Origin of the sequence: Paracoccus sp. 228, assembly GCF_000967825.1 — a bacterium.
Lineage (GTDB): Bacteria > Pseudomonadota > Alphaproteobacteria > Rhodobacterales > Rhodobacteraceae > Paracoccus > Paracoccus marcusii.
Map to the genome: position 1 here is coordinate 131,191 of NZ_JYGY01000002.1, position 112,740 is coordinate 243,930.

A 112,740-nucleotide genomic window follows, 5' to 3' on the forward strand; every position below is an offset into this window, starting at 1 on the left:
GGCACCGCGTGGCAGAAGCTGTGCAGCGCCGTGTCAGGCGCGGGGGCATAGCCGTCGCGCGCCGCCAGCAGCACCCCCGATGTGCCAAGCGACACGAAGCCCGCCCCTTCGGCCATGGCGCCGATCCCGCAGGCGGCGGCGGCATTGTCCCCCGCACCCCCGGCGACCGTCACTGGCCCGGACAGGCCCCATTCGGAGGCCAGATCGGCACGCAGCCGACCGGCGGGGGCGGACCCCTCGACCAGGCGGGGCATCTGCGCGCGGGTCATTCCGGTCGCGGCCAGCAGGTCGTCCGACCAGTCGCGCGCCCCGGTGTCCAGCCACGACGTCCCCGATGCGTCGGACAGATCGCCAACCGCCTCTCCGGTCAGCCACAGGTTCAGATAGGCAGCCGGCAGCAGCACCCGCGCGGCTTGGGCGAACAGGTCCGGCTCATGCGCGGCCATCCAGGCCAGCTTGGGCGCGGTAAAGCCGGGGAAGACGATGTTGCCGGTCAGCGCGCGAAACCGCGGATCGGCGTCCAGCGCGTCGGCCTCGACATGGCTGCGCGTATCGTTCCACAAGATCGCGGGGCGCAGCACGCGGTCCTGCGCATCCAGCACGCAGGCGCCGTGCATGTGCCCCGCGACGCCGATGCCGCGAAGGGACGCGAATTGGGGATGCGCCGCGCGCAGATCGGCCACCGCACCCTGCAGCGCCGTGATCCAGTCGGCAGGGTCCTGTTCGGACCAGCCGGGATGGGGATGGGCCACGTCGTAATGGCGCTCGGTCGAGCCGATCGGCTGTCCCGCATCATTCACCAGCAGCGCGCGCAGTCCTGACGTGCCCAGATCGATCCCCAGAAAGCTCATCCCGCATCCTCCGTGTTGTCCCGCCAGACCTTCAACACGAAAACCGAAATGTCCAGCCGCCGCCTTGCACCCGCGCCCGCTTCGGACAAGGGTCGGGGGGAAACGAACGGAGCGTGCCATGACCCCCCGCATCATCGACCGCGACAGCGCCCGCGGGCTGGACTGGCCCGGCGCCATCGACGCGCTGCGCCAGGGGCATCTGGCAGCCGCCGCCGAGGTCCGCGACCTGTTCCTGGGGCCCGGGTCGGGCAGCCTGCTGACGCGGGCGGCCTGGCTGCCCGGCCGGGGCTTCGGCGTCAAGGCAGTGATGGTGTTTGGCGAGAACCCGGCCCGCGGCCTGCCGTCGGTGCAGGGGGCGATGCTGGTCTTTGACCCCGAAACCGGCGTGCTGACCGCTGTGATCGATGCGCCGCTGGTCACCCAATACAAGACCTGCGCCGATTCCGTGCTGGGCGCGCAGATTTTGGCCCGGCCGGACAGCCACCGGTTGCTGGTCGTCGGGGCGGGGGTGCTGGCCGGGGGGCTGGTCGCGGCCTATCGCGCAGGCATGCCGCATCTGGATCAGGTGCAGGTCTGGGCGCGCCGTCCCGAACAGGCGCGGGCGCTGGCCGAACGCCTGGCGGCAGAGGGTCACGCGGTCACGCCGGTCACCGATCTGGCCGCGGCGGTGGCCCAAGCCGACATCGTGTCCACCGCGACCATGGCGCGCGAACCGGTCCTGCGCGGGGAATGGGTGCGCCCGGGCACCCATGTCGACCTGATCGGCGCCTTTCGCGCCGAGATGCGCGAGGCCGACGACGCGCTGATGACCCGCGCCCGCATCTTTGTCGACAGCCGTGCCACCACCATCGCCCATATCGGCGAACTGGCGATCCCGATCGCCGCGGGCGTTCTGACGCCCGACGACGTCCTGGGCGATCTGTACGACCTGGTGCCCGGCCGGTGCGGGCGCACGGGCGCGGACCAGATCACGGTCTTCAAGAACGGCGGCGGCGCGCATCTGGACACGATGATCGCCGCGTGGATCGCCGCCGCGGCCTAGGGCAGGGCGGGCATCACGCGCCCGGTGCAGGGCCCGAACCCCACGCGATAGCCCGCCCCCTGCGCGTGGGCGAACAGACCCACCTCGTCCCTGTCCTGCAGGAAGGTCCGTGGCTGGCCGTTCACGATTACGGGCTGCTGCCCGTTCCGCGTCATCTCCAGCAGGGCGCCGGTCTGATCAGGGGTGGGACCAGAGATCGTGCCCGATCCCAGCAGGTCGCCCACGTGCATCGGGCAACCCGAACTGGCGTGATGGGCCAGCGCCTGCGCCTGCGACCAGTGCATCACGGCATAGTTCACGCGTGCCATGACCTGCCCGTTCAGCGTCCAGCCCATCGCCAGGTCATGAAAGCCCGGGCGGCTGTCGCGCAGATGGGGCATGGGGTCCACCGTCCGGGCGGCACCGGCGCGGCGGAACGGCTCCAACGCGGCGCGGGTCACGATCCACGGGCTGATCGTGGTGGCGAAGGCCTTGCCCTGAAACGGCCCGAGGGGCTGATATTCCCACGCCTGGATATCGCGCGCCGACCAGTCGTTCAGCAGGACATGGCCAAAGATCATGTCCTCGGCCTGATCGACGGTGATGCGGGTGCCAAGGCCAGTGGCCGCCCCCACGATGGCGCCCAGTTCCAGTTCCAGGTCCAGTCGGCGGCTGGCGGTCCATTCCGGACCGGCGGGGCCGGCGACCTGACCCATCGGACGATGCACCGGCGTTCCCGACACCACAACCGACGAGGCCCGGCCGTTATAGCCGATGGGCATGTGGTCCCATTGCGGCGGCAGGGCGTTGTCCGGCCCCCGGAACAGGCACCCCACGTTGAACGCGTGGTGGCGCGAGGCATAGAAATCGGTGAACCCCTCGACCCGGATCGGCAGGTGCAACCGCGCGCCTGCCATCGCCACCAGCGGCAGGTCACGGGGACCCTCGGGGGACAGCAGCGCCGTCAGCCGTGCCCGAGCCGCCGCCCACGCGTCCGGACCGCGGGCGATGAAGTCGTTCATCCGCGGCGCGGCAAAGGTGCCGCCCGCATCCAGCAGTCCATGCGCCTCGCACGCGGCCAGATCCAGGATGCGGTCGCCGATGGCCACCCCGCAGCGCGGGCCGCGGTCGTCCGAAAACACGCCATAGGGCAGGTTGTTCAGCGGGAAATCGCAATCAGGCCGGTTGGCGGACAACACCTGCGACGGCATCAGGCCGGGTTCGGCACCGATCATTTCACCCCCGGCGTGCCGTCGAACTTCTTCTCCAGCCGGTTCCAGACATCGATGTATTCCGGCTGCATCGGCGCCTTGTGCGCGGCGTATTCGGTCAGATGCTGGGGAAAGCGCGTCTCGAACATGAAGGACATCGTCTCGGCCAGCTTGTGCGGCACCAGATCGCCCGTCGTCGCCTTGTCAAAGGCCTCGCGGTCGGGGCCGTGGGGCAGCATGCAGTTGTGCAGGCTGATCCCGCCAGGGGCGAACCCCTGAGGCTTGGCGTCATAGATGCCGTGGATGTTGCCCATCAGCTCGGACATGATGTTCTTGTGGTACCAGGGCGGGCGGAACGAATGCTCGGCCACCATCCAGCGGTCGCGGAACAGCACGAAGTCGATGTTCGCCGTCCCGTCCTGTCCGGACGGCGCGGTCAGCACGGTGAAGATCGACGGGTCGGGATGATCGAACAGGATCGCGCCGACCGGCGAATAGGTCCGCAGATCATACTTGTAGGCGCAATAGTTGCCGTGCCACGCGACCACGTCCAGCGGGCTGTGGTCGATCCATGTCTCATGGAACTGGCCGCACCACTTGATGACCACGCGGGACCGGGCGTCCCGATCCTCGAAGGCCGCGACGGGGGTCTTGAAGTCGCGCGGATTGGCCAGACAGTTCGCGCCGATGGGGCCGCGGTCGGGCAGGTCGAACTTCTGACCATAATTCTCGCAGACGAAGCCCCGGGCGGGGCCTTCCAGCACTTCGACCCGATAGACCAGGCCGCGGGGAAGGATCGCGATCTCCTGCGGCTGGACGTCGATGATGCCCAGTTCGGTACAGAACCGCAGCCGGCCCTGCTGCGGCACCACCAGCAGTTCGCTGTCGGCGGAGAAGAAGTATTCGTCCCGCATCGACGCGGTGACCAGATAGACATGGGTCGCCATGCCGACCTGGATGTTCACATCGCCCGCGGTCGTCATGGTGCGCATGCCAGTCAGCCAGGTCAGGTCGCCCTGGGGGACCGGGATCGGGTCCCACCGGTACTGGCCCAGGCTGGTCACCCCCGGCAGGACATGCGGCGCGGTCTTCCAATAGGGAAGATCAATCTCCGCGAACCGCCCTGTGTGATGCACCGACGGGCGGATGCGATAGCACCAGGTCCGCTCGTTCTGGCCGCGCGGCGCGGTAAAGGCGGTTCCCGACAGCTGTTCTGCATAGAGGCCATAATTGCAGCGCTGTGGACTGTTCTGGCCTTGGGGCAAGGCATCGGGCAGGGCCTCGGTCTCGAAGTCGTTGCCAAAGCCGGGCAGGTATCCCGGATGGGCACCCGGACCCGCCGGGGCACGGGTCATTCCCGAGGTCTGAACGCTGTCGGTCATCGCGGCACCCAATTTCATTGCATCTGCAACGAATATATCCGGCGGTGCCGCGATCCGTCAAGCGACGCGGCCTTGCACCCGCAGCGAGGTCCGTGAATGCTGATGCATAGGGAACCGGAAGCCGACATGCCCGACATGCGCATCGCCAAGCTGGGTCCGGGCGACCTGTCCGCCTTCAAGGCGATCCGGCTGGAGTCGTTGCGCCTGGCGCCCACCGCCTTTGCCAATACCGAGGCCGACTGGTCCGGGCTGACCGATGACGAATGGATCAGCCGGATGACGCATCCCGTCTTTGCCGCCTTCCTGGGGCAGGACCCTGTCGGGATCATGGGCCTGCTGCCGCAGCGGGGCGAACGGCGATCGCATCGGGCGACGCTGATCATGGCCTATCTGCGCCAGGACCTGCGGGGAACGGGGGCAGCGGATGCGCTGCTGCGCGCCGTCATGGATTTCGCGACCGCCACGGGGCTGCGACAGATCGAGCTGGCGGTGAACCACCACAACACGGCCGCCATCCAGTTCTATCTGCGCCATGGCTTTGTCCAGACCGGCCGGATCCCTGCCGCGCTGATCGATGCGGGACAGGAGGTGGACGAGCTGCTGATGGTCAAGCGTCTGTCCTGACCGGACGGGCCGCATCCAAGAAGGAAATAACCATGATTATGTAGCAAATAAACTGGTCATTGCTCATGGTTCGTTGAACATCCGAAAGTCTTCAGACCCATTCTACGGGCCGCGATTATCCTTATGCGTGGGTCCAAGCAGAATACGAGCAGCCTGTTCCACCTTCGCATCGATCATCCGCTCTATGTGCTCCTGTCGAGTTGCCTCCGAATGACGTCGCCACTCGCCGTGCATCGATAGTCCCCCTGCTCGATCCGTCGGTTGCCGTGCGGAAGTGGACTGGATGACATCTTTTCATTTGTTGCTACGTAGGAAGATGTCCGTGCCACGCCAATTGAGGACATCACAAACCTCAAAGTCGTTTGCATTGACGCATGCCGTAGTGGCTTAAAGAACATAAATAGAACATTCTTGTCGTCGTCACTCAATGCGACGAAGCCTCCACCACCGATCATTGTCACGATGCAAAGCGAGCGCGAGGAGTACATCCGTCGATCTTTCGCACGGAAAAATAAGATAATTCTTTGACAGATAAGAATTAAAAGCCACCCAAACCATTTACGCGGTCTTCTCGCACGCCCTGCCAGAACAAGTGATTGTTTGGTGACCGCCCGTTTCTTTTACTTGCAGATGTCGCAGAACCGTCAGTTCAGGTTTAGGGAACCCGTTACGATTTAATGATGCTTTTGAAAGGAGACTGGCCATGTGTGCGACTGCCCAAGTCCCCATTCCATTCCCGCTCGACTTCGACATCGAAGATGACCCTTGTCTGGTCTGCCAAGGGACGCTGAGCGCAGACTGGATCTGCACGAGATGCCACGCCGACCATTTCGAGGGTGTAATGCCGCTGATCGGCTACGGATCGCCCCGGAAGGCCATGATCGGCTCGGCGAACCATGCAAATGCCGCTGGCATTTCCGCGGTGGGCTGAGCGAAGCGACGGACCGGAGTTCGCCGCCTCCTTCCATATCCATCCTGACCCACAGTGCTTTTGGTCCATCATCGAGATGCTGACCCAATTGCTTGGCAGGTGCCCTGCATGCGGGAAAAACACTGCACGCAAAATGCCGTCCAAGGACAGGAACGAAATTCTTACGGATGCCTTGATGTCGAGCATCACGAGGTCATTCAGAATGAACGATACTCCTCCCTATACCCTTGGTCGCTGACGACGATCCTCTAATCCGCATGGCCCCCTGCAACATTCTCTCGGATGCCGGCACCGATGCCATGAGGCAGCCACGGGCGGAATGACCCCCGGGCCCGGCGATCTGCCGCCCGGCGCAGAGTTCATCAGCAAGCGTTCAGCGCCGACGTCGTGCATGATTATCTCAGGAATATCCTGCCGAACGGCAAGCAGTCCGAGCAGCTTCCGACGGCTGTCCATTCCAGATAAGCCGTATTGAAATCTTTGCTCAGAACATCGTGTCTGAGAGCGATCAGGCGGGCAGCGGTGCATCCAGTGCGTATCTGACCCCGGTCGGCTTAAAGCTGAGGGTCGCCGTGCCGCCGAGATCGGCGGGTGTCAGGCTCTCGACGATCGAGCTGCCGAAGCCCCGCCGCTTGGGCTCGCTGACGGGCGGACCGCCCTGCTTGATCCATTCGAACAGGAACCGGTCGGCGTCGTCACTCGAGATCTGCCATCGGATCGTCACCGACCCGGCATCGGCACTGAGCGCCCCGATGCGGCCCATGGCCTTGTCGCGGGCATCATCCAGATCCGTCACGCCGCGCAGCGAGTGCTTGAAGACCGCCTGCGCCGTGGCGAGGGAGTTCTTCACGCGATGCGCCATCTCGCGCGACACCATCCGCCGATGCTCCTCGGCCTCCTTGCGTTCGGTGATGTTCTGCGAGATGCCGACCATGGTGATCTGCGGATCATCCGGCGCGGTGGTGATATGCCCCTTGATCTCAACCCACCGGATGCTTCCGTCCGGCGCCGTGACGCGATATTCTACCTAGAGTCCGGACCTGTCGCGGATTGCCGTCCCACTTTGGAAGGCCGTCAGGGACAATCACAGATCCAAGCTCATCCATCCCGAACTATTCCAGAGAATTGCGGCTGTAGTTTAGCAGACACTGCCGGGACAGGGTGGCCCGGTTGTTCGTCACGTCGAACGTCGCCATACCAGCCGCCCCGAGCACGAAACGCAGGCGCGCCTCGGTCATGACCATGTCCTGCATCCGCTTGACGATCTCTACCTCCAGTTCGCCATGCTCGAAAGCCAGTTCCGCCAAGCGGTTCGGCTCCGGCGAGATGTCGAACTGAGACGCGAAGAAGTGCGTCAGCTGTCCCGGCGCATCGAACACCGGGGAGACGAGCGACCGGTTCCAGAACGAGGTGCCGTCCTTGCAGTAGTTCAGCAGGTCGATCTCGATGCTCTGCCTGTCCTCGATCGCCTTTCGAACCTTCGCCACGTCGTCCAGATTGGTGCCGGGCCCTTGCAGGAACCGGCAGTTCGTCCCGAGGATCTCCTCGCGGGCATATCCGGTCAGCTGCGTGAACGCCTGATTGCCATAGATGATCGGATTGTCCGCCCGTCCGGGGTCCGTCACCAGCATCGGCATGCGGGTCGCGGCAAAGGCCGCGGCGAACGGATTGTCCGTCGGGGGCAGTGGGAACCGCGAAGACCCGTCGCGGCGGAGTGCATCAGTCAAGTCAATCAGCTTCAAAGAAAATGTCTTCTGCCTCTTTAGCGATCATGTGGAGAAGTTTGCACCTGTCCTTGCGTTTGTTAAGCTATATTAGCAGCATAAAGAGTCACACGGGCCTGCCCTGCTCAGCAAGCGTCCTGACCCGGCGGCGACAGGCCGCGTGATATTGATCAAAACCTTCCAAAGCCGGAAACATCCTCCCCAATGCGGGTTGGGCGATGGAGGAGTGGCAAGGACGGTGACTATGGGATCCAAGAAACCACGCGCCCTTGCGCATGTCCTACCATTCACGGAAGCCTATCATGCGCCGCTGGAGACAGAGCCCCTGCGGAAGGACCAGGAGGATGCCCTCCATCAGGAACTCGTGGCCGCGGTGCGACGCGCGCTGGACGAAGGGTGGTGTCCCTGCCCATCGGACCCTCCCCAGTCCAAGCCCGGTGAAGCCGACGCACCGCAGTCCGTTGATCATGTCGGGGACCACGCTGCCCTGACCGAGATCCCTCCGCACTTGATCGTTTTGGCTCTTCGTGTGGACAGGGCGCTCAAGGCTGCCGCAGAAAGACGAACCTCTGCAGGATCGAGATAATCACTGCCCTCAATAGCTCCATCTGTCCTGATTGCACCAGGAGGCACCTTGCTTGTGCGAGATCACAGAGGTGCCTTTGGGACCGTATGCTTGCCGTCCCACTCCGCCAGGCGCGTACCAAGGTGGATGACGTATCTGGCGACAGCACTGTGGACATCATCAGAGGAAAGGTGAGCGTCAGATGCTGCATAGATGGCCATGCCGTTCCGGTACTCGGCCGCTGACGTAATCTCGGCGGCTCCACCATATAGGTCGAAATATCCCAGTATCGCATCGAGCTGCGTCTCGGGCACCTCGCTGCCAGGAACTGGTCGCGCAGTTCGCGATCGATTATTGCCGGTACGGGAGGGAGCGCGCTGCACCTCCCTGCTCCAAAACATGTTGCTTTCTCATCTGCGGTATCCCCTGTGACTGCGATGGCAGATAGTCATGCGCGCCGCCGTAGGACCAATATATCTACGGCTATGTGATCGGGCTTGATGCCTGGTAGCAGCGGACGTGGTCCCGGCCAAGTCAGACCCGTCGCACGCTTTGTCAGAAGAAAAATTCATGTCAGCAGAAAAACGGGCGCCGGTGAGGCGCCCGCTGACTGTTCATATTGGCTCGTGATGCCGCAGTATGGGTCTGCGATATGCCGAGACCTTACAGAATGCCTCGGTCTCGCGTCGGATCGGCGATCAGGGACGACGCTGCTGCCGCTCCGGTCTGCCCGGACGACGCGACGCGCAGGTTGTTCTGCACGTGCTTCACCCCTGAGGCACGCTCCGCGACATCCTCGGCATGACGCTTGGCGAGCCGCTCCGGAACGGTACCGGTCAGCGTGACCTCGCCGTCCTGAACCATCACCTCGATGTCCGAGGCGTCCAGTTGGCCGTCATCCATCAGACGCTCGCTGACGTCCTCCTTGATGCGCTCGTCCGACCGGATGTAACCCTTCGGGCCGGTGCCGCGATGCTTGTCCATATCGCGACGGCGGCTGGCCTCCTGGCCGCCAAACCACGAGGCCACCTCGTCGCCTGCGCGATCCAGGAACCCGCGTTCGTCGTTGCGGTCGGCATAGCCGCGCCCGTAGGAGCGGTTGTCACGCCCGTAGCCGCTGTTCGAGCCGTAGGGATCAAAGGCACGATCGGCACGAAGATCGGGGCCCATGCTGCCGCGACGACCCGGCCATCATTCGAGCGGCCATAGCCGCCGCCCTGGCCATAGCCACGGTCGTAGGATGCGGAGCGATCATAGACATCGTAGCGATCACGGTATTGGTCGCGATTGTCGCGCATCTCATCCATGTCGCGGCGACGTTCGGCCTGATCATCGCCGACCCAGGACTTGACCTCGTCCGCGGCCTTGTCGGTCCAGTCGCGATCGTTCCTGTTCATGTCGCGGTTGCCGTAGCCCTGGCCGGCACGTCCCATGCGATCACGGTCGTTATATTCGTTTGCCATAGCGTGTTCCTCCTCAAAACACGGGTGCCACGCGGCATCTCAAATGCGGGAGAAACGGCCGCTTCCGAAGGGGCGTTCCGGCAAATAAATGTTATCGGCAAGGCTTGGATCACCCGCTGTCTGTGACACCTCCTTCCTGAGACTTCGCCTTAGTTGACCGCCGTAGAAATCATGGATTAACGTTTACACGTCTAAAACAGGTTAGGCTCAAGACGGTTGGCCCGACCCCCGCCCTGCGGGCCCTTCCGTTGCATGCAACGGCCCATGACTGTGAAGGCGTCTGCAGGGTGCAGAAGCCAATGCAAGGGGCATGACATGGAACCGCGAATTTCCGTCATCACACTGGGCGTGAGCAATCTTGAACATTCACTATCGTTTTATCGCGATGGGCTTGGGCTGCCGACCAAAGGCATCATCGGCCAGGCCGCATCCTCGCTTGTCGTCCGGCCCTCATATGAGATTGCAGAAGTAGAGCAGCGCTACCCGGGGGTCACACCATCAGAGCCTCCAGCGCATCCGGCCTTCCCAGTGCCATCGGCGCGCGCCATCGGGCAAGGTCACCATCCGGTCCCTCGAATCTGGTGAACGGAACCCATCCCTCCGCCGTATGAATGCGGACGTCGCCTCCGGCTGCCAGTACGAGGGCAGCACCTCCAGCCACATCCCAGAGGTTTTGAGCGCCAAGCTGCGTGCCGGCGAGGAGGCCAGCGGCGACAAACGCGCATTCGATCGCAGCCGACCCTGTCAGCCGTGTATCGAAGGGTTCCGCCGTCCCGCCTTGCGGCGTGCCAACAAGGCTTCGACGGACCTGCGCTTGATCTGGCCGCACGAATTCAGCACCATCGAAATTTAGGGAGCCGCCGACATGAGCGGAGTAGACACCGGGGCGCAGCACATGGGTGGCTGAACACCACAGCGCGCCGGCAACCGGACGGCTACGGTAGAGCACGCCAATGGAGGCTGCGAACATCGGCAGTCCGGATCGCGCATCCACCCGGGCTCCCCCTTGTAGCTGACCTGCATCGCCTTCCCCAAGGCGAACTGGATATCGGCCCCGGCGAGGGCGGCCAATTTCGCAGCAAGGCTTTCGATGCGTTGCAGTTCGTCGATCGGTGGGTTCTCCATGGTCATTGTTGAGCGCTCCGTTTGGCTTCAAGATCAAGATCTGCGGGATCCACCTTACGGACCTCTACATGGTCCCGAAACACGTCGACATCCATGGCAGCACCGGTGCCGCGCCCGCGACGGGTCACGTTGAGGGCACCTGCTGCGGTGGCCAGCCGCAGCGCGTCGCTGACGCTGAGACCCTGCGTGCGTGCGACGGCCAGTCCACCCGTCATGGAATCCCCGGCGCCTGTGTGATCCCGTGGCGTCACGTTCGGTGGCGTCGCCAGCCAGAACTTTCCATCAAATCTGGCAAGAGTTCCGCGAGCGGCACAGGAGACGACGATATCGCGCGCCCGATCGACAAGCCGGTCCATCCTGGCGGCGATGGCCGACCAAGAACCATCGGTCGCATAGCCGTCCGCCACCATCTCCTCATGACTGATCTTCAAGACCCCTATTCCCTGGTCGATCGCCTTGAGAGGCGCACCTGCCACATCAGCGATGATCTCCACACCGTTCGCTGCGAGATCGCGCACTACAGTTCCATAGAGTGCAGGGTCAAAGACTTCGCCGTCCCGCAGGCCGGTCAGGGCGACAGTACCGCGGCGCATCCCCTCCGTCAGGAGCGCGTCCAGCAGATCATCCACCTCATGCCTGTCTAGCCTTGCCGGCCGCATCTCAGCGATTTGCGCCCGTTCGCCGCCACGTCGATCATGGACGTAGGCACCGTTCGACCCGGCAACGTCCACCGATCGCACGGCGATGCCCTCGTCACGCAACATGACCGCCGCTGCTCGCCCGATCTTTCCGCCGAATGGTCCGACGAGGGTGACGCGGGCACCAAGGGACGCCGCCATTCGCGCGACCCAAACGCCCTGTCCTCCTGCCCGGRCAACGATATCGTCGGAGCCGTCTTCCGGGGAGGCTTCGATCGCAACCGTGATCTACGACCACGGCGCAAACACGCACAGACTGCTGCTGGAAGCGTGTTCCAATGTCCTATCATCATCTGACAATCTCGTGTTTTTCATTAGCCTGCCCAATAGTTGACTTTATCGCTTCCGAGAAACGAAAGGACAGCCCGTTAGGATCCTCATGTTAGTTATTTTCAAAAATTGTTACATGAAAGATTAACTTTTTTCGAGGGAAACGGTGATTGCAGATGAAGTTCGTTAACGTGCATCCATAGGCGACAATAATTTGCGGCAATACTTATTCAGAATTTAATCAGTTTATAGATTGGCATATTAGTCGCACGGGACTAATATGCCTCCACCCGAACTGAGTAAGTCTTTCCCATTCGGTCAGGCGGTTCCAGTCTTGCCCGAGATGGGACCGCTGTCAGGAAACCTCATCTTGTTAACGGTACAAATGCAAGTGCGAGCATTATCTGAAGGATAATCGCTTGTCGGCCAAGTTCGCTGCGAACGATCGGCAACCATAATTTCTGAAGAAGTGTATACCATATCTAATCTGCCATACGAACCAGTACCTCTCTGTTACATGCGCATACAGACTGCGCGTTCGTTGATGACATAACCGCACCAGCCCAGCACACCCACTCGTCTTCGGCGTCATCCAAAAGTCGGAGCGCCTCCTTTTCAAGCTCGCACAAATGCGATGATCCGCGCAGTCTTAATGGCGCGGCGCAAAAATTTGCCAGTGGGTCATGCCCGGTGAAATTTCTGGTAATAAACCGTTAACCTACACCACATAACGTTCCCGAACAAAGAGCAACGGTAATGGGACGGGATCTGGAATGGCGACAATCAGAGGGTCGAGTGCTGACGATACGATGCGGGGCACGACACAATCAGACACAGTCTGGGGTCTTGAAGGGTTGGACACCTTCCACTGGCAGGCCGGAATGGGCAACGACACGTATCACGGCGGTACCGGAGTGGAGCGGTACGATGCCAATCCCTATACGCCCGGCAACCCCGGTGGTGACAAGCTGATCCTGGAGGGCTCCGTCGGCGCACGCATCGATATGCGTTCGACAGATAGTGGCAGCGTTCAGATCGGCAGCGAGCGCCTGGACTTCACTGGCATCGAGCGCATCTACGGCACCTCGGGTAACGATGTTGTCTATGCAACAAACGCCCCTGTGAACACCTCCGGTAGCGGAATATCCGCCCACGGTCTGTCGATCTTCACCGGTGCTGGAAATGACCGTATCTCAGGATCGCAGTTTGACGACGTTATTGATGGGGGTTCAGGCAATGATACCATCAGCGGCGATGGCGGAAACGATTTTATCCACTCTAATACCGGCAATGATCTGATTTACGGCGGCGCCGGTGACGAAAACATCCGATGGGGAAACGGTGATGCCAACCACAACCCCGGTAATGATACGATCGACGGCGGCTCGGGAAACGACCTGATCAACATCTGGATCAAACGCGGCGACATCTATTCCAACAATGACACTGTAGGTATCGAGGGTGTCAGCGTAACGATTGATCGTGTCCTGTCTGACGGAGCGTTTTCAGGCAATGCGAGCACCGGTATCGGCGGCACCGCGGCACTTCGCTTCGACAACTTCGAACTTGGCTGGACGCATGCAGGCAACGACGTCATCGACGCGTCACGCGCTGTGATCTCGAGTTCGGGAAACGGCATCAACTTCAATACAAGGTGGGGTCACGACCGTCTGATGGGCAGCAGCGGTCGTGATACGCTGGACGGATCCATGGGGCGTGACACGGTTCAGGGCGGCAATGGCAATGACCGTATCTGGATCGGTGACGGAAACAGGGGTGACGGCGCTCGAGACGTCCTGATGTTTCGGTCAGGCGACGATGCGGATGTCGTCTATGGATTCGAGAGCAGCCGGGATGCCCTGGACCTCGGCGGGAGAAGTTACAGCGCCACAGAGGTCCGTGAAGGAACGCTCCTGAACTTAGGTGGTGGTGATTCAGTTCTTTTGAACGGGGTCTTCGACTTTATCTGAGGTAGTTTGGAACCTGTTCCGCACATTCGTTTACCACGACGGCGCATCCATATGCCTGTGGTACGGCATCTGGACCAGCAGGAAATCTCGCGGTGATTGCCCGGACGCTTTGACTCCTGTTATCTTTCGGCCATGGTTCCTCCGCGCCTTACGCGCGAAGGAGGATTACGTTTGAGTGAAGAAACTTGCTGCGGTTACGATGGCGCCCCGGAACATCTTGAACAATCAAACTGCACTTTAATTTTTCATCTGAACTGGCCGGGTCAAACCACCCGACCAGTTCTTACTCATGCTTCATCTTCCTGAAACGCCTCTTCGCGCTTCTTGCGAACGCTCGGAACGATCATCAACGCCAGCAGCAAGACGGTGGCTGCCAACATGGTCAAGCTGATCGGCCGCTCGATGAAGATACTTGCGTCGCCTTGGGTGATCAGCATCGTCCGGCGCAGGTTCGCCTCCAGCAGCGGTCCCAGCACGAAGCCTAACAGCAAGGGCCCTGGCTCGCAGCGCGCCTTTCGAAACGCATAGCCGAACAGACCGAAGCCAGCAGCCAAGAGCACGTCGAAGATGCGGTTGTTCATCGAATAGACGCCGACGCAGCAGAACAGAAGGATCGCGGGATAAAGCAAGCGGTAGGGCACCGTCAGGAGCCTGACCCAAAGCCCGATCAGCGGCAGGTTGATGACCACAAGCAAGGCATTGCCGATCCACATCGACGCCACCAGACCCCAGAAGATCTCTGGCTGGGTGGTTAGCACGGTCGGGCCGGGCGTGATCCCGTGGATCATGAAGGCCGACAGCATCATCGCCATCATGTTGTTGGACGGGATGCCCAGGGTCAGCAGCGGAATGAATGATGACTGTGCTGCGGCATTGTTTGCCGCCTCAGGCGAGGCCACGCCTTCGACCATGCCGGTGCCGAATTTCTCCGGCGTTTTGGAGACCTTCTTCTCCAGCGAATAGGCGCTGAACGAGGCAAGAGTTGCCCCGCCCCCCGGCAGAATGCCAAGAAAGGTGCCGATGCCGGTGCCGCGAAGCACCGCAGGCCAGGCCCGGCGGAAATCTTCGCGCGTGGGCCACAGTCGGGTTAGGGGTGCAACCGTAACTCCGGCTGATCCGGTGCGTTCCAGATTGGCGATGATTTCGGAGAAACCGAACAGGCCGATGGCGATCACCGTGAACTCTACCCCGTCGAACAATTGCAGGGATCCGAAGGTCAGACGTTCGGCGCCGGTGGCCTGATCGGTCCCGACCATGCCCAGCAGCAGGCCGACAAGGATCATTCCGATGGCCTTCAGGACCGGGCCGCTGGCCAGGATCGTCGCCGCCAGAAGGCCGAAGACCATTAGCGCCACATACTCCGCCGGCCCAAAGTTGAGAGCGAACCCGGCCAGCATGGGGCCAGCGATGGCGATCGCGAAAGTGGCGACGGTTCCAGCGAAGAATGACCCGAGTGCGGCAACGGCCAAGGCGGACCCCGCCCTGCCCTGTCGCGCCATCTGGTAGCCGTCCAAGGTAGTGACGACGGCGGATGCCTCGCCTGGCAGGTTCACAAGAATGGCCGTGGTCGATCCGCCATACTGCGCACCGTAATAGATGCCGGCCAGCATGATGATCCCCGCCAATGGCGGCAGGAAGAACGTGATCGGCAGCAGCACCGCGATGGTAGCCGTGGGCCCGATGCCGGGCAGAACCCCGATCAGCGTGCCCAGCAGCGCCCCGATCAGGCAAAAGCCCAGATTGGCAGGCGTCATCGCCTCGCCAAAGCCGAGCATCAGAAGGTCCAAGATTTCCATAATCTCTCTCCCCGGCCTAGACCGGCCACAAGCGCATCTGGACACCCAGGCCATAGATGAAGACGAGCGCACCAAAGAGCGTGAGACCCGCCGCCAGCAGCAGGGTCGTGCGCCACCGACCACCCGGATCGGCCAAAGATCCCACGATGATCAGCCATCCGGATGCCAGAACAAACCCCAACCATTCGGCAAGATAAGCAAAGCCTACGATCGCCAGCGTGATGACCAGCAACGGGCGCAGGCGAATGGCCTCGATGGGCTCCGCCCCGCGTCGCAAGGCGGCGAAACCGGTGATGCCACCCAGAACCAGCAGCCCGATGCAGACGGCACGGGGCAGAAACCCCGGTCCCATCTGCGCCAGCGTGCCTTGGTCCAGATCACGCGCCAACCACAAGCCGAGCGCGCCGAAGCCGATGAACAGACCTGCCGTAAGAACATCTGGCAGATCGGCGCCCTTTCCGGCGCCGCCCGGCGCGGCCATCACTGTTCCTCGTCGATCAGTGCGAAAATCTCGCGGAAGCGTTCAAGCCGTGCGGGCATTGCTGCCTGCCATTCCGTTCCCGACTGAAACGACAGTGGAAGGGACTGCGTTTCTGCCTGGGCCTTGAACTCAGGGTTGGCCAGTGCCGCATCAACAGCCGCGGCCAGCCGGTCGCGGATCTCTTGGGGCACGTCGCAATGCGCCGCCAAGCCGCGCTCGGACGACATGATCACGTCGTATCCCTGCTCGGACGCAGTGGGCAGATCAGGCGCCAGGACCGAGCGCTCCTCGGCGAACTGCGCAAGCGCGCGCATGGCATCCTTGTCGGCGGTCGCATACTCGCCGACATTCAGCCCGATGGCGGCGATGTGGCCACCCAGCAATGCGGTCTTGGCTTCATTCGCGCCGCCGAACGGCACTGCAGTCAGATCGATGTCAGCAGCCTGCTCCAACTGCAGCAGAGCCATATGCTCGTCCGTTCCGACGCCCGTGGTTCCAATCGAGACCGCACCGGGATTGGCCTTTGCATAGGCGACCAGATCGTCAAGCGTCTGATAGTCGGAACCCGCTGGAACGATGAAGGTGCCCGGGTCTTCGACAATGCGCGCGATGGGGCACAGGTCTGCGGGATCGAAACGGGGTTCGCGATTGATCTGCATGGTCAGAAAGCCGGGCGTGTTCAACGACGACACGGTGTAACCGTCCGGCCGGGCCTGCGACAGCGCCGTGTAGGTGATCTCACCTGCCGCACCAGGCCGGTTCAGGACAGGAAACTGGGTTTCCAGCTCGGTCTCCAGATAGGGCGCGAGCGTGCGCAACATGATATCAGTGCCGCCACCCGGAGCAAAGGCCACGATCATCTCGATGGGGCGGTCGGTAGGCCATTCGGCATGGGCCATGCCGGCCGCCGACGCAAACAGGGCTGCCGCAAGGGGCAGGGTCTTGGTGATGGACATTGGTTTCCTCCCTAAGTCCTCGTTCTGGTCGTCAAACGCCTTCTGCGATCTGACAACCCAATCTCTTCAACGCCGCATCAACCCAGGACCGGTCGTTGGTGCCCGCCTCGATGGCCGCCATCTGGCGTGTCTCGGCATCCTGCTTGGCGTTCGTTGCGGCATAGACCGTCTCGACCTCGTCATAGGGCACGACCAACACACCATCACCGTCGCCGAGAACCAGATCGCCGGCATGGATCACCATCCCCTCGATCGCGATCGGCACGTTTATCTCTCCCGGACCGTCCTTGTAGGGACCACGATGGGTCACACCGGCGGCAAAGACCGGCAGGTTCACCTGCCGGATGGCGTCCGCGTCCCGGATCGCGCCGTTCAGAACAAAGCCTGCGACGCCGCGTTTTATGGCGTAGGCCAGCATCAGCTCGCCCATCAACGAATTGGTCAGATCGCCACCAGCATCCACCACGATCACATCGCCCGGTTGCGCCATGTCGATGGCCTTGTGCAGCATCAGGTTATCGCCAGGCCGCGCTTTAACCGTCACCGCGGGGCCCGCCATCTGTCCGTCACGGTGCATCCGTGTCAGGCGCGATCCTGCTGCGGTCATGCGGCTCATGCTGTCGCTGACATTGGCCACTGGCAACTTGAGGAACCGCGCAACGACGTCGGCGGACACGGCACGCTCACGCGGCAGGATGCGAAATCCAAGGGTCATTAAATGCCTCCTCAGGCGCTGATCGATAGTTTGGCTCGGTTCACGATCCGGGTCTCGGATACCGTCCGACCTGCAAGGACGTCGACGATACCTTGGGCGGCCTCAAGACCGACCCGAAGGTTCGCGGCCGTTGTCACGCCGCCGATATGCGGACTGAGCACCAGGCGCGGCTCGGACCAGAAGGGATGATCGGCAGGCGGCGGCTCTTGCGCGAATGTATCCAGCCCTGCGCCGAAGATGCGCCCATCGCGTAAAGCATTCGCCAAAGCCGTCTCATCGATCAGGCCGCCACGGGCAGTGTTGATGATGATCGCATCAGGTTTCATCCGGGAAAGACGTTCTGCATTGACCAGGTCTTTCGTGGACGCGGTCAGGGGGCAGTGAAGGCTCAGGATGTCGCAATTGGCGAACAGGACGTCGAGGTCCTGTACCTGTTCCACCCCTTCCGCTGCAAAAATTTCGGCGGGTGTATAGGGATCATATGCGCTGACCGACAGACCGAGCCCCTTGGCAAAGCGGGCGGTCTGACGCGCGATGGCACCAAAAGCCACGAGGCCGAGAGCCGACCCAGCTAACTCACGTCCCTGAAAGCCAGGTTTGTCCCACCGGCCGTCTCTAAGGCCGCGATCCAGCGGGATGACCTTCTTGGCCACTGCGAACATAAGGGCAATCGTCTGCTCAGCGACCGAGACAGCATTGGCGCCTGCCGCATTCAGGACTGGAATACCGCGCCGGGCGGCTGCATCAGTATCGATGTTGTCGACGCCAGCACCATGCTTGGACACGACCTGCAATCGGGGCGCAGCTGCAAAAACTGGCTCATCCACGCGCCCCATTCGGGCGAGAATACCCACTGGATTGGCCGCGTGCACGATATCGATCAGCCCGTGACCGGTCGTATAGGCAGGCACATAGACAGGTTGGTATCCTGCAGCCGTCAGGACGTCGGCCGCGGCCGGGGCCAGGCTGGGCCCCGTAATCAAAATGGTCTGTGTCATGATCCTCCGTCCGCCCCATCGGGCGGCATCTCCTCAATCGGATCTTTAGCAACTGACAATCTGAATAAAAGCTGATAAAACTGTTCTTTATGTTAAGAAAGTCTTCATACCATGGATACGCGCCAGCTTCGAACCCTTGTTGCCATTGTGGAGCACGGCAGCTTTGCTCGAGCCGCTGAGCGCGTCTCACTGACACCGTCGGCCGTCAGTCAGCAGATCCAAGCCCTTGAATCCGAAGTCGGCGTCTCTCTGTTCAATCGGGAAAATCGACCTCCCACACTGACGGCGGCTGGCCAGCAGCTTCTGGAAGCAGCAGGCGAGATATTGCGGACCGCCGAAAACGCCATCGACGCCATTTCTGGGCGGCGGATCATCGGCACTTTTGCCGTCGGATCGGTGCGCACCAGCGCTATCGGCCTGCTCCCCCGCGCGGCAGCCCGTCTGGTTTCGAATCATCCAGGTCTCAAGATCAAGATCCGGGTCGGCTCTTCAGAGGAGCTGCTGCAGGATGTTGTGGCCGGTCGTCTTGATGTCGCCATCATTGCTGAAAACAGCGCATCTTCACGCGAGTTGGAATGGTCGCCGTTTCTGCGCGAACCGCTGTTCGTCATCGCGCCGCCTGGCACAGTGCCCTCCACTATTGCCGAGATCCTGACAGCGCATCCCTATATCCGCTTCCGCTCGAACGTGCCGCTGGCACGGCTGATCGAGGCAGAACTAGGACGCATGAACGTGTCACTCTATGATATTGCCGAAATGGACACGATTTCCGCTGTGACCGCCTGCGTCGAGAACGGGCTGGGGGTATCTGTCGTGCCCCGAATTGCTGTGCGGGATCGCAAGGTCGAGGTGGTCATGCTGCCGTTCGGCGACCCGCCTATCCTTCGCCAGATCGGGCTGTTGCAACGTCCCCGTGGCCCCCGCGCGACCTTGATCGCGGAACTGCACGCCCATCTTGCCGAAGCGGGCGGCGACGATGGCGTGCATCGTACTTCTCCCGCGTAAAGGCATAAAGTTTTGCTTCGTTAAAGCCAGATTCTATCTCGATCGCCTCTCTCCGGCAGCCGCGGTTAGTAGGGCAACAGGGCAAGCGAGACTTCCTTAGCTACTTCACGACTTAACGAAAATTGGTGAATCGATGGAGGGCTTTACATGACCAGATTCGCAACACGCCTGAACTCCTTTGCCGCGCAGGCTGACCGGGCCTGGCCCAACCATTCAGGCAAGCCGAGGCTGGAAATGATGGCACAACGTGCCGCCAGCGTGCCGGGCCTTACACATGTGGACCTGAACTTTCCCGACCATGTAGCCGATGTCCCCCGCGATGTGCTGGGGCGGATCAACGACTTGGGGTTGCAGGTCAACGGCCTAGCCATGCGCTACTATACCAATCCTGCATTCAAGCTCGGCGCGTTCACCAATCCGGACCGCGCCGTGCGGCAAGAAGCGCTGGACCTCACCAAACGTGGCATTGATGCCGCTTTGGCGATGGGTGCGCCGCTGATGACCCTGCGGCTTGGTCAGGACGGCTTTGATTACAGCTTCCAGGGCGATTATGGTCGCATGTGGGACGATGAGGTGTCGGGGATCCGTGAGGTTGCCGAGCATGCACCCGAATGCATGATCTCGATCGAGTACAAGGCGAATGAGCCAAGATCCTATGCCCTGCTGCCGGATGCAGCCACGACTTTGCTGGCCATTGCCGAAACGGGCTGCGCCAATACCGGCGTGACACTGGATTTCGCGCACGTGCTCTATGCCGATGAGATGCCAGCTTTTGCTGCGACCCTGATCGCGCGGAAATCGCGGCTTCTGGGCGTGCACCTGAACGACGGCTACGCCAAGCGCGACGACGGACTGATGGTCGGCAGTGTGCATCCGCAAGCCACGCTGGAGCTGCTGTGGCAGATCAGCCGTGACGGCTATGACGGGGTAATCTACTTCGACACCTTCCCGGATGCGTCCGGCATCGATCCGGTCGAGGAGTGCCGCACCAATATCGCTGCCGTCCAGCGCTTTATGACGATGGCTGAACGCGTGTCTGCGGATAATGCACTGTACGATGCCATCGCCACCCAGAATTCCCCGATCAGCCAGCGTGCCATCGCGCGTATCATGGCCGGGGGCTGACTTTACTGTTCTTTCGATTATCGTAAAGGGAGGAGACCTAAGATGATCTCGATCAAATCGTTTCTGATGGCCAGTGCCGTGACGGCCTTTGCCGGTGCTGCGTTCGCACAAGATCTGGCGCCGCTGAACTCCGACACCGAAGCGGATCGCATGGATTGATCGGCGCTGTCCGAACAGTTCGGTGACATGCCGAAGCCTGCCGAGGGAACCCAAGTTGGTGGCGTCTCCAAGACGCTGACCAACGAATACTGGCGTTCGCTTGGCGAGGGCTATCAGAACGTCGCCGACGCGCAGGGCGTGACGCTGGCCTATCAGGCCGCTCCCTCCGAAGGCGACCAGTTGGGACAGTTGCAGATTGCCGAAAGCATGATCCTGCAAGGCAACAAGGGCCTGCTGGTGTCCCCGCAGACCGACAACAACCTGCAGCCCGCGATGGAGGCCGCGTCTGCGCAAGGCATCATGGTCGTCAACGTCAATGACGCGGTGATACCCTCGGCCGAACACTATGTCGGCAACGTGCAGCGCGACAACGGCGTGCGTGTAGCCCAATGGTTCATCGACAATGCCCCCGAAGGCGGCAAGGTCGCCGTGATCGAAGGCCAGCCCGGGGTGTTCGCCGCAGGCCAGCGCACCGACGGCTTTACCGCGACCATCACCGAAGCGGGCAATTTCGAAGTGGCAGCCAGTGTTCCTGCGAACTGGAGCCGTGAGACCGCCTACGACGCGGCATCCACGATCCTGCAGCAGCATCCCGACCTGATCGGGTTCTATGCCAACAACGACGGCATGGCCTTGGGCGTGGTCGAGGCGGTCAAGGCCGCAGGCTTTCAGGACCAGGTAGCGGTGTTCGGCACGGACGGTATCTCTGACGCCTACGCGTCGATCCGGGCGGGCGATCTGACGGGTACCGTGGACAGCTTTCCGGTGCTGACCGGAGAAGTCGCGATGGAGGTCGTGCTGCGCCTGATTGGTGGACAGGATCTGCCCCGCGTGGTTGCCACCCCGCAGGCGCTGATCACCGCAGACAATGTCGAGGAATTCTCGGTCGAGGATACCGCAGCGCTGCGCGAGATGCTGCTGGCCGAGTGACGCCGGTCTGCTGATCCCGGCCCGCACGGGTCCCTTCCCCTCATGCAGACCGGACTTCGGATGGCGCCACCTCGGCGCCACCCGCCCCCATTCCCGGATAGGTGTCGCCATGACAAATCCCGCCAGTCGGCTGTCGCTCATCGGTGTCAGCAAGGTGTTTCCCGGCATCCGCGCCCTGGACAAGGTCAGCTTTGACGTGCGCCCCGGCGAGGTTCATGGCCTGCTGGGCGAGAACGGAGCCGGCAAATCGACGATGCTGAACATCCTGTCCTCGGTGTTGCAGGCGACCGAAGGACAGATCGTCATCGATGGCCAACCCATCACTCTGACCCGGCCTGCTGACGCCCGCGCCGCCGGGATCGCGATGATCCATCAGGAACTGCAGCATATCCCGCAGTTGAGCGTCGCGCAGAACCTGTTCCTGGGCCGCCCGCTGACGCGCACCGGCGGCCTTCTGGTCGATCGCGCCACGCAGGAAGCGCATGCCCGTGCCATCCTGGCCGATCTGGATCCACGCATCGATCCACGGGCGCCGATCCACACCCTGAAGGTCGCCCAGCAGCAGATCGTCGAGATCGCCCGAGCTTTGCTGGATGACGCCAAGATCATCGCGATGGACGAGCCGACATCGTCGCTGACGCCATCGGAATTCGACGCGCTGGCAGCGCTGATCGCGCAACTGGCCGTGCAGGGCAAGTCGATCATCTATGTCAGCCACAAGATGAACGAGGTCTTTCAAGTCTGCGACCGCGCCACGATCCTGCGCGACGGGCGGTTCATCGACACCGTGGAACTTTCGCAGATCACCGAGGATCAAGTCATCGCCAAGATGGTCGGCCGCGACATCCTGCATGCCCGCCATGTCAGCCATGCCCGCTCCGAAGTCGTCATGGAGGTCCAAAACCTGTCCGACGGCGGACTGGTCCATGATGCGGGATTTTCCCTGCACAAGGGAGAGGTTCTGGGTCTTGCCGGTCTGGCCGGGTCAGGGCGCACGGAACTGCTGCGCCTGATCGCGGGGATCGACCGCGCCAAGACCGGCAGCGTCACCCTCAACGGCAAGCCGGTCAATCTGCGCAGTCCGCGCATGGCAATCCGCGCAGGCATCGGTCTGGTCCCGGAGGAGCGCAAGAAGGATGGCATCGTCCGGGCGCGCCCCGTGTCTTCCAACATCGCGCTGCCGTGCATGGGTCGGTTCACGCGGTTCGGGCTTGTCCAACGGGGCAAGCTGCATAAAGAATCGACAGGGCTGATGAAACGCATGGGGATGCGCCCGCCCGACGTCACCCGCGCCATAGGCACCTTCTCCGGAGGCAATCAGCAAAAGGCCATCATCGGACGCTGGCTCGCCGCCGACGTGGATATCCTGCTGTTTGACGAACCTACACGCGGCATCGACATCGGTGCGAAATCGGAAATCTACGATCTGATCGCGCAGCTGGCACAGTCCGGCAAATCGATCATCGTCGTCAGTTCGGAACTGCCTGAGATCATCCGGCTGTCCGACCGCGTCGTGGTCATGCGGGAAGGCACGATCGCCGCCATCCTCAATGCCGACCAGATATCCGAAGACGCCATCGTGGCAAATGCCATTCCCAAATCAAAAGGCCCGGTACCCGTGGCCCAAGCCCTTGAGGCCATGTGATGACCGATACCGCAATCCCCACCCGCAAGGCTCCCCGCTTAAATCTGCGCGATGCCGGGACGTTCCTCGGCCTCGTGCTGATCTTTGCCGTCTTTGCGGTGCTGAACCCGGTGTTTCTGACGGCGACGAACCTGATTAACATTCTGCAGCAATCCTCGATCAACGCCTGCATCGCGTGGGAATGACATTTGTCATCATCTCAGGCGGGATCGATCTGTCGGTCGGCCCCACCGCCGCCGTGTCGGCCATCGTCGGCGCCACGCTCATGATCGCCGGCGTGCCGATCCCGCTGGCCGTGGCAGGCGCCATCGCAACAGGGATGGCCTGTGGTCTGTTCAACGGTGCGCTGGTGGCAATCGCCGGATTGCAGCCCTTCATCGTGACGCTTGGTGCGCTTTCACTGTACCGGGCGCTGGCGCTGATCTTCACCGGGGGCAACCCGATTTTCGGCATTCCGACAGAATTCCGGTCCGCAATCAATGGGCTTGTCATGGGGGTACCCGTTCCGGTGATCATCGTGGCGATCATTGCGGCCATCCTGTGGGCGGTGCTGAACCGCAGCCCGCTTGGCGAGTACATCCTGGCCGTTGGCGGCAATCCCGAGGCTGCACGCATCGCCGGTGTCCCCGTCGCGCGCACCAAGATCATCGTCTATGTCCTGTCGGGCGGTCTGGCGGCGGTTGCCGCGCTGATCCTGACGGGCAGGCTTGGCGCCGCTGACCCGACCATGGGCAACCTGTGGGAGCTGGACGCCATCGCGGCGGCAGCCATCGGCGGCGCGTCCCTCATGGGCGGCACGGGGTCAGTCGTGGGAACGCTGATAGGGGCGGTCATCCTGGGCGGCCTCAGGAACGGGCTGACGCTGATGAACGTGCAGGCCTTCTATCAGCTGCTGGCGACAGGTATCATCATCCTCGTCGCAATGCTGATCGACCGGGCTACCCGCGGCCGCGCATGACAGGAGCTTTGATGGACCACACCGACCCGCGCAGCATCGGGGCCCAGATCCAGATGCGGATGCCCTATCTCACCCCGCTGGAGACCCGCGTGGTCGAGGGGATGACAGGCCGCACCGATCTGGACCGCACCACAGCGCTGCGGCAGGTGTCGGGCGATGCGGGCGTGTCGGACGCCATGGTCGTCAAGATCGCCAAGAAACTGGGATTTGCCGGTTTTCGTGATTTCCGCGAGGCGTTGGTGATCTATCGCCAAACGGATGTCGCCTCGCTGCATTCCGAGATCTCTCCGGACGACAGTTCGGCCGACATCATCCGCAAAGTGTTCCAGACCTCCATGCAGGCGCTGGAGGAGACGATGTCCATCATCGACGTGGCGGCCTTCAACCGCGCGGCCGACCTGCTGCACGGTGCGGGACAGCGCGATTTCTATGGCGTCGGCGGCTCCGCCCAGATCGCCCGCGACGTGGCACATAAATTTCTCCGCATCGGGCTGCGCGCAAGCGTGCAGGACGATCCGCACATGATGCTGATGTCGGCGTCGCTTTTAGGGCCTGCCGACGTAGCCGTGGCCTTTAGCCACTCCGGCACCACGTCGAACGTGATCGAGGCCGCGCGGCTCGCCCGACAGCAGGGCGCGCGTGTGATCGCTGTCACCAACTACTCCACCTCTCCGCTATCCGAACTGGCCGACATCGCGCTGTGCTCGACCGCGCAGGGATCGCCCCTGCTGGGCGAGAACGCCGCCGCGCGGATAGCACAGCTGAACATCATGGACGCCATTTTCGTGGCCGTCGCGCAGCGGGACCTGAACCGGTCCGAGGCGCAACTGGCCCGCACCCGCAACGCGGTCGAGACCAAACGCCGCCGCTGAACAGGACACCTCTCATGTCATCCCACCCCTGCGCCGTCGTGGTCGGCAGCCTGCATTACGACATCGTGGTCGATGCCCACCACCGCCCTGCGGCAGGCGAAACAGTGACGGGAACCGCATGGCGTCCGGTTTTTGGCGGGAAGGGCGGAAATCAGGCCGCCGCCGTCGTGGCCGCCGGCATTCCGTGCCGGATGGTATCGGCAGTCGGTGATGACGGGTTCGGGATTTTTCTGCGCGATCGGCTGCGCGCGGCGGGTGTGGACGACAGCCATGTGGCAACCCTGCCCGGCCAAGGGTCCGGAATGAGTGTCGCGATCATGGACGCGGGGGGCGACTATGGAGCGGTCATCGTCTCCGGGACGAATATGGAAATCGATCCTGCGAGACTGGAGCAAGAAGGCCTGTGGGAGGGCGCGACACATCTGGTTCTGCAAAACGAGATCCCCGAGGCCCTCAACATCGCTGCCGCGCAGGCTGCGCATGCGCGCGGCTTGTCAGTTGTCCTGAATGCCGCACCTGCGTGCACTCTGTCAGACACGCTCGTGCAGACCATCGACATCCTTGTAGTCAACGCCGGAGAAGCGGAGGCGCTGTGTGGCATTGCCGTGGCCAGCCTTGATACCGCGCAGGACGCTGCAAAGGCTCTGTCCGAACGCTTTCGGGTTGTGGTCGTCACTGCGGGCGGAGACGGCGTCGCCGTGGCAGGGATGGATGGCACTTATTTGGAACCCGGGCATAGCGTGACGTTGATCAGCACTCATGGGGCTGGGGACTGCTTCATCGGCACGATGATTGCCCGATTGGTGGGACGACACGCGTTGCCCGATGCCGTCAAGAGCGCGAACCTGGCTGCGGCGAAGCACGTCTCCAGGGAAGTGTGATACGGGAAGAGTTAATCGGATCGCTCGCCGAAAGAAGGTTCAGCAGATAGAACGATTGCGGCCTTACCGTTTCAAGGTCATGCGATATGCGCCCTTATTCGGGTGGTAAATATTCCACACCGGTGGAGAGACAGTACGCGGCATGGTCTGAAGGACAGTTTGAAATGCCGCCCTTCGGCCTCATGACAACCTAGCTAATGGGTCATTCTGCACTTGCGCAGCCGCTACATTGGCGGCTGATAGAGCACCGTCTTGAAAGGCTGCCTTGGCCACATCACCGCTTTTCGCATTTAATGCGTGTCTCCGGCGGCAAGGGGCGTGACCCTCTTGCCGCGCATTCTGCCGCATCGCTTCCTGGTCGCGGAGGGCGGACCTGCGTCACCAGCGATGGCGCAACGTGGCGGACACCGACCGACCGGGATTGTAGTAATCGGCGGACCCCCGGCCCACGACATGCTGTTCGTCGGCCAGGTTGTGGATGTTCAGCGACAATTCCGTCCTGTCGGTCACGTCATAGCTATAGGCGGCGTCCAGCAGCACGACAGCCTCGCTTCGGCCGGTGTCGTTCTGGGTCGCAAAAAAATACGTTCCCGTATATCGCGCGCCCAGACCAAAGGTCATGTCGCCGCGATTGCCCGCTCCGGGGACGGTGTAATCAACCCACAGCGATGCCGCATGCCGGGGAACAATGCCCACTGCATTGCCGGTCACGGGCGTTCCAAAGATCGGGTCAGAGCGCAGAACCTCAGAGTCAGCATAGGAGTAGGATGCCGTGACGGCCACGTCGGGGGTTAGTTCGGCCTTGGCCTCGAGGTCCAAACCCTTGACCCGGATCTCTCCGACGAGGTCGCGATCGCCGGTATCGATATTCGTGACGCTGATGTTGGTCTTGGTCAGTTCATAGATTGCGGCGCTGAACAGGCCGTCAAAGCCGGTCGGCTCGTATTTCACCCCAAGCTCGTACTGGTCACCGCGTTCGGGGTCCGTGCCCAGGTCCGGCGGCGCTACGGATTCGGCATAGCTGGCATATGCCGAAATCTGCGGCGTCACTTTCCAGGTCAGTGCGCCCCGGGCAGAGGTTTCAGCATAGTCGTCGCTCTCGGATGTGCCCGCAAGGCGGTCATCCACCGACAGGTCAAGCCGGTCATGACGCACACCCACCGTCGCGATGAAACGGTCGTCCAGCGACAGGTTCTGCTGCGCGAACACGGCGCGCGTGCGGCTGTCGCGTTCTTCGTCCAGATACGGGCTCAAGTCATCGGGTGCACCCGAATAGACAGGATCGCGTGGGTCGATCGGGTCTGCGGCGGCAAAGGACGACCCCTGCGACGACTTCACCGAGCGATACTCGACGCCCACCAGCGTGCTGCTGTCGATACGGCCCAGACCTCGGTCATATTGCAGGATCACATCGCCTGCCAGCTCTTCAGCGGTGCCGTCTGTGGCGATGAAGCCGCGACCGACCGGAAACACTCCGTCATTGCCTGAGACATAAACATAGCCGTAGTCGTCGGTCGTGTCGCTATAGCGCAGGTTCGACCGAAGGGTCAGCCCCTCCCCGAAATCATGTTCCGCGATCACGTTCACGGTCGTCCGCTCGACATTGAGATAGTTGAAGTCCGGCTCTCCTAGGAACAGGCTGCGGTCATAGCTGCCGCCGCGGGGATAGCCGCCGCTGTTGGGCGTCGCGTCGCGGTCCAGGTAATCAACGATCAGGCTGACCGAGGTCACGTCACTGGGCTGCCAGGTCAGACCGCCCATCAGAAACGTCTCGTCATCGCGCGAAAAATCGTATTCGCGGTCGCTGTCCTGCAGCTTGCCGGTCAGGCGCCATGACAGGGTCGCGTTCGGGGTCAGCACGTCGCCGAAGTCGAACCCGTATTCCTTGCGACTATCCGATCCGACCGTGCCAAACACCTCTGAGAACCGTTCCGCGCGCGGTCGCTTGGTCACGAAGTTGATCGAGCCGCCCGGATCGGCTGGCCCGAACAGGGTCGAGTTGGCACCACGGATGACCTCCACCCGCTCGTAAGCCAAGGGCTCTTCGCGGATGCCCCGCAGGCCACCAAGCGTGATTCCGTCGCGATAGGTCGAGGCGTCGAAACCCCTGATCTGGAAATAGTCGTTGCGGTCGTCGGTGCCATAGTAATCGGCGATCGTGCCCGCGGAGTATTGCAGCACGTCCTCCAGCGTGCGGGCGTCGCGACGCTCGATCTCGGCTTGGGTAATGACAGAGACGGAGGCGGGCGTATCCAATATGCTGGTCGCTACCTTGCCGCCCACAGCCAACTCCCGTGCCACGATGGAGTTTGCATCGTCATCGCCGCCGTAGGCGTAGAGCGTGATCTCGGGCAGGCGGATGATAGGTGACAGGCGCGTCGCTGCGCTGTCTTGCGCACTGGCCGCGCCAGGCATCAGGGCGATTACTGCACAGCAGGACAGCAGAGCCGAGCGGGCATGGCAGGCGTTCCTCAGGGTCATGGCGAAAGCCTTATGTAATTTGTCGGATTACTGCCGGCTTAGGCCTGACGGTTTCGTGAGACAAGCCTGCAACGGGTGCATCGCATGCGCCCGTTGCAGAAAGGTGACACTTTCAGTCAATTATTTGCAGTAGCGCGGTGGCGGCCCACTGGCAGCATCATCGGACGTCCCGAAACAGGGTCAGTGATGATCCGGCTGGTCAAGCCGAAGACCTGTTGGATCGTATCCTGGGTCAGCACGTCCTCGGGCGCCCCCTGCCCATGCACGCGCCCCGCTGCCATGGCCACCAGCCGGTCGGCATAGCGCGCTGCCAGGTTCAAATCGTGTAGCACCATTACTATGGTGATGCCGCGACGGGCGTTCAGGTCGCACAACAGGTCCAGCAGCTCTATCTGGTGGGCGATGTCCAGGAATGTCGTCGGCTCGTCCAGCAGCAGCAGGTCGGTCTGCTGCGCCAGCGCCATGGCGATCCAGACGCGTTGGCGCTGACCGCCCGACAGCTCGTCCACGGCGCGGTCGGCCAGATCGGTCGTGCGCGTGGCCTGCAGCGCGTCGGCGACCGCCTGATCATCGTGCGGCCCCCACCGTGATATCAGGCCGTGATGTGGGTGGCGTCCCCGGCTGACCAGGTCGGCCACGGTGATCCCCTCTGGCGCGATCGGCGATTGCGGCAGCAGGCCCAAGGTCCGAGCCAGGGCGCGCGTGGGCATGCGGTGAATGGCGGTGCCATCGAGCGTGACCTGCCCCCGCCCCGGCCGCAGCAGGCGCGACATCACCCTTAGCAGGGTCGACTTGCCGCAGGCATTCGCCCCCACGATGGCCGTGATGCGTCCCGGCATCAGATCCAGGTCTAGCCCCTGCAGGATAGCGCGGTCGCCATACCCTGCCGACAGGTCGCAGACCCTTAAATTATGGTCGACGGTCACAGCGTGCCTCCGGTACGGTTCGCGCGGATGATGAGATAGATCAGGAAGGGAGCGCCCAAGGCACCTGTCACGACGCCGACGGGATAGCGGCCCGGCAACAAGAACTGTCCCGCGAAATCGCCTGCCAGAACCAGCACCGCGCCCAACAGGGCCGCGGGGATCAGCAACGATCCGTTCTGCCCTACGATCCGCGCGGCGATGGGTCCGGACAGGAACGCAACGAAGGCTATGGGCCCGGTCGTGGCTGTGGCGACCGCGATCATGCCGACCGCGCCCAGGATCACCGCCAGCCGGGTGGCCCCCACACGCACACCGAGGGCGGCGGCCATGTCGTCGCCCATGCGCAGTGCCTCAAGGTCGCGGCTGCGGCTGATCACCAGACCGCCGAACAGCGCCAGCGCGCCCAGCAGCGGCCAGGCCTGATCCAGCTGCGCGCCGTTCACGCTGCCCGACAGCCAGCGCATCGCCTCCTGCAGGTCCCAGGCCGGGGCGCGGGCCAGCGCATAGGCGATGAAGCTGTTGATCATCGCCGATACGCCGATGCCGACCAGGATCAGCCGCGATCCCGCGACTCCACCCCGAAAGGACAGGCCATAGATCAGCAGCGCGACCCCCAGCCCGGCACCTATCGCCACTGCAGATAGTGCCGGACCGTCCAGCGACAGGAACACGATGCCGAACACCGCCGCCGCGCTGGCCCCGGCGCTGACGCCGATGATGTCCGGGCTGGCCAGCGGGTTGCGTAGCATCACCTGGAACGCAACGCCGCCCAGACCGAAACACGCCCCTGCCAGAACCGACATCACCGCGCGTGGCAGGCGCAGATGGCCCACCGCAAAGGCGTCAGGCCCGCCCTGCCCCGCCAGGATGCGCAGCACCTGGCCCGGCGGGGTCAGGCTTTGCCCCGACATCAGCGTCAGTGCAAAGCCCGCGAGGACCAAGGCCAGCAGCGTCAGGGCGACCACGCGCCAGCGGCCCGTGCGCCGCCGGCGGCCGGCGGTCAGGAGGGTCAGGGCGCCGTTCACAGGTCTCGGACCCGTTGTCGGCGCACGATCCAGATGAACACGGGCGCGCCTACAAGGGCGGTGACGATGCCCACGTCCAACTCGCTTGGCCGGGCGACCAGGCGGCCCGCGATGTCCGACAGGATCAGCAGCCCCGCGCCCCCAAGCGCCGATGCCGGCAACAACCAGCGGTGATCGACGCCCAGCAGCAGCCGGCAGACATGCGGCACAACCAAGCCTACGAAACCGATGGGCCCGCAGACCGCGGTGGCTGCCCCGCACAACAGGATCGCCCCAAGCGCCGCGGTGACCCGCGCCAGCGCGACCTTTTCGCCAAGCCCTGCGGCGACGTCGTCGCCAAGGGCCAACAGGTTCAATTTGCGGGCCGACAGCATGGCCAGCGCGAACCCGGCGGCCATGACTGGCGCCACCAGCCCGATCCGGTCGAAGGTCGCGCCGCCGACGCCGCCCACCTGCCAGGACCGCACGCCCCCCGCAATGTCCGCGCGCGGCAGCACCACCGCCAGCGTCAGCGACGAAAACGCGACCGAGGTGGCCGCCCCCGCCAGCGCCAGCTTCAGCGGTGTCGCGCCCCCCCGCCCGATCGAGCCTACGCCATAGACGAAGACCGCCGTCAGCCCCGCCCCAAGAATCGCAACCCAGATAAAGGTTGAGGCGGCCGCGATGCCGAACCAGGCGATGCCGATGACCACCGCCAATGCCGCGCCGTTGTTGATGCCCAGAATGCCGGGATCGGCGAGCGGGTTGCGCGTGACGCCCTGCATGATTGCACCCGACAGGCCCAGGGCCGCGCCGGCAGCGGCAGCCATCAGCGTGCGCGGAATGCGCACCGCGACCGCCGCCTGTCCGATGCTGTCAGTTGCACCGCGCAATCCCGCGACCATATCGACCCAACTTACGCTGCGCGTGCCGATGGCCAATGACAGCGCACATAGCGCTACGACCGCGCAGGCCAGCAGAAGCAGCATGCCGGCACGCCCGGTCGCGCGGGTCAGGGGGGCAGCAGGGACGGTCATTCAGCGGCTTGTGCGGCCTTGGACAAGCGGTCTGCGTAGTCGTCCAGCACCCAAGGGATCGACAGCGGCGTGGGGTTCGCCCCGGTGCCCACCGCGTCATTGTCCAGCATCACCAGCGCACCGTTCGCTACCGCAGGCATCCGCGCGACCAGCGGGTCGGCTATCAGCCGATCACGCAGTTCGGGGGAGCCGTAGGATACGAAGATGTCCACATCGTCGAACTGGTCGATCAGCTCGGCGCTGACCTCTCCGGAAAACTGGCCAGGCAGCGTGGCATCGGTCACGCTTTGCGGCATGCCCAGGCCCAGGTCGCGAAAGAACTGCACCCGCGTGTCATTGGCGGAATAGAACCGGATGACAGAAAGGTCGGTGCTGTCCAGATGGGTGATAAACATGGCGGTCTTGCCGGACAATTCGGGATGCGCGGCGGCGGTCGCGGCAATCCGCGCCTCCAGATCGGCGATCAGCGTCTCTGCCTGCGCGGCCATACCCATGCCTTGGGCGTTCAGGCGGATCATCTGGCGCCAGTCGGTCGACCATGGCGACGCCGGATAGGCCACCACCGGCGCGATCATGCTGAGCGTGTCGTAATCGGACCGGCTGAGCCCCGAATAGGCCGCCAGGATCACGTCGGGCTGCGTGGCCGCGACCGCCTCGAAGTCGATACCGTCACCTTCGTCGAACAGGGGGGGCGTGTCTGCGCCCAAGTCGTCAAGCCGGGCGGCAACCCATGGCAGCAGGCCGTCGCCATCCTCGTCGCCAAAGCCCGCAGCGGCGAAACCCACGGGCACAACGCCCAAGGCCAGCGGCACCTCATGGTTGGCCCAGGCCACGGTGGCTACGCGCTCCGGGCGTTGTCCGATCACCGTATGGCCGAAAGCGTGGTCAATGGTGATGGGGAAATCCTGTGCGACCGCTGCAGTCGCGCCCAGGGACAGCAGCACGATCAGCAGGGCACGACAGCATCCGGGGAACACGGCCTGAAACATAGGCTTGCTATTTCCTTATGGTTTTTGTCGGCATTCCACGCCGGTTGCGGCTTGTCAAGCGGGTGGCGCTGCACCGAGGTCAAACTCAAATCAATCGAACATATTAAGCGCGATATTCGCGATGTGGATAGACAGGGGGGTTAATGACCCTAACATCCAGCCATTGCCACCGGAGTTTGCCGTGCAGATCGGTCGGTCGATCCATGATGGTCTAATGTTCAGACCGACGGCTTCCCAAAGTCCGTATGGGGTATTCGCCGAACGCGCGCATATACAATCCGGAAAACCGGCTCATATGGACAAAGCCCGCTTCGGTTGCAGCCTGGGTCACGTTCATGGTGCCCTCCAGAAGATAGCTGCGTGCCCGATCGAGCCTGATGTGGGTCAGGACGTCGTGCGGCGACGGCAGCCCGTATTCCAGAAATGCCAGTTGCAGGGACCGTGCGCTGCAATCGAGCCGACTGCAGATGTCGCTGATGCTGACAGGCTCGGGATGAAGGGCCTCCATGACCTCCAGGGCCAGCCTGACCCTGCGCTGACCGGCGGATGCAGAACTGTCCGTTGGCGGCGCCAGCGCCGCGGCGATCTCGGTCAGGGCGTCGGCAAGGCTTGCCGTGACATGGCTCAGCGTGCGGCCTGCGGCGTGCTGTTCGGGATCATGCTCGAACTGGGTCAGCGTCGCGCTGATCAACCGTCGCAAATGCCCGACGGCCGGAAGGTTGGGCACCAGCAGGTGGTGGTTAAGCATCAGGGGCAGATCGTTCCGGCGGCATGTCTCCTGAAGATCAGCTTTGGGAAAGGTCAGCAGGTCGGCGATATAGGGCGCGGCTGGCGATGCCCGCTGGACCGTCGTGCGGCGCCTGTTGGGATCGAAGACCAAGACGCCATGCGCGCCGGTTCGGAAGACGTCGCCATCCACCTCGCTCGTCACCGTCCCCGACCAGGGCAGGATGACCGAGATACGGTCCGGCTCTTCCAGCAGGATCTCGTGCCCGGTCGATCGCACTCTTGCCAGGCCCAACGGGCTGTCGGGCAGCCGAAGGCTGGCGATGTCCAGGCAGCCGGCCTTGTCGAGGAAGCGAAAGCTCTCGGTGCGGTCGAACAATCGGGGCTCGATCGCCTCCTGGGGACCGCGCAGCACAAACCTTTGCATCGCCGTTTCCGCCACGTTCCACCGCCCGGCCCGACCCCTTTGGAGCAGGCTATATCCAAACCGAACAGTTTCAAACGACGATCTGCAGCGCGGCATTCCGCGGCATGGCAGGTTGCGAAGTTTGCTCACGTCAACAGCAGAGGAAGAACCTCATGAAACGATATATCGCCTTGGTGGCCGCGTTGCTGACGCTTGGCAGCACCGCGTCATTCGCGGACACGGTCCGCCAGGAAACGGTCCGCTTTGCCCGCGGCACCTCTGGCGCGACCCTGACGGGCCAGGTGCGCGGCTATGACAGCGTCCAGTATTCCATGGGCGTGTCTGCCGGACAGCGGCTGGACCTGCAGCTGGATAGCGGCAATTCCAGCCTGTATTTCAACGTCACCGCGCCCGGCGCCAGTGAGGCGCTGTACAACAGCTCGATCAGTGGGAACGGCACGTCGATCACCATCCCGTCCAGCGGCACATATCTGATCGAGGTCTATCTGATGCGCAACGCCGCCCGGCGGAACGAGACCGCGCCCTACACGATGACCGTCTATGTCGAATAACCCCCACAGAACGGAGATGACGATGAAACACGCTGTATTGCTGCTGGCCACCCTCACCCTCGTCGCCTGTGATGACACGGGCGTCGGCGGCGTCACCGGAACCGGCCGAACCGATTTCCCCGAAGATGTCGCGGCCTGCAAGCAGGCGATGGCGTTCCGGGAATCGTCCACACCGACCTTCATCGAGGTTGTCAGCGCCGCGCCCCTCCGGGACGGCTCGGGAATCCAGATGTTCGTCACGCATAACGGCCAGAACATGACCATCTGCCGGACGGACAACGCGCACAAGGTGACAGAGCTTTTCCCGTACGGCTGATGGACAACAGGGGGTGGCATCAGCCGCCCCGCGATCACAGGCGGATCCCGCATGGCAGACAGACCGGACTTTCCCTTCTATGCCGAAAAGCCGGTGCCTCTGGCAGGGCGTGATTGGCTGATCCTGATGGCGTCGCTGGCACTGGCGCTTTTGGTGCTGTCGGTATCGCCACAGATGGCCTTTCCAGCCAGTTTGGTCCCGCCATTGCTGTTTCTGGGCATCCCCCTGCTGACATTGCGGGTGCTTGCCGGGTGTCACTGGACGGCGATGTTCGGCCGCGTCGGCTTGCGACAAATAGGGCAGATGGTCCTGTTCGGGGTCCTGACGCTGGTCTTCTCTCTTGCCGTGGCGCTGCTGCTGTCGCAGGTCGCGCCGCTGAGCCAGAACCCCGTCACGGACCGGATGCAGGATCTGTCGGCAGGACAGCTGACACAGCTGCTGATCCCGACAATCCCGCAGCTGATCGGAGAAGAGGTGTTCGGCATCCTGCCGTTCCTTGCCACGCTGTGGTTCTGCGTCATTAGGCGGGGGCTGTCGCATTTCACGGGCGTGATCTGTGGCGTTGCCGTGTCCGCCCTGATCTTTGGTGCCGCGCATCTGCCGACCTATGACTGGGACTGGGCACAGGCGCTGATCGGCATCGGGTCCGCGCGGGTGGTGTTGACGCTGGCTTATGTCGTCACGCGAAACCTGTGGGTGTCCACCGGGGCGCATATCCTGAACGACTGGTCCGGGTTTCTGGCAACCTTTGCATTCGCGCATCCGCCCATCGGGACAGAGCCTGTCTGACAGGAGAGGATTTGCCATGCCATCTGTGACCGCCATCCGCATCCAGACCCTGCTGTGGGCCGTGCTGGGGGTCCTGTTCCTGCTGTCGGCGCCGATCCTGTGGGCCGCTTCGCCGCTGGTTCTGGTCGCGGTCGCTGCCCTTGGCGCGGGGCTGGGGCTGGTGGTCGAATGGGCCATCCGGTCGTATCGGCACAGGTGGAGGCGGTCGGCGCTGGTCGGCGGCGCACTGGCCTGCACCTTGGTCGCGGCACCTCTCTACTGGCTGGTGCTGCAACCGGCGCTGCATCCGCTGGCCGTGCCGCGCGTGACGCTTGGCGACGGCACCCGGCAGGTGGTGTTCCAGGGGATGGTGCATGTCGGGTCGGAACAGTTCTATCGCTCGGTCGTCTATGACATGATCCGGGCGCGGGACGCGGGCTATGTCCTGTATTTCGAGGGGACGCTGCCAGGCACGCCCGAGGCGACGGCCTGGTTGAACGCTGCCGTCGACGCCGACGGAGATCTGAACGCCCAATATGCCCGCGTCGCCCAAGCCTGCGGGATGCAGTTCCAGGGCGACTTCCTGGGCTTCGTGCAGCGCCAGGCCGCCATCGATCCCGCCCATATCATCTCCGCGGATGTGTCCGTCACCGAGATGTATGACGAATGGCAGCGGTTGGTCGCCGCCCGGCCCGAGTTGGCGCAGGCCATGGCCGCTGATGGCGCGAATGCTGGCGGCCTGTCGATATCCCGCCTGCTGGACATCGTGTCGGGCCTGGGGGATCGGCAACGCGACTTTCTGGCGACGGCCTGCCGGGGGGCGTTCACCATGCTTCTGGGGCGGGCGGAGAGCCAGAACGACATGAACCTTGTCGTCCTCGATTTCCGCAATCGCAAGCTGGCCGACCGGATTGCGGCCGATGCGGACCAGGACATCTACATCACCTACGGCAGCGGGCACTTTCCAGGCCTGCTGGAGGAGATGCGCAAACGGAACCCGTCCTGGCAGATCCTGTCGACCACCTGGTCGACGGCCATCCTGCCGCCCGACGATGCTGTCGGGCATCTGCCGGCCGGGGCGGATCGCTGACCACCGGACATCACAGGTCCGCGGGCAGCGGTCCCGACAGCAACGACAACAGCATGGCGATCACGAAGCTGGTCGACCCAAGGACCAGTGCCAGCGCGGTCTGCCGCAGCGCTCGCCCCCGCGAGATGCCACGGTGATCCATGAACCCCCGCATCAGCGCACCCGCATACCACAGCAGCCCGACCGCAAAGACCGTCCCTGCCGCCGCATCGGACCACCTTGCGGGCGAGCGTCCCAGCATCAACGCCACGTCCAGCGCCAGCACAGCAGGTACGGTCACATAGCATTGCGCATAGAACATCGGGCGCAGCGTCTCCCGCGACAGGCGCTGCCCCGCCAGCCGCACGTGTTGCAGGCCCAGAAGCATGGGGAACAGACTGAACGACACCGCGCGAAAGACCAGAAGGTTGCGCGTGTCGCCCAGCACGCCGCTCAGGACGACGCTTTGGTGAAACACCCCCGCCTGGATCAGATGCACCAGAACCAGGGTCAGGAACAGAAAGATCGGGGGGCTGAGGGCATCCTGGAACTGCGCCTCTGGCGGCTTTCTCAGCTCGCTTTCGGCATATCCGATCATGGCCAAGGGGTGCTTCAAGCATCGCCACAGGGTCAGCGGATAAAAGACCAGCCACGACACGACCTCATAGAGCAGCTGCTCGGCCGATCTCAGCAGGTTCATGAAATCCAACCGTCCACTCCTTACTGATAAGGCCCTACGGTCATAGCGTAGCTATGACGAAAGAACCGATCAATTCGAGAAGACGCATTCACCAGATCCGCTGCCGGTGCGGAAGACCCCCGGGATCATGATAGCTGTAATTGGCATAGCTTTTGTGATGGCCTGCTCCGCAATTCTGGCACCGGTAGAGCGCTTTAAGAAGATGCAATGTCTAGTCTAATCCGGCAGGTGCAAAGTAAACGGATTGCTGGAGAAACACTCCGCTGCGACTGGTGCTCGACGCATAAGGTCGTACATGCCCGATAGGTCACTGTAGATCGCATGTGCCCATGGCGGTGTCGAACGGAGTGTCTGATTCCGACAACTCTCCACTATCGATACCGATCGGCCGAAACGGCGGAAGTTCCTGGGATGCGGGTTGAACCTGGCTAAGGCGATAGCAGCCAGTGTACACGGCGGACCCTTCGGTGGTCACCGCCTCGATCGCAACAGGAACGGCGAAAAGCAGCGTGCCAGCGGCCCCCTCGGCGATGACCTCTCCGTGGCGCAGACGGACGCTCTGGGTGGTGGCGTAACCCTCACGGAAGGCAGAGAGGTCGGGGGCAGTTCTGGGGGCAAAATAGCTGTGTGCGCGACGGTATTCCTGCCTGTTCACAGCATTATAAAGCGATGCCACCACCCTTTCCGCCGTTGATCGATCATCGAGATAGGGCGCAACCTCTTGCGCATATGGAAGGGTCACCGGAAACGCAGCAAATGTGGCAAAGGCAATGGTGCGGATCATGCGGGGAGCCTAGATATAATTCTTGTGATAAAGATATAGATCGCGTGGTATCGGGGGAGCAACTCGGCTTAGCTATTGCTTCTCTACTGAACCGGTGCGCGCTATGACCAATCAGCGGCAAGAGTAGCTGAACAGGTAGCGACCTTCTCCTCCCGGACGACCGGGGCTGACCGAGCATACGCGCTGATTGCTGATAAGATAGTCGCGGGCAGCCCCTCGATACTCGATCTCCGGATCCTCGATGCCAGAGGCCATCAACGCGACTTCCAACTGGCCTCGGCGATCGGCAATGTACCAGGCATTTCCCTTGTAGAAATGTTCGTCAGCAGTTCCAAAATCGGATACGGGCGGTGTCGTGCATCCCCCGAGAACAAGCAGGCCAATCAATGCGTACTTCATGCCGACGCCGGTCCTCTACGATCACGCGGCCATTCCGCGCTTTTGATACAGAGACGAACCACCCTTGGCAGAATGGGTTCCGCTGAAAGCCCCGGTCTTATTGTTCCACCAGCGAGCGTGCCCCCTTGAAAAATTATTGATGCCGACAAACGGGTCGATAAGCCGGCCTTCAGCCCGAGCGCATTAGGCAATGCGATTTCTGATAGTAATGACATGTAGAAGAGCTCTTGAAAGTCAGGATACTGGCCAGACACAGCAAACCACCTCTCCAAACACTGGATCCAGCAAGCAGTTGAGGCGCAGGAGTTTCACTAGACACGCAGACAGGTGGGATTTGAATTGCCCTACTCTTCTTTCCGCTCTTCACCCCCCCGCCAGGCGCACGACATAATCCAAGCCCGACATCGCGGCATCAAGATCCGCCATGATCCGGTCCAGTTGGCCCTCGTCGCGCCCTCCCTTCATTCGTTTCAACGTACCGATCTGTTTCAAGCGTTCGCTCGACCTCTCGCTGCCGGCAAGCGCCCCACCACGAACCGCCCCTGCCCCTCCCGCATGTCCCATCCGCGAGGCCAGGGACGGCAGCGCCCAGAACCGGGAGGTGCTTCGGGCGGTGAGATTGCTGAGGCAGCCACCATCGACGAGCTCGCCGATCAGGGTCAGGGCCGTCCGGCGCGTCACCCCCAGATGATCCATGACCATCGCCGAGCTGACGACCGGCTGCGTCTTCAGATAGGTGATCAAGTCGGCAAGGCGCGACCGCCCATGCGCAGACGACGTCATGGCCGTGAGACGCGCCAGCTCATGGCGCAGGGTCCCCAGATGACCGAGATCATGAGACAGGCTCCGCGTGGCGGCCTCCAGAAACGTGGCCAACCCGGTCACCGGCGACCAGACCCGGAAGCCGGTGCGGGTCAGCGACACGGATGGCGGCACGATCCACCCGGCCACTGCCGGTATCAGCAGGCCCCCTGCCCTCTCGTGCAGCTCATCGCGGCCAGCTCTTCGATCAGGAGACAGTCCCTGTAGATGACGCGCGGCACCCTCCACGGCCATGAAGACCAGCCGCTCGGCCACCGGGCTGTTGCGCCGGGAGCGGAAGGCATAGCTGGCCGCCGCACGCCATCCCCCCAGGATCGGAACGTGGGACCAGGCGCGACTGGCCTCAACGACCAGGGGCAGCTCCGCATCCTCGGGGCGATCGCCCTCGTCGCGTGTCTGAACGATCCGCGCGGCGGCCGCTTCGATCCGGCGCAGGGCTGCGACCGGCGCGCTGAATGGATCGCCGGGCCACCGGATGACGGTCAGGACCTTCAGGGCCATCTCGACCGACCGGGCATCATCGTCCATCGCGGTGCCGCTGGTGAGACGCAGCACCATCCCCTGCGTGGAGATCCGCTCACCTTCGAGCCCGACCGAGGCGGCAGCCTCCAGAAGGCTCGTCTCCATCCGCCACAGTGCAGCCACGGCGGGGTCGGCCAAGAGAATGCCCTCAACCCTCGCAGCCTGGGTCTCGGCACTCAGAAGAAGCGATCCGACATCCATCTGATAAACCAGAGTTATGCAACGACTGCCTTACGCCCGGTCGTCCTTTGACGTGCCGACGATGACGTGGGTGACGATCGTGGTCAGGTCAGGAAAGCCGCCCAATACCTCGTGGTGGAACTGCTTGTAGCTGGCCAGGTCGCGGCATTCGACGCGCAGCAGATATTCGACCGTGCCGGTGATGTTGTGGCATTCGACGACCTGCGGCGCGGCGGCACAGCGCGCTTCGAACGCCTGTTGGACCCGCGCGGTATGCCGTCCCAAACCCACCAGCACGAAGGCCGCGAAACCGACCTGTCGCGCGGCATCGCCCAGCACGGCACGATAGCCGGCGATGATGCCCTGCCGCTCCATCGCCTCCACCCGCCGCTGGCAGGTGGAGGCGGACATACCGACCCGTTCGGCCAGGGCATGATGGGTGATCCGGCCATCTTTTCGCAGGATGCGCAGGATCTTGTCGTCAATCGCGTCCATGATGGGCCTTTCCTGCAAAAACGCCGTTATCATCGCGCGGATTGCGGACATCCACCAGCGCCCGCGTACCAGTATGGGACGAAGGCAGGACAGGAGGCGGCGAATGGATGCGCTGATCGGATTGGTGGGGTTCGCGGCGGTCACGACGATCACGCCGGGGCCGAACAATGCGATGCTGATGGCGTCGGGTGCGACGGTGGGCCTGCGCGGCAGCTGGCGGCACATGGCCGGGATCATGCTGGGCTTTTCGGCGATGGTGCTGGTCCTGGGCGCCGGGCTGGCCCCCGCAGTGCAGGCCCATTCCGGCCTGCGGCGCGTGATGCAGGCCGCGGGGCTGGCCTATGTCCTGTGGCTGGCGTGGAAGATCGCACAAGCTCGCCCGTCGCAGGCCAGGACCGCCGGACGCCCCGTTGGGCTATGGCAGGCGGCGGCGTTCCAATGGGTGAACCCCAAGGCTTGGGCAATGGTGCTAGCCGCGCTGGCGACCTATGGCGCGGCGCTTGGCGGTCCGCTTCCGGTGGCTTTGGCATTCGCGGCCGTGGGGCTGCCCTGTCATCTGCTGTGGGTCGTGGCGGGCGCGCGGATCGCACGGATGATCGACGCGCCGGACCGGCTGCGCCTGTTCAACATGGCGATGGCGGGAATCATGGTCCTGTCGATGCTGCCGGTTCTGAACGCCTAGCCGCGGACAGGGGATGCGCCGGGCCGAAGGGGCCCGGCGCGGGGTCGTCACATCGCGGGCAGGACCGCCAGGTCGCGGATCTGGCCATCGGCCGCGATCTCTCCGGCCGCGGTGGCCGCGCCGGTTTCCAGGTCGACGGAATGGATGGTGTTGTTCGTCACCAGCCACGCCATGTTGGCGCCTTCGGCATCGGTCTGGACGTCGAACGCCATCATCTCGCCCGGGTTCTCGAGGTTCAGCATGCCGATGGTGGCCAGCGTGCCGTCATTCGGGGCGGTCTGCTGCAGCAATGCGCCAAGGCCCGAATCGATGTTGTACATCGCGGTCGCCTCGGGGGTGCCATAGCTGTTGATATAGGCTGCAGCGGCGATCATCGGGCTGGCCTCGGAATTCTCGTCCTCGGCCACCCAGTTCAGGCTGCCGTCGACGGTGACCTCTCCGGTGTCCACGTTCACGCGGTGGTTCGTGGTGCCGGTCATGAAACGCAGGCGGTCGGCCATCGGGTTGAAGTCGACGATCACCGGCATGTCGCCCACCTCAAGCGGCGTGTCCATGGTGGACAGGTCGGTGGCGGCGCCGGTCGCCGTGTCGATGGTGACGATGCGCATGTCATCCGTCACGCCGACCAGCGTGTTGTTCGACGGGCGCAGGTCGATGCCCAGCAGGCGGTCCACGCCCTCGACATCCATGGTGCCGGTGACTTCCAGCGTCTCGGTGTCGAACATGACCAGGGTGCGGTCGTCGGTCAGGCCGACGCCCGTCGCGGCAGCCGCCGCCGAAATGGACAGCGCAAGAGCAGAGGTCGAGAATGCAGCAATGCGAAACATGGGGATGTTCCTTTCGGTTCAGCTTCTGTCACAGGCGGCGGTCTTCGCCGTCCTTGACCCGATGACGCGGCATCCGCGAAACCGGATGCAAAAATAATTTGGCCCCCCGCAAATTCGGCGGGCGCACCGAAAGTGACCGCGCGCGCGGTTGCAACCGCCCCCCCGATCGCGGCAGGATAGCCGTGCGACAAGGGGAGGTTTCGTGACCGACGACACAAGACAGCGCAGCCGCCAGCTTGACCGGGCCCTGACCGCCTGTGCCGAAGGCCGCCCCGAGGGCATCGACGCGATCCTGGACATCGAGGGGTCGCAGCTGCTGGGCGTCGCGCGCCGCATCCTGATCCGCCATGACCTGGCCGAGGAGGCGCTGCAGGATGCGATGGTGCTGATCTGGCGCAAGGCCGCCCAGCAGCGCCAGGGAGAGGGCACGGCCCGCGGCTGGATCTATGCGGTGCTGCGCAACCGCTGCCTGACGATCCTGCGCGACGGCAAGCGCCTGTCCAGCCTGTCCCCGGACGAGCTGACGCGCATGCAGGACGCCCGCCAGGACCTGTGCCACGACGACGACTGGAAGCTGTTGGCCGGAAAGGGGCGGCTTGGCGAATGCCTGGACGCGCTGGACGATCCGGCGCGGCGCGCGATCCTGCTTGCGCATGTCGCGGGTTACAGCCACGGAGAGATCTCTGCCCGCCAGGGGGTTCCGCTTGGCACCGCGAAATCGTGGATCCGGCGGGGCCTGGCCTCGCTGCGGGAGTGTTTGTCATGAGTTCAGTGTTCCAGGATGACGTGATCGCCTTTGCCGACGACTATGTCATGGGGCTGATGTCGCCGACCGAGGCCGAGCTGTTCGAGGCGCTGATCGCCGCAGACCCGGCCCTGGCCGCCCATGTCGCCCGTCTGCGCGAACAGTTGCTGCCGCTGGACCTGTCGGCCGAGGCCCTGGCCCTGCCGCCGGGTTTCGCAGCACGGCTGCAGGACATCATCGCACGCACGCCGCAGGACGCCGCGCCGACCACGCCCCTGTCCGCGGATCCGACCGTGGCCCCGGTCGCGGCCAACCTGCCCCGCGCGCCGATGCGCTGGCTGGCGGGGCTGGCCGCTTCGCTGGTGCTGGGGTTGGTCCTTGGGTTCGGCGGCGCCATGCAGCGTCCCGCGCCCGCGCCGCAGGTGGTGGCCGTGCTGCTGGACGATCAGGGCCAGCCCCGCGCCATCATCGAGGATTACGGCGACGACACGGCGCAGATCCGCTTCGTCTCCGATGTCGACGTGCCGCAGGGCTTCTCGATCCAGGCCTGGACCCTGCCCTCGCGCGAGATGGGGCCGCAATCCCTGGGCGTGCTGGACGGGCCGCGCGCGACCACGCTGGCGGGTCCGGACCTGCCCGTCCCCGCCGACGCGCAGCTTTACGAGATCACGCTGGAGCCAGAGGGCGGATCGCCCACCGGGCGCCCGACGGGGCCGATCATCGCCAAGGGCCTGGCCGCCGCGCAGAACATCTGACACGGGCAAGGGAACGCGCGGGCGTCTGGTCGGTTGAGGGGGACAGCAACCCCTCAAGGTGTCCATGTCCCCCACAACCGACCGCCGCGACCCGGCCGAAACCGACCTGACCTGCGACGTGGCCGTGATCGGCGCGGGCACCGCGGGCATCGCCGCCGAACGCGCCGCGCGCAAGGCGGGGGCCCGGACCCTGCTGATCGACCCCGAGTTTCGCGGAACGCTGTGCGCCAATACCGGCTGCATGCCGTCCAAGCTGTTGATCGCGGCATCCCATGCGGCCCACGCGGCGCGGCGCGCGCCCGTCTTCGGCGTTCATCCGGGTGACCCGGTGATCGACGGACCGGCGGTCATGGCCCGCGTGCGCGCGGAACGCGACCGGTTCGTGGACTTCACCCGCGAAACCTTTGACGACCTGCCCGAAGGCACCGCCGTGCGCGCCCGCGCCCGGTTCATCGGGCCAAGCGAGCTGATGCTGGACGACGGCCGCCGCGTGCAGGCCCGCGCCGTGGTGATCGCCACTGGGTCGCAGGCCCAGATCCCCGAACCCTTCCGCGATCTCGGCCCCCGCATCCTGACGAACGAGACCATCTTCGAGCTACCAGACCTTCCCGACAGCCTGGCGGTGATCGGCGGCGGGCCGATCGGCCTGGAACTGGCGCAGGCGATGGGTCGCCTTGGCGTGCCGGTCACTTTGTTCGACCAGGGCACCCGTCTTGGCAAGGCCCGCTGCGACGTAGTCCATGACGCGCTGCAGGACGCCATTGCGCGCGACGTGACCCTGTGCCTGGGGGTGGAGACGACAGCCTCGGCCGTTGACGGCGGGACCAAGCTGTCTTGGACAGGCGACGCGGCGGGGGATCAGGTGTTCAGCCACGTGCTGGTCGCCGTCGGCCGCCCGCCCAACCTGAAGGGCCTGGACCTGGATGCATCGGGGCTGGTGCTGGACGGTCACGGAACGCCGGTCTTCGACCGCACCACGATGCAATGCGGCGATGCGCCCGTCTTCATGGCGGGCGACGCAAATGCCGATGTGCCTCTGTTGCACGAAGCATCGACCGAGGGTGCCATCGCCGGAACCAATGCCGCGACCTATCCGAAGGTCACCCCGGGAGAGCGCAGCCCGGCATTCGCGCTGACCTTCACCGACCCGCCGCTGGCCTCGGTCGGGACCGGGCCGGGCGACGGGGTCATCAGCGGTCGCAGCGACTATTCCGACCAGGGCCGTGCCCGGACCGAGGCGCGTGCCGAAGGTGCCGTGACCCTTTACGCCGATGCCCAGGGGCGGCTCAGCGGCGCGGACCTGTGCTGTCCGGGCGGCGATCATCTGGCGCATCTTCTGGCGTGGTCGGTGCAATCGGGCGCCACGGCGACGGGGTTGCTGACCATGCCCTTCTATCATCCCACGCTGGAGGAGGGGCTGAAGGCCGCCCTGCGCCAGATCTGCGGTAAGACACGCCAGGCAGAACCCGCCGGGCGCGACTTCGGCACCCCCCCCGGCGCATAGGATGCAGTCATGACGGAATCGATCCACGATCTGGGACAGGGCTTCTGGTCGATCAGGGGCGACCTGCGCATCGGCGGCGTCCTGAACGTCGGCACGCAGGCGTCGCTGGTCCGGCTGCGGACAGGCCGCTTCGTGATGCTGGACAGCTATCCCCTGTCGGGCGCGATCCGCGATACGGTCATGGACCTGACCGATGGCGGGCGCGCGGTTGAGGCGGTTCTGAACCTGCATCCGTTCCACACCCTGCATTGCGCCGCCACCGCCCGCGATTTTCCCGACGCGGCGCTATTCGGGTCTCACCGCCACCGCCTGCGCCACCCGGACCTGAACTGGCGTTCCGAACCCGTCGAATCGCCCGAGGTTCAGGACATGTTCGCGGATGACCTGACATTCTCGCTTCCCCGCGGGATCGACTATGTCAACCGGAACGAACGCGTCCATGCCGGATCGTTGCTGGCCTGGCACCCGGCCAGCCGGACGCTGCACGTCGATGACACGATCAACCTGATGCCGGTCCCGCGCCTGCTGCGCGGCGTCTTCCCCAACCCGCGCGTGTTCCTGCACCCCACCCTGCCGCAGGCGCTGCTGCCGCAGGCCGGGGCGGTTCGCGACTTTCGCGACTGGCTGCAGGGGCTTGCGGGACTGACGCGCGATCTGCGCTGGCTGTGCGCGGCCCATTCGGGCCTGCGCGAATTCGAACCTGGCCAATTCAAGGGCGAACTGCTGGCCGCCTTCCGCCGGGTCGAGGACAAGCTGGCAAAGGCCGAGGCGCGTCGCGGGTGATCTTGCCTTCCCCGGCGGGGCGCGGTCTGATCGCGCCCAAAGGGGGATGCGATGATCGACATGGGACAACTGCCCGACGGGCGCAGGGTGCAGGCCGTGGACCTGCAGGCGGGACGGTTGCGCGCGCGCGTGCTGACGCTTGGCGGCATCGTCCAAGACCTGCGGCTGGACGGGGTCGACCATCCGCTGGTTCTGGGACATCCCGACCCCGCGACCTATCTGACGGACCCGCTCCGCCATGTGGGCGCGCTGGTCGGGCGTTATGCCAACCGCATCGCCGATGCGCGCATCCGCCTGTCGGGCCGGGTTCATGATCTTGACGCGAACGAAGGGCCGAACTGCCTGCATGGCGGCACAGACGGGGCATCGGTCCGCCTGTGGCGCATCACGCGCGCCGCGCCCGATGCCGTGACCTTGGCCCTCGATTTCACCGACGGAGAGATGGGCTTTCCCGGCGCGATGCAGGCACTGGCGACCCTGTCGCTTGGCGATCACGACGGCACGGCGTCACTCAGCGTCGCACTGCAGGCGACGGCCACGCGCCCGACGCCCTGCAACCTGACGCATCACGGCTATTGGACGCTGTCGCCCGATGGGGCCGCGGACCAGATGCTGCAGATCGATGCCGACCGCTATCTGCCCGTGGACGATGCGCTGATCCCCCTGCCCGATGCCCCGGCCCCGGTGGCGGGCACGCGGTTCGATTTCCGCACGGCCCGGCCGCTTGGAGATGCGGGGCTGGACCATTGCTGGTGCCTGGCCGACGGGCATGGCCCCTTGCGGCAGGTCGCCAGCCTGACCGCGCCTGACCTGCGCCTGCGGGTGCTGACGACGGCGCCCGGGCTGCAGGTCTATGATGGCGACCACTTCCCGCAGACGGGCCTTGCCGGCCACCCCGGCCAGACCGCCCGTCCCCAATCCGCCGTCGCGTTCGAGGCACAGGAATGGCCCGACGCCCCGAACCGCCCCGACTTTCCGCCCACGATCCTGCGTCCCGGCACCGTCTGGCGGACTGAGACGCGCTATCTGCTGGACCGCCCCTAGCCGACCGTGACGGTAGCCACGGCCTCCGCAAACTGCGGATGGCGGGCGGTGATGCGGATCGTCCCCGCCTCGCCCGTCAGGCGCAGCAGCATGCCCGTGGTTCCCCCCTGCAGCATCCGCAGGTCAGGCCCGATCAGGCGCGCGGGGCCGTCCACGGTCACCGCGATCGCCGCATCCAGGAAAGGCAGCCGGTTGCCCGCCTGGTCCAGCGCGCGCAGCATCACCCGCAGGTCGATATCCGCATCTGCAGGCAGCGTGTCGCGGTCGGGCGCGATCTGCAGCGTGGTGGGCAGCGGATCGGCCACATAGTCGCGCAGCGCGACCTGTTCGCCGTTCAGCCAGCCGGTGATGCGGCCCGGATGCCAGCTCATGCCCCATTGGCCCAGCTCCTCGGCGCTGATATGGCGGTGGTCGATGATGACCGGCGGATGCGGCAGATGGGGGAACCGCTCTCGGTCGGGGCCGACGCGGCGGGCGACGCCCGCGCATTCGAACTCGACCTCGTCGCAGTTCGTCAGCACGATCAGCGGCAGGACACCGCCGATATTGCGTTCGCCCCGGGCCCAGAAGGTGACCGGCTCCATCACGATCCCTTCTGAGGGTGGCTTCTGGCTGCCATAGGCATGGGCCGCGAATTTCGGCTCTCGCCAGATGTCCATGACGCCGTGATGGCAGATGCGGTCGCCCGCGCCGAAATCCTTGTGCGTGTTGTAATCGAACATGCACCAGCCGATCGACCCCGCGATACCCGCATCGCCATGGGCGGCGTTCAGCACCTCCAGGTGACGGATCACGTGCTCCATCTGGCGCAGTTCGGGATCCTGCGCCTTGGTCGGAAACATGTGGCCGTTATATTCGGTGACCAGATAGGGCACCGGCTTCTTGATGCCGGTGACCTCGGCCACGGACCGCAGCGCCGTGCGCGGGCGGTTGATCAGCGGCAGCTCGGATTCGTCCAGGATGAAGTCGTTCATCGTATAGACGTCCTCCAGCATCTCGCTGTCGGTGATGCAGCGCACGCCCCCGGTCGCGCGCGTCGGGTCCAGCTCGCGCGCCAGCGCGTTGGTGCGGACATAGAAATCGTGGTTGTCCGGGCTTTCGTTGATGCGCACGCCCCAGATGACGATGCTGGGGTGGTTCCAGTCGCGGGTGATCATCGCGCGGACATTCTCCACGCTGCGGTCCTGCCACGCCTGATCGCCGATATGCTGCCAGCCCGGGATTTCCTCGAAGACCAGCAGCCCGATCTCGTCGCAGCGGTCCAGGAACCATGGGCTCTGCGGGTAATGCGAGGTACGCACCATGTTGCAGCCCAGATCGAACCGCACGATCTCGGCGTCGCGTTCCTGCGCATGACGGCCCGCGGCATAGCCCTGATGGGCCCAGCTTTGATGCCGGTTCAATCCGCGCAGCGTCATGGGCTGGCCGTTCAGCACGAACCCCTGCGGCGTCCACTCCGCGGTGCGGAAGCCGAAGCGATGCGTGGTCACGTCGCCGCTGTCGGGAAGGCTCAATTCCACCGTGTAAAGCTTCGGGTTGTCCGTGGACCACAGCGACAGGCCGGTCAGGCCCGACAGGGTCAGCTCTCCCTCGCCCTCCACGACGGCAATCTCACGGTCGCCGTCCAGCAGCCGGGCGCGGACCGGGCCGGGGGCGGCGACCTCGGGGCGGATCACGACAGTTTTCGCGTCCGCCAGCGCGTCGGGCGTCAGGATGCGCGCATTGGTCAGGTGGCGTTCCGTCAGCACCATCAGCCAGACATCGCGATAGATCCCCGCATAGGTCAGATAGTCGATCTGCGCGCCGAAGGGCGGGATGGCGGGGTTTTCCGACCCGTCGATGCGCACCGTGACTCGGTTGTCGCCGGGGCGCAGATGGTCGGTCAGATCCGCCACGAAGGGGGTGTATCCGTCGGGATGGGCCACGACCTGCACGCCGTTCACCCAGACCACATTGTCGGCCATCGCCCCGTCAAAGCGCAGCTGCACCCGGCGGCCCGCCCATGCGTCATCCCACGCGATCACGCGCTGATAGGTGAAGGCGCGCTGATAGCAGGTCTCGTCGAAATAGCTCAGGGGCAGGTCGACCGCGTTATGTGGTAGCGTGACCGACGCGCCCGACAGCGGCGCGGCAGGATCGGCCGCGCCTTCGGCAAAGATCCAGCCGTGGTTCAGTTTCTGGACGGTCCGCATGATCACCACTCCGCAAAGCTGCCGTCGGCATGGCGCCAGACGGGGTTGCGCCAGCGGTGCCCTTCGGCGGCCATCTGGCGGACCTTGTCCTCGTTCACCTCGATGCCCAGACCCGGCCCCTGCGGGATCGCGACGAAGCCGTCGTCATAGGCAAAGACCGACGGGTCGGTCAGATAGTCCAGCAGGTCGCTGCCCTGGTTGTAGTGAATCCCAAGCGACTGTTCCTGGATGAAGGCGTTGTAGCAGACCGCGTCCAGCTGCAGGTTCGCGGCCAGTGCGATGGGGCCGAGCGGGCAGTGCAGTGCCAAGGCCACGTCATGCGCCTCGGCCATGGCGGCGATGCGATAGGTCTCGGTGATGCCGCCCGAATGGCTGGGATCGGGCTGGATGATATCGACATAGCCGCCCTGCAGGATCGCCTTGAAGTCCCACCGGGTGTACAGGCGTTCCCCAAGCGCGATGGGGGTCGAGCAGTGGTTGGCGATTTCGCGCAGCGCCTCGGCATGTTCGGACAGGACGGGTTCCTCGATGAACATCAGGCGGAAGGGCTCCAGTTCCTTGGCCAGCACCTTGGCCATCGGACGATGCACCCGACCGTGGAAATCGATGCCGATGCCGAAATCGGGGCCCATCTCCTCGCGGATGGCCTGCACGCGCGCCAGGACCTGATCGACCTTGGCGTGGCTGTCGACGAACTGCATCTCCTCGGTGCCGTTCATCTTGACGGCGGTGAAGCCCCGGTCGCCGCAATCGCGCGCCATCCGCGCGGTGTCGCCCGGACGGTCGCCGCCGATCCAGGAATAGACGCGGATGCGGTCGCGCTGCTGGCCGCCCAGCAGGGCATGGACCGGCACGCCCAGATCCTTGCCCTTGATGTCCCACAGTGCCTGGTCCAGCCCCGCGATGGCCGACATGTGGATGCCGCCGCCGCGATAGAAGCCCGCGCGATACATCACCGTCCAATGGTCCTGGATCAGGCGCGGGTCGCGGCCGATCAGATAATCCGACAGCTCCTCGACGCAGGCGGCGACGGATGCGGCGCGGCCCTCCAGGACGGGTTCGCCCCAACCGCTGATGCCCTCGTCGGTGCTGATCTTGACGAAGCACCAGCGGGGCGGAACGATGAAGGTCTCGATGGCGGTGATTTTCATGGGTTGTCCTCGAAGGCGGGGGCCGCGTGCGGGCGGCCCGTCAGGAAGGCGTCGGCGACCAAGCGCAGCGGCGCCAGGTCCAGGTCGCTGCCGCCCGCCGCGACCAGATCGCGGAACCGGGCGTAGAGGCGGGCATATTCGCGGTTCTCACCGGCGGTCTCCCGGCCCGGCGCGGTGAAGCGCGCGCCGCCTTCGGACAGGGTCGCGTGGCCGGCATCGGTGTCGAAGGCGATCTGCCAGGTCTCATCCCCCGTCACGCGCCAGTCGAAATGCGCGGCGATGGGATGGCCCGCGTCCAGGCTCAGATCGGCGGCGATGGGCGTCTGGCGGTTCGCGGGGATATGCAGGTCGGCGCCGACCAGCCGCACGCCGGGGATCAGCGCGGTCAGGATCGACAGCGCGTTGATGCCAGGGTCGAAGACGCCCAGGCCGCCGGGCTGCCAGATCCACTCCTGCCCCGGATGCCATTTGCGCACATCCTCGCACCAGTCGATGCGGACGGCACGGATGCGGGTCGTGGCCAGCCAGTCGCGGGCCGCGTCCACCGCCGCGGCCTCGCGCGAGTGCCAGGTGGCGTGGATGGTCACGCCCTGCCGCGCGGCCTCGGCCTCAAGGACGGCTATTTCCGACAGGGTGGCGCCGGGGGGTTTCTCCAGCATCAGGTGGCGGCCCGCGCGCAGCACCGCCATGGCCTGATCGAACCGCCCCTGCGGAGGGGTGCACAGCGACACTGCGTCCACATCGCCCAGCATCTGCGTCACGTCGCGGTGGTTGGCGACGCCCTCCAGCGTGACGTTGCGGCTGGCGATGGCGGTCAGCGTCAGGCCGTCCGTCGCGGCAATGGCGGGCAGGTGCTGCGCACGCGCGATGGTGCCCAGGCCCACGAGTCCGATGCGCAGGCTCATCTCAGCCGCTGCCCGCTGTCCGCGTCGAAGAAGAACGCATCCGCCGCGTCGAAGCTCAGGCCCACGCTGCCGCCGCCGGCCGGGTCCAGCCGCTGCGTCGTCTGCACGATCAGCTTCTCTCCGGTCGGGGCGCGCAGATGGGCATAGGTCGTCCCGCCCAGGTTCTCGGCCAGGTCGATGCGGAAGGGGCCGTGCGGCGTCAGGGTCAGCGCGTCGGGACGCAGCCCGATCTCGACCGCACGCCCCTCGGTCAGGGTGGGACCGTGGCGGTCCAGCGGCGCGTCGAACGCCGGGGTGATGACCTGGCCACCCTGCACGCGCCCCGCCACGAAGTTCATCGCCGGGCTGCCGATGAAGCCTGCGACAAAGCGGTTGTCGGGATCGTCGTACAGCTCCATCGGGCTGCCGACCTGCTCGATGCGGCCCGACCGCAGGACGACGATCTTGTCGGCCATGGTCATCGCCTCGACCTGATCGTGGGTGACATAGATCATCGTCGCGCCCAGTTCGCGATGCAGACGCGCGATCTCGGCCCGCATCTCGACGCGCAGTTCGGCGTCAAGGTTCGACAGCGGCTCGTCGAACAGGAACACCTTGGGGCCGCGCACGATGGCGCGGCCGATGGCCACGCGCTGACGCTGGCCGCCCGACAGGTTGGCGGGCTTGCGGTCCAGCAGCGGGTCCAGCTTGAGGATGCGTGCCGCCTCGGCCACCTTGGCGGCGATCTGGGCCTTGGGGTGGCCGTTCATCTTCAGCCCGAAGCCCATGTTCTGCGCGACCGTCATGTGCGGGTACAGCGCATAGGTCTGGAACACCATCGCCACGCCCCGGTCGGCCGGGTCGGAATCGGTGACGTCCTGGTTCTCGATCATGATCTGGCCGGCGCTGGTCTCCTCCAGCCCCGCGATCATGCGCAGCAGGGTCGATTTCCCGCAGCCCGAGGGGCCGACGAAAACGCAGAACTCTCCCTGCCTGACTTGCAGATCGACGCCGTGGATGACCCGCACGGGGCCGAAATCCTTGGTGACGCGGCTTAGCTGGACGCCGGACATGGCAACCTCATGCTTGCTTGTGTTCGGGGAACCGCCAGGTGTCGGCGGTCGCGGCGATCTGCGCCGCAGCCTGGGTCACGGGGCCTGCCAGCGACAGAAGCTGGTCGCGGCTGGTCGTGGCCGTCGTGGTCGTCACCGAGATCGCGCCCAGGATGCGCCCGGTCCCCGACAGGATAGGGGCGGCAAGGCAGGCGATGCCGGTCTCGTGTTCCTCGTCGTCCAACGCATAGCCGCGCTGGCGGATGCGGACCAACTCGTCGCGCAAGGCGTCGGGCGTGGTCAGCGTGTTGGGCGTGTGCGCGTGAAAGGACTGCCGCGACAGAGCCGCGGCCAGCTTGTCCTCGGGCAGATGGGCCAGCATCGCCTTGCCCACGCCCGTGCAATAGGCCGGGCCCACCTTGCCGGACTGGGCGAACATCTCGACCGGCTGCTTGGCGTTGCGCTTGTCCACATAGAGGACGGCGCCGTTGTCCAGCTGCGCCAGGTGGATCGTCTGGCCCAGATCGACCGCCAGGCGGTCCAGAACCTGCTGCGCCAGGGGCGCCAGGCTGGACTGCGCCCAGGCCGAATGGGCCAGCCGCACCAGCCGCATGCCGGGCGCATAGGTCTGGCGGCCCTCGTCATAGGCCAGCATGTCCTGATGGGTCAGTGCCTGCAAAAACCGGTACAGCGTCGCTTTGGGAAGGCCCGCGACGGGCAGGATCTCGGCAAAGCGGACGGGGCGGCCGAAGGCGGCGACCAGGTCCAGCACGGCCAGCGTGCGGCCCACCGTGCCATCCGTCGTTTCGCGTCCCTGCACCGTCACGTCATCCTCCCCCGTTGTTGACAGGCTATGCGATTCGCAGCATAGTTTCAATATTCAAAACTAAGTTTCAATATATGGAACAAAAATGGGAGGGAGACCATGGTCCATCTGAGAAAAGGGCTGGTGCTGGCGATGCTGCTTGCCACCACCGCCCCCGCCTTCGCGCAAAGCCGGGTGCTGGTGTTCAATACCGATGCGTCCGATCCCGCGCCCAAGGCGGCGTTCGACCAGCTGATCGCGGATTTCGAGGCCGAGTACCCGGAGATCGACGTGCAGGTGAACACGTTCGACCACGAGGGCTACAAGACCGCGATCCGGAACTTCATGACCGCCGACGCGCCGGACCTGGCGAACTGGTACGCGGGCAACCGGATGGGCCCCTTCGTCGAGGCGGGCCAGTTCATGGACGTGTCCGACATCTGGGCCGAGAACAACCTGACCGAGACCCTGGGGTCCGCGCTGTCGTCGATGACCATCGACGGCAAGCAGTGGGGCATCCCCTACACCTACTACCAATGGGGCATCTACACCAACAAGGACGTCTATGCCCAGGTCGGCGTCGAGCCCGCCGCGACCTGGGACGAGTTCATCGCCAATTGCGAGAAGTTCAAGGCCGCGGGCATCGACTGCCTGACCACCGGGTCCAAGGCGCTGTGGCCGGTCGCGGGGCTGTTCGACTATCTGTCGCTGCGCACCAACGGCTATGACTGGCACATGCAGTTGACCAACGGGGAAATCCCCTGGACGGATGACAGCGTGCGCGCGGTCTTTGCCGAATTCGCCAAGGTGCTGCCCTATGTCTCGGCCAACCACGCCGCGATCGACTGGCAGGACGCCGTGTCGAACCTGGTCCAGGGCAAAGCCGCGAACTATGTCATGGGCAACTTTGCCGTGGCGGCCTTCAAGGACGGCGGCATGACGGACGAGACCCTGGGCTTCATGCCCTTCCCGACCATCAACCCCGACATCCCGCGCGCCGAGGAAGCGCCGACCGACACGGTCCACATCCCCGCCGCGGCCAAGAACCCCGAGGATGCCAAGCTGTTCCTGGCCTTCATGGCGCGCCCCGACGTGCAGACCAAGATGAACGCCACGCTTGGCCAGCTGCCGATCAACGCCGAAAGCAGCGTGGGCGACGACCCGTTCCTGCAGGCGGGCTTCGAGCTGTTGTCCACCGCCGAGGGCGGCATCGCGCAGTTCTTTGACCGCGACGCGCCGCCGGAGATGGCCAAGGCCGGGATGGAGGGGTTCCAGGAATTCATGGTCCGCCCCGAACGCCTGGACGCCATCCTCGAACGGCTGGAGCGTCAGCGCCAGCGCGTCTACGCCCAGTGATCCCGTCGCGGGCAGGGACGCCCCTGCCCGCGCGTTTCCCCGCAAGATGAAGGTGGCACCATGACCGCCCTGCCCGACACCCCCCCGCCGCGCCGCCGGTCCCGGCGTCAGCTGACGCCCTGGCTGTTCCTGGCGCCGGGCCTGCTGATGTTTTCGGTCTACGTGATCATCCCGATCTTCCAGTCGGTCTGGGTCAGCTTCCACGATTGGGACGGGCTGGGCCCGATGACCTGGGTCGGCCTGGCCAATTACGACGAGCTTTGGTGGGACGAGGCCTTCTATACCAGCCTGAAGAACAACGTGATCTGGCTGGCGCTGTATCTGCTGGCGGTGCCCCTGGGGCTGATGATCGCGCTGTTCCTGAACCAGACGATCCGCGGCATCCGCATCTACAAGTCGCTGTTCTTCTTTCCCTTCGTCATCAGCCAGGCGGTCGTGGGGCTGATCTTTTCGTGGTTCTATGCGCCGGGCTTCGGGCTGCTCTATGCGCTGATCGAATGGGCCACGGGCACGGGCGTCGCGATCCTGGCCGACGAACGCTTCGTCACCTACGGCATCATCGCGGCGGGCCTGTGGCCGCAGATCGCCTATTGCATGATCCTGTACCTGACCGGCCTGAACGCCGTCGCCCCCGACCAGATCGAGGCCGCGCGGCTGGACGGCGCCAAGGGCTGGCGGATGCTGTGGCATGTCGTGCTGCCGCAACTGCGCCCGGCGACCTTCATCGCCGTGGTCGTGACCGTCATCGGCGCGCTGCGCAGCTTCGATCTGGTCAGCATCATGACCTCGGGCGGACCCTTCGGGTCGTCGCGCGTGCTGTCCTATTACATGTACGAACAGGCGCTGTCGGAATACGGCTATCGCATGGGCTACGGCGCGGCCATCGCGGTCGTCCTGTTCGCGATCATGATGATCTTCATCTCGGGCTTCATCTGGAAGATGTGGCGCGACGAGAAAGGGGTCTGACCCATGTTTCCCCGTCCCATCCAATCGATGTCCCCCGCGGCGCAGCGCACCTATAAGATCGTGCTGCCGATCATGCTGGTCCTGTGGCTGCTGCCCCTCTTGGGGGTCGCGATGACCTCGGTCCGCCCGTCGGGCGACCTGGCCGCGGGCAACTACTTCGGCATCCCGTCCCGCTTTGCATGGGAGAACTATGCCGACGTGTTCCGCAACTCGCCCCTGGCGCAGTACCTGTGGAACAGCTTTCGCATCACCATTCCGGTGATGATCGGGGCGGTGGGGCTGTCCTGCCTGACCGGCTTCGCGCTGGCGGTCTACAAGTTCCGCCTGTCGCTGGTGGTGTTCTTCATGTTCGTCGCGGGCAATTTCGTACCGTTCCAGATCCTGATGGTGCCGGTGCGCGACCTGACGGTGGACATGGGACTGTACAACACCATCACCGGGCTGGCGCTGTTCCACATCGCCTTCCAGACCGGGTTCTGCACGCTGTTCATGCGCAACTTCATCAAGGCCCTGCCGCGCGAACTGATCGAGGCCGCCCGTGTCGAAGGCGTCACCGAATGGCAGATCTTTTGGCATATCGTTCTGCCGCTTGTGCGGCCCGCCATCGCGGCCCTTTCGGTGCTGGTCTTCACCTTCATCTGGAACGACTATTTCTGGGCGATGGTGCTGACCACGGGCGCGGACACGCAGCCGGTGACGGCGGGGCTGAACAGCCTGAACGGCCAGTGGATCGCCGCATGGCACCTGGTCAGCGCAAACTCGATCCTGGCCGCCCTGCCGCCCGTGCTGATGTTCTTCCTGATGCAGCGGCATTTCATCGCCGGACTGACCCTGGGCGCGGTGAAATGAGGCTCTGGCGCATCGACACGCCCGCCCAGACCATGGTCCTGGGCAGCGACGGCGGCATGGCCTGCTGCCACTACTGGGGCGCGCCCCTGCCCGGCGACACCGACCTGGACGCGCTGGTCGCGGCGGCGGCGGGCGGCATCACCGGCGGCATGCTGGACGCCCTGCCGCCCCTGTCGCTGGTCCCCGAGGCGCGGCGCAGCTTTCCGGGCCAGCCGGGGCTGGTCGCATTCCAGAACGGCCTGCCGCTGGAGCCGGACTGGCGCCTCGACAGCGCGGATCAGGGCGACGCGCTGACCCTGCGCCATGTCGCGCCCGGCCTGCGGCTGGACATCACCATCCGTGCGATGGATCACGGGCTGATCGGCCTGCGCGCGCGGCTGTCGTCCGACGCCGCGGTGACCCTGCACCATCTGGCGTTGGCCCTGCCGGTCCCCGCGCATCTGTCCGACCTGACCGAACTGGCGGGGCGCTGGACGCGCGAGTTCCAGCCGGTGACGACCGCGCTGGACCACGGCGCGCGCCTGCGCGACGCGCGCACCGGCCGGTCTGGGCACGAACATCCGCCGCATCTGTGGCTGACCGCCCCCGGCACCACCAACACCGGCGGAGAGGCAGTGGCCCTGCATTACGGCTGGTCCGGCGGCCACCGGATGCTGGTCGAGGCCCTGCCCGACGGCCGCCGCCAGATCCAGCTGGGCCATTGCTCGGGGTCGGAACGCGCACCCGGCACGGTGTTCGAGATGGCCGAGATCTGGCTGGCGCGCGGCGATCGGGGTCTGAACAGCGTGGCGGTCCCCTTTCAGCGCGCCATCCGCGACGCCCTGCCCCCCGCGCGCCAGCCGCGCCCCGTGCATTACAACGGGTGGGAGGCGATCTATTTCCGCCATGACGCCACCGAACTGGCCCAGATCGCCGAACGCGCCGCGGCCCTTGGCGCGGAACGGTTCGTGCTGGACGACGGCTGGTTCGGGCGGCGCGACGACGACAGCTCGTCCCTGGGCGACTGGACCATCGACCCGCGCAAGCATCCCCAGGGGTTCAAGCCGCTGATCGACAAGCTCCGCGCGCTGAACATGCGCTTTGGCCTGTGGTTCGAACCCGAGATGATCAACGAGGACAGCGACCTCTATCGCGCGCATCCGGACTGGGTGCTGGGCCCCGCGGACCAGATCCGCGGGCGCAGCCAGCTGCACCTGGACATGGCCCGCGACGACGTGCGCGACCATCTGTTCGACCGCATCGGCGGCATCCTGGGCGCGTGGGACATCGACTATGTCAAATGGGATCACAACCGGCTGACGCCCTTTCCCGATGCCGCGCAGACGCGCGGCGTTTATGCGCTGTTCGACCGGCTGCGCGCGGCCCATCCCCAGGTGGAATTCGAAAGCTGCGCGTCGGGCGGGGGGCGCATCGACGCGGGCATCCTGACCCGCTGCGGTCGCGTCTGGCTGTCCGACAGCAACGACGCGATCGAACGCCTGCGCATCCAGCATCACGCCGCGATGCTGCTGCCGGCCTGCGTCACGGGCAGCCATGTCGGCCCGCGCGAGTGCCACACCTCGGGGCGCGTCCTGCCCATGGCCCTGCGCGCCTGGACCGCGGCACAGCGGCACATGGGATTCGAGATGGACCCGCGTGAACTGACCACCGCCGAGGCCAGGACGCTGACCCGCGTCACCACCTGGTGGAAGGCCAACCGCGACTGGATGATGGCGGGCGACATCTGGCGGCTGGACCGCCCTGCGGGCAGCCTGGCCGAGATGCAGCTGGCCGCCGACGGCAGCCGCATGGTGGTCTTTGCCGCACAGATCGACGCCCCCGTGGCGCTGCAGCCGCCGCTGCTGCGTCTGACCGGGCTGGACCCGCAGGCGCGCTATCGTCTGACGATGCTGGAACATCCCGTGGGTCACCACAGTTCCTCTGTTGCGCTGTCGCAGGGTGCGGTGACCCTGAACGGCGCGGCGCTGATGGCGCAGGGCGTGGCCCTGCCCCCCGCCTTTCCGCAAACCATCGCCGTGATCGAAGGGACGCGCCTGTGACGATAGACTGGATTGCCGCCGATTGGGGCACCACCAACCTGCGGCTGTGGGCCATGTCCGGCCGCACCGTGGTCGAGGCCCGCGACAGCGATCAGGGCATGGGCGGCCTGACCCCCGACCGCTTTGCGGGCGTGCTGGCGCAGGCGACCCAAGGGTGGCCCGCGGTTCCGGTCATCGCCTGCGGCATGGTCGGATCGCGCCAGGGCTGGGTCGAGGCGCCCTATGCGCCCGTCCCCTGCCCCGCCGCCCCGCGCATGGTCGCGGTGCCCGGCGATCCGGGCGGCCGGCCCGTGCGCGTCATCTGCGGTGTCCGTCAGGACGACCCCGCCGATGTCATGCGCGGAGAGGAGACACAGATCGCGGGCCTTCTGGCGCTGGACCCGGACTTCGACGGGATCGCCTGCCTGCCGGGCACGCATACGAAATGGGTCCGCATCTCGGCCGGTGAGATCTGCAACTTCAAAAGCTTCATGACCGGTGAGCTGTTCGGCCTGATCGCCAACCAGTCGGTCCTGCGCCATTCGGTCGGCAAGGGTGACTGCGATCCCGCGCTGTTCCGCGACGCGGTGTCGGACGCGATGAGCCGTCCGGAACGCGGTTACGCGGGCCTGTTCCAGCTGCGCGCGGAATCGCTGCTGTCCGGGCTGGACCCGGCCGCGGCACGCGCACGCCTGTCGGGCACGCTGATCGGGTGGGAGATGGCCGCGGCCCGGCCCTGGTGGCTGGGATCGCAGGTCACCATCATCGGCGCCCCCGCCCTGTCGGCGCTTTACGCCGATGCGCTGGCCGCGCAGGGCGTCCCCGCCGCGCGCATGTCGGTCCAGGACGCCACGCTGGCAGGCCTGTCCGCGGCCCATCGTCAATTTCTGCAAGGATAATCCATGTCCCGTCCCCTGATCGCCATCCTTCGCGGCCTGATGCCGCGGGACGCCCGCGCCGTCGGCCATGCCCTGATCCAGGCCGGCATCACCCGGCTGGAGGTGCCGCTGAACTCTCCGGACCCGCTGGACAGCATCCGCATCCTGTCGCGCGAGTTCGGCGACGCCGCACAGATCGGCGCGGGCACCGTGCTGACGCCCGACCAGGTGCAGGCGGTCCGCGATGCGGGCGGGCGGATGGTCCTGTCGCCCAATTGCGACACTGGCGTGATCCGCGCCACCGTGGAGGCGGGCATGGCCAGCTATCCCGGCGTCATGACCCCGACCGAGGCCTTTGCCGCGCTGGCGGCGGGCGCCACCGGGCTGAAGCTGTTTCCCGGAGAGCTGATCAGCCCCACGGGCCTGCGTGCCATGCGCGCGGTCCTGCCCGCGGGAACCGACTGCTGGGCCGTGGGCGGCGTGTCCGTGGACAACATGGCCGAATGGCGCCGTGCCGGGGCCGCGGGCTTCGGGATCGGATCCAGCCTGTACAAGCCCGGCGACAGTGCCGACACCGTGGCCGCCAAGGCCGCCGCCATCGTCGCCGCATGGGAGGCCAGCGCATGATCTTTGACGACACCCCCTGCACCTTGGGCGAAGGCGCCCTGTGGCATCCCGACCGCCAGTCGCTGATCTGGTTCGACATCATCGGTCGCCGCATGTTCGAAAAGCCGCTGGACGGCGCGCGGCGTCACTGGGACTTTGCCGACCCCGTTTCGGCCGCGGGGATCGTCGATGCGGACCGGATCATCGTGGCGTCCAGCCGGGCGCTGTCGCTGGTGGATCTGCGCGACGGTGCTGCCCAGATCCTGGTCCCGCTGGAGGCCGACAACGCCGTGACCCGCAGCAACGATGGCCGTGCCGACCCGCAGGGCGGGTTCTGGATCGGGACGATGGGGCTGAACGCGGAACCCGGTGCCGGATCGATCTGGCGGTTCCACCGCGGAGAGCTGCGCCGCCTGTTCCCCGACATCACCATCACCAACGCGATCTGCTTTTCGCCCGAAGGCGATCTGGCGCATTTCGCCGATACCGACCGCTCGACCATCTGGCAGGTCCGGCTGGACCGCGACGGCTGGCCCGCGGGCGATCCGCAGGTGTTCATCGACCTGAACGCCGAAGGGCTGAACCCCGACGGCGCGGTCATCGACGCCCAGGGCGGGCTGTGGTCGGCGCAATGGGGCGCGGGGCGCGTCGCGCGCTATGACCGGCAGGGCCGCTTTGACCGGGCGATCGATCTGCCCGCGCCGCACGTCTCCTGCCCGGCCTTCGGCGGCGCGGACATGACGACGCTGTTCGCGACGACCGCGCGGCAGGGGCTGGCCGATCCGCGTGACGCGGACGGGTGCACCTATGCGGTTCCCGCAGGCGTCACGGGCCAGCGGGAGCATCGGGTCATCCTGGGCTAGACCTCGACGGTGATCCGCCCCATCGGGTTCGAACAGCAGGCCAGGATCCAGCCCTCGGCGATGTCCTCATCGCTGATGCCTCCGTTATGGACCATGTGGACCTCTCCGGCGGTCTTGCGGATCTTGCAGGTGCCGCACAGGCCGAAGGTGCAGCCGGACGGAATGTTCAGCCCCGCCCGCTTGGCCACCGCCAGAACCGTGTCGGTTTCCGCGCAGGACGCCGTCACGCCGCTGGAGGCGAAGGTCACCTGGGCGCTGGCATCGTCGGCCGGGGTGACATCCTCGATGACCGGGGCCTCGGCCTCGGTGGCGACGGGGGCGCCGAAGCTTTCCTGGTGATATCGCTCCATGTCGTAGCCAAGCGAGATCAGCATCTCGCGCACGGCCTGCATGAACGGCTCGGGCCCGCAGCAGAACACCTCGCGGTCCAGATAGTCGGGGGCCATCAGGCCCAGCATCAGGCTGTTCAACCGCCCCTGATAGCCGTGCCAAACGCGGAACGGTTCGGGCTGTTCGACGGTCAGGCGCAGCTGCAGGCCGGGCACGCGGGCGACGTAATGTTCCAGCTGGTCGCGGAAGATGATGTCGGACGGGCGCTGCGCGGCATGGACGAAGACGATGTCGGTGTCCTGCGCCCGGTCCCAGGCCCAGGTGGTCATGGACATCATCGGCGTGATCCCCGACCCCGCCGAGATGAACAGGTATTTCGCCGCCGGATGGCGGTGAAAGCTGAAGATGCCGTTCGGGCCGAAGGCGCGGATCCGCATGCCGGGCTTGAGGTGGTCCAGCATCCAGCGCGTGCCGATCGAGGTCGACTGCGCCTTGACCGTGACCGAGATCGACAGCGGCCGCGACGGCGACGAGCTGATCGTGTAGGTCCGCTGGACGTTGCCGGCCGCCCCCTTGGCGGGATCGACGGGCAGGTCCAACGTCACGAACTGGCCAGGCTGATAGTCGAACCACGCGCCAGACGGCGCCCGGAAGATGAAGGTCGAGGTGTCGCGCGTCTCGGGCACGACCATGACGCATTCCAGCGGCTCGTCATCGGACCACGGCTCGGCGGCCCAGTTCACGCGGGGCTTGGCCATCTATTCTGCCGCCTGCCGCATCCCGAGGCGTGACGCCATCAACCCGCAATACCAGTCGATCAGGTGGATCACACCGGCCTCCTGCGTGGGGGAATAGGGGCCGGGCTCATAGGCGGGGGACAGGATGCCGGCCTGGTTTTCTTCGACCACCTGGCGGTCCTCGTCATTGGTATTCAGCCAGACGCGGGTCAGTGTCTCGATGTCGTAATCGACGCCTTCGACCGCGTCCTTGTGGACCAGCCAGTTGGTCGTGACCTCGGTCTCGGTCGGGCTGATCGGCAGGATGCGGAAGACGATGGCGTGATCGGGCAGGAAGTGGTTCCAGGACGAGGGGAAGTGATAGAACATCAGGCTGCCCGCGTCATTCCAGGGCATCGTGCCCATGCGCCGCGCGACGGCGGCCTTGCCCGACATGGTGAAGCTTTCCTGATGGTCCATCAGCGGCACCCGCGCCATGCGCCACTGCATGTCGGGCGCGTTCACGAAGCGGGCGGGCAGACCGGCGGCATCGCAGCGGTCCCAATGGGCCAGGATCTCGGGCGAGGCCGCGTTCGGCCCCTCCATCACCGTCATCAGCGGATCGTCGGAATAGGTCCGGCACAGCGACGGATGGCTGCCGCTGCAATGATAGCATTCGCGGTTGTTCTCCATCACCAGCTTCCAGTTGCCCTTCTCGACGATGGTCGAGCTGAAGGCGATCTTGGCATCCGCCAGCCCCGAGGGCGCGGCATAGCGGGTCAGGTTGGCGGCCAGTTCGTTGATGGCGGGGGGCACCTGGGCCAGGCAGATGAAGATCATGCCGTTCAGGTCCACGCAGTGGACCGGCTTGAGGCTGTATTTCGAAGGGTCGAAATCGGGGCCCATGTCGCGCGCGAACAGCAGCTTGCCGTTCAGGTCGTAGGTCCACTGGTGATAGGGGCAGACCAGCATGGGGTTGGTCCCGTTCGATTTGGCGCACAGGCGCTGGCCGCGGTGGCGGCAGACGTTGTGGAAGGCACGGATGCGGCCGTCTGCGCCGCGGGTGACGATGACCGGATACTGGCCGACCTGCATGGTGATGTAGCTGCCGGTCTTGGGCAGCTCACAGCTGGGTCCGGCGAACAGCCATTCCCGGTACCAGATCTGCTCCAGGTCGTCCTGGAAGGCCTGTTCGCCGCAATACAGGTCGCGGGGAAGCGCGTGGCCGGGAAGACGGGCGGCGATCAGCTGGGCTGTGGTCAAGTCGGAGGTCTGGGTCATGGCGCTGCTCGGGGGTCCGGGGTGGCTTTCGCCCCAAACTAGTCGCAGGCGGACGACGGCGCGGCAGAATTGCGACATTCTGCCAGCGGAAACGGACATCGTGATCATGTGGGTGCCTTTGAGGGAGGGAAGCCTTGCCACCCCCCATCGAGGGGGGCGGCAAGGCTGCGGGGCCCCCGGACCCCCGCGACACAAGGCCGCGACGCCCGGTTTGCCGACACAATGGAAAATCGTTCCAAAACCCTTGGCAAACTTGCCGGGGTGACGTATCCCACCGTTGGGGTATGGCCCGATGCCGAATCCCCGCCATCCGAGGAGAGCCCCATGACCCGTTCCGCCACCCCCCGCCACGGCCTTGAGGTCGATACCGACTTTGCGCAGTTCATCGAGGCGCAGGTGCTGCCGGGAACCGGCGTGACGGCGGATGCCTTCTGGCAGGGCTACGCCGGGCTGCTGGACGGATTCGCGGCCGAGAACGTCGCCCTGCTGGAACGCCGCGCCGAGCTGCAACGCCAGATCGACGCGTGGCACAAGGCTCGCGGAAACCAGCCCTGGGACGCCACCGCCTATCGCGCCTTCCTGACCGAGATCGGCTATCTGGTCGCCGAACCGGCCCCGTTTGCCGTCGAGAACGGCGACATCGACCCCGAGATCGCCACCTTGGCGGGGCCGCAGCTGGTCGTGCCGGTCAGCAATGCCCGCTTTGCCCTGAACGCGGCGAACGCGCGGTGGGGCTCGCTCTATGACGCGATGTACGGGTCGGACGTGATGGGTCCGGTTCCGTCGGGCGGGTTCGATCCGGCGCGCCGTGACGCGGTCGTGGCCAAGGCGGCCGCGTTCCTGGACCAGGCGCTGCCGCTGGACGAGGGCAGCCATGCCGACGTCACCGCCTATGACGCCGACGCGCAGGGTCTGGTCGCGACCGTTGGGGGCCAAGCCGTGCTGCTGGCCGATCCGGCAGCCTTTGTCGGCACCCACCGCGACGGCGCCGATACCGGATACGTCCTGCGCCACAACGGGCTGCATGTCGAGCTGGTGATCAACCGCGACCACCCGATCGGGGCGGCATCCGCCAGCGGGCTGCGCGACGTCGTGCTGGAGGCCGCGCTGTCTGCCATTCAGGATTGCGAGGACAGCGTCGCCGCGGTCGATGCCGAGGACAAGATCGGTGTCTATGGCAACTGGCTGGGCCTGATGAAGGGCGATCTGGCCGAGACCTTCGAGAAGGGCGGCACGTCGATGACCCGCCGCCTGGAGGGCGACCGGACCGTGACGCGGCCCGATGGCAGCACCGTGACGCTGCAGGGCCGCGCCCTGCTGCTGGTGCGCAACGTGGGCCATCTGATGACCACCGACGTGATCCGCAAGGACGGCCAGTCCACGCCCGAGGGGCTGATGGATGCGATGGTTACCGTCGCCTGCGCCATCCATGACCTGAAGAAGACCGAAGGACCGCGCAACAGCCGCGCCGGCGCCATCTATGTCGTCAAGCCCAAGATGCATGGCCCCGAAGAGGCGGCATTCGCGGACCGCGTCTTTGCCCATGTCGAGACCGCCTTGGGACTAACCCCCAACACCGTCAAGCTGGGCCTGATGGACGAAGAGCGCCGCACTAGTGCCAACCTAGCCGCCTGCATCCATGCGATCCGCAACCGGATCTTCTTCATCAACACCGGCTTCCTGGACCGCACCGGCGACGAGATCCACACCTCGATGCATGCGGGTGCCTTCGTGGGCCGCGACGGGATGAAGACCGCCACCTGGCTGAAGGCCTATGAGGATCGCAACGTGCTGATCGGCCTGGCGTCGGGCATGCGGGGCCGCGCGCAGATCGGCAAGGGGATGTGGGCCAAGCCCGACGCCCTGGCCGAGATGCTGGAGGTCAAGGTCGGCCATCCGAAATCGGGCGCCAGCACGGCCTGGGTTCCCTCGCCCACCGCGGCGACGCTGCACGCGCTGCACTATCACCAGATCGACGTGGCCGCCCGCCAGGACGAGCTGCAGGGTCAGCCGATCCCCGACCTGGACCTGCTGCTGACCCCGGCTTTGGCCGACGGCCCGATCCCGCAGGATCAGGTCCTGCGCGAGCTGGACAACAGCGCGCAGGGCATCCTGGGCTATGTCGTGCGGTGGGTCGATCAGGGCATCGGCTGTTCCAAGGTGCCCGACATCGATGACGTGCAGCTGATGGAGGACCGCGCCACCTGCCGCATCAGCGCGCAGTACCTGGCCAACTGGCTGGAGCACGGGCTGATCACCGAAGCCCAGGTCGAGGACGCACTGCGCCGTATGGCCGCCAAGGTCGACGGCCAGAACGCGGGCGATCCCGCCTATCGCCCGATGGCACCCGACTTTGACGGGCCGGCCTTCCTGGCCGCCCGTGACCTGGTGCTGACCGGAACGCAGCAGCCGTCCGGCTATACCGAACCGGCACTGCATGCCCGCCGGGCGGAAGCCAAGGCGATCTAGCACGCCACGCGGCGGCGGTTGCAACGCCGCCGCCGCGCGCTATTGTGCCGGCCACATCATCGGGAGGCCTGCCATGTCCGGGAAAACAATCGCCGTCGCGGGCATCGGCTATGTCGGCCTGTCCAATGCCGTCCTGCTGGCCGCGCGCAACACCGTTCGCGCGCTGGACGTGGACGCGGGGCGCGTGGCCATGCTGAACGACCGGCGCTGTCCGATCATCGACGAGGACATCGCCCATCACCTAGCCACGCAGAACCTAGACCTGACCGCGACGACCGATCCGGCGGCGGCCTATGCGGGGGTGGACTTCGTGATCGTGGCGACGCCCACCGATTATGATCCGGTGACCAACTACTTCAACACCTCCAGCGTCGAGGACGTGATCCGGGATGTCACACGGCTGGCGCCGCAGGCGGTGATCGTGGTCAAGTCGACGGTCCCGGTGGGCTTTACCCGCGACGTGCGCGCCCGGATTGGCACGGAGCAGGTGATCTTCAGTCCGGAATTCCTGCGCGAGGGGCGCGCGCTGCACGACAACCTGCACCCTTCCCGCATCGTGGTGGGCGAGGACAGCGCCCGCGGCCGGGCCTTTGCCGACCTGCTGGCCGAGGCGGCGCTGGACGACGACGTGCCGGTCCTGCTGACCGGCTCCACCGAGGCAGAGGCGATCAAGCTGTTCGCGAACACCTATCTTGCCCTGCGCGTGGCCTATTTCAACGAACTGGACAGCTATGCCCTGTCGCTTGGCCTGGACAGCCGCCAGATCATCCAAGGTGTCGGGCTGGATCCGCGCATCGGCGCCCATTACAACAACCCGTCCTTCGGCTATGGCGGCTACTGCCTGCCCAAGGACAGCAAGCAGCTGCTGGCGAACTACAACGACGTGCCCCAGAACCTGATCGCCGCGGTGGTCGAGGCGAACCGGACCCGCAAGGACGTGATCGCCGACGCCATCCTGGCGCGCAGGCCGCAGGTGGTGGGCATCCATCGCCTGGTGATGAAGGCCGGGTCCGACAATTTCCGCCAATCCGCCGTCCAAGGCATCATGAAGCGATTGAAGGCAAAGGGGCTTGAGGTCGTGGTGTTCGAACCCGCCCTTCCCGACGCGCGGTTCTTCGGGTCCGAGGTGATCCGCGACCTGGCCGCGTTCAAGGCGCGCGCCGACCTGATCGTGGCGAACCGCCTGACCCCGGACCTGCAGGACGTGGCCGACCGCGTGTTCACCCGCGATCTGTTCGGCGGGGACTGATCACAGACGCTCGCGCAGCTTGGCCTCGATCTGGCGGCGGCGCCAGCGCGACCGGATCTGGCGTGCATACAGGTTCTGCGGACACAGCGACATGTCGTCGCCCTCTCCCTTCATCGCGAAACGGCGGGCGGCGGCGGCGATGCGGCTGTCGGCGGCGGTGATGGCTGCCACCGTCACCTCGACCTCGCGGATGTCGCCGGGCTCCAGCGCGTCGAAGCTGCGGTGGCGGGCGCGGTCCAGCAGGTCCAGCACGCTGCCGATATCGACGTGATCCCCGCTTTTCAGCGGTCCCTGCAGCGTCGCCTCGCGCGGGGTGGCGTGCTGGCCCTGCGCGATCTCGGTCCGGTCGGCGACCGAGGACATGCGCTCTCCGCTGGCGGTCCAGACGGTCAGCATGATCTCCAGCACATAGATCGGCTCGAACCCAAGGTTGCTGACCAGGATGCGTGCGGACAGGTTCCGCGCACCGCCCAGCTGGATCAGGATCTCGGTCCGGCGCTGGCGGCGCAGGCCCGACACGATGATGTGCAGATACACCATCCAGACCAGCGCCGTGACCGCCGCCATTCCGGCCTGAACCAGCCCGCTGTTCTCAGATATCCAGTCCCACATGCCCCACCCGGCCTTTCCTCAAGGCCCCCCAACACGACCCGCGGGCCGGATGTTCCATGGCGGGATCAGTCAGACAGGGCGGCAGCCTCGGCCGCGGGGTCCAGCGCCGGCCCCGCCCCCAGATCGTCCAGCGCGGCGTCGATCAGGCCGGTTCCCAGGTCCGACGCGGGCAGATAGGCGTCCTGCCCCGCGCCCGGCACCGCCAGCGCCACCGACCAGTCGCCCTGGTCGCGACACATCAGCGCACGTTCCGCGCCCGCCTCGATCAGACGGCACAGACCCAGGTCGGTGTCATAGCTGGCCAGCGCCCGCGCCACCGCCCCGCCCGGCAGGGCAGCCTCGCCCCCCGTCGGCACCTGCGCCAGGGCGGCCGCCGCCTGCTGCAGGGTGGCGCCCGCAGGGGGCGTCGCCCGGCCGGCGAGGAACCCACCCAGGCCCACTGCCAGGACCAGCGACGCGGCCATTGCCCAGGCCGCCATCGGCCGCGCAGACAACCGGCGCCTGAACGGCACGACGACCGGATCGGAGGCAGGCGTGCCCGCCATGACGGTCGCGATCAGCCGGTCGGGCACGGGTTCCGGAGGATAGGCCGCCTGCAGGCCATGACGGGTATCGGCGAACAGCGCGAAGCGGTCAGCCAAGGCCGGGTCGGTCTCGATCCGCCGCCACAGGCGTTCGGCGGTGGCCTCGTCCAGTTCGCCATCCGCCAGGGCCATCAGCATCTCGTCGCTCTCGTTGTTGGGATCAATCGGGGGGTCGATACGGGTCATCGGATCATGCCTTTGCGGATTGCTTCAGCCCAGCCTGGCCGACAGCAGGGCGGGATCGTCCTGCAGCGCCTGCGCCAGGGCCGCGCGGGCGCGGCCGAGGCGGCTCATCACCGTGCCCAACGGCACGTCCAGCGCCAGCGCGGCCTCGCGATAGCGCATGCCCTCGACGCAGACCAGCATCAGCACGACGCGCTGATCCTCGGGCAGGCGGCTCATGGCGCGACGCACATCGGCCAGATGCAGGCGGATCTCGGTCACCTCGCGGCCGTCCTGGCCCACAAGAGGCATGGCGTCGTCATCGTCCAGGCTGTCGGTGTCCCGCCGGGCGCGTACATGGTCGATGAAGCTGTTGCGCAGGATGCGGAACAGCCAGCTGTCCATCCGCGTCCCCGGCACGAAGGCGTCCAGGTTTCGCAACGCCTTCTCGACGGTGATCTGCACCAGGTCGTCGGCCAGCGCGTGCTGGCCCGACAGGCCGCGGGCAAAGGACCGCAGGCGGGGCAGCAGCGCGATCATCTGGGCGCGCAGGTCATCGGTCACGGACAGGGTCCCCCCTTGCGGTCTTGGTTGACCTTGAAACGTGGCCCCTTCGCTTTTATTCCATCGCACGCGAAAGAAAAGTGCGCGCAGCGGGCCGATGGGAATAGACTAGCCCCGCCGACCGTTTCCATGACCCGACCCGATCGCATCAAGGACCCGCCAATGACCCAAGACGCCCCGACCACCCGCCGCGCGCTGCTGACCCGGATGGGACTGGCGGCCGGGTTGGCCTATGCGACGCCGACGCTGATCGGGACCGGCACGGCCCGCGCGTCCGATGCCAGCGCGCCGTCGGGGCGGGCATCGGTGTCGCGCCCGGCGCGCCAGCGACGGCGCCGCGCGCCTGCCCGTCCCGAGATGGTCGTGATCCTGGCGCCGGGACAAAGCCTGCAGCCGCTGCAGGCGGCAGGCTATGACGTGCTGTCGCAGCGCGACAACGCGACGCTGGCCCGCCGCGCCGCCCGGCTGCGCCTGCCGCCGGGCCGCAACCCGGCACAGGCCCGGGCAGAGATCGCCCGCCTGCTGCCCGGATCGACCGCGGCGCTGAATTCGCTCTATCGCCCCGACGACCTGACTTGCGACGGCGCGGACTGCGCGGCCCAGCAGATGATCGGCTGGCGCCCTGCCGATCTGCAGGCCCGGCCGCGGATCGGCATGATCGACACGGGCGTCAATCCCGACCATCCCGCGTTGCGCGGCCAGTCGCTGCGCGTGAACCAGGTCGACCTGGACGGGCGGAACGCGGCGGGGCGCCGGCATGGCACCGCCGTCGCGGCCCTTCTGATCGGCAACGCGCAGGGTCGCGCCCCCGGCCTGCTGCCGCGTGCCGACCTGATCGCGGTCGAGGCGTTCCACAGCCGCGCCGACGGGGCGGCGGCGGATGCGTTCTCGTTGCTGAACGCGCTGGACGTGCTGATCCAGGCGCGGGTGCAGGTCATCAACATGTCCTTTTCCGGCCCCGCGAACCCCGTGTTGCGCCAGGTCGTGGTCGAGGCGCGCGATGCGGGCATCGGCCTGGTCGCGGCCGCGGGGAACGGCGGGCCGGGCGCCGCCCCCGCCTTTCCCGCCGCCTGGCCCGAGGTGATCGCCGTCACCGCCGTCGATGCCGACCGTGCACCCTATCGCCAGGCGGCGCGGGGTCCGCATGTCGCGCTGGCCGCGCCGGGGGTGAACCTGTGGACCGCCGCCTCGATCGAGGGGGGGCGGCTGCGGTCGGGGACATCGTATGCCGCGCCCTTCGTGTCCGCGGCGCTGGCGCTTGGCATGGCGCGCGACGGGCTGAGCGCGACGGATGCGCGCGACCGGTTGTTCCGCTGCGCCGCCGATCTGGGCGCACCGGGCCGCGACCCGGTGTTCGGCCACGGCATGGTCGCGTCGCCGTCGGCCTGCCCCGAGGCAGGATCGCAGATTCTTTCCGTCAGCGGGGAATAAGCCGCCCCGCCCGCCCGTTGCATCCATGAACCGGACAGGACCGGTTCCGGCAACACAAAGGAAGAAGCCCATGTCCGATACGTCCGATATCCGCCTCTCGCGTCGCGGCCTTCTGGCCAAGCTGGGCCTGGCCGCAGGGGCCGCCGGCGCGATCTATGCCGCCCCCACCCTGGTCGGGTTCGGGGCGGCCCATGCCAGCGGCGCCAGCGGACGCGGCGGCGGCAGCGGCAGTGGCGGCCGTTCCGGCAGCGGCCGGGGTGGCAGCGGACGCGGCAACAGCGGCCGGGGTGGCAGTGGTCGGGGCGGCAGCGGTCGCGGGGGAAGCGGGCGGGGCAATGGCGGCCGCGGTCGCGCCAGCCGGGCCAGCCGCGCGTCGCGTCCCGACAACCGTGGCATTCGCGGCCAGCGCGGCAGCCGTCCCTCGCGGCCGGGCACGCGCCGCGACTGGTCCAAGCCGTCGCGCTGATCCACGATGGCGCCCCCGTCCCGAACCCGACCCGTCCGCGCCGCGCGCCAGTCGCCCGGCGCGGACAGCCATATGCATTTTCCCGGCACCGGCCTGTCACTGCGATTGCAGGGTGCGGGGCCGGTCCGCAGGGCGCTGATGGGCGCGATCCGCGGATGGCAGCCGCAGACCCTGTCCGCGCCACGACCGGGCCACCGCCAGACGCTGGTGACGCAAGGGCCGGGCGGGTTCGTGGCGCGTTCCCCGTTCTTTCAGGGCGATCTTGGGGGGCTGGATGCGGCCAGCGCCGCCTGCGCCCTGATCGCCGATCTGTCCGAGGGGTTTCTGGCAAACCGTCCAGGCTGCATGGCGCTGCATTGCGGGGCGTTCCGTTTCGCGGGCGACCTGATCCTGCTGACGGGTCCGATGCGGGCCGGAAAAAGCACGCTGATCGGGCGCCTGACGGCGGAACCGGACGTCACGGTGTTCTGCGACGACGTGCTGCCGCTGACCGCCGACCTGAAGGCCGTGGCCTTGGGCATCGCGCCCCGCCTGCGGCTGCCCCTGCCAAAGGGGACGACCGCCGCCTTTCGCCGGCATGTCGCCATGACGCCGGGGCCGCGCGACAGGCGCTATGCCTATCTGGCGGCGCCCAACGTCGCCCCACACGGCACCCAGGCCCGGCCCGGCACGCTGATCGTGCTGGATCGGCGCCAGATCGGCCCCGCTACGCTGCACCGCATGGATCCCGATCAGGCGATGCACCATCTGCTGGCGCAGAACATGGGCGATCTGGGCAGCGCCGACCAGGCCTTTGCCAAGACCCGCGACATGGCCGCCGCGATGACCTGCCTGAGATTGGTCTATGCCGATCTAGAGGACGCGGTCGCCCTGCTGCGCCGGGCCTTCGCCCCCGACGCGCCACCCCAGACCAACGTGCCGCTGGCCGGTCCGCTGCCCGATCCGCTGCATGCGCCGGACAGGCGGTCCGTTCCTGTGCATCCCGACCGGGTACTGCGGCAGGCGCCGGGGATCGTGCTGCGGCGCATGGGGTCGGGGGCATTCCTGTGGACGCCCGCCGACCCGGTCGTCTGGCACCTGAACTCGGTCGGCCACGCGGTCTGGGCGCTGCTGGAGATCCCCGGAAGCGCCGCCGATCTGGCCGACACCCTGGCCGAGGTCTTTGCCGACGTCCCCCGCGACCGCCTGACCCGCGACATCGCCGCCCTGATGGGCGATCTGCTGGAGGAGGGGTTCGTCACCGGATGAACCCCGCGCCCCGCTCCGGCGTTGCCCCTGCTGCATGTCCGCCCCGGGAGGCCTTGATGACCGACACCGCCCTTGCCACGCTGGAAGCCCGTCTTGTCGCGCAACGCCGCCTGCTGGCGCGGCTGGTCGCGGCGCTGGAGCCGCAGGCCCGGCAGCCCGTCCTGGACTGGCTGGACCAGCGCGAAACACTGCGCGACGGGCAGGAGGATCCCGGTGCCGTCCCGGCCGAGGGCGTGGGCCAGGCCCTGACCGTCACGGACGAATTTCGCATGATCCTGCGCCTGGCCCAGGACCGACTGCACGAGATGGACCAGCCCTAGCGCCGCGCCTGCAGCATCTGCGCCAGATCGTCGGGCCGGATCAGCGCATCCAGGTCGACCCGCGCGCGCAGCCGCGACAGCAGCAGGTACAGCCCGCCGATCTTGCGGTGCAGGAACAGGATCTCGGGCGGGGGCATCTCGGCCCGGGTGCGGGTGCGGGCCACCTGCATCGCCAAATCGGCGACCTGGCGGGGAATGTCGGTGTGCGTCAGGTCCATGATGCCGCCCGCGCGCAGCGGACCGAACGCCAGGTCCATGATCTGCAGCAGCACGTCCTGATGCGCGGCATCGGTCTGGTCGCGGAAATAGCCGATGTCGATGGCGGCGCGGCGCACCCCCTCGCGGTCATCGGCCAGCGCGGCACGCAGCAGCGCCAGATAGCGCGGGGCCACCGGCGCCGAAAAGCCGCGCGTCGCCCCGAAATCCAGCAGCACGATGCGCCCGCCATCCGGATGCGTCTTGTCAGGCTGCCAGCGATAGTTGGCAAAGTTCGGGTCGGTCTGCATCAGGTCGAACCGGAACAGCTCCTCGATGACCAGACGGGCCAGATGATGGGCGGCACGGTCGCGGGTGGCCTGGGGGGCGTCGGACAGCGCCTCGATCGGGCGGCTGTCGATGAAATCCATCGCCAGAACGTCGGCCGTGCTGAACTGATCGTCGGGCACCGGCAGGCGGAATTCGTCGCGCCCCGCCAGATTGGCGGCATAAAGGCGCATCTGTGCGGCCTCGCGCAGATAATCGGCCTCGGAATGCAGCTGGCTGCGCGCCTCGTCCATCAGGGCGGGCAGGTCGACCCCCTGCGGCATCAGGCCGGGAATGCGCAGCAAAAGGCCCATATTGTCGATGTCGCTGTCGATGCTGTCGCGCACGCCGGGATACTGCACCTTGATCGCCAGGTCGCGCCCGTCGCGGGTCTGCGCGCGGTGCACCTGCCCGATCGATGCGGCGGCGATCGGCCTGACCTGAAAGCGGGCGAAATGGCGCAACCAGCCCGGCCCCCAGGCCCGGTCCAGCACTGCCTGCAGCTGCTTGGGCGGCATCGGATCGGCGTCGGCGCGCAGCCGCGCCATGATCTGCGTCAGTTCGGGGGGCAGGAAGTCACCGGCCTCCATCGACACCAACTGGCCCATCTTCATCGCGGCGCCGCGCATCTGGGCCAGCTGCCCGGCCAAGCGGGCAGCATTCGCGGGGGTCAGGAACAGGTCCTGGGCCGAAGGCCGCTGCCCCGTCGCCAGTTGCCGCGCGCCCTGCGCCAGGGCGCGGCCGCCCATTCCGCCCGCCAGCCCCCCAAGGCGCAGCATCCGCGTCAGGCGGCCCTGCGGTACGGGGCGGGGGGTGCGGTCTTCCGTCATGATCGCGCCAGCAGATGCGCGGCCATCGCCCGGCCGCTGGACCAGCCATGTTCCGCATGGGGTCCCAACGCCCAATCCCCGCCGACGATCAGCCCCGCCACGTCATCCGCCAGAAACGGTCGGCCAAGCGCCGCATCGGTCTGCGCGTACAGCCAGCGATGCGCGACGGCGTGGCGCAGGTGATCCGGCTTGGCCCCCAACAGATCCAGCAGCTGCGGCGCGATCAGATCCGCCAGGTCGGCAAAGGGCAGGTCGATATGGGCCATGCTGAAATCCGGGTCGGCCTGAACGACCCAGGTGGTCAGCGGCTGTCCCTGCCGACCGGGCTTTGCGCCGTCCCGCGCGACCCAAGCCAGCGCGCCGGTGCCGCGATGCGTGACGAAGGGGCGCGGGGCGGCGGGGTCCAGCCCCGCCATGACCGTGACGCTGGCCTGATAGCGGACCTGCGCCAGCGGCGCGGCAAAGGCGTGGGCCACGCCCAGCAGATCACGCGCCTGCGGGGCGGGAATGGCCAGAACGATGATGTCGGCCCGGTGGTCGATCCCCTCTCCGCGCAGGTGCCAGCCGTCGGGGTCCCGGTCCAGCGCGGTGACCATCAGGCCGGACCGAACGTCCAGTCCCTGCGCCAGCGCGCGGGGGATCTGGGCCATGCCGGGCGTGCCGATGATGCCGCCGTCCCACGGCGCGGCGTGGCCGTCGCGGACCATCGCCTGCAGCAGCGCGGCGAAATCGGGATCGGTGGCTGGCAGCACCTGTGCGCCATGGTCGAACCGCAACCCGTCGTCGGTGCGGCGCGTGGCCAGCCTGCCGCCGATGCCGCGACCCTTGTCGAATACCGTGACGGCATGCCCCGCATCCGCCAGCGCCCGCGCGCAGGTCAGCCCGGTGATGCCCCCGCCGATGACCGCCACCCTGCCCTGTCCGCCCATGCCGCCCGCCTTTCCTGTCGCGCTCAGCAGGACAGAGTGCGGCGACAGGCGCAAGGCGGCATTCTGTCCGCCCGCAGGATCAGGCCAGATCCAGCCGCCCGACAAAGTCCAGGAATGCCGCAAGGGCCGCCGTCACCAGCTTGCGGCTGGAGTAGACGACATGGATCGGCACCCCCGGCAATGCGTGATCGGCCAGGACCGGCACCAGCAGGCCGCGCGCCAGATCGTCGGCCACCTGGAATTCGGGCGCCAGCGCGATGCCCTTGCCGCCCACCGCCAGCGCACGCAGCAATTCGCCGTTGTTGCTGGAAAAGGCGGGGGTGATCTTCTGGTAGACGACCTCGGTACCGCTGCGCAGCGGCCAGGTGCCCGGCCCCTTGAGGTTGGTGTAATGCAGGCACTGGTGGTCGCGCAGGTCGGCCGGGCGCTGCGGGCTGCCGTGACGGGCGACGTAATCGGGCGATGCGACCAGCATGATGTTGGCGTCGTGCAGGCGGCGGGCATGCAGGCTGCTGTCCTCCAGCGTGCCGATGCGGATGACCGCGTCGAAACCGTCGCGGGTCATGTCCGACCGGCTGTCGTCCAAGACCACGTCCAGCTGGATGTCGGGATGTTCGTCCATGAAGCGCATCAGATGCGGCTGAAAGACCTTCAGCGTGTATTGTACCGGCACGCCCAGCTTCAGCGGGCCCGAAGGGCGGCTGGAGGCCGCGCGGACGTCCTCGAACGCGGCGTCCAGGCGGGACAGGATGTCGGCCACCTGCGCATGAAAGCCCAGGCCAGCCGCCGTGGGCGTGACGGCGCGCGTCGTGCGGGTCAGCAGGCGCGTGCCCAGATCGGCCTCCAGGTCGGCGATCATCTTGCTGCACATGCTTTTGGAGATGCCCATCCGCCGTGCGGCGGCGGCAAAGCTGCCCTCGTCGATGATGGCCACGAAACTGCGCAATGCTTTGAGGTCCGTCATATGTCCCGATCCGCCCGATGGTCCCGCATCAGGATGGGCATACGGCACAAATGACAAGACCGCCACGCATCTGCGTGACGGCCCGTCATCAGTCGTCATCGTCCGGGGACGACGCGGCTCAGCGATCGCTGTTCATCTCGGCGATCTGGCTGTCGCCCGAGATCTTGGTCACGGTCAGCATCTCGTCGCCCGACAGGTTGGCGCGTGCCAGCTCGGTCGAGGTCATCACGGTGCGGGCCGGAACCTGGACGGTCTCGGCGACTTTTTCGACCGACGAGCTGGAATAGGGGCGCTCGTTGGTGCCGTTGACGGCGGCCATCGCGCCACCAGCGGTCAGGGACAGGGCGGCCAGGGCGTACACAAAGTTTTTCATGATCGTTTTCCTTGTTCTTGCAACATCTTGGAAGCGGTGGCGCGCCGGATGCGCGTCTGGTCCGTTCCGATGACTGTCAGATAAGGGGGGCACACACGAAAGATTAGGCGCAAAATCGCGCGCTCTGTGTTCGATGGGACGGGACAATCACGCGGGATCGTCCCGTCCGGTCGGTCAGGCAGTGCAGACCTGCGCGATCCGGGCCAGGATCGCACCGGGCTGCCCGTCCAGCGTGGCCGATTGCCGCGGGCGGCCCTCCCATGCGCCCAGGGGGCCCTGGCGGTCGGCGGGGTTCATCAGCGTCAGGCCTAGGGCGATGCCCTCGGACAGGACGCGGACCTCGCCCTGGGTCAGGGTGAACAGGTCCGGGTCGGTCAGATAGACGGCGGCGGTGCAGTCATGAACCAGCATCCCGTCATAGCCCGCCGCTTGGTAGAAGCCGACATAGCCCTGCGACAGATCGGCCACCAGCTGCATCCCCGCGCCACCCCGCGCGCCCAGATCGGCCAGCGTGGCGCTGTCCATGAAGGTGCGCGTGGTCAGGTCCAGCGGCACCGCGACCACTGGCCAGTCGGCGCCAAAGACGACGTCGGCCGCCAGCGGGTCGCCCCAGATGTTCGCCTCGGCCGCGGGGGTGATGTTGCCGGGCACGCGGAAGGCGCCGCCCATGATCACCACGTCGCGCACCAGCCCGGCGATGTCGGGCGCCATCTGCACCGCCCGCGCCAGGTTCGTCATGCGCCCCACGGCCAGCAAGCGCACCTCGCCCGGATGGGCGCGGATCGTGTCGATCAGGAACTGCGCGGCGGTCTCGGGGCCCTCCACCGGGGCATCGGGGGTGGGGTGGTTGCCCAGGCCGTTGTCGCCATGGATATGGGTCGGCCAGAATTCGGGCGGCATGTCGGGGGTCATCGGCCCCTCGGCCCCGCGATGGACCGGGGCATCCTGCCCCCAGGCCTGCAGCAGAAAGCGCGCATTGCGGGTGGTCATCGCCACCGGCGCGTTGCCGAAGACGGTGGTCACGCCCAGCAGGTCGATCTGCGGGTGGCGCACCAGATAGTAGAGGGCCAGCGCGTCGTCCACGCCGGGGTCGGTGTCAAAGATCACCTTGTGCTGGATCATCGTCATGTCCTGTCTGTGATCGGCCCGATGTAACGTCCCACCGGGCCGCGTCAACAGCCGGTCACAACGACATGGTGGCCTTGACCGCACGTCGCCACGCGTCATAGCGCGCGGCGCGGTCGTCCTCCTCCATCGCGGGGGTGAAGCTGCGGTCCAGCGCCCAGTCCTTGGCGAAACCGGCCATGTCGGGATAGATCCCCGGCCCCTGCCCCGCCAGCCAGGCGGCACCCAGGGCCGTCGTCTCCAGCACCTTGGGCCGGTCGACGGGGGCGCCCAGGATGTCGGACAGGAACTGCATCGCGTAATCGGATGCGCTCATGCCGCCATCGACGCGCAGCGCGGTCTCTCCCTTCGGCTCCCAATCGGCCTTCATCGCCTCCAGCAAGTCGCGGGTCTGGAAACCCACCGATTCCAGCGCGGCGCGGGCCAGCTCGGCGGGACCCGAATTGCGCGTCAGGCCATAGATCGCGCCGCGGCTGTCGGGCGACCAATAGGGTGCGCCCAAGCCGGTGAAGGCCGGAACCAGGATCACCTGCTGGCCGGGATCGGCGCGTTCGGCCAAAGGCTGCGTCTCCTTCGCGTCGCGGATGATCTTCAGCCCGTCGCGCAGCCATTGCACGACCGCGCCCGCGATGAAGATCGAGCCTTCCAGCGCATAGGTCGGCTTGCCGTCCAGCTGATAGGCGATGGTGGTCAGCAGGCGCTGCGTGGACGCCACCGGCTTGTCCCCGGTGTTCAACAGCGCGAAGCAGCCCGTGCCATAGGTCGATTTCATCATGCCGGGCTCGAAGCAGGCCTGGCCCACCGTGGCCGCCTGCTGGTCGCCCGCGACGCCGGTGATGGGGATGGGGCGCCCGAACAGGTCGGGCCGCGTGGTGCCGAAATCGGCGGCGCAGTCCTTGACCTCGGGCAGCATCGCCATGGGAATGTCGAACAGGCCGCAGATGGTCTGCGACCAGCGGCCCTTGTGGATGTCGTACAGCATCGTGCGCGCGGCATTGGTCGCATCCGTCGCATGGACCGCGCCGCCGGTCAGGTTCCAGATCAGCCAGCTGTCCACCGTGCCGAAGGCCAGATCGCCCGCCTGCGCGCGGTCGCGGGCGCCGTCCACGTGGTCCAGGATCCATTTCAGCTTGGTGGCCGAGAAATAGGGATCGACCAGCAGCCCGGTGCGGGCGGTGATCATGTCGGCATGGCCCGCGGCCTCCAGCTCGCGGCAGAAATCGGCGGTGCGGCGGTCCTGCCAGACGATGGCGTTGTGGACGGGCTTGCCGGTCTTGCGGTCCCAGACCACGACGGTCTCGCGCTGGTTGGTGATGCCGATGGCCTCGATGCGCGGGTTGCCGCATTTCTCGATCGCGGCGCGGCAGGTGGCCGCCGTGCTGGCCCACAGGTCGGCAGGATCATGTTCGACCCAGCCCGATTGCGGAAAATGCTGGGGGAACTCCTCCTGCGCGCTGCCGCAGGGGACCATCTTGGCGTCGAAGACGATGGCGCGGGACGAGGTCGTGCCCTGGTCGATGGCAAGGATATGGGTCATGGGCGGTCCTTTCGTCACGAACGGGGGCGCGGATCGACCGCGCCCCCCTCAGGTTATCGGGCAGGGATCATTCCTGCCAGCGCTTGATCAGCTCCTCATAGGCGATGGTGACCGGCGCGGGCTTCTCGTTCTCCAGCTTGGCGACGGGGGCGCCGGGCTGGTCGATCCAGTACTGGGGGTCCTGCTCCTCGTTCAGGACCGGACCCAGATCACCCTGCACGCCGGAGCGCTCCAGACGCGACAGCACGTCCTCCTGCTGTTCGCACAGCGCGTCCAGCGCCTCCTGCGCGGTCTTGGCGCCCGAGGAAGCATCGCCAATGTTCTGCCACCACAGCTGCGCCAGGCGCGGATAGTCGGGGATGTTCGCCCCGGTATCCGACCAGCGCACCCGGTCGGGCGAGCGATAGAACTCGACCAGACCGCCAAGCTGCGGCGCGCGTTCAGTGAAGCTTTCGTGGCGCACGGTGCTGTCACGCACGAAGGTCAGGCCGACATGGCTCTTCTTCGTGTCGACGGTCTTCGACACGATGAACTGCGCATAGAGCCAAGCGGCCTGCGCGCGGTCCACGGGCGTCGACTGCATCAGCGTCGCGGCACCCACGTCCTGATAGCCGACCTTCATGCCCTCTTCCCAGTAGGCGCCATAGGGCGAGGGGGCCATGCGCCATTTCGGCGTGCCGTCATCGTTCATGACCGGCAGGCCTTCCTTGACCATGTCGGCGGTGAAGGCGGTGTACCAGAACATCTGCTGGGCGATGTTGCCCTGTGCGGGGACGGGGCCCGCCTCGCTGAAGGTCATGCCCGCGGCGGCCGGGGGCGTGTAGTTCTGCAGCCAGTCGATGTACTTCTCGATCGCATAGACGGCGGCCGGGCTGTTCGTCGCCCCGCCCCGCGCCATGCACGATCCCACCGGCTGGAAGTTGTCGTTCACGCGGATGCCCCATTCGTCGACCGGGAAGCCGTTGGGCTCGCCCTTGTCGCTGGCCCCCGCCATTGACAGCCACGCATCGGTGAAGCGCCAGCCAAGCGAGGGGTCCTTCTTGCCATAGTCCATGTTGCCATAGACCTGCTGGCCGTCGATCTCGCGTCCGGTAAAGAACTTGGCGATGTCCTCATAGGCGGACCAGTTCACCGGCACACCCAGGTCGTATCCGTATTCGGCGCGGAACTCGGCCATGATCTCGGGGTCGGTGAACCAGTCGTGGCGGAACCAGTAGAGGTTCGCGAACTGCTGGACGGGCAGCTGATACAGCTTGTCGTCGGGCGCAGTCGCCTGCGCCAGGCCGATGAAATCGTCCAGGTCCAGGCCGGGGTTCGTGAAATCGGCACCCTCGCCGGCCATCCAGTCGGTGATGTTGCGGACCTGCTGATAGCGCCAGTGGGTGCCGTCCAGGTCGGCATCGTTGATGTAGAGGTCGTAGACGTTCTCGCCGGTCTGCATCTGCGTCTGCAGCTTCTCGACGACGTCGCCCTCGCCGATCAGGTCATGGGTGACCTGGATGCCGGTGATGGCGGTGAAGGCCGGCGCCAGGACGCGGCTTTCGTATTCGTGGGTGGTGATCGTTTCCGACACCACGTTGATCGACATGCCGGACAGGGGCTGGGCGGCGTCGATGAACCACTGCATCTCGGCCTCCTGCTCCTCGCGGGTCAGGACGGACTGGTCGCCGATCTCGGCATCGAGGAACGCGCGCGCGGCCTCGATGTCGGCGAAGGCGGGGCCGGACAATGCCAGCATCACCGCGGTTGTGGACAGCAATCTCAGGCTCATTGGTCTTTCCCTCCCTGGGATTTTCGAGGTTGGCAGACGGCCGGCGGGACCCTCATCCCCCGCAGACCAATGCGCTGTGTCAGACCCACCGAAAGACGGCGGCGGCCCAGACCAGGCAAACCAGCATCGCCCAGGGCAGTGCCGCCGTCGTCAGACCCAGCCAAGCCAGGGTGATGAAGGCAGAGCCCAGAAGCGTGATGAACAGACGGTCGCCCCGCGTCGTCTCGATCCCCAAGACGCCGCGGCGCGGCGTTTCGGGAAACCGGACCGCCAGCACCGTGAAGGTGACAAGCAGCAATGCGATGGTGACAAAGAAGATCGCGGTCGGCAGCGTCCAGGCCATCCATGACATGGCGTATCCCCCTTACACGCGGCCCAGGGCAAAGCCCTTGGCGATATAGTTGCGGACGAACCAGATGACCAAGGCACCCGGCACGATGGTCAGCACCCCGGCCGCGGCCAGCACGCCCCAATCGACGCCCGATGCCCCTTGCGTCCGGGTCATGGTCGCCGCGATCGGCTTGGCCGCCACCGAGGTCAGCGTCCGCGACAGCAGCAGTTCGACCCAAGAGAACATGAAGCAGAAGAAGGCCGCGACCCCGATCCCCGACGAGATCAGCGGCATGAAGATCCGGGTGAAGAACCGCCCGAAGCTATAGCCGTCGATATAGGCGGTCTCGTCGATCTCCTTCGGCACGCCGCGCATGAAGCCCTCCAGGATCCACACGGCCAGCGGCACGTTGAACAGGCAATGCGCCAGCGCCACCGCGATATGCGTGTCGAACAGACCCACCGACGAGTACAGCTGGAAGAACGGCAGCGCGAAGACGGCGGGCGGTGCCATGCGGTTGGTCAGCAGCCAGAAGAACAGGTGCTTGTCGCCCATGAAGTGATAGCGGCTGAAGGCATAGGCCGCCGGCAGCGCCACGGCCACGGAGATCACCGTGTTCATCACCACATAGATCAGGCTGTTCACATAGCCCATGTACCAAGCCGGGTCGGTCAGGATGGTCGCGTAATTGGCGAATGTCAGGTTCCGGGGCCACAGGCCGAAGGTGCCCGTGATCTCGGCATTGGTCTTCAGGCTCATGTTGATCAGCCAGTAGATCGGCAGCATCAGGAACAGAAGATACAGGATCATGACGACGGCGCTGCCGTTGATGCGCTTGCCCATGCTCTCAGCCCCTTTTGTCCAGATTGGTCATGACCGTGTAGAAGACCCAGGAGATCAGCAGGATCACCAGGAAGTACATCAGCGAGAAGGCCGCCGCCGGACCCAGGTCGAACTGCCCCAGGGCCATCTTGACCAGGTCGATCGACAGGAAGGTCGTCGCGTTGCCCGGCCCGCCCCCGGTGACCACGAAGGGTTCGGTATAGATCATGAAGCTGTCCATGAAGCGCAGCAGGATGGCGATCATCAGGACGCCCGCCATCTTGGGCAGCTCGATATAGCGGAAGACCTTCCAGCGGCTGGCCTGGTCGATCCGCGCCGCCTGGTAATAGGCATCGGGGATCGACTGCAGCCCGGCATAGGCCAGAAGCGCGACCAGCGAGGTCCAGTGCCAGACATCCATCACGATGACCGTGGCCCAGGCATGGATCGGGTTCTGGGTATAGTTGTAGTTGATCCCCAGGGCGTCCAGCGTATAGCCCAGCAGGCCGATGTCGACGCGCCCGAAGATCTGCCAGATGGTGCCGACCACGTTCCACGGGATCAGCAGCGGCAGCGACATCAGCACCAGCACGACGCTGGCCCAGACCCCGCGTTTCGGCATGTTCAGCGCGACGAAGATGCCAAGCGGGATCTCGATCGCGATGATGATCGCCGAAAAGATCAGCTGGCGGCCAAGCGCGTTCCAGAGCCGTTCGGATTGCAGCAGGTCGGTGAACCAGCCCGTGCCGTTCCAGAAGAAGACGTTGTTCCCGAACGTGTCCTGAAACGCATAGTTGACCACGGTCATCAGCGGGATCACCGCCGAGAACGCGACCAGCACCAGCACCGGCAGAACCAGGAACCAGGCCTTGTGATTGACGGTCTTTTCCATGGTCCCCCCTTACGCCGCAGCCACGCGCCAGTCGTCGGCATAGATGTTCACGCGGCCCGGATCGAAGACCGCGCGGGTCATGTCCGCACCTATCGCCTGATCCTCGGGCGCGATGATGTTCAGGTCGTGCCCCATCAGGTCGGCGCGGATGATGCGGTGGCGGCCCACATCCTCGATCCGGCGGATGGTCACGGGCAGGCCCTGATCGGCGGACAGGCGCACATGTTCCGGGCGGATGCCCAGCTGGACCTTGCCCAACAGCGCGCCATAGGACCCGGCCAGCGCGGTCGTGCCGCCCGGCACCTGCGCCTGCGATCCCGCCACGGTGGCGGGCAGCAGGTTCATGCCCGGCGATCCGATGAAATAGCCCACGAAGGTATGTTCCGGCCGGTCGAACAGCTCCTCCGGCGTGCCGATCTGGACCACGCGGCCGTCATACATCACGACAACCTTGTCGGCGAAGGTCAGCGCCTCGGTCTGGTCATGGGTCACATAGATCATCGTGTGGCCGAAATCGTGGTGCAGTTTCTTCAGCTGGGTGCGCAGCTCCCATTTCATGTGAGGGTCGATCACGGTCAGCGGCTCGTCGAACAACAGGGCGTTCACGTCCTTCCGGACCATGCCGCGGCCCAGGCTGATCTTCTGTTTCGCATCCGCCGTCAGGCCGCGGGCCTTGCGGTCCAGCATGTGCTCCATCCCGATCATCGCGGCGATCTGGGCCACGCGCTCGGCCACATAGGCCTCGGGGCGGCCGCGGTTCCTCAGGGGAAAGGCCAGGTTGTCGCGCACGGTCATGGTGTCGTAGACGACCGGGAACTGGAACACCTGTGCGATGTTCCTTTCCGCCGTGGGCGCGCGGGTCACGTCCACCCCGTCGAACAGGATGCGCCCCTGCGACGGGATCAAGAGCCCCGAGATGATGTTCAGCAGCGTCGATTTCCCGCAGCCCGACGACCCCAGCAGCGCATAGGCCGCCCCGTCCTGCCAGTCGTGGTTCAGCTCCTTGAGCGCGTAATCCTCCGGGCCCTTGGGATGGGCCGAATAGGAATGGGCGAGGTTCTCCAGCGTGATCTTGGCCATAACCCCTCCTCAGGCGGCGCTTGCATAGGCGGCGGGGGTGACCATGCGGCCATCCTCGGCAAAGACATAGACGTGGCGCGGGTCCAGCCAGACCGGCAGCACCTGCCCCAGGGGCAATTCGTGGACGCCGTGGATCAGCCCGACCCACCGTTGCCCGTGATGGTCCAGATGGACGAAGGTCTCGGACCCGGTCAGTTCGGTCACGACCAGCTGCGCGTCGAACTGCACGGCGTCGGGGGCATGCCGCGATAGGTGCAGGTGGTTGGGCCGGAAGCCGGCCAGATAGCGCCCGTCGGGTAGCGCGGGCATGCCCGCGACCGACGCCCGCCCGCCCGCCACCTGGAAGGGCAGGAAATTCATCGGCGGATCGCTGAAGACCCGCGCGGTGGTCGCATCGACCGGCTGGCGATAGACCTGCGGCGTGGGCCCGAACTGCGTCACGCGGCCCTCCCACAGGGTCGCGGTGTTGCCACCCAGCAGCAGCGCCTCCTCGGGTTCGGTGGTGGCATAGACGAAGATCGCGCCCGATTCCGCGAAGATGCGCGGGATTTCCACGCGCAGCTCCTCGCGCAGCTTGTAGTCCAGGTTCGCCAGCGGCTCGTCCAACAGCACCAGACCGGCGTTCTTGACCAGCGCGCGCGCCAGCGCGCAGCGCTGTTGCTGGCCGCCCGACAGGTCAAGCGGCTTGCGGTCCAGCATGGGGGTCAGGCGCATCATCGCGGCGGTCTCGCGCACGCGGCGGTCGATCTCGGCGCGGTCGACGCCCATCAGTCGCAGGGGGGATGCGATGTTCTCAAAGACGGTCATCGCCGGATAGTTGACGAACTGCTGATAGACCATCGCGACCTTGCGGTCCTGCACCCGCATGCCGGTGACGTCGCGGCCCTCCCACAGGATGCGCCCCCTGGTCGGACGGTCCAGCCCCGCCATCAGCCGCATCAGCGATGTCTTGCCCGACAGCGTCGGCCCCAACAGCACGTTCATCGTGCCGCGTTCCAGCACCAGATCGGTGGGATGGACATGCACCTGCCCCTCGACCACCTTCGTTACGCCCTGCAATTCTAACGTCATGTCCCCTCCCAAGGCCCTCCTGACGGCGCGTCTATTCCGCGGCCGCCCCCTGCGCCCATCGGGCCTGTATCCATTGGTCCAGCACCTGCACCTGATCGGCGTCCAGGCGCAGCCCCAGCTTGGTCCGCCGCCAGACCACGTCGGTCGCGCGGCGGGCATATTCGTGATCCATCAGCCACACGACCTCCGCCTCGGTCAGGGTGGCGCCGAAGTCGACGCCCAGGTCGGCGGCCTGCTGCGCCCCCGCAAGGATCGTCGCGGCCTCGGTCCCGTAGGCGCGCACAAGGCGGCGGGCCCAACCTTCGGTCAGGAACGGATGATCCGTGCGCAGCCGTGCGACCAGCGCCGGCACGCCGTCGACAGGGAAATCCCCGCCGGGCAGCGCCACGCCCCGCGTCCAGTCGCCGGGCAGGTTCGGAAAGAACGGCGCGATCTTGGCCAGCGCCGATTCCGCCAGCCGGCGATAGGTGGTGATCTTGCCGCCGAAGACGTTCAGCACCGGCGCGCCGCCGGTCTGATCGACCTTCAGCGTATAGTCGCGTGTCGCCGCCGTGGCGCTTTGCGCGCCGTCGTCATACAGCGGCCGCACCCCGGAATAGGACCAGACCACGTCATCCGCGGTCAGCTGGCGGCGGAAATACTGGTTCGCAAAGCCCAGCAGGTAATCGCGTTCCTGCGGCGTGCATTCCGGCTTGACCGACGGGTCCTGGTGGTCGGCATCGGTCGTGCCGATCAGGGTGAAGTCGGTCTCATAGGGGATCGCAAAGATGATCCGCCCGTCGGTGCCTTGGAAGAAATAGCATTTGTCGTGATCATAAAGGCGACGCGTCACGATATGGCTCCCCCGCACCAGGCGCACACCCTCGGTCGAATTCAGGCGGATCGTGCCCTGGATCAGGTCGCCCACCCAGGGGCCGCCGGCATTGACCAGCATCCGTGCGCGGTGCTTGGTCGTCCGGCCCGTCGCCACATCCTGCGTGGTCACGATCCAGTGGTCGGGATGGCGATCGGCGGACAGCACCTTTGTGCCGGTCATCACCGTGGCGCCGCGCGCCTCGGCGTCGCGGGCGTTCAAAACCACCAGGCGCGAATCCTCGACCCAGCAGTCGGAATATTCATAGGCGTGGTGAAAGCGTTCCTGCAGCGGCGCGCCTTCGGGCGTGCCGTCCAACGACAGCGTGCGCGTGCCGGGCAGGATCTTGCGGCCGCCAAGCGTGTCGTACATGAACAGCCCCAAGCGGATCAGCCAGGCGGGCCGACGGCCCTTCATCCAAGGCATGACCATGCCCAGCAGCTTGGAGGTCGGCGTGTCCGATTCGAACCGCATGTCCGGGTGATAGGGCAGCACGAACCGCATCGGCCAGCTGATATGCGGCATCGCGCGCAGCAGCACCTCGCGTTCGATCAGCGCCTCGCGGACCAGCCGGAACTCGAAATACTCCAGATAGCGCAGGCCACCGTGAAACAGCTTGGTCGAGGCGCTGGACGTCGCTTGCGCCAGGTCGCCCATCTCGGCCAGGGTGACGGACAGGCCGCGCCCGGCCGCATCGCGGGCGATCCCGCAACCGTTGATGCCGCCCCCGATCACGAACAGATCGACCGTCTTGCCTGTACCCGTCACGCGCCGCCATCCTTTCATGGACCCTGCCTATGTGTGCCGTCGTTCGCACCAAAAAGAAAGGATTTTATTTTCGTTTCCGTTCATTTGCCTTATTCACATAATTATCAATATTTTACAGAGAACACGTCACGGATTATGCGCTGAATCGGCATAGAAACGGCGTGTCCGACGTCGATACATCGCGCCATTCCTTGCACAATCTGCACAAACCGCAACAAAGCGAACATCTTGCCTGTTCGGCCGGGTCGTGCAAGATCGACGAAACCGCAAGGGGTGCCCCATGTCGCAAAGCTTCCGCCAGCCCGAGATCCTGGAGATCGCCCGCCGCGACGGCAAGGTCACGGTCGAGGGGTTGGCCGGGCATTTCGGCGTCACGCTGCAAACGATCCGACGCGACCTGACCGACCTCGCCGAGGCCGGCCGGCTGGAGCGTGTTCACGGCGGCGCGATCCTGCCCTCGGGCGTGGCCAATATCGGCTATGAGGAACGTCGCGCCCTGCACCACGACGCCAAGACCGCCATCGCCCGCGCCTGCGCCGCCGAGGTGCCCGAAAAGATCAGCCTGTTCCTGAACATCGGCACCAGCACCGAGGCCGTGGCCCGCGAACTGCTGGGCCATCGCGACCTGCTGGTGGTGACGAACAACATGAACGTGGCGAACATCCTGGCGGCCAACACCGATTGCGACGTGATCGTCACCGGGGGCAGCCTGCGCCGCGCCGACGGGGGCCTGGTCGGCACGCTGGCGGCCGAGACCATCCGCCAGTTCAAGTTCGACCTGGCCGTGATCGGCTGCTCCGCGCTGGACCGCGACGGCGACCTTCTTGATTTCGACATCCAGGAGGTCGGCGTCAGCCAGACCATCCTGCGCCAGTCGCGCCGTACCTTCCTGGTGGCGGACCATTCCAAGCTGTCGCGCAGCGCGCCCGCCCGCATCGGATCGCTGTCGCAGCTGGACGCGATCTTCACCGACCGACCCCTGCCCGGCGATCTGGCCCGCGCCTGCGAAGGGTGGCAGACCCGCGTGATGCTGCCCTGAATGCCGGCTACAGCGCCGCCAGCAGGGCGGCGGTCTGGGGCATGCGCGACAGGCTGGCCGCGATGCGGTCGCGCCACCGCGGGCCGCGCGACAGGGCGTCCTCATGCGCCTCGGCCAGCTCGTCGGGGCGGTCGCGGGCCAGCGCGTCGATCAGGAACGCAGCCTGCGCCCGGTCTTTGGCGGATTTCAGGCGGTCATTGGCGCGACGGCGGTCGGCCACGATCAGCTTGTGGATGGCGAACCGTTCCGGGCGCGGCACCTGGACCAGCACGCCGCTGCGATAGGGGATGGCCGCGGGGATCGGATCCGCGATCAGATAGTTCAGATGGTGCAGCGCCTGCGCCTGCACCCCAAGCGCGGGCAGATCGCGCAGCCCCTCCTCGCCAAAGGCCGGGGTCAGGAATTCGACCAGCGCATTGCCCTGCGTCTGCCGCCAGCGCCAGGCGCGGCCCGGCTGCAGGCTTGGCGCCGGGGCAAAGTCGAAATCGGCCAGGACCTGCGTGACCGGGGGCGCCGCCGCATCCTCCAGCGCCAGGGACAGGCGCTCAAAGCTGGCGATGTCCAGATCGTCTGTCTGCGCGGTCTGTTCCAGCGACAGGACCAGGTTCAGTTCCCCCTCGTACAGGCGAAAGGCGTGGGTGCCGACGACCGTGCCGCCAAGGCGGAACACCCCCGCCCCCGACAGCGCCGCCATCAGACTGCCGCTGGTCGGGTCCAGGCCCAGAAACCCCTCGGCCCGCAGCAGGCGCACCAGCCGGGCGCGATCGCGACGGCGTTGTTCGGCGGGCACCCGATCGTCGCGCAGCGCCTGCATGCGGGCGGCCATGTCCGGGCCGTCCTCTCCCAAATAGCGCTTGCGGACCTGGGTGCCGACGCGAAAGCTGTCGTACCAGTAGCCCCGCCCGTTGCGTTCGACCAGGGTAGGCGCGCCACGCAGATCACGCAGCCCCTCGTCGCGCAAGGCGCGCAGCAGGTCGTGATAGGCGGCATGGGCCAAGGCGGAATGGGATCGGGGCATCATGTACAACAGTTGTGACATCTGTTGAATACATCCATGTTCAACAGTTGGCAAGACAGTTGAACATCATCAGCCCTGGGTCATGACCCGGTTGACTGCATGGCGGCGGGCCAGCTGGCGCCCCTCGGTCCCGTTCAGCATCCGGCGCGCCGCCGGGCGGGTCGGACCGTCGGCGGCACCCGTCATCAGCCCCAGATCGGGGAACAGGGCCAGCACCTCGCGCCGGGCGGTCTCGGACAGGGTCTTCAGCGCGTCGGGGCTGGTGTGCAGCGTCTCGGCGCAGGCGCCTTCGGCGAGGACAAGCTGATGCTCCTCGCACACGAAATGCAGATAGGTTACGCCCCCCTGCCACGGCGCCGGACCCACCCCGGGGATAGATGTCAGGTGCTGTGCCGCAACCAGCACTTCGGGTTCGTCGAACATCCGCCGGGCGATGCGCGACCCGACCAGAAGGCGGTGCTGCGGGGACACGACCAGGTCGCGGGCCGGGATGCCGGGGCCAAGCGCATCGCGCCGGATCAGGATGGGACGCCGGTCGGGTTCCGCGTGCAGCCGGGCGGGGCCAAGGGTACGGGTGCCGATCCATGCGATCCGCTGCAGGCCCGCATCGCGGGTCTGGACCGCCATGCCGGCGCGCAGCATCTGAACCGGCATGTCGCCCCCGGCGGTGCGGATCATCGTGTCGCGGGCAAAGCACATCACCCCCGCGGCAAAGGCGTGGGGCAGGCGCCGCACCTCTGCGATCAGCCGCGTGGCCCCCGGCAGGTCCGGCGCACCGTCGGGATAGAGGAACACCAGGCCCCCGCCCCTGTCCTGCAACAGGACCACCGTGCGCGGGCTGCCCAACGGGACCACGGCGGTTCCGGCCGCGAAGGCCGGCGTGACCGTGCCCGACCCCAGAACCACGGCCGGACGGTCAGGTTCGGGATACACGATCCGCCCGATGTCCAGCGGCAGCCCGTCGTCCAGCGCCGACCCGGACCGCCGCGGGCCAAACGCGTCCAGCCGCAGGACCTGTCGCCCGTCCAACAGCTGTCCCGCCAGGACAGGCCCGGCATAGTTGTGCAAACAGACGTCCTGGGCGTGCGACATGACGAGGCTCCGGCGCATGGGTCGTGCATCCGGAAGATACGCGCCCACAGTACCGTTTGTTTCACCTTGGACGGGAATATTTGCGCGTTATGCACATGTCCGTGCGATGGCCTGTCACCCCAGCAGCATCCACAGCACCAGCGCCTTGGCGGCCAGCACCACACCGACGATCACAGGGACCGGCACGCCGGACAGGGGCGATCGGCGGACCGGCGGACCGAACAGCCGCCGCTGGATCAGGGGCAGCACATTGGGCGCCGGCACCGATCCGAACTGCCCGTTCATCGGCGACAGGCGCATCTGCCAGGCGGCGACCAGTCCCGCCCAGACCGGGTCGCGGGCCAGACGCCGATCCGCCAGGGCCCGCTGTTCCGGGTCCAGCAGGCCGATGGTGTATTCCGCAGCCATGATGTCGTCGGTCGAGGGGTCGGTCATTCGGGGTCCGTAAATTGATCCATGCAGGCGCGCAGACGCTGCAGCGACCGCCGCAGCCAGGTCTTCATCGTGTTCAGGGGAACGTCCGCATCGCGGGCCAGCTCCTCATAGCTCCAGCCGTCCAGATAGGCCCGGCGCACGGCCTGCGCCTTGTCTGCGTCCAGTTCATCCAGGCAACCGTCCAGCCGCGTCCGCTGATCGGCGGCGATCGCCTGCGCCTCGGGGCCCGGGCCGGGACCGGGCAGGCCCGGATCGACGGGCTGGGTGACCGGGCGCACCTGCCGCGACCGCAGCCGGTCGATGGCCGCGTTGCGGGTGATCGCCACAAGCCAGGTCCGCGGATTCGACAGCCGGGGGTCATAGCGGCCGGCCCGCGTCCAGACGCGGACGAACACCTCCTGCAGCAAATCCTCGGCATCGGTGCGGTCGCGCAGCATCCGCAGCAGAATTGCGAACACCATGTCGCAATTGGTGCGATAGAAGTCGGCAAAGTCCGCCCGCGACCCGGCCGCGATGGCCACAAGCATCCGAACGTTGTCGTCGTGATCCGTCATGAACCGTACAGTCTTGATTTCTGATGGTCGTGCTGCATAGTTCCAGACTGGACCACAATTTCAAGTTGTCGATCATTTGATTCAAAACAGCCGGAGGGTATTGCCAGGATGAGCATCAGGACCAAGATCATGCTGATCGTCTTTGCCGGAATCCATATCCCCCTGATCGCGGCGGTGGCGGCGGTATCATTGCTGCACGTGACGGCGGTGCAGGCGCTGCTGATGATCCTTCTGCTGTCCACGCTGGCCGGCGCGGTGATGTCGATGCTGGCCGTCGCCCGCGTCATGCGTCCCCGATCCGCCATCGCGGCCTGACCCGAACCGTTCGGGCCCTGCAGAAAGATACGGGCCGCGGCGCCGAAGGTTTCAGCGCCGCGGCCCTATTTTCACGTCATGCCTGCGGCGATCAGCGGGCCGCGCGACGACGCGCCGCGGGTCCGGCGACGGCCGAGGGGACGTTGCCCTCCTCCTCGGCACGCTCACCCGCATCGGCTGCGGATTGCGCGGCGTCAGGCTGTCCTGCACCGGCCTCGATCTCGGCGGTGGCGCGGGCCCAGTGGTCGGCCTCCTGGCCCTCGGGGCAGCCCTCGTTTTCCCAGATTTGATGGGCGCGGGCGCGGATCAGGTCGTCTTTGTCCAGATCGGTCATCATGTCCTCCATTGATGAGACTTCGGGTCGGAGCGGCCCTCACGCACGGGTCAGGGCCACCACGCTTTGCCATCCCAGGGGCAGGACCCCCGAAACGGTATCCATGCAGGCGACATCGTCGCGCGCCGTGTCGATGCGCAGCGTCCAGTCGCCTTCGGGCAGGGCGAATTCGCCATCATCGCCCGCATTCACGATGATCAGGATCTCGGGCGCGTCAGTGGGCTGCAGCATCAGGCCCAGGATCCGCAACTCTCCATCCGACCAGTCCGCGTCGGTCATCGCATCGCCGCGCGGGTGGAACCAGCGGGCGACGGGCTGGCCTTCGGGTCCGCTGAAATGCGTCTGTGCCAGACCGCTGTCCTTGCGGAACGCGGTCAGCGCCGCCACGGCATCGCGGATGTCGGCGCGCGCGCCGTCCCAGTCCAGCCAGCTGATCTCATTGTCCTGGCAATAGGCATTGTTGTTGCCGTCCTGGGAATTGCCCATCTCGTCCCCGGCCAGGATCATCGGCACGCCCTGCGACAGGAAGATGGTGGCCAGCATGCCGCGCACGCGGCGGACGCGGGCGGTGTCGATGCCCGCATCGTCCGTCGGCCCCTCGGCGCCAAGGTTGTCGGACAGGTTGTGGTCGTGCCCGTCGCGCCCGTCCTCGCCGTTGGCGTCATTGTGCTTGTCGGAATAGCTGACCGTGTCCCACAGGGTGAACCCGTCATGCGCCGCGACGAAGTTCACCGAACTGGTGGCCGGACGATGGCTGTGGTTGAACTGCACCGGCGATCCGACCAGACGCTCAGCGATGACGCCCAGCTGGCCGGAATCGCGGCGCCAGAAGGCGCGAGTGTCGTCGCGGAACTTGTCGTTCCATTCGCGGAACGGCCAGCGGTATCCGCCGACCTGATAGCCGCCCTCGCCGATGTCCCAGGGTTCGGCGATCAGCTTGATACCGGACAGGACCGGGTCCTGGCGAATGGCGTTGAAGAACGACCCGTCACGCTCGAACCCTTCGGATTCGCGGCCCAAGGTCGATGCCAGGTCGAAACGGAACCCGTCGACATGCATCACCTGCACCCAGTAGCGCAGCGAATCCATCACCATGCGCAGCACCATCGGATGCGCGACGTTCAGCGTGTTGCCCGTGCCCGTGGTGTCGAAGCTGTGGCGCTTGTCCTCGGACAGCAGATAGTAGCTGGCATTGTCGATGCCGCGGAAGGACAGCGTCTGGCCCAGCTCGGACCCTTCGCAGGTGTGGTTGAAGACCACGTCCAGGATGACCTCGATCCCGGCCTTGTGGAACTTGCGGATCGCCTCCTTGACCTCGCGGATCTGGCCCGTCTTTAGATAAGGCGTATGAGGCGCGAAGAACGACAGGGTCGAATAGCCCCAGTAGTTCGACAGGTCCTTCTCGACCAGATATCGGTCGTTGGCAAAGGCATGGATCGGCAGCAGCTCGATCGCGGTGACGCCAATCTTTTGCAGGTGGCTGATCACCGGCTCGGTCGCCAGGCCGCGGAACGTGCCCTGCAGGTCCTCGGGGACGTCGGGATGGCGCTTGGTCACGCCCTTGACATGGGCCTCATAGATGACCGTGTCCGCCCAGGGCGTGCGCAGCGCGCGTTCAGTGTCCCAGTCAAACCGGCTGTCCACGACCACACCCTTGGGCATGAAGGGCGCGCTGTCGCGTTCGTCAAAGGACAGGTCGTCCTCGCCGATCGTATAGCCATGCAGCGCATCGTCCCAGATGATTTCGCCGCGCAGCTCGCGGGCATAGGGGTCCAAGAGCAGCTTGTTGGGGTTGAAGCGGTGGCCGTTCTCGGGCTCGTAGGGGCCGTGCACGCGATAGCCATAGACCTGGCCCGGCATGATGTCGGGCAGGTATCCGAACCAGATGCCCCCCTCCATGTCCGGCAAGGGCAGGCGGTACAGTTCCTCCTGGCCCTCGTCGTCGAACAGGCACAGTTCGACCTTGGTCGCGTGGTCGGAATACAGCGCGAAATTCGTCCCCTCGCCCATGAACTCGGCGCCCAGGATGTCGGAACGGGCCTGGGTGGCATCAAAGATAGGAGGGGTGGTCAGATCACGCATGAAGTCCTCGGCGGTTGGAAGGGGGTGGGGTGACGGAACGACGGATATGCGCGTGCGCGGCACGGCGGTCCAGCATCGTTTGCGTGATCAGGACGGTTCCCGCCGGGGTGCGGGTGAACCAGCGGGCGTCCTCGGTCGCGTTCTCTCCGGTGACCAGTCCCGGGGGGACCTGCGTTCCGGGGGCGACCAGCGTGCAGGTCAGGCGGGCGCTTTCGGGCACCACGGCGCCCGGCATGGCGATGCTGCCGCGTCCCAGGTACCAGTCGGATGCCGGGCTGGCGAAAGGCAGGCGCGCGGGCTCGGCCGACACGAAATCCAGTTGTGCGCGGCGCAACGCGTCCAGCGTGCCCACGTCGCGCCAATAGCCGCGGCCCGACGGCCCGGCGGGCATCCGCCACACGCCGGCCACGCCCTGCGCCACCGCATCGGGGATCACGTCATGGCCGAAATCCATCGCCTCGACCGGACGGTCGAACAGCGCCTCCTGCAACCAGCGGCGGTCGAAGACATAGATGCCCATCGACACCATTGCCCGATCGGGCTGGTCGATCATGCCGGGGGGGTCGGCGGGCTTTTCCAGGAACGACAGGATGCGACCCTGCGCATCGGCTTGCATGACGCCAAAGCCGCGCGCCTCGGCCCGGGGTACCATGTCGACGGCCACGGTCACCGCCGCCCCCGACACGCGATGCGCCGCCAGCAGATCGGCATAGTTCATGTCATAGACATGGTCGGCCGCCAGGATCAGGACCTGATCGCCACCCATCGCCTCCAGCGCGTCCCAGGTCTGGCGCGCGGCGTCGGCGGTGCCCATGAACCGGTCCTGACCATCGCGCAGAGCCAAGCCGGCCTGGGGGAAACGGTGGCCCCACCGTGTCGGCAGGTGGTGATGCAGGCTGTGCGGCGCGTATTGCGTGGCGACCAGCATCCGCGGCAGGCCGGACCGCACGGCATTCGCCATCGCAAAGTCGATGATGCGGTTCGCGCCCGCAAAGGGCACGGCGGGCTTGCTGTCGCGGGCGGTCAGTTCATGCAGGCGCGTGCCCTTTCCTCCCGCCAGCAGAAGGGTCGCGACCCCGGTGACGGGGACGGGCGCAGGACGGGTGACGGGGGTGGCCAGGCGCGGCACGGCGGGCATGTATTCTGACATGGCGACATCTCTTGCAGGCTAGGGTTTCATCCCGCCATGCTGCCCCGATGGAGGAGGGCATGTGGCGCGTCACCTGTCGAACCGCCATGCCCTCCGGTTGTTCCCACGCGCGTCAAATATCAATCGGGCGAAAGGGGATCATGCCTCTCTCAGATGCACCCGGCAGCCGTCGGGCCCATGCCAGTCCAGAATTGCGGCACCGTCGTCGGCCGGTGCCGCCCCGCCGGGCAGATCCAGGCGGGCGATCAGCTGACGCTTGCCCGCGCGGCGGATCAGGCCGATGCCCGCATCGTCGATCTGGACCCGCGTGTCGGCATTGTGCAGCAGATCCGCCATCTGCGCCCGCAACGCCAGCAGGCGGTGGGTCCAGCGGGCCTTGACGGCGCCGATGTCGTTTCCCTGATCGCCCGCGGCCAATGCATCCCACGGCACAGGGCGGCGGTTGTCCGGGTCGGTCAGTGCCAGGAACAGGCCCTGCGTGCCCTGATAGACGTCGGGAAAGCCCGGCATGACCATCTTGAACATCAGCTGCGCCAAGATCAGCGCCTGTCCCCGTTCCAGCAGCCGCGTCAGGGCAGCGGGCGCATCGCGGTCCCACTGTTCCAGCAGGGCGCGGCCCAGATCGGCGATGCGCCCCTCGACCGCCTCATCGGGGTTGGTCCAATAGCTTTCCTGCTTGGCCTCGCGCAGGGCCTTCTCGACATGGGTGTTGACGCGTTCGCCCGCATCCTCGGCCCCGTGCAGGGCCAGGGCGGTCTGCACCATGTACCACCGCCAGCGCGGGTCCACGCCCTTCGCCTGCGGCATCCGGGCCGCGGCCTGATCCAGCGCCGCCAGATCCTCCGGCAGGTGGCTTGCGGCGATCAGGCGCGCACGGGCATCCTCGGACCGCTTGCTGTCATGGGACGAGGTCAGAACCATGTCCCCCACGCGGCGGCGGGCCATGGCCTCGGTCGCCTCGGGCCCGGTGATGGTCGCCTCGTCGGGTTCAGCGCCGACCTCGTTCGCGGGCAGATAGCGGGTCCAGCGGAAGCCGGCCGTGTCCTCCTGCGCCTTAGCCAGCAGCGCGCCCGAGACCTGCTGCAGCCGCGTGACGAAGGCCTGCTGCGCGGGCGTGGACGGCTCGGCCCAGACCTCGGCCAGCTGTCGCACCACAAGATCGCTGCGCAACCCCTTTGCGGCCTCTTCGGCCACCTGCTCGATCAGCACGCGATCATCGGCGTCTGCGCCCCTTGCGGTGACATAGGTGCGATAGCGCGGCGTGGCAATCAGCAGCGCGGTCACCGCCTCGCGCAGGGCCTCGGGGCCGGGTTCGACCTCCGAGACCGGCGCCAGCGCATGGGCCGCCATGCGCGACAGCTGCATCCGCTCGGCAGCCAGCTCGTTGTCCAGGATCTCGTGCTTGGCCTGCGTCAGGGTGTCGGCAAAGGACGGCGTCGGGCCGATGGCGTCGTGCCAGGCATCGTCCAGACGCTCCAGCCCCGCGGCGGGGGTCAGCATGCGGGTGATCAGGCGCCCGGCTTCATAGCCGGTCGTGCCCTCGGTCGCCCAGGCATCGGGCAGCGGTTCGTCGCCCGTCAGGATCTTTTCGATCCAGATCGGCGTGTCGGGCAGCGCCTCGGCCAGCCTGTCCAGATAGTCCGCAGGATCAGCCAGCCCGTCGACATGGTCCACCCGCAGTCCCTGAACCTGACCGCTGCGCACCAGCTCCAGGATCAGCGCGTGGGTGTCCTCGAACACCGACGGGTCTTCGACCCGCATGCCGATCAGGTCGGTGACGTTGAAGAACCGCCGATGCGTGATGCCGTCGCGCTCCAGCACGTGATGGACCAGCCGCCAGTGCTGCGCCTCGTGCAGGGCCCGCAGATCGTCGGTGGCATTCGTGCCGGGCGCCAGCGGCAGCGCCAGATCGCCGAACATCCATTGGCCGTCGCGGACGCGGAACGCGCCCTCGGTCAGCATCTGCTCGAACGGGGCGGGCAGCCAAGGCAGGACCAGCGGCCCTGCCTGCCAGTCGATGTCGAAATGCCGGGCGCGCGGGCTGGACCGGCCATGCGTCAGCACGTCCGCCAGCCACGGGTTCTGCACGGAAAACGCGGTGTGGTTCGGCACGATGTCCAGGATGATCCCCAGGTCGCGCGCCTTGGCCTGTTCGGCCAGCGCGGCGAATCCCTCTGCCCCGCCCAGGCTGTCGTCGATCCGGGTCGGATCGGTGATGTCATAGCCGTGGGTCGACCCCTCGGTCGCGGCGAAGATCGGCGACAGGTACAGGTGAGACACGCCCAGATCGGCGATCTGGTCCAGGCGTGCGGTCAGGGCCGCGAAATCCACCCCCTCGCGCAGCTGGATGCGGCAGGTGGCAGTCGGAATGCGGGGAATCATGACAAGGCTTTCACGGTCAGGGAAAAGAGATCGCCGGGCTGTCCCACGGACAGGTCGGCATCGGGCAATGGTGTCGGGTCAGGCTGGCCCAGGGCCAGCGACAGCGCAAGGCCGCCGCCGGGGAACTGCCACAGGGCGCGGATCAGGCCCGGCCCCTCGCGGGTGACGCTGGCCTCGGGCTTGCCGCTGTTCAGCAGCGGCACGACATGGGCCGCGCGGAACGCCAGCGCCCGGCGGGTCAGGTCCATCCAGTCGCGGGCGTCGGCATCGTCGCGCCAGCCAAGGCGCGACCGCTCCATGGTCGCGGGGTCGATCGGGTCCGGCACGCCGTCGCCCAGGCTGGCGATGCCCGGAAACTCGGAAGCGCGGCCCTTGCGAACGGCCTCTCCCAACTCGCCTGAATAATCGGCAAAGAACTGGAACGGCGCGGTCTCTCCGCGCTCCTCTCCCATGAAGACCATCGGCACATAGGGCGCGACCAGCAGCAGCGCATAGGCGACGCGGACGGCCTCGGGCTTGGCAAGGGTCAGCAGGCGCTCTCCCAAGGCGCGGTTGCCGATCTGGTCATGCGTCTGGATCGCGTTCACGAAGGCCGTCGGCGGCAGGTGACCGCAGGGCGCGCCGCGCGGATGGTCCAGGCCTTCGCGCGGCTGGCCCTCCTCGATATGGCCGCGCGACAGGGCCAGGGTCAGGTCGGCGATCGGGTCGACTGCAAAGCTGGCGTAATAGCTGTCCGATTCACCGGTCAGCGCGACATGGACCGCGTGATGGAAATCATCGTTCCAGCTGGCGTCATAGCCCACTTCGCGCAGGTCGGGAATGTTGCGCTCGTCCTCGGTGATCAGGTGGCGGCGGGGGGTTAGGGTGGCGATTTCGGCGGCCAGGTCCTTCATGAACTGGGCCGAACCCGGCCCGGTGATCTGGTGCACCGCATCCAGCCGGAACCCGTCGAAGCCATAATCCCGCAACCAGTGCATCGCGCAGCCGATCCAGAAATCGCAGACCTGCGGACGCGAGAAATCGATCGCCGCGCCCCAGGGCGTATGCCGGTCGGGGTCGAAGAAGTCCGGCGCCGCGTGGTGGATCCACGCGCCGTCCGGGCCGAAATGGTTCATCACCAGGTCCAGGATCACCATCATCCCGCAATCATGCGCGGCGCGGATCAGCCGGCGCAGATCGCCCGGACTGCCATAGGCCGGATGCGGGGCATAGGGCAGCACGCCGTCATAGCCCCAGCCCCGGTTGCCGGGAAACTGGCCCACGGGCAGCAGCTGGATCGCGGTGAAGCCAAGCGCCGCCAGCCCCGGCAGCCGGTCGACGGCGGCAGAGAACGTGCCCTCGGGGGTGAAGCAGCCGACATGCAGCTGATAGATGACCGCCTCGGACCAGGGGCGTCCTGCCCATTCCTGCGGCATCGGCGGGTCGGTCACCACGGATGCATCGTTCACGCCCCCCGCCTGCAAGCGGCTGGCCGGGTCGGGCATGTCGGTGCCGTCCACGCGGAACAGATAGCGGGCGCCGGGGGTGGCATGGCTGCGGGCCTGCCAGATGTCCAGATCGCCCTTGTGCATGGGCTGCGCATGCCCGTCGACCAGCAGGTCGACCTGTTGCGCGCGCGGCGCCCACAGGCGGAAGGTCAGGCCGTCGTCATCCCGCACCGGTCCCCAAAGGTGTTGCATCGTCCCGGTCCCTCCGACAGTGGCTGCGGGGGTCAATGACCGGGATGCAAAGGCGTTCCCGCATTCTGACAAAAAGCAATCGGATCAGGCATCCCGCGGCGGTGGCGCGGCCGTCTGACCAATGAACAGGCGGTGCCCGTCATGGGTGACGGCCCAGACCCCGCGGTCCCCCATCTCGACCAGCACGCTGCGATCCTCGGCGGCGGCCTCGAAGACCACGACAAGGTTGCGCAGCATGTCCAACGTGAATTCGGCCCGTGCCTGAACGGCCAGGGGGCCCGGCCGGGCATGGGCGGTCGGCTCTTTCATCGGGACCTCGGACAAGGGTGACATTCACAACGTGCAGAATATCACAGATACCCACCCCGGGAATAGCCCTATGGGGTCATCCCTCGTCGGGGTCGATCCGGGCCAGCGGCGCCCCATGCGCCAGGGTCGCGCCCTCCGCCGCAAGGCGGGTCAGGCGACCGGCATGCGGGGCCTCGATGCTGGTCTCCATCTTCATGGCCTCGATCACCGCGATCACCTCTCCGGCCTGGACCTGCGCCCCGTCGGCCGCCTGCCACAAGGACAGCGTGCCCGCGACCGGCGCGCCGATGCAGCCGGGATCGGCCACGGCCTCCTGCGGCGCCGCAGGGGCGGCTGCGGCCAGCACCCCCTGGGGCAGCGCCAGGTCATGACGCCTGCCGTCGATCTCGATCGACAGGCGCAGCATGGGCTGGTCAGGGACGGGGGTCACACGGTCGGCGGGCTGGACCGCGGCGGCCAGGCGGTCGGCGAAATCCGTCTCGATCCAGCGCGTGTGGACCGCGAAATCATCCGTGAACTCGGGCGCCTCCAGCACGGCGCGGTGGAAGGGCAGGACGGACGCCACGCCCTCGATGCGGAACTCGCGCAGCGCGCGGCGGGCGCGGGCGATGGCGGTCGCGCGGTCGGGGCCGGTCACAATCAGCTTGGCCATCATCGAATCGAACTGGCCCGCGACCTGGCCGCCCTGTTCGACGCCGCTGTCCAGCCGGATGCCGATGCCGCCGGGCGCGGACCACAGCGTGATCGGCCCCGGCGTGGGCAGAAAGCCCCGGCCCGGGTCCTCGGCATTGATGCGGAACTCGATCGCGTGGCCGATGGGCTCGGGCACGCCGTCGTCGATCAGGCGCGCGCCTTGCGCCACGCGGATCATCGCGCGGACGATGTCGATACCGGTCGTCTCCTCGGTCACGGGGTGTTCGACCTGCAGGCGGGTGTTCACCTCAAGGAAGCTGATCGTGCCATTGGCCGACAGCAGGAACTCGACCGTGCCTGCGCCGCTGTATCCCGCATGGGCGCAGATCGCGCGGGCGCTGTCATGGATGCGGGCGCGCTGATCGTCGGTCAGGAAAGGGGCGGGCGCCTCCTCGACCAGCTTCTGGTTGCGGCGTTGCAGCGAACAGTCGCGGGTCCCCAGCACCTTGACCGTGCCGTGCCGGTCGGCCAGCACCTGCGCCTCGATATGGCGGGGGCGGTCCATGAACTGCTCGACATAGCATTCGCCGCGGCCGAAGGCGGTGACCGCCTCGCGGGTGGCGGCGTCGAACAGCTCCTCGACCTCGTCCAGGTCGCGGGCCACGCGCATGCCGCGTCCGCCGCCGCCGAAGGCCGCCTTGATCGCCAGCGGGAGGCCGTGTTCGCGGGCAAAGGCCAGCGCCTCGGCCCCGCTGGCGATGGGACCGGGGCTGCCCGCGACCAGCGGGGCGCCGACGGCCTGCGCGATGTCGCGTGCGCGGATCTTGTCGCCAAGCGCGTCGATCACGTCCGGATCGGGGCCGATCCAGATGATCCCGGCATCCTGCACCGCGCGGGCGAAATCGGCGTTCTCCGACAGAAAGCCATAGCCCGGATGGATCGCGTCGACCCGGGCCTTGGCGGCGATGGCCAGCACCTTGGCCGCGTCCAGATAGGTGTCGGCGGGGCGATGCCCCTCCAGCGCCCAGGCCTGATCGGCGGCGCGCACGAAGGGCGCATCGCGGTCGGGATCGGCATAGATCGCCACCGATTCGATGCCCTCGTCGGCGCAGGCGCGGATGACGCGCAGGGCGATCTCTCCGCGATTGGCGATCAGGATGCGGCGGATCGGGGTCAGGGGGGTGTCACGAAACATCGGAGGCCTCCGGGTCGATATCGGCAAAAGGGGCGTCGGCGGCAAAGCGGATGCGCGTGCCGGGCGGCAGCTGTCCCGCCAGGTCCAGCGCCGCAGGGTGCAGCGTCGCGATGACCGGATAGCCGCCGGTCAGCGGGTGGTCGGCCAGAAACAGCACGGGCTGACCGGAATGGGGTACCTGGATGGCGCCGGTCGCGGTGCCCTCGCTTGGCAGTTCGCGCGCGTCCTCGCGGGTCAGCGCCTCGCCCGACAGGCGGATGCCCACGCGCGAGGATTGCGGCGTGACAGACCACTCCTGCGCCAGGAACCGCTGGACGGTCGCGTCATCGAACCAGTCGGTGCGCGGGCCCAACGTCACGGGCAGGGTCACGACCGCCCCCGCCTGCGGCAGGTCCGGACCGGGACCGGGATCGGTAACCGCCCCCGCCGCGCGGCCCGCGGGGGCCAGCGCATCGCCCGCCATCAGCGGCGCGGGACCGATCTGCGCCAGCGTATCCGTGGCGCAGGAGTTCAGCACCGGGGCCACGTCGAACCCGCCCCGGATCGCCAGATAGCTGCGCATGCCGCGGGCGGGCGGGTCGATGGTCACCTCGTCCCCCGCATCCAGCGCGAAGGCCGCGGGCTGCGCCTGCGCGCCCACGCGGGCCGTCGCAGCACCCGTCAGGGCCAGCGTCATCGCCACCTCCGCCCGCAGGCGGACGGGGCCAAGCGTGATCTCCAGCGCGGCTTCCCCCGCGGGGTTGCCCACCGCGCGGTTCGCACGGCGCAGCGCGCCGAGGTCCAGCGCGCCGGAGGCACTGACCCCCTGCCCCGCCTGCCCCATGCGCCCGGCATCCTGCACCAGGATCGGGAAGGCGGTCTGGACCACGCGCAGTCCAGTCACAGGCGCGGGCTCCGGGAGCGCGACCGCATGCACCCGCGCGGACCCGGTCACGAAGCGCGCCCGGACCCCCGGGCGCAGCAGCGCGGGCACGTCGCGGGTCAGGTCAAACATCGGCACCTCGGTCCGGCCGATCAGCTGCCAGCCGCCGGGGCTGGCCTGCGGATAGATGCCGCAGAACCGCCCCGCCAGCGCGACCGACCCCGCCGGGATCCTGGTGCGCGGCGCGGGGCGGCGGGGCAGGTCAAAGCGCGCATCGGCGCAGGTCATGTAGGCGAAGCCGGGCGCGAAACCGCAGAAGGCCACCTGCCAGGTCGCGGCCTGATGGGCGGCGATGACCGCGTCCGTGGTCAGTCCCATCAGGGTCGCGACCTCGGCCAGGTCCTCGCCGTCATAGGTCACGGGAATCTCGACCGTCTCCGCCCTGCGGGGCGCAGGCGCGGTGCCGGGGGCGGGCTGGCGGGCCAGCACGGCGCGGGCCAGCGCGGCATCTGCCGGCACGCCGGGATCGGTGGTGACCATCAACGTGCGGGCGGCGGGCACGATCTCGGAGACGCCCGCGACGGGATCGGCCGCCAGCGCGTCGAACAGCGCCAGCGTCGCGTCCAGATCGGCCAGCTCGACCAGAAAGGCGCGGGGCCCGATGGGCAGGACGCGGGTCATGCCTGCCACCGCGTTTCGGGCACGTCGGTGACGAACATGTGCCCCGGCGCATGGGTGATGGCAAAGGGCGGGCGCGAGGCCATGACCGCCGCCTGCGGCGTCACCCCGCAGGCCCAGAAGACCGGCACCTGACCCGGGCCGACCGGCACCGGATCGCCGAAATCGGGCCGCTGCAGGTCCGCGATGCCCAGGGCCTCGGGCGCGCCCACATGGACCGGGGCGCCATGGACGGCGGGGGTGCGGCCAGAGATCATCGCGGCCTCGGCCACGCGGTCGGCGGGGATCGGGCGCATGGAGACAACCAGCCGCCCCGACATCCGCCCCGCCGGGCGACACTCATGGTCGGTCAGGAACATCGGCACGTTGCAGCCCCGGTCGACATGCGCCACCGGAATGCCCGCTGCCATCAGCGCCCCTTCAAAAGTGAAGGAACAGCCGATCAGGAAGGTCACCAGATCGGGATGCTCCGCCCAATGGGCGGTGGCGTCGGTGACCTCCTCGGCCAGCACGCCGTCGCGCCAGATGCGATAGAGGGGGATGTCGGTGCGCAGGTCGGCCTCGGGCGCCATGACCGTGCGATGGCTGCCCGGATCGGTCACGTCCAGCACCGGGCAGGGCTTGGGATTGCGCTGCGCAAACAGCAGGAAATCCCAGGCCCAATCGCGGGGCAGCGAGATCATGTTGCATTGGGTAAAGCCCGGCGCCTGACCCGAGGTCGGGCGCACAGGCCCCTGCCGCGCGGCCAGCCGCGCCTGGTGCGGGGTCATGCCCCACCCCCGGCGAAGGGCGCGACGCTGACCCCGCCCGCGACCAGCGCGTCGCGGACCCGGGCCGCGATGGCCACCGCGCCGGGGCTGTCGCCATGCACGCAGATGCTGTCGGCCTCAAGGCGCAGGATGCTGCCATCCTCGGCCTCCAGCACTCGCTCCGTCGCCAGGCGCAGCATTCGCGCGGCGATCAGGTCGGGGTCGTGCAGGACCGCGCCCTTCTGCCGGCGCGAGACCAGCGCACCCCCGGCGGTATAGGCGCGGTCGGCGAAGGCCTCGGCCACGACCGACAGGCCCGCGGCCCGCGCACGCTTCAGCACGGGCGCGCCGGCCAGACCCATCAGCACCAGCGACGGGTCCACGGCCTTGACGCCCGCAATGACCGCATCGGCCTGGCGCGCATCCTCCGCGATGGTGTTGTACAGTGCGCCATGCGGTTTCACATAGGTGACCCGCGTGCCCGCCGCCCGCGCCAGCCCCTGCAACGCGCCGATCTGATAGATCACGTCGGCGGTCAGGTCGTCGGGCGCCACATCCATGGTGCGCCGCCCGAAGCCCACGCGGTCGGGATAGCTGACATGGGCCCCCACCGCGACGCCCCGCGCCGCCGCCTGACGCAGCACCGACAACAGGCCCGCCGGGTCGCCCGCGTGAAAGCCGCAGGCGATGTTGGCGGAGCTGACGATGTCCAGCATCGCGGCGTCGTCCCCCATGGTCCAGGGGCCATAGCCCTCGCCCAGGTCGCTGTTCAGGTCGATTGGCATGGATCCTCCTTACACGCCCAGGAAGGCAAAGATGGTGGTGACCGACCGCGCGCCCATGTACCAGGTCAGCGCGCAGACGATGGCCCCAAGTGCCAGCAGCACCCGGTTGTAGCGGTGCCCACCCATCAGGTCGGACCGCGCATAGCCGATATAGGTGAAGATCGTCAGGCCGATGGGCAGGATCAACCCGTTGAAGCCGCCCACGAAGACCAGGATCGCCGCCGGCGCCGTGCCAAGCGCCAGATACACCGCCAGCGAGAACGCGATGAACCCCACCGTCGCCTTGGACCGCGCCGCATCGCTGCGCACGCCCACCACGTCCAGGAAGCTGACTGAGGTGTAGGCCGCCCCGATGACCGAGGTCAGCGCCGCCGCCCACAGGACCACGCCGAAGACGCGCATCCCCCAATCGCCCGCCGCCGCCTGGAAGGCCTGCGCCGCGGGGTTCGCCGCCTGCGACGACAGGTCCAGCGTCACGCCCGACGCGACGACTCCCAGGATCGCCAGGAACAGCACGAAGCGCATGACGCCCGTGACCGCGATCCCGGTCAGCGCCGCGCGGGTGACGGCGGTCAGATTGTGCGGGCCGGTCAGGCCCTTGTCCAGCAGGCGGTGCGCGCCGGAATAGGTGATGTATCCGCCGACCGTGCCGCCGACGATGGTGGTGATGGTGGCGAAATCGATCGTGTCGGGCCAGATCGTCTGGCGCAGCGCCTCGCCCACGGGCGGGTTCGACTGCACGGCCACGAACAGCACCAGCAGGATCATCACGATGCCCAGCCCGATGATCGCCCGGTCCAGCAGGATCCCCGCCTGCCGCGACAGGAAGATCGCGATGGCCAGCACCGCGGTGATCGCGCCGCCGATCTTGGGGTCCAGGCCCAGCATGGCGTTCAGGCCCAGCCCGCCGCCCGCGATGTTGCCCACGTTGAAGGCCAGACCGCCGATCACCACCAGCGCCGTCAGCAGATAGCCCGCGCCCGGAATGGCCGCGTTCGCGGTCTCTGACGCGCGCTTGCCGGTCAGGGCGGTGATGCGCCAGATGTTCAGCTGGACCACGAAATCGATCAGGATCGAGGCCAGGATCGCGAAGGCGAAGGCCGATCCCATCCGGGCGGTGAAGGTCGCGGTCTGGGTGATGAAGCCCGGCCCGATGGCCGATGTCGCCATCAGGAAGATCGCCGCCAGAAGGCCTCCGCGAAGGCTGGCGGCCGCAACGCTGCGGTCGGTGGTCATGGATGTTTCCCCGTGTCGGACTGTTGTTGATTGCCCCCAGCCTGCCACGATTCCGTGATCCGTCAATGATTATCTGACAGTTGTGTGTCTTTTGTTGAACAATCCCGGATGACCTGCGCGGCAATCTGCCTCAAATCAGGGCAACCGGCCGCTTGCCCTGTCCCTGCCGTCCCGCCATGATCGACCCGACATCACAGGACGACCCATGACCGACACGAATCCCGCAGACCCCATCGCGGCCGGACAGAGCCCGTCCGGCCTGGCCGAAGACACCGCGGCCCGGCTGCGCGCGCAGGTGATCGCGGGGCACCTGCGCCCCGGACAGCGGCTGTCGGAGACACGGCTGGCGGGCGATCTGTCCGTGTCGCGCAACACGCTGCGCGAGGTGTTCCGTCTGCTGACGCGCGAGGGCCTGCTGACCCATGCGCCCAATCGCGGCGTCTCGGTCGCGGTGCCGACGATGGCGGGGGTGCTGGACATCTATCGCGTCCGCCGCCTGATCGAGGTGCCGGCCCTGGCCCAGGCCTGGCCCCGCCACGCGGCGGTGCTGCGCATGGCCGAATGCGTGGCCCAGGCCCGCATCGCCCGCGAGGCCGGCGACTGGCGCGGGGTGGGCAGCGCGAACATGGCGTTTCACGCGGCCATCGTGGCGCTGACCGACAGCCCGCGGCTGACGGCCTTCTTCGCGCAGGCGATGGCGGAGCTGCGGCTGGCCTTCGGGCTGCTGGACAGTCCCGAACAGCTGCACGCGCCGTTCCTGCAAGAGAACGGCGCGATCCTGGAGCTGGTCCAGCAGGGCGACATGGAGGCCGCCGCCACGCGGCTGGCGGATTATCTGGACCGGTCGGAACGCGTCGTGATGACGGCCTTTGCCCGGTTGGAGAACGGCGTCACGCGCGGGTGACGCCGCGCCGCCTCAGCCGCCGGTGACGGCCAGCAGCATCAGATAGATGACCGACGGCCCCATCAGGCAGCCCAGCCCCGTATAGAACGTGGCCGTCATCGCGCCGTAAGGCACCAGGCGCTTGTCGGTGGCGGCCAGGCCGCCCGCGACGCCGCTGGTCGTGCCCATCAGCCCGCCATAGGCCATCGCCGATTTCGGGTTGTTCAGCCCGATCAGCGGCGCGACGAAGGGCGTGCCGATCATCACCAGGACCGCCTTCAGCAGACCCGCGGCGACGGACAGGGCGATGACCTCGGAACTGGCGCCCAGGGCGGTGCCGGTCACCGGACCCACGATATAGGTCGCGGCCCCGCCGCCGATCGTGGCCATGCTGACCGCATCGGTATAGCCGAAGGCCGCCGCGACCAGCGCCCCCACCGCAAAGGACACGAAGATCCCCAGGGCCAGCGACACGACGCCCGCGGCCCCGGCCTTGCGGATCTCGCGGATGTCGACGCCATAGGCGGTCGACACGATGGCCAGGTCGCGCAGCATGGCCCCGCCCATCAGCCCGATGCCCGCGAACAGCGGCACGTCGGCCAGGCCCTTGGACCCGCCGGTGGCAAGCCCGCCCAGCCAGGCCAGCACCAGGCCGATGATGATGGCCACGGCCGAACCGTGCAGCCGCCCCGCCGACAGCCGGTCGGACAGCTGATAGGACACCCACATCACGACGCCCACGACGACGAAGGCAAAGACCAGCCCATTCTTGGACAGGATTTCGGTGATCATCTCCATCGCGTCACACCTCCTGCGCCATCAGGGGCGGCAGGGGCGCATCCTGCCCGCCGATCCGCGCCACCACGGGCACCAGCGCCACGCAGGCGATGGTCGCGCCGACGCCCGCGATGATCGCGATGGGACCGCCCGCCAGGGCCGCCACGACGTTCTGCTGGGCCGCCATCGCCACGACGATGGGGATGTACATGGCCGACCAGAACAGGATGCCCTGTTCGGACAGCTGCGGCAGCCGCCCGGTGCGGCGCAGCCAGTCGGTCGACACAATCAGCAGCAGCATGGCAAAGCCCACGCCGCCCACGTTGGACTGGACGCCCAGGATGACGCCCAGCAGATCGCCCAGGATCACGCCTGCCAGATGACAGGCGGCCAGGGCCGCGACTCCATAGATTATCATGGTTTCCTCCCGTTGAATGGCCGGTGCCCCGGGCCGCGTCCTCCTCGACGCGGGCCCGGGCGGCCGGATGTCAGGCCATGGCCTGCGAATACAGTCCCGCATGGGCCTTGCGCAGTTCGGCCTTCTGCACCTTGCCCATGACGTTGCGCGGCAGGGCATCGACGACGATCACCTGCCTGGGTTGCTTGAAGCGCGCCAGATCCGACAGCGCGGCGCGGATTTCGTCCGCGTCCAGCGTGCCCGATTTCGGCACGACGATGGCGGTCACCGCCTCGCCCAGGTCGGGATGGGGCAGGCCGATCACGGCGCTTTCCAGGACGCCCGGCAGCGCGTCGATGGCCTCCTCGACCTCCTTGGGATAGACGTTGTACCCGCCCGAGATCACCAGGTCCTTGTCGCGACCGACGATGCGCAGGTATCCGTCCTCCTGGATCGTGCCCAGATCGCCGGTGATGAAGAACCCGTCGGGGCGGAATTCGGCCGCGGTCTTCTCGGGCATGTTCCAGTAACCCTCGAAGACGTTCGGTCCCTTGACCTCGATCAGGCCGATCTCTCCGGGCGCGACCGGCGCGCCGGTCTCTCGGTCGGTGATGCGCACGGTGATGCCGGGCAGCGCCATGCCCACTGCCCCCGCGATGCGATCGCCATCATAGGGGTTCGAGGTGATCATGCAGGTCTCGGTCATGCCGTACCGCTCCAGGATGCGATGCCCGGTCCGTTCGGTGAAGGCACGGTGATCCTCCGCCAAAAGCGGCGCGGACCCGGACACGAACAGCCGCATGTTCGCCGTCGTCTCGCGGTCCAGGCGCGGCGATTTCAGCAGGCGGGTGTAGAAGGTCGGCACCCCCATCAGCACGGTGGCGCGGTCCATCAGGTCGATCGCCTGTTCGGCGTCGAACTTGGTCAGAAAGATCATCGTGGCACCGGCGACCAGCGCCATGTTGGCGGCCACGAACAGCCCGTGGGTGTGAAAGATCGGCAGCGCGTGGATCAGCCGGTCGTTCGCGTCGAACCGCCAATGCTCCAGCAGCGCCTCGGTGTTGGACGCCAGGTTCCCATGCGTCAGCACCGCCCCCTTGGACCGCCCCGTAGTCCCCGAGGTGTAGAGGATCGCAGCCCGATCGTCCGGGCCGCAGGGATGCGCGTCCTCGCGCGGCGTGGCCGCGGCGGCACGCTCGGCCAGCGTCCCCTGCCCGTCCGCGCCAAGCGTCAGCACCGTCAGCGCGTCCCCGGCCCGATGCGCGTGCGACGCCTGCTGCGCGGGGTCGCAGACGAACAGACGGGGCGCCGCGTCGCCGATGAAATAGTCGATCTCGGCCCCGGTATAGGCGGTGTTCAGCGGCAGGAAGATCCCGCCCACCTGCAGCGTCGCCAGATACAGCGCGATGGCCTCGGGCGACTTCTCGACCTGGACGGCCACGCGGTCGCCGGGCGCCACGCCCGCCGCGGTCAGCGCGCCCGCCAGCGCCTCGACCATGCCGCGCATCCGGGCAAAGCTGATGTCGGGGTGGCCGGGGCGTTCGAACAGGGTCTTGCCCTGCATCACCTCGGCGGTCTGGATGAAATGGTCGTGGATGGTCTGCATGCTCGTCTCCTCCCTCAATGTCGTCACGCCTTCAGCGCCTCGGCGATCTGTGCGCCAAGCGCCACCTCGCCGTCGCGCACGAAGGCCTCGTGCCGGTCCTCGATCCGGTCCAGTTCGTACAGATAGTTGATCATCAGCCCATGCGCCGATTTCAGCGCCGAGGGCGCCAGGTCGGCGGGCCAGTTCAGCCGATGCGCGCAGGCCCCGTTGCCCAGGTGGAACCGCGCCACCGGATCGGCGGGCAGCCCGCCCCGCGCCTTGGCCTGGGCGATATAGCGCGCGCCCCACGCCAGGACCTGCGGGCGCAGCGCGTCCACCGCGTCATCGTCCCAGCCCCCGGCCAACGCGCCGCGCAATTCTGCCGCGTCGTCCTGCGTGGCCAGCCACGCGGCAAAGCCCGGCACCGGCGACAGCGTCACATAGCAGCGCAGCTCGGGCAGGTCCGCCGACAGCTGCGCCACCACCTGCTTGATCAGGAAGTTGCCGAAGCTGACACCCTTCAACCCGGGCAAGCTGTTGTTGATCGAATAGAAGACGGCCGTGTCCGCCGCCGCCGGTTCGCGCGCATCCGGCGCGGTCAGGATCGGGCCGATCGCGTCGGGCATGCCCTGGGTCAGCGCGACCTCGACGAAGATCAGCGGCTCGTCCCCGGTGGCGGGGTGGAAGAACGCATACAGACGGCGGTCATTGTCGGCCAGCCGTCGCTTCAGGTCCGGCCAGCCCTGCATCTGGTGGACGCTTTCGTATTCCATCAGCTTTTCCAGAATCGCGGCGGGCGCGTTCCAGTCGATCCGGCGCATGGTCAGAAAGCCGCGGTTGAACCAGCTGGCGAACAGATGCGCGAAATCCTGGTCGATCGGCGCCAGATCGGGGTCGGTGCGCATCGCGGCCAGCAGGTCCTGACGCATCCGCACCAGCCGCAGCGTGGCGCCGGGCGCCATGTTCAGCCGGCGCAGCAGGGTTTGGCGGGCAGGCTCGACCACCTCGAACAGATGCGCGACGCCCGCGGCATCGGGCAGGGCGTCCCACGCGGCATAAGCCGCCCGGATCGCGTCGGCATCCACGCCGTGATCGTCGCGCAGGCTGCGAAAGAATGCCAGCCGCTCCTCGGCGTCCAGCTCGGCATAGGCCGACAGCGCCTGCTCGGCCACCGCCACCCGCGCCGCATCCCCGATCCGCCCCATCAGCACGGCACAGGCCACCCGCGCGCGTTCGGATGCGGGGCGCGCCAGCGCCTTCAGCGTCTCGGCCTCGCCGCTACGCTTGCGCCGCGTGATCGCCTCGACGAAGTCCGACAGGAATCCCAGTCTCTGCTTGCCCATGATGATCCTCCCCCGCCGTGATATACACTGATTCACTTCTGTTGTATACAACAACGGCGATGATGGACTTTTCGCAACCGCTGCGGTGAAATGCAGGACAGAACAGGTGCCGACATGACCCTTCCCACCGCACAGCGCATCCGCCTTGCCCTGGAAAACGCCATTGTGGACGGCCGCCTGACCCCCGGCCAGCAGATCGACCCTGACCAGGTCGCGCGCGACTATGGCTGCTCGCGCACCCCGGTGCGCGAGGCGCTGCAGGCGCTGGAGGCGTCGGGCCTGCTGATCGTGCAGCCCAAACGCGGGACCTTCGTGGCCAAGCTGGGCGTGCCCGAGCTGATGGACCGGTTCGAGCTGATGGCCGAGCTGGAATCCTTCTGCGCACGGCTGGCTTGCCGGCGCGCCGATGCGCAGGACCTGGCCCGCATCGACACCGCCCTGACCGCCTGCGAAGGCGCGCGCCACGACCCCGACCGGTACTATGCCGAAAACACCGCCTTCCATCAGGCGATCTATCGCGCCGCCCACAACGCCTTTCTGGAAACCGAGACCCTGCGCCTGCAGGCGGTGCTTCAACCCTATCGCCGCCGGCAGCTGCAATCGCCGGGGCGCGTCGCCAATTCCCTGGCCGAACACCGCCAGATCGCCGCGGCCATCGCGGCAGGCGACGCCTGCGGCGCGGCGCAGGCGATGACCGATCACGTGCTGGTCCAGGGCGAACGCTTCCGCGACCTGGTCGCCGTGGTGGGCAGCCTGTCGGCGCCTCAGGCCGGGGGCGTGGCCTTGCGCTGACGGCGGCGTTCCAGCCCCAGGCTGTGTTCGCGCCAGATGATCAGGATGCCCGCCAGGATCACCAGGCCGGACCCGCCGATCACCACCGCGCTTGGCACCTCGCCGAAGACGTACCAGCCCAGGGCCACCGCCCAGATCATCGCGACATAGTCGAACGGCGCCACCACCGACGCATCGGCATGGCGATAGGCCGAGGTCAGCAGGATCTGCCCCAGCCCGCCCAGCAGCCCCGTGGTGACCAGCTGCGCCAGCACCCAGGCCCCCGGCATCACCCACCCGAAGGGCAGCGTCAGCAGCGACAGCCCCGTCGAGGTGACCGAGAACCAGAAGACGATCGCCGATGTCCGCTCGACCTGGACCAGCTGGCGGACAAAGATCTGCGCCAGGGCCGCGGCCCCTGCCCCGCCAAGCGCCACGACCGCGCCCAGCATCCGCAAGGGGTCGCCCGCTGTCCCCGCCTGCAGCTGCGGCGACAGCACGATCAGCACCCCGGCCAGCCCCAGCCCGACCATGCCAAGCCGAAAGGCGCGGACGTTCTCTCCCAGAAACATTCCGGCCAGCACCACCACCAGCAAGGGCGCGGCAAAGCCGATGGCCGTCACCTCGGGCAAAGGCAGCAGGCCAAGCGCCCAGAAGTTCAGCGCCATCGCCGTCGTCCCGACCAGCCCGCGATACAGGTGCCCCATCGGGTTCGCGGTCAGCAGGCCGACCCGCAGTTCCGACCGCAGCACCAGCCAGCCCAGGATCACCGGCAGGGCGAAGAATGACCGAAAGAACACCTGCTGTCCCGGCGGGATCTGGGCGCTGTCGGCGGTCGCCTTGATCAGTGCGGCCATCAGGGTGAACACGGTCACGCTGATGCATTTCAACGCGATGCCGCGCATCGGGGAATCACTGGGGGGCATGCCGGGCGCCTTGATACCGTGGGGGTCGGCTTTGGTGCTACGACGGGATTGCACGATCTGCAACAGACATCGACACAGCGTCAGGTAGGTGTTCTATATGTATATATATCAATGGCTTGTGTCGAACCTTCCCTGCGGGGAAGGTGCTGGCCGCGGGAAAGGGCCCCTGCCCTTCCCCGCGGGGAAGATCACTCGATCTGGTCCAGCATGGCGGCCACCGCGGCCTCCAGCTTGCGTCGGTCAATGGTCGAAAAGTCCCGCGGCAGGCGGATCTCAAGGCGACCATTGGCGGCGGTGCATTTCGCGCTGCCCTGCGGGCGCGCAAGCTGGAAGGTCGTCTTGGCCTTGGCGGTCGACGGCGGTGCGGGTTGGGCGGTCCGCGGTGCGGGCCCCTCGGGCAGCGCCTCACCCCCCTGCCCCGCATAGCGGCGCAGCACGGCCAGCTCGTCGGTGATCGACCGCGTGTCCCAGTCCTTCAGCTCGGTCCGGATGGCCGTGACCAGGCCCGGCACCTCCTCCAGCCGCTGCGACAGCGACAGGCCCAGGGCGCGCGGGATCTCCTGCGGATACATGAGCACCTCGCCCAAGCGCTCGACCAGCGGGATGAAGTTCCGGATATAGCTGCGCTTCTGATAGCCCGCCGACCGGAACAGGATCGCCACGGCCTTTTCCGCATCGTTCTCCGCGGTCAGCGGGTCCATCGCGTAATGCACCGCCAGCTGCGCCATCTCGGCAAAAGAGATGTCCTTGCGCACCAGGTTCTCGTCCACCATGCGGCGGTACAGCGCCTCCAGCTGATCCCCGCGCGCGGCGATGCCCGCGGGGATCCGGCCCCAGGCATCGGCATCGCCCGTCTCCTCCAGCAACTGGCGATAGGCCGACAGCCGCCGCCACCCCTGGATCAGCTCGTATCGCCCACCCTCGGACGGCTCCAGCCGGATCGGGTTCGACAGGCCGATGTCGCGGATCGAGGCGACCAGCTCGGCCATGTCGAAATCGGCGACCGGCTTGCGGTCGCGGATCAGCTTGGTCGTGTCGATCATGTCCAGCGGGATCAGGTCGGTGATCAGCCCTGCCCGCTTCAGCCGCACATGCTCCTGCGCCAAGGCATCGTTCTCGGCGCGGATCTGCGCCTCGATGACCGCGCGGTCGCGGGTCGATTCCGCCGTTTCGCTGATGGCGGCAGCCATGGGGCCGCGACGCCCGTCGGGCTGGACCTTCCCCGCGGGGAAGCCGGTCTCGGCGTCGTCCTCGGGGATGTCGATGTCGAACATCCGGCGCTTGCGGCTCATTGCGCGTCCTCCAGCTCGGTCCAGGCGGTCAGCACGTGGCCGCGGAATTCCTCATAGGCCTGATCGAAGGTCGCCCGTGCCCGGCGCCACGTCCCCCGCGTCATCTCTCGGTAATCGATCTCATAGATCGACGACAGGAACCGGCCCGACTGCTCGACCGCGCGGGTCAGTTCGATCGGGTTCTGCGCCAGCCGATCCCCGAAGACCTGCCGAAAGGCCGCGAACATCGCCTGGTGCAACTCGTTCGACGGCTCGTATCGCGTCATCAGGAACCGGATGTCGGTGAATGCCTTGGGCAACCTGATCTTCCCCGTGGGGAAGTTCTCGAACCCATGGGACAGATCCTCCAACGCCTCGGCCAATTGGCCGATGAAGCTGGTGGTGCTGTCATATTCCCAGTAGCCTGGGCCGGACGGGATATAGAGCA

General features: G+C 66.6%; 109 protein-coding genes and 2 pseudogenes (2 of these 111 cut by a window edge). 38 read left to right on the forward strand and 73 right to left on the reverse strand.

What is annotated here, in order from left to right; all coding sequences use genetic code 11:
- Window positions 1-851, reverse strand: the 5' portion of a protein-coding gene (gene xylB, locus SY26_RS05990) for a xylulokinase (RefSeq protein WP_045999775.1). Its footprint begins 598 nt before the window's first position; 851 of the gene's 1,449 nt are visible here — the first part of the coding sequence; it begins with the start codon at window positions 849-851; its stop codon lies beyond the left edge, outside the window.
- Between the two features lie 118 nt (window positions 852-969).
- Between xylB and SY26_RS05995 the strand changes: the two genes are divergently transcribed.
- Window positions 970-1,893, forward strand: coding sequence for an ornithine cyclodeaminase family protein (locus tag SY26_RS05995; protein ID WP_045999776.1), 924 nt, complete (start codon window positions 970-972; stop codon window positions 1,891-1,893).
- Here the strand turns inward: SY26_RS05995 and fahA are convergent.
- Together fahA and hmgA are read right to left on the reverse strand one after the other, a co-directional pair.
- Entirely contained in the window at window positions 1,890-3,107 is a 1,218-nt protein-coding gene (gene fahA / locus SY26_RS06000; protein WP_045999777.1) for a fumarylacetoacetase, read from the reverse strand. The genes SY26_RS05995 and fahA overlap by 4 nt on opposite strands.
- Window positions 3,104-4,465: a homogentisate 1,2-dioxygenase gene (hmgA, locus tag SY26_RS06005; RefSeq protein ID WP_045999778.1), complete on the reverse strand. Its 1,362-nt coding sequence runs from the start codon at window positions 4,463-4,465 to the stop codon at window positions 3,104-3,106. The genes fahA and hmgA overlap by 4 nt, the downstream gene beginning before the upstream one ends.
- A 96-nt stretch (window positions 4,466-4,561) precedes the next feature.
- Here hmgA and SY26_RS06010 point away from each other — a divergent pair, with 96 nt between their 5' ends.
- Entirely contained in the window at window positions 4,562-5,089 is a 528-nt protein-coding gene (locus SY26_RS06010; protein WP_232303279.1) for a GNAT family N-acetyltransferase, read from the forward strand.
- Window positions 5,090-5,756: 667 nt separating this feature from the next.
- On the opposite strand, the gene SY26_RS20980 is transcribed toward SY26_RS06010, so the two are convergent.
- The 8 genes and pseudogenes from SY26_RS20980 to SY26_RS06050 all read right to left on the reverse strand — a co-directional run bounded on the left by SY26_RS20980 (window position 5,757) and on the right by SY26_RS06050 (window position 11,823).
- Window positions 5,757-6,206, reverse strand: a complete 450-nt coding sequence (locus SY26_RS20980; RefSeq protein WP_139598043.1) for a hypothetical protein — start codon at window positions 6,204-6,206, stop codon at window positions 5,757-5,759.
- 322 nt (window positions 6,207-6,528) lie between these two features.
- Window positions 6,529-6,954 carry a sensor histidine kinase gene (locus tag SY26_RS21820; RefSeq protein WP_232303280.1) on the reverse strand — a complete coding sequence of 142 codons (426 nt, stop codon included), beginning with the start codon at window positions 6,952-6,954 and terminating at the stop codon, window positions 6,529-6,531.
- A 9-nt stretch (window positions 6,955-6,963) separates the two neighbouring features.
- Window positions 6,964-7,014, reverse strand: a pseudogene (locus tag SY26_RS22140) (hypothetical protein); the annotation flags it as partial.
- A 118-nt stretch (window positions 7,015-7,132) separates the two neighbouring features.
- On the reverse strand, window positions 7,133-7,762 hold the full coding sequence (locus SY26_RS21830) for a PAS domain-containing protein (protein ID WP_232303281.1): 630 nt from the start codon (window positions 7,760-7,762) through the stop codon (window positions 7,133-7,135).
- Window positions 7,763-8,972: 1,210 nt separating this feature from the next.
- Window positions 8,973-9,479, reverse strand: coding sequence for a BON domain-containing protein (locus tag SY26_RS06035; RefSeq protein WP_052715158.1), 507 nt, complete (start codon window positions 9,477-9,479; stop codon window positions 8,973-8,975).
- A 170-nt stretch (window positions 9,480-9,649) separates the two neighbouring features.
- Window positions 9,650-9,772, reverse strand: a pseudogene (locus tag SY26_RS22145) (hypothetical protein); the annotation flags it as partial.
- A 490-nt stretch (window positions 9,773-10,262) separates the two neighbouring features.
- The gene (locus SY26_RS20300) at window positions 10,263-10,742 is read right to left on the reverse strand and encodes an inositol monophosphatase family protein (protein WP_084693717.1); all 480 of its coding nucleotides are present in this window, start codon (window positions 10,740-10,742) and stop codon (window positions 10,263-10,265) included.
- A 157-nt stretch (window positions 10,743-10,899) separates the two neighbouring features.
- On the reverse strand, window positions 10,900-11,823 hold the full coding sequence (locus SY26_RS06050) for a PfkB family carbohydrate kinase (RefSeq protein ID WP_084693718.1): 924 nt from the start codon (window positions 11,821-11,823) through the stop codon (window positions 10,900-10,902).
- An 815-nt stretch (window positions 11,824-12,638) separates the two neighbouring features.
- On the opposite strand from SY26_RS06050, the gene SY26_RS06055 reads away from it, so the two are divergent.
- Window positions 12,639-13,835 (forward strand): calcium-binding protein, encoded by a 1,197-nt coding sequence (locus tag SY26_RS06055; protein WP_052715160.1) that lies wholly within the window; start codon window positions 12,639-12,641, stop codon window positions 13,833-13,835.
- 287 nt (window positions 13,836-14,122) lie between these two features.
- On the opposite strand, the gene SY26_RS06060 is transcribed toward SY26_RS06055, so the two are convergent.
- Genes SY26_RS06060 through SY26_RS06080 form a run of 5 tightly spaced genes read right to left on the reverse strand, consistent with a single transcriptional unit; the run spans window position 14,123 to window position 18,781 of the window.
- Entirely contained in the window at window positions 14,123-15,631 is a 1,509-nt protein-coding gene (locus tag SY26_RS06060) for a tripartite tricarboxylate transporter permease (RefSeq protein ID WP_045999785.1), read from the reverse strand.
- 16 nt (window positions 15,632-15,647) lie between these two features.
- Complete coding sequence (locus tag SY26_RS06065; RefSeq protein ID WP_045999786.1) at window positions 15,648-16,112, reverse strand: tripartite tricarboxylate transporter TctB family protein; 465 nt, start codon at window positions 16,110-16,112, stop codon at window positions 15,648-15,650.
- Entirely contained in the window at window positions 16,112-17,068 is a 957-nt protein-coding gene (locus SY26_RS06070; protein WP_045999787.1) for a tripartite tricarboxylate transporter substrate binding protein, read from the reverse strand. The genes SY26_RS06065 and SY26_RS06070 overlap by 1 nt, the downstream gene beginning before the upstream one ends.
- A 31-nt stretch (window positions 17,069-17,099) precedes the next feature.
- Window positions 17,100-17,783, reverse strand: a complete 684-nt coding sequence (locus tag SY26_RS06075; RefSeq protein ID WP_045999788.1) for an RraA family protein — start codon at window positions 17,781-17,783, stop codon at window positions 17,100-17,102.
- A gap of 11 nt (window positions 17,784-17,794) precedes the next feature.
- On the reverse strand, window positions 17,795-18,781 hold the full coding sequence (locus tag SY26_RS06080) for a hydroxyacid dehydrogenase (protein ID WP_045999789.1): 987 nt from the start codon (window positions 18,779-18,781) through the stop codon (window positions 17,795-17,797).
- A gap of 111 nt (window positions 18,782-18,892) precedes the next feature.
- On the opposite strand from SY26_RS06080, the gene SY26_RS06085 reads away from it, so the two are divergent.
- The 8 genes from SY26_RS06085 (at window position 18,893) to SY26_RS06115 (ending at window position 26,356) form a co-directional block, all read left to right on the forward strand.
- On the forward strand, window positions 18,893-19,786 hold the full coding sequence (locus tag SY26_RS06085) for a LysR family transcriptional regulator (protein WP_045999790.1): 894 nt from the start codon (window positions 18,893-18,895) through the stop codon (window positions 19,784-19,786).
- Window positions 19,787-19,933: 147 nt separating this feature from the next.
- The gene (locus tag SY26_RS06090; RefSeq protein ID WP_045999791.1) at window positions 19,934-20,911 is read left to right on the forward strand and encodes a sugar phosphate isomerase/epimerase; all 978 of its coding nucleotides are present in this window, start codon (window positions 19,934-19,936) and stop codon (window positions 20,909-20,911) included.
- Window positions 20,912-21,097: 186 nt separating this feature from the next.
- Window positions 21,098-22,000 (forward strand): substrate-binding domain-containing protein, encoded by a 903-nt coding sequence (locus tag SY26_RS06095; protein ID WP_232303282.1) that lies wholly within the window; start codon window positions 21,098-21,100, stop codon window positions 21,998-22,000.
- A gap of 109 nt (window positions 22,001-22,109) precedes the next feature.
- Window positions 22,110-23,645 (forward strand): sugar ABC transporter ATP-binding protein, encoded by a 1,536-nt coding sequence (locus SY26_RS06100; RefSeq protein ID WP_045999792.1) that lies wholly within the window; start codon window positions 22,110-22,112, stop codon window positions 23,643-23,645.
- Window positions 23,645-23,830 carry a hypothetical protein gene (locus SY26_RS21835; protein WP_232303283.1) on the forward strand — a complete coding sequence of 62 codons (186 nt, stop codon included), beginning with the start codon at window positions 23,645-23,647 and terminating at the stop codon, window positions 23,828-23,830. Before SY26_RS06100 ends, SY26_RS21835 begins: the two co-directional genes overlap by 1 nt.
- Complete coding sequence (locus SY26_RS06105) at window positions 23,827-24,603, forward strand: ABC transporter permease (protein ID WP_232303284.1); 777 nt, start codon at window positions 23,827-23,829, stop codon at window positions 24,601-24,603. Before SY26_RS21835 ends, SY26_RS06105 begins: the two co-directional genes overlap by 4 nt.
- Window positions 24,604-24,614: 11 nt before the next feature.
- Window positions 24,615-25,475 (forward strand): MurR/RpiR family transcriptional regulator, encoded by an 861-nt coding sequence (locus SY26_RS06110; protein ID WP_045999793.1) that lies wholly within the window; start codon window positions 24,615-24,617, stop codon window positions 25,473-25,475.
- A gap of 14 nt (window positions 25,476-25,489) precedes the next feature.
- Window positions 25,490-26,356, forward strand: a complete 867-nt coding sequence (locus SY26_RS06115) for a ribokinase (RefSeq protein ID WP_045999794.1) — start codon at window positions 25,490-25,492, stop codon at window positions 26,354-26,356.
- 378 nt (window positions 26,357-26,734) lie between these two features.
- Here the strand turns inward: SY26_RS06115 and SY26_RS06120 are convergent, their stop codons facing one another.
- The 6 genes from SY26_RS06120 to SY26_RS19830 all read right to left on the reverse strand — a co-directional run bounded on the left by SY26_RS06120 (window position 26,735) and on the right by SY26_RS19830 (window position 33,961).
- On the reverse strand, window positions 26,735-28,837 hold the full coding sequence (locus SY26_RS06120; RefSeq protein ID WP_045999795.1) for a TonB-dependent siderophore receptor: 2,103 nt from the start codon (window positions 28,835-28,837) through the stop codon (window positions 26,735-26,737).
- A gap of 116 nt (window positions 28,838-28,953) precedes the next feature.
- Window positions 28,954-29,763, reverse strand: coding sequence for an ABC transporter ATP-binding protein (locus tag SY26_RS06125; protein ID WP_045999796.1), 810 nt, complete (start codon window positions 29,761-29,763; stop codon window positions 28,954-28,956).
- The gene (locus SY26_RS06130) at window positions 29,760-30,788 is read right to left on the reverse strand and encodes an iron chelate uptake ABC transporter family permease subunit (RefSeq protein WP_045999797.1); all 1,029 of its coding nucleotides are present in this window, start codon (window positions 30,786-30,788) and stop codon (window positions 29,760-29,762) included. Before SY26_RS06130 ends, SY26_RS06125 begins: the two co-directional genes overlap by 4 nt.
- Complete coding sequence (locus SY26_RS06135) at window positions 30,785-31,804, reverse strand: iron ABC transporter permease (RefSeq protein WP_045999798.1); 1,020 nt, start codon at window positions 31,802-31,804, stop codon at window positions 30,785-30,787. The genes SY26_RS06130 and SY26_RS06135 overlap by 4 nt, the downstream gene beginning before the upstream one ends.
- Window positions 31,801-32,793, reverse strand: a complete 993-nt coding sequence (locus SY26_RS06140) for an iron-siderophore ABC transporter substrate-binding protein (protein ID WP_045999799.1) — start codon at window positions 32,791-32,793, stop codon at window positions 31,801-31,803. Before SY26_RS06140 ends, SY26_RS06135 begins: the two co-directional genes overlap by 4 nt.
- Window positions 32,794-33,004: 211 nt before the next feature.
- Window positions 33,005-33,961: a helix-turn-helix transcriptional regulator gene (locus SY26_RS19830; RefSeq protein WP_198143099.1), complete on the reverse strand. Its 957-nt coding sequence runs from the start codon at window positions 33,959-33,961 to the stop codon at window positions 33,005-33,007.
- A 137-nt stretch (window positions 33,962-34,098) separates the two neighbouring features.
- On the opposite strand from SY26_RS19830, the gene SY26_RS06150 reads away from it, so the two are divergent.
- Genes SY26_RS06150 through SY26_RS06165 form a run of 4 tightly spaced genes read left to right on the forward strand, consistent with a single transcriptional unit; the run spans window position 34,099 to window position 36,671 of the window.
- The gene (locus SY26_RS06150; RefSeq protein WP_045999800.1) at window positions 34,099-34,497 is read left to right on the forward strand and encodes a PPC domain-containing protein; all 399 of its coding nucleotides are present in this window, start codon (window positions 34,099-34,101) and stop codon (window positions 34,495-34,497) included.
- A gap of 22 nt (window positions 34,498-34,519) precedes the next feature.
- Window positions 34,520-34,813, forward strand: a complete 294-nt coding sequence (locus SY26_RS06155) for a hypothetical protein (protein WP_046000281.1) — start codon at window positions 34,520-34,522, stop codon at window positions 34,811-34,813.
- Between the two features lie 51 nt (window positions 34,814-34,864).
- Window positions 34,865-35,602, forward strand: coding sequence for a CPBP family intramembrane glutamic endopeptidase (locus SY26_RS06160; RefSeq protein ID WP_045999801.1), 738 nt, complete (start codon window positions 34,865-34,867; stop codon window positions 35,600-35,602).
- A gap of 16 nt (window positions 35,603-35,618) precedes the next feature.
- On the forward strand, window positions 35,619-36,671 hold the full coding sequence (locus tag SY26_RS06165; protein WP_045999802.1) for a hypothetical protein: 1,053 nt from the start codon (window positions 35,619-35,621) through the stop codon (window positions 36,669-36,671).
- Window positions 36,672-36,681: 10 nt separating this feature from the next.
- Here the strand turns inward: SY26_RS06165 and SY26_RS06170 are convergent, their stop codons facing one another.
- The 5 genes from SY26_RS06170 to SY26_RS06185 form a co-directional block, all read right to left on the reverse strand.
- Window positions 36,682-37,350 carry an MFS transporter permease gene (locus tag SY26_RS06170; protein WP_232303285.1) on the reverse strand — a complete coding sequence of 223 codons (669 nt, stop codon included), beginning with the start codon at window positions 37,348-37,350 and terminating at the stop codon, window positions 36,682-36,684.
- 307 nt (window positions 37,351-37,657) lie between these two features.
- Entirely contained in the window at window positions 37,658-38,134 is a 477-nt protein-coding gene (locus tag SY26_RS06175; protein ID WP_045999804.1) for a hypothetical protein, read from the reverse strand.
- Between the two features lie 111 nt (window positions 38,135-38,245).
- Window positions 38,246-38,533: a hypothetical protein gene (locus tag SY26_RS20985; protein ID WP_157020429.1), complete on the reverse strand. Its 288-nt coding sequence runs from the start codon at window positions 38,531-38,533 to the stop codon at window positions 38,246-38,248.
- A 363-nt stretch (window positions 38,534-38,896) separates the two neighbouring features.
- A complete protein-coding gene (locus SY26_RS06180; RefSeq protein ID WP_198143100.1) occupies window positions 38,897-40,015 on the reverse strand; it encodes a helix-turn-helix domain-containing protein in 1,119 nt (372 codons plus the stop codon).
- Window positions 40,016-40,108: 93 nt separating this feature from the next.
- Entirely contained in the window at window positions 40,109-40,552 is a 444-nt protein-coding gene (locus SY26_RS06185) for an Lrp/AsnC family transcriptional regulator (RefSeq protein ID WP_045999806.1), read from the reverse strand.
- A gap of 103 nt (window positions 40,553-40,655) precedes the next feature.
- Here SY26_RS06185 and SY26_RS06190 point away from each other — a divergent pair, with 103 nt between their 5' ends.
- Window positions 40,656-41,234 carry a LysE family translocator gene (locus SY26_RS06190; RefSeq protein WP_045999807.1) on the forward strand — a complete coding sequence of 193 codons (579 nt, stop codon included), beginning with the start codon at window positions 40,656-40,658 and terminating at the stop codon, window positions 41,232-41,234.
- Between the two features lie 47 nt (window positions 41,235-41,281).
- Here SY26_RS06190 and SY26_RS06195 read toward each other — a convergent pair whose 3' ends face one another.
- Window positions 41,282-42,061, reverse strand: coding sequence for a DUF4394 domain-containing protein (locus SY26_RS06195; RefSeq protein ID WP_045999808.1), 780 nt, complete (start codon window positions 42,059-42,061; stop codon window positions 41,282-41,284).
- A gap of 202 nt (window positions 42,062-42,263) precedes the next feature.
- Between SY26_RS06195 and SY26_RS06200 the strand changes: the two genes are divergently transcribed.
- The 5 genes from SY26_RS06200 to SY26_RS06220 all read left to right on the forward strand — a co-directional run bounded on the left by SY26_RS06200 (window position 42,264) and on the right by SY26_RS06220 (window position 46,892).
- Complete coding sequence (locus SY26_RS06200; protein ID WP_045983424.1) at window positions 42,264-42,827, forward strand: sigma-70 family RNA polymerase sigma factor; 564 nt, start codon at window positions 42,264-42,266, stop codon at window positions 42,825-42,827.
- Window positions 42,824-43,561, forward strand: a complete 738-nt coding sequence (locus SY26_RS06205; protein WP_045999809.1) for an anti-sigma factor domain-containing protein — start codon at window positions 42,824-42,826, stop codon at window positions 43,559-43,561. Before SY26_RS06200 ends, SY26_RS06205 begins: the two co-directional genes overlap by 4 nt.
- Before the next feature lie 64 nt (window positions 43,562-43,625).
- Window positions 43,626-45,065, forward strand: coding sequence for a dihydrolipoyl dehydrogenase (locus tag SY26_RS06210; RefSeq protein WP_045999810.1), 1,440 nt, complete (start codon window positions 43,626-43,628; stop codon window positions 45,063-45,065).
- 9 nt (window positions 45,066-45,074) lie between these two features.
- Window positions 45,075-45,848 carry a hypothetical protein gene (locus tag SY26_RS06215; protein WP_045999811.1) on the forward strand — a complete coding sequence of 258 codons (774 nt, stop codon included), beginning with the start codon at window positions 45,075-45,077 and terminating at the stop codon, window positions 45,846-45,848.
- Window positions 45,849-45,899: 51 nt separating this feature from the next.
- Entirely contained in the window at window positions 45,900-46,892 is a 993-nt protein-coding gene (locus SY26_RS06220) for an aldose epimerase family protein (RefSeq protein WP_045999812.1), read from the forward strand.
- Here SY26_RS06220 and SY26_RS06225 read toward each other — a convergent pair.
- Genes SY26_RS06225 through SY26_RS06245 form a run of 5 tightly spaced genes read right to left on the reverse strand, consistent with a single transcriptional unit; the run spans window position 46,889 to window position 52,991 of the window.
- A complete protein-coding gene (locus SY26_RS06225) occupies window positions 46,889-49,084 on the reverse strand; it encodes a glycoside hydrolase family 2 protein (RefSeq protein ID WP_045999813.1) in 2,196 nt (731 codons plus the stop codon). The genes SY26_RS06220 and SY26_RS06225 overlap by 4 nt on opposite strands.
- 2 nt (window positions 49,085-49,086) lie before the next feature.
- Window positions 49,087-50,235 carry a galactonate dehydratase gene (dgoD, locus tag SY26_RS06230; RefSeq protein WP_045999814.1) on the reverse strand — a complete coding sequence of 383 codons (1,149 nt, stop codon included), beginning with the start codon at window positions 50,233-50,235 and terminating at the stop codon, window positions 49,087-49,089.
- Complete coding sequence (locus tag SY26_RS06235; RefSeq protein WP_045999815.1) at window positions 50,232-51,140, reverse strand: Gfo/Idh/MocA family protein; 909 nt, start codon at window positions 51,138-51,140, stop codon at window positions 50,232-50,234. The genes dgoD and SY26_RS06235 overlap by 4 nt, the downstream gene beginning before the upstream one ends.
- Window positions 51,137-52,192 carry an ABC transporter ATP-binding protein gene (locus SY26_RS06240; RefSeq protein WP_045999816.1) on the reverse strand — a complete coding sequence of 352 codons (1,056 nt, stop codon included), beginning with the start codon at window positions 52,190-52,192 and terminating at the stop codon, window positions 51,137-51,139. Before SY26_RS06240 ends, SY26_RS06235 begins: the two co-directional genes overlap by 4 nt.
- A gap of 7 nt (window positions 52,193-52,199) precedes the next feature.
- Window positions 52,200-52,991 carry an IclR family transcriptional regulator gene (locus tag SY26_RS06245; protein WP_046000282.1) on the reverse strand — a complete coding sequence of 264 codons (792 nt, stop codon included), beginning with the start codon at window positions 52,989-52,991 and terminating at the stop codon, window positions 52,200-52,202.
- A gap of 105 nt (window positions 52,992-53,096) precedes the next feature.
- Between SY26_RS06245 and SY26_RS06250 the strand changes: the two genes are divergently transcribed.
- Genes SY26_RS06250 through SY26_RS06280 form a run of 7 tightly spaced genes read left to right on the forward strand, consistent with a single transcriptional unit; the run spans window position 53,097 to window position 60,512 of the window.
- Entirely contained in the window at window positions 53,097-54,332 is a 1,236-nt protein-coding gene (locus tag SY26_RS06250) for an ABC transporter substrate-binding protein (protein WP_045999817.1), read from the forward strand.
- Between the two features lie 60 nt (window positions 54,333-54,392).
- The gene (locus SY26_RS06255; protein WP_045999818.1) at window positions 54,393-55,298 is read left to right on the forward strand and encodes a carbohydrate ABC transporter permease; all 906 of its coding nucleotides are present in this window, start codon (window positions 54,393-54,395) and stop codon (window positions 55,296-55,298) included.
- Window positions 55,299-55,301: 3 nt separating this feature from the next.
- Entirely contained in the window at window positions 55,302-56,147 is an 846-nt protein-coding gene (locus SY26_RS06260; protein ID WP_045999819.1) for a carbohydrate ABC transporter permease, read from the forward strand.
- A complete protein-coding gene (locus SY26_RS06265; protein WP_045999820.1) occupies window positions 56,144-58,186 on the forward strand; it encodes an alpha-galactosidase in 2,043 nt (680 codons plus the stop codon). The genes SY26_RS06260 and SY26_RS06265 overlap by 4 nt, the downstream gene beginning before the upstream one ends.
- Complete coding sequence (locus SY26_RS06270) at window positions 58,183-59,064, forward strand: 2-dehydro-3-deoxygalactonokinase (RefSeq protein WP_045999821.1); 882 nt, start codon at window positions 58,183-58,185, stop codon at window positions 59,062-59,064. Before SY26_RS06265 ends, SY26_RS06270 begins: the two co-directional genes overlap by 4 nt.
- Window positions 59,065-59,067: 3 nt before the next feature.
- Window positions 59,068-59,670, forward strand: a complete 603-nt coding sequence (locus tag SY26_RS06275) for a 2-dehydro-3-deoxy-6-phosphogalactonate aldolase (RefSeq protein WP_045999822.1) — start codon at window positions 59,068-59,070, stop codon at window positions 59,668-59,670.
- Window positions 59,667-60,512: an SMP-30/gluconolactonase/LRE family protein gene (locus SY26_RS06280; RefSeq protein ID WP_046000283.1), complete on the forward strand. Its 846-nt coding sequence runs from the start codon at window positions 59,667-59,669 to the stop codon at window positions 60,510-60,512. The genes SY26_RS06275 and SY26_RS06280 overlap by 4 nt, the downstream gene beginning before the upstream one ends.
- Here SY26_RS06280 and SY26_RS06285 read toward each other — a convergent pair.
- Window positions 60,509-61,600 carry a hybrid-cluster NAD(P)-dependent oxidoreductase gene (locus tag SY26_RS06285; protein ID WP_045999823.1) on the reverse strand — a complete coding sequence of 364 codons (1,092 nt, stop codon included), beginning with the start codon at window positions 61,598-61,600 and terminating at the stop codon, window positions 60,509-60,511. The two genes, SY26_RS06280 and SY26_RS06285, sit on opposite strands and share 4 nt — an antisense overlap.
- Window positions 61,601-62,839, reverse strand: a complete 1,239-nt coding sequence (locus SY26_RS06290) for an SRPBCC family protein (protein WP_045999824.1) — start codon at window positions 62,837-62,839, stop codon at window positions 61,601-61,603.
- A 324-nt stretch (window positions 62,840-63,163) separates the two neighbouring features.
- Between SY26_RS06290 and SY26_RS06295 the strand changes: the two genes are divergently transcribed.
- Both SY26_RS06295 and SY26_RS06300 read left to right on the forward strand, forming a co-directional pair.
- Window positions 63,164-65,308, forward strand: coding sequence for a malate synthase G (locus SY26_RS06295; RefSeq protein WP_045999825.1), 2,145 nt, complete (start codon window positions 63,164-63,166; stop codon window positions 65,306-65,308).
- A 73-nt stretch (window positions 65,309-65,381) separates the two neighbouring features.
- Entirely contained in the window at window positions 65,382-66,557 is a 1,176-nt protein-coding gene (locus SY26_RS06300; RefSeq protein ID WP_045999826.1) for a nucleotide sugar dehydrogenase, read from the forward strand.
- Here the strand turns inward: SY26_RS06300 and SY26_RS06305 are convergent, their stop codons facing one another.
- From SY26_RS06305 to SY26_RS06315, 3 genes are all read right to left on the reverse strand, one after another.
- Entirely contained in the window at window positions 66,558-67,169 is a 612-nt protein-coding gene (locus SY26_RS06305; RefSeq protein WP_045999827.1) for a hypothetical protein, read from the reverse strand. It lies immediately after the preceding gene.
- 65 nt (window positions 67,170-67,234) lie between these two features.
- The gene (locus SY26_RS06310) at window positions 67,235-67,939 is read right to left on the reverse strand and encodes an anti-sigma factor (RefSeq protein ID WP_045999828.1); all 705 of its coding nucleotides are present in this window, start codon (window positions 67,937-67,939) and stop codon (window positions 67,235-67,237) included.
- Between the two features lie 24 nt (window positions 67,940-67,963).
- Complete coding sequence (locus tag SY26_RS06315; RefSeq protein ID WP_198143101.1) at window positions 67,964-68,479, reverse strand: RNA polymerase sigma factor; 516 nt, start codon at window positions 68,477-68,479, stop codon at window positions 67,964-67,966.
- 162 nt (window positions 68,480-68,641) lie between these two features.
- Between SY26_RS06315 and SY26_RS06320 the strand changes: the two genes are divergently transcribed.
- The 4 genes from SY26_RS06320 to SY26_RS06335 all read left to right on the forward strand — a co-directional run bounded on the left by SY26_RS06320 (window position 68,642) and on the right by SY26_RS06335 (window position 71,944).
- Window positions 68,642-69,910, forward strand: coding sequence for a S8 family serine peptidase (locus SY26_RS06320; protein WP_084693721.1), 1,269 nt, complete (start codon window positions 68,642-68,644; stop codon window positions 69,908-69,910).
- A gap of 70 nt (window positions 69,911-69,980) precedes the next feature.
- A complete protein-coding gene (locus SY26_RS20990; protein WP_045999829.1) occupies window positions 69,981-70,376 on the forward strand; it encodes a hypothetical protein in 396 nt (131 codons plus the stop codon).
- Window positions 70,377-70,382: 6 nt separating this feature from the next.
- On the forward strand, window positions 70,383-71,624 hold the full coding sequence (locus SY26_RS06330; protein WP_084693722.1) for a PqqD family protein: 1,242 nt from the start codon (window positions 70,383-70,385) through the stop codon (window positions 71,622-71,624).
- Window positions 71,625-71,680: 56 nt separating this feature from the next.
- Entirely contained in the window at window positions 71,681-71,944 is a 264-nt protein-coding gene (locus SY26_RS06335) for a hypothetical protein (protein ID WP_045999830.1), read from the forward strand.
- Here the strand turns inward: SY26_RS06335 and SY26_RS06340 are convergent.
- The 13 genes from SY26_RS06340 to glpD all read right to left on the reverse strand — a co-directional run bounded on the left by SY26_RS06340 (window position 71,941) and on the right by glpD (window position 85,812).
- Window positions 71,941-73,296, reverse strand: coding sequence for an AarF/ABC1/UbiB kinase family protein (locus SY26_RS06340; protein WP_045999831.1), 1,356 nt, complete (start codon window positions 73,294-73,296; stop codon window positions 71,941-71,943). The two genes, SY26_RS06335 and SY26_RS06340, sit on opposite strands and share 4 nt — an antisense overlap.
- Window positions 73,293-74,225, reverse strand: a complete 933-nt coding sequence (locus SY26_RS06345; RefSeq protein WP_045999832.1) for an NAD(P)/FAD-dependent oxidoreductase — start codon at window positions 74,223-74,225, stop codon at window positions 73,293-73,295. The genes SY26_RS06340 and SY26_RS06345 overlap by 4 nt, the downstream gene beginning before the upstream one ends.
- A gap of 79 nt (window positions 74,226-74,304) precedes the next feature.
- Window positions 74,305-75,189: a LysR family transcriptional regulator gene (locus SY26_RS06350; RefSeq protein WP_045983699.1), complete on the reverse strand. Its 885-nt coding sequence runs from the start codon at window positions 75,187-75,189 to the stop codon at window positions 74,305-74,307.
- 118 nt (window positions 75,190-75,307) lie between these two features.
- Window positions 75,308-75,562, reverse strand: coding sequence for a hypothetical protein (locus SY26_RS06355; protein ID WP_045983698.1), 255 nt, complete (start codon window positions 75,560-75,562; stop codon window positions 75,308-75,310).
- A gap of 174 nt (window positions 75,563-75,736) precedes the next feature.
- Window positions 75,737-76,684 (reverse strand): nucleoside hydrolase, encoded by a 948-nt coding sequence (locus SY26_RS06360; protein ID WP_045999833.1) that lies wholly within the window; start codon window positions 76,682-76,684, stop codon window positions 75,737-75,739.
- Window positions 76,685-76,745: 61 nt separating this feature from the next.
- Window positions 76,746-78,224 carry a glycerol kinase GlpK gene (gene glpK, locus SY26_RS06365; RefSeq protein WP_045999834.1) on the reverse strand — a complete coding sequence of 493 codons (1,479 nt, stop codon included), beginning with the start codon at window positions 78,222-78,224 and terminating at the stop codon, window positions 76,746-76,748.
- Window positions 78,225-78,291: 67 nt separating this feature from the next.
- Entirely contained in the window at window positions 78,292-79,995 is a 1,704-nt protein-coding gene (locus SY26_RS06370; protein WP_045983695.1) for an ABC transporter substrate-binding protein, read from the reverse strand.
- Window positions 79,996-80,074: 79 nt separating this feature from the next.
- The gene (locus SY26_RS06375; protein ID WP_045983694.1) at window positions 80,075-80,347 is read right to left on the reverse strand and encodes a DUF2160 domain-containing protein; all 273 of its coding nucleotides are present in this window, start codon (window positions 80,345-80,347) and stop codon (window positions 80,075-80,077) included.
- A 12-nt stretch (window positions 80,348-80,359) separates the two neighbouring features.
- A complete protein-coding gene (locus SY26_RS06380; RefSeq protein ID WP_045983693.1) occupies window positions 80,360-81,169 on the reverse strand; it encodes a carbohydrate ABC transporter permease in 810 nt (269 codons plus the stop codon).
- A gap of 4 nt (window positions 81,170-81,173) precedes the next feature.
- Window positions 81,174-82,040 carry a carbohydrate ABC transporter permease gene (locus SY26_RS06385; protein WP_045999835.1) on the reverse strand — a complete coding sequence of 289 codons (867 nt, stop codon included), beginning with the start codon at window positions 82,038-82,040 and terminating at the stop codon, window positions 81,174-81,176.
- A 9-nt stretch (window positions 82,041-82,049) separates the two neighbouring features.
- On the reverse strand, window positions 82,050-83,120 hold the full coding sequence (locus tag SY26_RS06390; protein ID WP_045999836.1) for an ABC transporter ATP-binding protein: 1,071 nt from the start codon (window positions 83,118-83,120) through the stop codon (window positions 82,050-82,052).
- A 9-nt stretch (window positions 83,121-83,129) separates the two neighbouring features.
- The gene (locus SY26_RS06395; RefSeq protein WP_045999837.1) at window positions 83,130-84,191 is read right to left on the reverse strand and encodes an ABC transporter ATP-binding protein; all 1,062 of its coding nucleotides are present in this window, start codon (window positions 84,189-84,191) and stop codon (window positions 83,130-83,132) included.
- A 31-nt stretch (window positions 84,192-84,222) separates the two neighbouring features.
- Entirely contained in the window at window positions 84,223-85,812 is a 1,590-nt protein-coding gene (gene glpD, locus SY26_RS06400; RefSeq protein ID WP_232303286.1) for a glycerol-3-phosphate dehydrogenase, read from the reverse strand.
- 280 nt (window positions 85,813-86,092) lie between these two features.
- On the opposite strand from glpD, the gene SY26_RS06405 reads away from it, so the two are divergent.
- On the forward strand, window positions 86,093-86,851 hold the full coding sequence (locus SY26_RS06405) for a DeoR/GlpR family DNA-binding transcription regulator (protein ID WP_045983688.1): 759 nt from the start codon (window positions 86,093-86,095) through the stop codon (window positions 86,849-86,851).
- A gap of 7 nt (window positions 86,852-86,858) precedes the next feature.
- Here SY26_RS06405 and SY26_RS06410 read toward each other — a convergent pair whose 3' ends face one another.
- The 4 genes from SY26_RS06410 to SY26_RS06425 all read right to left on the reverse strand — a co-directional run bounded on the left by SY26_RS06410 (window position 86,859) and on the right by SY26_RS06425 (window position 89,950).
- Complete coding sequence (locus SY26_RS06410; protein ID WP_232303287.1) at window positions 86,859-87,890, reverse strand: GSU2403 family nucleotidyltransferase fold protein; 1,032 nt, start codon at window positions 87,888-87,890, stop codon at window positions 86,859-86,861.
- A 48-nt stretch (window positions 87,891-87,938) separates the two neighbouring features.
- Window positions 87,939-88,961 carry a Hint domain-containing protein gene (locus SY26_RS06415; protein WP_052715165.1) on the reverse strand — a complete coding sequence of 341 codons (1,023 nt, stop codon included), beginning with the start codon at window positions 88,959-88,961 and terminating at the stop codon, window positions 87,939-87,941.
- A 114-nt stretch (window positions 88,962-89,075) separates the two neighbouring features.
- The gene (locus SY26_RS06420; RefSeq protein ID WP_045999840.1) at window positions 89,076-89,396 is read right to left on the reverse strand and encodes a hypothetical protein; all 321 of its coding nucleotides are present in this window, start codon (window positions 89,394-89,396) and stop codon (window positions 89,076-89,078) included.
- A complete protein-coding gene (locus SY26_RS06425) occupies window positions 89,393-89,950 on the reverse strand; it encodes a sigma-70 family RNA polymerase sigma factor (protein WP_045983686.1) in 558 nt (185 codons plus the stop codon). The genes SY26_RS06420 and SY26_RS06425 overlap by 4 nt, the downstream gene beginning before the upstream one ends.
- 108 nt (window positions 89,951-90,058) lie before the next feature.
- Here SY26_RS06425 and SY26_RS06430 point away from each other — a divergent pair, with 108 nt between their 5' ends.
- Entirely contained in the window at window positions 90,059-90,265 is a 207-nt protein-coding gene (locus tag SY26_RS06430; protein WP_045999841.1) for a hypothetical protein, read from the forward strand.
- A gap of 91 nt (window positions 90,266-90,356) precedes the next feature.
- Here the strand turns inward: SY26_RS06430 and SY26_RS06435 are convergent, their stop codons facing one another.
- From SY26_RS06435 to SY26_RS06485, 11 genes are all read right to left on the reverse strand, one after another.
- Window positions 90,357-90,602 carry a DUF2934 domain-containing protein gene (locus SY26_RS06435; RefSeq protein WP_052715213.1) on the reverse strand — a complete coding sequence of 82 codons (246 nt, stop codon included), beginning with the start codon at window positions 90,600-90,602 and terminating at the stop codon, window positions 90,357-90,359.
- A gap of 36 nt (window positions 90,603-90,638) precedes the next feature.
- Window positions 90,639-92,681, reverse strand: coding sequence for a glycogen debranching protein GlgX (gene glgX, locus SY26_RS06440; RefSeq protein ID WP_045999842.1), 2,043 nt, complete (start codon window positions 92,679-92,681; stop codon window positions 90,639-90,641).
- Window positions 92,674-93,831 carry a sugar phosphate nucleotidyltransferase gene (locus SY26_RS06445; protein ID WP_052715166.1) on the reverse strand — a complete coding sequence of 386 codons (1,158 nt, stop codon included), beginning with the start codon at window positions 93,829-93,831 and terminating at the stop codon, window positions 92,674-92,676. Before SY26_RS06445 ends, glgX begins: the two co-directional genes overlap by 8 nt.
- Before the next feature lie 138 nt (window positions 93,832-93,969).
- Window positions 93,970-96,213, reverse strand: coding sequence for a malto-oligosyltrehalose synthase (gene treY / locus SY26_RS06450; protein ID WP_045999843.1), 2,244 nt, complete (start codon window positions 96,211-96,213; stop codon window positions 93,970-93,972).
- Complete coding sequence (gene treZ, locus SY26_RS06455) at window positions 96,210-97,892, reverse strand: malto-oligosyltrehalose trehalohydrolase (RefSeq protein ID WP_045999844.1); 1,683 nt, start codon at window positions 97,890-97,892, stop codon at window positions 96,210-96,212. The genes treY and treZ overlap by 4 nt, the downstream gene beginning before the upstream one ends.
- An 84-nt stretch (window positions 97,893-97,976) precedes the next feature.
- Window positions 97,977-98,201, reverse strand: a complete 225-nt coding sequence (locus tag SY26_RS06460) for a hypothetical protein (protein WP_139598111.1) — start codon at window positions 98,199-98,201, stop codon at window positions 97,977-97,979.
- Between the two features lie 76 nt (window positions 98,202-98,277).
- Window positions 98,278-100,029, reverse strand: a complete 1,752-nt coding sequence (locus SY26_RS06465) for a biotin carboxylase N-terminal domain-containing protein (protein WP_232303288.1) — start codon at window positions 100,027-100,029, stop codon at window positions 98,278-98,280.
- Window positions 100,019-101,572, reverse strand: a complete 1,554-nt coding sequence (locus tag SY26_RS06470; RefSeq protein WP_045999846.1) for an urea amidolyase family protein — start codon at window positions 101,570-101,572, stop codon at window positions 100,019-100,021. The genes SY26_RS06465 and SY26_RS06470 overlap by 11 nt, the downstream gene beginning before the upstream one ends.
- Entirely contained in the window at window positions 101,569-102,339 is a 771-nt protein-coding gene (locus SY26_RS06475) for a putative hydro-lyase (RefSeq protein ID WP_045999847.1), read from the reverse strand. Before SY26_RS06475 ends, SY26_RS06470 begins: the two co-directional genes overlap by 4 nt.
- Window positions 102,336-103,103 carry a LamB/YcsF family protein gene (locus SY26_RS06480; RefSeq protein WP_045999848.1) on the reverse strand — a complete coding sequence of 256 codons (768 nt, stop codon included), beginning with the start codon at window positions 103,101-103,103 and terminating at the stop codon, window positions 102,336-102,338. The genes SY26_RS06475 and SY26_RS06480 overlap by 4 nt, the downstream gene beginning before the upstream one ends.
- Before the next feature lie 9 nt (window positions 103,104-103,112).
- A complete protein-coding gene (locus tag SY26_RS06485) occupies window positions 103,113-104,339 on the reverse strand; it encodes an NRAMP family divalent metal transporter (RefSeq protein ID WP_045999849.1) in 1,227 nt (408 codons plus the stop codon).
- 205 nt (window positions 104,340-104,544) lie between these two features.
- On the opposite strand from SY26_RS06485, the gene SY26_RS06490 reads away from it, so the two are divergent.
- Complete coding sequence (locus SY26_RS06490; RefSeq protein WP_045999850.1) at window positions 104,545-105,243, forward strand: GntR family transcriptional regulator; 699 nt, start codon at window positions 104,545-104,547, stop codon at window positions 105,241-105,243.
- 12 nt (window positions 105,244-105,255) lie between these two features.
- On the opposite strand, the gene madM is transcribed toward SY26_RS06490, so the two are convergent.
- The 4 genes from madM to SY26_RS06510 all read right to left on the reverse strand — a co-directional run bounded on the left by madM (window position 105,256) and on the right by SY26_RS06510 (window position 109,324).
- Window positions 105,256-106,020 (reverse strand): malonate transporter subunit MadM, encoded by a 765-nt coding sequence (gene madM / locus SY26_RS06495; protein WP_045999851.1) that lies wholly within the window; start codon window positions 106,018-106,020, stop codon window positions 105,256-105,258.
- A 4-nt stretch (window positions 106,021-106,024) separates the two neighbouring features.
- Window positions 106,025-106,417 (reverse strand): malonate transporter subunit MadL, encoded by a 393-nt coding sequence (gene madL, locus SY26_RS06500; RefSeq protein ID WP_045982998.1) that lies wholly within the window; start codon window positions 106,415-106,417, stop codon window positions 106,025-106,027.
- Between the two features lie 70 nt (window positions 106,418-106,487).
- Entirely contained in the window at window positions 106,488-108,002 is a 1,515-nt protein-coding gene (locus SY26_RS06505) for a malonyl-CoA synthase (protein WP_045999852.1), read from the reverse strand.
- A gap of 23 nt (window positions 108,003-108,025) precedes the next feature.
- Window positions 108,026-109,324 carry a malonyl-CoA decarboxylase domain-containing protein gene (locus tag SY26_RS06510; RefSeq protein ID WP_045999853.1) on the reverse strand — a complete coding sequence of 433 codons (1,299 nt, stop codon included), beginning with the start codon at window positions 109,322-109,324 and terminating at the stop codon, window positions 108,026-108,028.
- 114 nt (window positions 109,325-109,438) lie between these two features.
- On the opposite strand from SY26_RS06510, the gene SY26_RS06515 reads away from it, so the two are divergent.
- A complete protein-coding gene (locus tag SY26_RS06515; protein ID WP_045999854.1) occupies window positions 109,439-110,116 on the forward strand; it encodes a GntR family transcriptional regulator in 678 nt (225 codons plus the stop codon).
- Here SY26_RS06515 and SY26_RS06520 read toward each other — a convergent pair.
- The 3 genes from SY26_RS06520 to SY26_RS06530 all read right to left on the reverse strand — a co-directional run.
- Window positions 110,089-111,021 (reverse strand): DMT family transporter, encoded by a 933-nt coding sequence (locus tag SY26_RS06520; RefSeq protein ID WP_045999855.1) that lies wholly within the window; start codon window positions 111,019-111,021, stop codon window positions 110,089-110,091. The two genes, SY26_RS06515 and SY26_RS06520, sit on opposite strands and share 28 nt — an antisense overlap.
- Window positions 111,022-111,209: 188 nt before the next feature.
- A complete protein-coding gene (locus SY26_RS06525) occupies window positions 111,210-112,313 on the reverse strand; it encodes a ParB N-terminal domain-containing protein (RefSeq protein ID WP_045999856.1) in 1,104 nt (367 codons plus the stop codon).
- Window positions 112,310-112,740 carry the 3' portion of an AAA family ATPase gene (locus SY26_RS06530; protein ID WP_045999857.1) on the reverse strand. It continues 874 nt past the right edge of the window, so 431 of the gene's 1,305 nt are visible here — the last part of the coding sequence; its start codon lies off the right edge, out of view; it ends in the stop codon at window positions 112,310-112,312. The genes SY26_RS06525 and SY26_RS06530 overlap by 4 nt, the downstream gene beginning before the upstream one ends.

Bases quoted from the DNA above. Each gene is read 5' to 3' on its own strand.
- SY26_RS05995 (WP_045999776.1), top strand. From the start codon at position 970: ATGACCCCCCGCATCATCGACCGCGACAGCGCCCGCGGGCTGGACTGG.
- fahA (WP_045999777.1), bottom strand. From the start codon at position 3,107: ATGATCGGTGCCGAACCCGGCCTGATGCCGTCGCAGGTGTTGTCCGCC.
- hmgA (WP_045999778.1), bottom strand. From the start codon at position 4,465: ATGACCGACAGCGTTCAGACCTCGGGAATGACCCGTGCCCCGGCGGGT.
- SY26_RS06010 (WP_232303279.1), top strand. From the start codon at position 4,562: ATGCTGATGCATAGGGAACCGGAAGCCGACATGCCCGACATGCGCATC.
- SY26_RS20980 (WP_139598043.1), bottom strand. From the start codon at position 6,206: ATGCTCGACATCAAGGCATCCGTAAGAATTTCGTTCCTGTCCTTGGAC.
- SY26_RS21820 (WP_232303280.1), bottom strand. From the start codon at position 6,954: ATGGTCGGCATCTCGCAGAACATCACCGAACGCAAGGAGGCCGAGGAG.
- SY26_RS06035 (WP_052715158.1), bottom strand. From the start codon at position 9,479: ATGGGCCCCGATCTTCGTGCCGATCGTGCCTTTGATCCCTACGGCTCG.
- SY26_RS20300 (WP_084693717.1), bottom strand. From the start codon at position 10,742: ATGTTCGCAGCCTCCATTGGCGTGCTCTACCGTAGCCGTCCGGTTGCC.
- SY26_RS06055 (WP_052715160.1), top strand. From the start codon at position 12,639: ATGGCGACAATCAGAGGGTCGAGTGCTGACGATACGATGCGGGGCACG.
- SY26_RS06060 (WP_045999785.1), bottom strand. From the start codon at position 15,631: ATGGAAATCTTGGACCTTCTGATGCTCGGCTTTGGCGAGGCGATGACG.
- SY26_RS06065 (WP_045999786.1), bottom strand. From the start codon at position 16,112: ATGGCCGCGCCGGGCGGCGCCGGAAAGGGCGCCGATCTGCCAGATGTT.
- SY26_RS06070 (WP_045999787.1), bottom strand. From the start codon at position 17,068: ATGTCCATCACCAAGACCCTGCCCCTTGCGGCAGCCCTGTTTGCGTCG.
- SY26_RS06075 (WP_045999788.1), bottom strand. From the start codon at position 17,783: ATGACCCTTGGATTTCGCATCCTGCCGCGTGAGCGTGCCGTGTCCGCC.
- SY26_RS06080 (WP_045999789.1), bottom strand. From the start codon at position 18,781: ATGACACAGACCATTTTGATTACGGGGCCCAGCCTGGCCCCGGCCGCG.
- SY26_RS06085 (WP_045999790.1), top strand. From the start codon at position 18,893: ATGGATACGCGCCAGCTTCGAACCCTTGTTGCCATTGTGGAGCACGGC.
- SY26_RS06090 (WP_045999791.1), top strand. From the start codon at position 19,934: ATGACCAGATTCGCAACACGCCTGAACTCCTTTGCCGCGCAGGCTGAC.
- SY26_RS06095 (WP_232303282.1), top strand. From the start codon at position 21,098: ATGCCGAAGCCTGCCGAGGGAACCCAAGTTGGTGGCGTCTCCAAGACG.
- SY26_RS06100 (WP_045999792.1), top strand. From the start codon at position 22,110: ATGACAAATCCCGCCAGTCGGCTGTCGCTCATCGGTGTCAGCAAGGTG.
- SY26_RS21835 (WP_232303283.1), top strand. From the start codon at position 23,645: ATGACCGATACCGCAATCCCCACCCGCAAGGCTCCCCGCTTAAATCTG.
- SY26_RS06105 (WP_232303284.1), top strand. From the start codon at position 23,827: ATGACATTTGTCATCATCTCAGGCGGGATCGATCTGTCGGTCGGCCCC.
- SY26_RS06110 (WP_045999793.1), top strand. From the start codon at position 24,615: ATGGACCACACCGACCCGCGCAGCATCGGGGCCCAGATCCAGATGCGG.
- SY26_RS06115 (WP_045999794.1), top strand. From the start codon at position 25,490: ATGTCATCCCACCCCTGCGCCGTCGTGGTCGGCAGCCTGCATTACGAC.
- SY26_RS06120 (WP_045999795.1), bottom strand. From the start codon at position 28,837: ATGACCCTGAGGAACGCCTGCCATGCCCGCTCGGCTCTGCTGTCCTGC.
- SY26_RS06135 (WP_045999798.1), bottom strand. From the start codon at position 31,804: ATGACCGTCCCTGCTGCCCCCCTGACCCGCGCGACCGGGCGTGCCGGC.
- SY26_RS06140 (WP_045999799.1), bottom strand. From the start codon at position 32,793: ATGTTTCAGGCCGTGTTCCCCGGATGCTGTCGTGCCCTGCTGATCGTG.
- SY26_RS06150 (WP_045999800.1), top strand. From the start codon at position 34,099: ATGAAACGATATATCGCCTTGGTGGCCGCGTTGCTGACGCTTGGCAGC.
- SY26_RS06155 (WP_046000281.1), top strand. From the start codon at position 34,520: ATGAAACACGCTGTATTGCTGCTGGCCACCCTCACCCTCGTCGCCTGT.
- SY26_RS06160 (WP_045999801.1), top strand. From the start codon at position 34,865: ATGGCAGACAGACCGGACTTTCCCTTCTATGCCGAAAAGCCGGTGCCT.
- SY26_RS06165 (WP_045999802.1), top strand. From the start codon at position 35,619: ATGCCATCTGTGACCGCCATCCGCATCCAGACCCTGCTGTGGGCCGTG.
- SY26_RS06170 (WP_232303285.1), bottom strand. From the start codon at position 37,350: ATGAACCTGCTGAGATCGGCCGAGCAGCTGCTCTATGAGGTCGTGTCG.
- SY26_RS06175 (WP_045999804.1), bottom strand. From the start codon at position 38,134: ATGATCCGCACCATTGCCTTTGCCACATTTGCTGCGTTTCCGGTGACC.
- SY26_RS20985 (WP_157020429.1), bottom strand. From the start codon at position 38,533: ATGAAGTACGCATTGATTGGCCTGCTTGTTCTCGGGGGATGCACGACA.
- SY26_RS06185 (WP_045999806.1), bottom strand. From the start codon at position 40,552: ATGGACGCGATTGACGACAAGATCCTGCGCATCCTGCGAAAAGATGGC.
- SY26_RS06190 (WP_045999807.1), top strand. From the start codon at position 40,656: ATGGATGCGCTGATCGGATTGGTGGGGTTCGCGGCGGTCACGACGATC.
- SY26_RS06195 (WP_045999808.1), bottom strand. From the start codon at position 42,061: ATGTTTCGCATTGCTGCATTCTCGACCTCTGCTCTTGCGCTGTCCATT.
- SY26_RS06205 (WP_045999809.1), top strand. From the start codon at position 42,824: ATGAGTTCAGTGTTCCAGGATGACGTGATCGCCTTTGCCGACGACTAT.
- SY26_RS06210 (WP_045999810.1), top strand. From the start codon at position 43,626: ATGTCCCCCACAACCGACCGCCGCGACCCGGCCGAAACCGACCTGACC.
- SY26_RS06215 (WP_045999811.1), top strand. From the start codon at position 45,075: ATGACGGAATCGATCCACGATCTGGGACAGGGCTTCTGGTCGATCAGG.
- SY26_RS06220 (WP_045999812.1), top strand. From the start codon at position 45,900: ATGATCGACATGGGACAACTGCCCGACGGGCGCAGGGTGCAGGCCGTG.
- SY26_RS06225 (WP_045999813.1), bottom strand. From the start codon at position 49,084: ATGCGGACCGTCCAGAAACTGAACCACGGCTGGATCTTTGCCGAAGGC.
- dgoD (WP_045999814.1), bottom strand. From the start codon at position 50,235: ATGAAAATCACCGCCATCGAGACCTTCATCGTTCCGCCCCGCTGGTGC.
- SY26_RS06235 (WP_045999815.1), bottom strand. From the start codon at position 51,140: ATGAGCCTGCGCATCGGACTCGTGGGCCTGGGCACCATCGCGCGTGCG.
- SY26_RS06240 (WP_045999816.1), bottom strand. From the start codon at position 52,192: ATGTCCGGCGTCCAGCTAAGCCGCGTCACCAAGGATTTCGGCCCCGTG.
- SY26_RS06250 (WP_045999817.1), top strand. From the start codon at position 53,097: ATGGTCCATCTGAGAAAAGGGCTGGTGCTGGCGATGCTGCTTGCCACC.
- SY26_RS06255 (WP_045999818.1), top strand. From the start codon at position 54,393: ATGACCGCCCTGCCCGACACCCCCCCGCCGCGCCGCCGGTCCCGGCGT.
- SY26_RS06260 (WP_045999819.1), top strand. From the start codon at position 55,302: ATGTTTCCCCGTCCCATCCAATCGATGTCCCCCGCGGCGCAGCGCACC.
- SY26_RS06265 (WP_045999820.1), top strand. From the start codon at position 56,144: ATGAGGCTCTGGCGCATCGACACGCCCGCCCAGACCATGGTCCTGGGC.
- SY26_RS06275 (WP_045999822.1), top strand. From the start codon at position 59,068: ATGTCCCGTCCCCTGATCGCCATCCTTCGCGGCCTGATGCCGCGGGAC.
- SY26_RS06280 (WP_046000283.1), top strand. From the start codon at position 59,667: ATGATCTTTGACGACACCCCCTGCACCTTGGGCGAAGGCGCCCTGTGG.
- SY26_RS06285 (WP_045999823.1), bottom strand. From the start codon at position 61,600: ATGGCCAAGCCCCGCGTGAACTGGGCCGCCGAGCCGTGGTCCGATGAC.
- SY26_RS06290 (WP_045999824.1), bottom strand. From the start codon at position 62,839: ATGACCCAGACCTCCGACTTGACCACAGCCCAGCTGATCGCCGCCCGT.
- SY26_RS06295 (WP_045999825.1), top strand. From the start codon at position 63,164: ATGACCCGTTCCGCCACCCCCCGCCACGGCCTTGAGGTCGATACCGAC.
- SY26_RS06300 (WP_045999826.1), top strand. From the start codon at position 65,382: ATGTCCGGGAAAACAATCGCCGTCGCGGGCATCGGCTATGTCGGCCTG.
- SY26_RS06305 (WP_045999827.1), bottom strand. From the start codon at position 67,169: ATGTGGGACTGGATATCTGAGAACAGCGGGCTGGTTCAGGCCGGAATG.
- SY26_RS06310 (WP_045999828.1), bottom strand. From the start codon at position 67,939: ATGACCCGTATCGACCCCCCGATTGATCCCAACAACGAGAGCGACGAG.
- SY26_RS06320 (WP_084693721.1), top strand. From the start codon at position 68,642: ATGACCCAAGACGCCCCGACCACCCGCCGCGCGCTGCTGACCCGGATG.
- SY26_RS20990 (WP_045999829.1), top strand. From the start codon at position 69,981: ATGTCCGATACGTCCGATATCCGCCTCTCGCGTCGCGGCCTTCTGGCC.
- SY26_RS06330 (WP_084693722.1), top strand. From the start codon at position 70,383: ATGGCGCCCCCGTCCCGAACCCGACCCGTCCGCGCCGCGCGCCAGTCG.
- SY26_RS06335 (WP_045999830.1), top strand. From the start codon at position 71,681: ATGACCGACACCGCCCTTGCCACGCTGGAAGCCCGTCTTGTCGCGCAA.
- SY26_RS06340 (WP_045999831.1), bottom strand. From the start codon at position 73,296: ATGACGGAAGACCGCACCCCCCGCCCCGTACCGCAGGGCCGCCTGACG.
- SY26_RS06345 (WP_045999832.1), bottom strand. From the start codon at position 74,225: ATGGGCGGACAGGGCAGGGTGGCGGTCATCGGCGGGGGCATCACCGGG.
- SY26_RS06350 (WP_045983699.1), bottom strand. From the start codon at position 75,189: ATGACGGACCTCAAAGCATTGCGCAGTTTCGTGGCCATCATCGACGAG.
- SY26_RS06355 (WP_045983698.1), bottom strand. From the start codon at position 75,562: ATGAAAAACTTTGTGTACGCCCTGGCCGCCCTGTCCCTGACCGCTGGT.
- SY26_RS06360 (WP_045999833.1), bottom strand. From the start codon at position 76,684: ATGATCCAGCACAAGGTGATCTTTGACACCGACCCCGGCGTGGACGAC.
- glpK (WP_045999834.1), bottom strand. From the start codon at position 78,224: ATGACCCATATCCTTGCCATCGACCAGGGCACGACCTCGTCCCGCGCC.
- SY26_RS06370 (WP_045983695.1), bottom strand. From the start codon at position 79,995: ATGAGCCTGAGATTGCTGTCCACAACCGCGGTGATGCTGGCATTGTCC.
- SY26_RS06375 (WP_045983694.1), bottom strand. From the start codon at position 80,347: ATGTCATGGATGGCCTGGACGCTGCCGACCGCGATCTTCTTTGTCACC.
- SY26_RS06380 (WP_045983693.1), bottom strand. From the start codon at position 81,169: ATGGGCAAGCGCATCAACGGCAGCGCCGTCGTCATGATCCTGTATCTT.
- SY26_RS06385 (WP_045999835.1), bottom strand. From the start codon at position 82,040: ATGGAAAAGACCGTCAATCACAAGGCCTGGTTCCTGGTTCTGCCGGTG.
- SY26_RS06390 (WP_045999836.1), bottom strand. From the start codon at position 83,120: ATGGCCAAGATCACGCTGGAGAACCTCGCCCATTCCTATTCGGCCCAT.
- SY26_RS06395 (WP_045999837.1), bottom strand. From the start codon at position 84,191: ATGACGTTAGAATTGCAGGGCGTAACGAAGGTGGTCGAGGGGCAGGTG.
- SY26_RS06405 (WP_045983688.1), top strand. From the start codon at position 86,093: ATGTCGCAAAGCTTCCGCCAGCCCGAGATCCTGGAGATCGCCCGCCGC.
- SY26_RS06410 (WP_232303287.1), bottom strand. From the start codon at position 87,890: ATGTCACAACTGTTGTACATGATGCCCCGATCCCATTCCGCCTTGGCC.
- SY26_RS06415 (WP_052715165.1), bottom strand. From the start codon at position 88,961: ATGTCGCACGCCCAGGACGTCTGTTTGCACAACTATGCCGGGCCTGTC.
- SY26_RS06420 (WP_045999840.1), bottom strand. From the start codon at position 89,396: ATGACCGACCCCTCGACCGACGACATCATGGCTGCGGAATACACCATC.
- SY26_RS06425 (WP_045983686.1), bottom strand. From the start codon at position 89,950: ATGACGGATCACGACGACAACGTTCGGATGCTTGTGGCCATCGCGGCC.
- SY26_RS06430 (WP_045999841.1), top strand. From the start codon at position 90,059: ATGAGCATCAGGACCAAGATCATGCTGATCGTCTTTGCCGGAATCCAT.
- SY26_RS06435 (WP_052715213.1), bottom strand. From the start codon at position 90,602: ATGATGACCGATCTGGACAAAGACGACCTGATCCGCGCCCGCGCCCAT.
- glgX (WP_045999842.1), bottom strand. From the start codon at position 92,681: ATGCGTGATCTGACCACCCCTCCTATCTTTGATGCCACCCAGGCCCGT.
- SY26_RS06445 (WP_052715166.1), bottom strand. From the start codon at position 93,831: ATGTCAGAATACATGCCCGCCGTGCCGCGCCTGGCCACCCCCGTCACC.
- treY (WP_045999843.1), bottom strand. From the start codon at position 96,213: ATGATTCCCCGCATTCCGACTGCCACCTGCCGCATCCAGCTGCGCGAG.
- treZ (WP_045999844.1), bottom strand. From the start codon at position 97,892: ATGCAACACCTTTGGGGACCGGTGCGGGATGACGACGGCCTGACCTTC.
- SY26_RS06460 (WP_139598111.1), bottom strand. From the start codon at position 98,201: ATGAAAGAGCCGACCGCCCATGCCCGGCCGGGCCCCCTGGCCGTTCAG.
- SY26_RS06465 (WP_232303288.1), bottom strand. From the start codon at position 100,029: ATGTTTCGTGACACCCCCCTGACCCCGATCCGCCGCATCCTGATCGCC.
- SY26_RS06470 (WP_045999846.1), bottom strand. From the start codon at position 101,572: ATGACCCGCGTCCTGCCCATCGGGCCCCGCGCCTTTCTGGTCGAGCTG.
- SY26_RS06475 (WP_045999847.1), bottom strand. From the start codon at position 102,339: ATGACCCCGCACCAGGCGCGGCTGGCCGCGCGGCAGGGGCCTGTGCGC.
- SY26_RS06480 (WP_045999848.1), bottom strand. From the start codon at position 103,103: ATGCCAATCGACCTGAACAGCGACCTGGGCGAGGGCTATGGCCCCTGG.
- SY26_RS06485 (WP_045999849.1), bottom strand. From the start codon at position 104,339: ATGACCACCGACCGCAGCGTTGCGGCCGCCAGCCTTCGCGGAGGCCTT.
- SY26_RS06490 (WP_045999850.1), top strand. From the start codon at position 104,545: ATGACCGACACGAATCCCGCAGACCCCATCGCGGCCGGACAGAGCCCG.
- madM (WP_045999851.1), bottom strand. From the start codon at position 106,020: ATGGAGATGATCACCGAAATCCTGTCCAAGAATGGGCTGGTCTTTGCC.
- madL (WP_045982998.1), bottom strand. From the start codon at position 106,417: ATGATAATCTATGGAGTCGCGGCCCTGGCCGCCTGTCATCTGGCAGGC.
- SY26_RS06505 (WP_045999852.1), bottom strand. From the start codon at position 108,002: ATGCAGACCATCCACGACCATTTCATCCAGACCGCCGAGGTGATGCAG.
- SY26_RS06510 (WP_045999853.1), bottom strand. From the start codon at position 109,324: ATGGGCAAGCAGAGACTGGGATTCCTGTCGGACTTCGTCGAGGCGATC.
- SY26_RS06515 (WP_045999854.1), top strand. From the start codon at position 109,439: ATGACCCTTCCCACCGCACAGCGCATCCGCCTTGCCCTGGAAAACGCC.
- SY26_RS06520 (WP_045999855.1), bottom strand. From the start codon at position 111,021: ATGCCCCCCAGTGATTCCCCGATGCGCGGCATCGCGTTGAAATGCATC.
- SY26_RS06525 (WP_045999856.1), bottom strand. From the start codon at position 112,313: ATGAGCCGCAAGCGCCGGATGTTCGACATCGACATCCCCGAGGACGAC.